This is a genomic window from Mesorhizobium sp. M1163 (assembly GCF_040318415.1).
In the GTDB taxonomy this organism is placed as follows: domain Bacteria; phylum Pseudomonadota; class Alphaproteobacteria; order Rhizobiales; family Rhizobiaceae; genus Mesorhizobium.
The window spans coordinates 1-109,680 of sequence record NZ_JAMYMF010000022.1 but is presented as its reverse complement, the minus strand read 5'-3'; the positions used below and the strand labels follow the sequence as shown (position 1 = coordinate 109,680).

General features: G+C 63.3%; 116 protein-coding genes, 1 tRNA gene and 1 pseudogene (1 of these 118 only partly in view). 68 read left to right on the top strand and 50 right to left on the bottom strand.

The window, feature by feature from the left end; translation table 11 throughout:
• On the bottom strand, positions 1-741 hold the 5' portion of the coding sequence (locus NKH43_RS21110; RefSeq protein ID WP_352859672.1) for an extracellular solute-binding protein. 531 nt of this gene lie to the left of the window's left edge; only the first 741 of its 1,272 coding nucleotides appear in the window; the start codon lies at positions 739-741; its stop codon lies off the left edge, out of view.
• A gap of 106 nt (positions 742-847) precedes the next feature.
• On the opposite strand from NKH43_RS21110, the gene NKH43_RS21105 reads away from it, so the two are divergent.
• Positions 848-1,720, top strand: a complete 873-nt coding sequence (locus tag NKH43_RS21105) for a helix-turn-helix domain-containing protein (protein ID WP_023720574.1) — start codon at positions 848-850, stop codon at positions 1,718-1,720.
• 15 nt (positions 1,721-1,735) lie between these two features.
• On the opposite strand, the gene NKH43_RS21100 is transcribed toward NKH43_RS21105, so the two are convergent.
• From NKH43_RS21100 to NKH43_RS21090, 3 genes are all read right to left on the bottom strand, one after another.
• On the bottom strand, positions 1,736-2,974 hold the full coding sequence (locus NKH43_RS21100; protein ID WP_352859671.1) for a M24 family metallopeptidase: 1,239 nt from the start codon (positions 2,972-2,974) through the stop codon (positions 1,736-1,738).
• A gap of 316 nt (positions 2,975-3,290) precedes the next feature.
• On the bottom strand, positions 3,291-3,629 hold the full coding sequence (locus tag NKH43_RS21095) for a hypothetical protein (RefSeq protein ID WP_023720576.1): 339 nt from the start codon (positions 3,627-3,629) through the stop codon (positions 3,291-3,293).
• A gap of 278 nt (positions 3,630-3,907) precedes the next feature.
• Positions 3,908-3,982: transfer RNA gene (locus tag NKH43_RS21090), tRNA-Gly, on the bottom strand.
• A gap of 231 nt (positions 3,983-4,213) precedes the next feature.
• Between NKH43_RS21090 and NKH43_RS21085 the strand changes: the two genes are divergently transcribed.
• The 4 genes from NKH43_RS21085 to NKH43_RS21070 all read left to right on the top strand — a co-directional run bounded on the left by NKH43_RS21085 (position 4,214) and on the right by NKH43_RS21070 (position 7,064).
• Positions 4,214-4,711, top strand: a complete 498-nt coding sequence (locus tag NKH43_RS21085; protein WP_352481098.1) for a prolyl-tRNA synthetase associated domain-containing protein — start codon at positions 4,214-4,216, stop codon at positions 4,709-4,711.
• A gap of 86 nt (positions 4,712-4,797) precedes the next feature.
• Entirely contained in the window at positions 4,798-5,790 is a 993-nt protein-coding gene (trxA, locus tag NKH43_RS21080) for a thioredoxin (protein WP_352481097.1), read from the top strand.
• 163 nt (positions 5,791-5,953) lie between these two features.
• Positions 5,954-6,625 carry an LON peptidase substrate-binding domain-containing protein gene (locus NKH43_RS21075; RefSeq protein WP_023720579.1) on the top strand — a complete coding sequence of 224 codons (672 nt, stop codon included), beginning with the start codon at positions 5,954-5,956 and terminating at the stop codon, positions 6,623-6,625.
• 202 nt (positions 6,626-6,827) lie between these two features.
• Positions 6,828-7,064 (top strand): Trm112 family protein, encoded by a 237-nt coding sequence (locus NKH43_RS21070; RefSeq protein ID WP_023720580.1) that lies wholly within the window; start codon positions 6,828-6,830, stop codon positions 7,062-7,064.
• 90 nt (positions 7,065-7,154) lie between these two features.
• On the opposite strand, the gene NKH43_RS21065 is transcribed toward NKH43_RS21070, so the two are convergent.
• The 3 genes from NKH43_RS21065 to NKH43_RS21055 are packed head-to-tail and all read right to left on the bottom strand — an operon-like array spanning position 7,155 to position 12,920.
• Positions 7,155-10,457 carry an error-prone DNA polymerase gene (locus NKH43_RS21065; protein ID WP_352859669.1) on the bottom strand — a complete coding sequence of 1,101 codons (3,303 nt, stop codon included), beginning with the start codon at positions 10,455-10,457 and terminating at the stop codon, positions 7,155-7,157.
• On the bottom strand, positions 10,454-11,932 hold the full coding sequence (locus NKH43_RS21060; RefSeq protein WP_352587983.1) for a DUF6504 family protein: 1,479 nt from the start codon (positions 11,930-11,932) through the stop codon (positions 10,454-10,456). Before NKH43_RS21060 ends, NKH43_RS21065 begins: the two co-directional genes overlap by 4 nt.
• Positions 11,865-12,920, bottom strand: coding sequence for an ImuA family protein (locus tag NKH43_RS21055; RefSeq protein ID WP_352641078.1), 1,056 nt, complete (start codon positions 12,918-12,920; stop codon positions 11,865-11,867). Before NKH43_RS21055 ends, NKH43_RS21060 begins: the two co-directional genes overlap by 68 nt.
• A 183-nt stretch (positions 12,921-13,103) precedes the next feature.
• On the opposite strand from NKH43_RS21055, the gene NKH43_RS21050 reads away from it, so the two are divergent.
• Positions 13,104-13,526 (top strand): metallopeptidase family protein, encoded by a 423-nt coding sequence (locus NKH43_RS21050; protein ID WP_023721935.1) that lies wholly within the window; start codon positions 13,104-13,106, stop codon positions 13,524-13,526.
• Between the two features lie 87 nt (positions 13,527-13,613).
• Here the strand turns inward: NKH43_RS21050 and NKH43_RS21045 are convergent, their stop codons facing one another.
• Both NKH43_RS21045 and NKH43_RS21040 read right to left on the bottom strand, forming a co-directional pair.
• On the bottom strand, positions 13,614-13,820 hold the full coding sequence (locus tag NKH43_RS21045) for a DUF1737 domain-containing protein (RefSeq protein ID WP_352859667.1): 207 nt from the start codon (positions 13,818-13,820) through the stop codon (positions 13,614-13,616).
• A gap of 24 nt (positions 13,821-13,844) precedes the next feature.
• Positions 13,845-14,726, bottom strand: a complete 882-nt coding sequence (locus NKH43_RS21040) for an HpcH/HpaI aldolase/citrate lyase family protein (RefSeq protein ID WP_352859665.1) — start codon at positions 14,724-14,726, stop codon at positions 13,845-13,847.
• Positions 14,727-15,004: 278 nt separating this feature from the next.
• Between NKH43_RS21040 and NKH43_RS21035 the strand changes: the two genes are divergently transcribed.
• The 7 genes and pseudogenes from NKH43_RS21035 to NKH43_RS21005 all read left to right on the top strand — a co-directional run.
• On the top strand, positions 15,005-16,558 hold the full coding sequence (locus tag NKH43_RS21035; RefSeq protein WP_352859663.1) for a DUF4153 domain-containing protein: 1,554 nt from the start codon (positions 15,005-15,007) through the stop codon (positions 16,556-16,558).
• Between the two features lie 4 nt (positions 16,559-16,562).
• The gene (locus NKH43_RS21030) at positions 16,563-17,255 is read left to right on the top strand and encodes a response regulator transcription factor (protein WP_352481091.1); all 693 of its coding nucleotides are present in this window, start codon (positions 16,563-16,565) and stop codon (positions 17,253-17,255) included.
• Positions 17,256-17,329: 74 nt separating this feature from the next.
• Positions 17,330-18,829, top strand: a complete 1,500-nt coding sequence (locus NKH43_RS21025) for an ATP-binding protein (protein ID WP_502895842.1) — start codon at positions 17,330-17,332, stop codon at positions 18,827-18,829.
• A gap of 31 nt (positions 18,830-18,860) precedes the next feature.
• Positions 18,861-20,027: an NAD(P)/FAD-dependent oxidoreductase gene (locus NKH43_RS21020; protein WP_023721929.1), complete on the top strand. Its 1,167-nt coding sequence runs from the start codon at positions 18,861-18,863 to the stop codon at positions 20,025-20,027.
• Between the two features lie 390 nt (positions 20,028-20,417).
• Positions 20,418-20,633, top strand: coding sequence for a hypothetical protein (locus NKH43_RS21015; protein ID WP_352859660.1), 216 nt, complete (start codon positions 20,418-20,420; stop codon positions 20,631-20,633).
• A gap of 235 nt (positions 20,634-20,868) precedes the next feature.
• Positions 20,869-21,744, top strand: a complete 876-nt coding sequence (locus NKH43_RS21010) for an MBL fold metallo-hydrolase (RefSeq protein ID WP_352481087.1) — start codon at positions 20,869-20,871, stop codon at positions 21,742-21,744.
• 58 nt (positions 21,745-21,802) lie between these two features.
• Positions 21,803-21,968 (top strand): annotated as a pseudogene (locus NKH43_RS21005) (IS630 family transposase); the annotation flags it as partial.
• 16 nt (positions 21,969-21,984) lie between these two features.
• On the opposite strand, the gene NKH43_RS21000 reads toward NKH43_RS21005, so the two are convergent.
• Positions 21,985-22,410, bottom strand: a complete 426-nt coding sequence (locus NKH43_RS21000; protein WP_352859676.1) for a GNAT family N-acetyltransferase — start codon at positions 22,408-22,410, stop codon at positions 21,985-21,987.
• A gap of 166 nt (positions 22,411-22,576) precedes the next feature.
• Between NKH43_RS21000 and leuD the strand changes: the two genes are divergently transcribed.
• The 5 genes from leuD (at position 22,577) to leuB (ending at position 26,346) form a co-directional block, all read left to right on the top strand.
• A complete protein-coding gene (gene leuD / locus NKH43_RS20995) occupies positions 22,577-23,182 on the top strand; it encodes a 3-isopropylmalate dehydratase small subunit (RefSeq protein ID WP_023721924.1) in 606 nt (201 codons plus the stop codon).
• A 60-nt stretch (positions 23,183-23,242) separates the two neighbouring features.
• Positions 23,243-24,172 carry an Ivy family c-type lysozyme inhibitor gene (locus NKH43_RS20990; protein WP_352859658.1) on the top strand — a complete coding sequence of 310 codons (930 nt, stop codon included), beginning with the start codon at positions 23,243-23,245 and terminating at the stop codon, positions 24,170-24,172.
• 148 nt (positions 24,173-24,320) lie between these two features.
• Positions 24,321-24,704 carry a RidA family protein gene (locus NKH43_RS20985; RefSeq protein ID WP_352495997.1) on the top strand — a complete coding sequence of 128 codons (384 nt, stop codon included), beginning with the start codon at positions 24,321-24,323 and terminating at the stop codon, positions 24,702-24,704.
• A gap of 51 nt (positions 24,705-24,755) precedes the next feature.
• A complete protein-coding gene (locus tag NKH43_RS20980) occupies positions 24,756-25,106 on the top strand; it encodes a VOC family protein (protein WP_352570210.1) in 351 nt (116 codons plus the stop codon).
• A 136-nt stretch (positions 25,107-25,242) separates the two neighbouring features.
• Positions 25,243-26,346, top strand: coding sequence for a 3-isopropylmalate dehydrogenase (leuB, locus tag NKH43_RS20975; protein WP_352845400.1), 1,104 nt, complete (start codon positions 25,243-25,245; stop codon positions 26,344-26,346).
• A 58-nt stretch (positions 26,347-26,404) separates the two neighbouring features.
• Here leuB and NKH43_RS20970 read toward each other — a convergent pair whose 3' ends face one another.
• Together NKH43_RS20970 and NKH43_RS20965 are read right to left on the bottom strand one after the other, a co-directional pair.
• Positions 26,405-27,118: a DUF805 domain-containing protein gene (locus tag NKH43_RS20970; RefSeq protein ID WP_352859656.1), complete on the bottom strand. Its 714-nt coding sequence runs from the start codon at positions 27,116-27,118 to the stop codon at positions 26,405-26,407.
• An 88-nt stretch (positions 27,119-27,206) separates the two neighbouring features.
• Positions 27,207-29,039 carry a DEAD/DEAH box helicase gene (locus tag NKH43_RS20965; RefSeq protein ID WP_352587998.1) on the bottom strand — a complete coding sequence of 611 codons (1,833 nt, stop codon included), beginning with the start codon at positions 29,037-29,039 and terminating at the stop codon, positions 27,207-27,209.
• Positions 29,040-29,239: 200 nt separating this feature from the next.
• On the opposite strand from NKH43_RS20965, the gene NKH43_RS20960 reads away from it, so the two are divergent.
• The 3 genes from NKH43_RS20960 to NKH43_RS20950 all read left to right on the top strand — a co-directional run bounded on the left by NKH43_RS20960 (position 29,240) and on the right by NKH43_RS20950 (position 31,071).
• A complete protein-coding gene (locus NKH43_RS20960) occupies positions 29,240-29,389 on the top strand; it encodes a hypothetical protein (protein ID WP_023721917.1) in 150 nt (49 codons plus the stop codon).
• Positions 29,390-29,493: 104 nt separating this feature from the next.
• The gene (locus tag NKH43_RS20955) at positions 29,494-30,528 is read left to right on the top strand and encodes an aspartate-semialdehyde dehydrogenase (protein WP_023721916.1); all 1,035 of its coding nucleotides are present in this window, start codon (positions 29,494-29,496) and stop codon (positions 30,526-30,528) included.
• 159 nt (positions 30,529-30,687) lie between these two features.
• Entirely contained in the window at positions 30,688-31,071 is a 384-nt protein-coding gene (locus NKH43_RS20950; RefSeq protein WP_352859654.1) for a GNAT family N-acetyltransferase, read from the top strand.
• Between the two features lie 3 nt (positions 31,072-31,074).
• Here the strand turns inward: NKH43_RS20950 and NKH43_RS20945 are convergent, their stop codons facing one another.
• Positions 31,075-31,482 (bottom strand): ACT domain-containing protein, encoded by a 408-nt coding sequence (locus tag NKH43_RS20945; protein ID WP_352481080.1) that lies wholly within the window; start codon positions 31,480-31,482, stop codon positions 31,075-31,077.
• 259 nt (positions 31,483-31,741) lie between these two features.
• On the opposite strand from NKH43_RS20945, the gene NKH43_RS20940 reads away from it, so the two are divergent.
• Entirely contained in the window at positions 31,742-32,152 is a 411-nt protein-coding gene (locus tag NKH43_RS20940) for a DoxX family protein (RefSeq protein ID WP_023721914.1), read from the top strand.
• A gap of 192 nt (positions 32,153-32,344) precedes the next feature.
• Positions 32,345-32,608 (top strand): YMGG-like glycine zipper-containing protein, encoded by a 264-nt coding sequence (locus NKH43_RS20935; protein WP_023680734.1) that lies wholly within the window; start codon positions 32,345-32,347, stop codon positions 32,606-32,608.
• A gap of 93 nt (positions 32,609-32,701) precedes the next feature.
• On the opposite strand, the gene rpsP is transcribed toward NKH43_RS20935, so the two are convergent.
• The 7 genes from rpsP to NKH43_RS20900 form a co-directional block, all read right to left on the bottom strand.
• Positions 32,702-33,103 carry a 30S ribosomal protein S16 gene (rpsP, locus tag NKH43_RS20930; protein WP_023721913.1) on the bottom strand — a complete coding sequence of 134 codons (402 nt, stop codon included), beginning with the start codon at positions 33,101-33,103 and terminating at the stop codon, positions 32,702-32,704.
• 51 nt (positions 33,104-33,154) lie between these two features.
• Positions 33,155-33,481 (bottom strand): chorismate mutase, encoded by a 327-nt coding sequence (locus tag NKH43_RS20925; RefSeq protein WP_023721912.1) that lies wholly within the window; start codon positions 33,479-33,481, stop codon positions 33,155-33,157.
• A 7-nt stretch (positions 33,482-33,488) separates the two neighbouring features.
• Positions 33,489-35,099: a signal recognition particle protein gene (gene ffh / locus NKH43_RS20920; RefSeq protein ID WP_352859652.1), complete on the bottom strand. Its 1,611-nt coding sequence runs from the start codon at positions 35,097-35,099 to the stop codon at positions 33,489-33,491.
• A gap of 312 nt (positions 35,100-35,411) precedes the next feature.
• Positions 35,412-36,380, bottom strand: a complete 969-nt coding sequence (locus NKH43_RS20915) for a CPBP family intramembrane glutamic endopeptidase (protein WP_352859651.1) — start codon at positions 36,378-36,380, stop codon at positions 35,412-35,414.
• 147 nt (positions 36,381-36,527) lie between these two features.
• A complete protein-coding gene (locus NKH43_RS20910; protein ID WP_023721909.1) occupies positions 36,528-37,130 on the bottom strand; it encodes a DUF1236 domain-containing protein in 603 nt (200 codons plus the stop codon).
• A gap of 63 nt (positions 37,131-37,193) precedes the next feature.
• A complete protein-coding gene (locus NKH43_RS20905) occupies positions 37,194-38,291 on the bottom strand; it encodes a zinc-binding metallopeptidase family protein (protein WP_352845395.1) in 1,098 nt (365 codons plus the stop codon).
• 90 nt (positions 38,292-38,381) lie between these two features.
• Positions 38,382-39,629, bottom strand: a complete 1,248-nt coding sequence (locus tag NKH43_RS20900; protein ID WP_352859649.1) for a flavin monoamine oxidase family protein — start codon at positions 39,627-39,629, stop codon at positions 38,382-38,384.
• A gap of 185 nt (positions 39,630-39,814) precedes the next feature.
• On the opposite strand from NKH43_RS20900, the gene NKH43_RS20895 reads away from it, so the two are divergent.
• Positions 39,815-40,615 (top strand): lytic murein transglycosylase, encoded by an 801-nt coding sequence (locus tag NKH43_RS20895; RefSeq protein WP_023721906.1) that lies wholly within the window; start codon positions 39,815-39,817, stop codon positions 40,613-40,615.
• Positions 40,616-40,673: 58 nt separating this feature from the next.
• Here NKH43_RS20895 and NKH43_RS20890 read toward each other — a convergent pair whose 3' ends face one another.
• The 3 genes from NKH43_RS20890 to NKH43_RS20880 all read right to left on the bottom strand — a co-directional run bounded on the left by NKH43_RS20890 (position 40,674) and on the right by NKH43_RS20880 (position 42,884).
• The gene (locus tag NKH43_RS20890; RefSeq protein ID WP_352859647.1) at positions 40,674-41,168 is read right to left on the bottom strand and encodes a hypothetical protein; all 495 of its coding nucleotides are present in this window, start codon (positions 41,166-41,168) and stop codon (positions 40,674-40,676) included.
• A gap of 102 nt (positions 41,169-41,270) precedes the next feature.
• Entirely contained in the window at positions 41,271-41,513 is a 243-nt protein-coding gene (locus NKH43_RS20885; protein ID WP_352859645.1) for a hypothetical protein, read from the bottom strand.
• 147 nt (positions 41,514-41,660) lie between these two features.
• The gene (locus NKH43_RS20880; protein WP_352859644.1) at positions 41,661-42,884 is read right to left on the bottom strand and encodes an argininosuccinate synthase; all 1,224 of its coding nucleotides are present in this window, start codon (positions 42,882-42,884) and stop codon (positions 41,661-41,663) included.
• A gap of 178 nt (positions 42,885-43,062) precedes the next feature.
• On the opposite strand from NKH43_RS20880, the gene NKH43_RS20875 reads away from it, so the two are divergent.
• Positions 43,063-43,704, top strand: a complete 642-nt coding sequence (locus tag NKH43_RS20875) for a LysE family translocator (RefSeq protein WP_023721902.1) — start codon at positions 43,063-43,065, stop codon at positions 43,702-43,704.
• Here NKH43_RS20875 and NKH43_RS20870 read toward each other — a convergent pair.
• The 3 genes from NKH43_RS20870 to NKH43_RS20860 all read right to left on the bottom strand — a co-directional run bounded on the left by NKH43_RS20870 (position 43,676) and on the right by NKH43_RS20860 (position 46,206).
• Positions 43,676-44,155, bottom strand: a complete 480-nt coding sequence (locus NKH43_RS20870) for a hypothetical protein (RefSeq protein ID WP_023721901.1) — start codon at positions 44,153-44,155, stop codon at positions 43,676-43,678. The genes NKH43_RS20875 and NKH43_RS20870 overlap by 29 nt on opposite strands.
• Complete coding sequence (rlmN, locus tag NKH43_RS20865) at positions 44,152-45,384, bottom strand: dual-specificity RNA methyltransferase RlmN (RefSeq protein ID WP_352481073.1); 1,233 nt, start codon at positions 45,382-45,384, stop codon at positions 44,152-44,154. The genes NKH43_RS20870 and rlmN overlap by 4 nt, the downstream gene beginning before the upstream one ends.
• A gap of 315 nt (positions 45,385-45,699) precedes the next feature.
• Positions 45,700-46,206 (bottom strand): invasion associated locus B family protein, encoded by a 507-nt coding sequence (locus tag NKH43_RS20860; protein WP_352859643.1) that lies wholly within the window; start codon positions 46,204-46,206, stop codon positions 45,700-45,702.
• 362 nt (positions 46,207-46,568) lie between these two features.
• Between NKH43_RS20860 and NKH43_RS20855 the strand changes: the two genes are divergently transcribed.
• Positions 46,569-47,177, top strand: coding sequence for a methyltransferase family protein (locus NKH43_RS20855; protein WP_352817241.1), 609 nt, complete (start codon positions 46,569-46,571; stop codon positions 47,175-47,177).
• Between the two features lie 44 nt (positions 47,178-47,221).
• Here the strand turns inward: NKH43_RS20855 and NKH43_RS20850 are convergent, their stop codons facing one another.
• The 4 genes from NKH43_RS20850 to NKH43_RS20835 all read right to left on the bottom strand — a co-directional run bounded on the left by NKH43_RS20850 (position 47,222) and on the right by NKH43_RS20835 (position 49,358).
• A complete protein-coding gene (locus tag NKH43_RS20850) occupies positions 47,222-47,584 on the bottom strand; it encodes a YkvA family protein (RefSeq protein ID WP_352859642.1) in 363 nt (120 codons plus the stop codon).
• A 92-nt stretch (positions 47,585-47,676) separates the two neighbouring features.
• Positions 47,677-47,973: a 4a-hydroxytetrahydrobiopterin dehydratase gene (locus NKH43_RS20845; RefSeq protein ID WP_352859641.1), complete on the bottom strand. Its 297-nt coding sequence runs from the start codon at positions 47,971-47,973 to the stop codon at positions 47,677-47,679.
• 6 nt (positions 47,974-47,979) lie between these two features.
• A complete protein-coding gene (gene thpR / locus NKH43_RS20840; protein WP_352859639.1) occupies positions 47,980-48,576 on the bottom strand; it encodes an RNA 2',3'-cyclic phosphodiesterase in 597 nt (198 codons plus the stop codon).
• Between the two features lie 137 nt (positions 48,577-48,713).
• Positions 48,714-49,358 carry an arylesterase gene (locus NKH43_RS20835; protein ID WP_352845379.1) on the bottom strand — a complete coding sequence of 215 codons (645 nt, stop codon included), beginning with the start codon at positions 49,356-49,358 and terminating at the stop codon, positions 48,714-48,716.
• Between the two features lie 108 nt (positions 49,359-49,466).
• On the opposite strand from NKH43_RS20835, the gene NKH43_RS20830 reads away from it, so the two are divergent.
• From NKH43_RS20830 to NKH43_RS20815, 4 genes are all read left to right on the top strand, one after another.
• Positions 49,467-50,177, top strand: coding sequence for an ABC transporter ATP-binding protein (locus tag NKH43_RS20830; protein ID WP_352859638.1), 711 nt, complete (start codon positions 49,467-49,469; stop codon positions 50,175-50,177).
• A complete protein-coding gene (locus NKH43_RS20825) occupies positions 50,177-52,726 on the top strand; it encodes an ABC transporter permease (RefSeq protein WP_352859637.1) in 2,550 nt (849 codons plus the stop codon). The genes NKH43_RS20830 and NKH43_RS20825 overlap by 1 nt, the downstream gene beginning before the upstream one ends.
• A 219-nt stretch (positions 52,727-52,945) precedes the next feature.
• Positions 52,946-53,725 (top strand): Bax inhibitor-1/YccA family protein, encoded by a 780-nt coding sequence (locus NKH43_RS20820; RefSeq protein ID WP_254817871.1) that lies wholly within the window; start codon positions 52,946-52,948, stop codon positions 53,723-53,725.
• Positions 53,726-53,892: 167 nt separating this feature from the next.
• Positions 53,893-54,462: a GNAT family N-acetyltransferase gene (locus tag NKH43_RS20815; protein ID WP_352859635.1), complete on the top strand. Its 570-nt coding sequence runs from the start codon at positions 53,893-53,895 to the stop codon at positions 54,460-54,462.
• A 4-nt stretch (positions 54,463-54,466) separates the two neighbouring features.
• Here the strand turns inward: NKH43_RS20815 and NKH43_RS20810 are convergent, their stop codons facing one another.
• Complete coding sequence (locus NKH43_RS20810) at positions 54,467-54,853, bottom strand: DUF2794 domain-containing protein (protein ID WP_352859633.1); 387 nt, start codon at positions 54,851-54,853, stop codon at positions 54,467-54,469.
• Between the two features lie 602 nt (positions 54,854-55,455).
• Positions 55,456-56,205, bottom strand: a complete 750-nt coding sequence (locus NKH43_RS20805; RefSeq protein WP_023721888.1) for a DUF1223 domain-containing protein — start codon at positions 56,203-56,205, stop codon at positions 55,456-55,458.
• 175 nt (positions 56,206-56,380) lie between these two features.
• Between NKH43_RS20805 and NKH43_RS20800 the strand changes: the two genes are divergently transcribed.
• Positions 56,381-57,043 carry a ceramidase domain-containing protein gene (locus NKH43_RS20800; protein ID WP_023721887.1) on the top strand — a complete coding sequence of 221 codons (663 nt, stop codon included), beginning with the start codon at positions 56,381-56,383 and terminating at the stop codon, positions 57,041-57,043.
• Between the two features lie 83 nt (positions 57,044-57,126).
• Here the strand turns inward: NKH43_RS20800 and acnA are convergent, their stop codons facing one another.
• Positions 57,127-59,817, bottom strand: a complete 2,691-nt coding sequence (acnA, locus tag NKH43_RS20795) for an aconitate hydratase AcnA (protein ID WP_023721886.1) — start codon at positions 59,815-59,817, stop codon at positions 57,127-57,129.
• Between the two features lie 283 nt (positions 59,818-60,100).
• Between acnA and ccmA the strand changes: the two genes are divergently transcribed.
• From ccmA to NKH43_RS20770, 5 genes are all read left to right on the top strand, one after another.
• On the top strand, positions 60,101-60,709 hold the full coding sequence (gene ccmA, locus NKH43_RS20790; protein WP_352859631.1) for a heme ABC exporter ATP-binding protein CcmA: 609 nt from the start codon (positions 60,101-60,103) through the stop codon (positions 60,707-60,709).
• A 196-nt stretch (positions 60,710-60,905) separates the two neighbouring features.
• Positions 60,906-61,571 (top strand): heme exporter protein CcmB, encoded by a 666-nt coding sequence (ccmB, locus tag NKH43_RS20785; RefSeq protein WP_023721884.1) that lies wholly within the window; start codon positions 60,906-60,908, stop codon positions 61,569-61,571.
• Positions 61,571-61,771, top strand: coding sequence for an Imm50 family immunity protein (locus NKH43_RS20780; protein WP_023721883.1), 201 nt, complete (start codon positions 61,571-61,573; stop codon positions 61,769-61,771). Before ccmB ends, NKH43_RS20780 begins: the two co-directional genes overlap by 1 nt.
• Before the next feature lie 280 nt (positions 61,772-62,051).
• Entirely contained in the window at positions 62,052-62,219 is a 168-nt protein-coding gene (gene ccmD / locus NKH43_RS20775; RefSeq protein WP_023721882.1) for a heme exporter protein CcmD, read from the top strand.
• Positions 62,216-62,791 carry a DsbE family thiol:disulfide interchange protein gene (locus NKH43_RS20770; RefSeq protein WP_352790086.1) on the top strand — a complete coding sequence of 192 codons (576 nt, stop codon included), beginning with the start codon at positions 62,216-62,218 and terminating at the stop codon, positions 62,789-62,791. Before ccmD ends, NKH43_RS20770 begins: the two co-directional genes overlap by 4 nt.
• A gap of 32 nt (positions 62,792-62,823) precedes the next feature.
• Here NKH43_RS20770 and NKH43_RS20765 read toward each other — a convergent pair whose 3' ends face one another.
• Positions 62,824-62,991 carry a hypothetical protein gene (locus NKH43_RS20765; protein ID WP_023721879.1) on the bottom strand — a complete coding sequence of 56 codons (168 nt, stop codon included), beginning with the start codon at positions 62,989-62,991 and terminating at the stop codon, positions 62,824-62,826.
• 263 nt (positions 62,992-63,254) lie between these two features.
• Here NKH43_RS20765 and NKH43_RS20760 point away from each other — a divergent pair, with 263 nt between their 5' ends.
• Together NKH43_RS20760 and NKH43_RS20755 are read left to right on the top strand one after the other, a co-directional pair.
• On the top strand, positions 63,255-64,172 hold the full coding sequence (locus tag NKH43_RS20760) for an SMP-30/gluconolactonase/LRE family protein (protein ID WP_352481062.1): 918 nt from the start codon (positions 63,255-63,257) through the stop codon (positions 64,170-64,172).
• Between the two features lie 32 nt (positions 64,173-64,204).
• Positions 64,205-64,414, top strand: a complete 210-nt coding sequence (locus NKH43_RS20755; protein WP_352481061.1) for a tautomerase family protein — start codon at positions 64,205-64,207, stop codon at positions 64,412-64,414.
• A 278-nt stretch (positions 64,415-64,692) separates the two neighbouring features.
• Here the strand turns inward: NKH43_RS20755 and NKH43_RS20750 are convergent, their stop codons facing one another.
• The 7 genes from NKH43_RS20750 to NKH43_RS20720 all read right to left on the bottom strand — a co-directional run bounded on the left by NKH43_RS20750 (position 64,693) and on the right by NKH43_RS20720 (position 70,901).
• Positions 64,693-65,226 (bottom strand): NADPH-dependent FMN reductase, encoded by a 534-nt coding sequence (locus NKH43_RS20750; protein WP_352481121.1) that lies wholly within the window; start codon positions 65,224-65,226, stop codon positions 64,693-64,695.
• Positions 65,227-65,266: 40 nt separating this feature from the next.
• Positions 65,267-65,887 (bottom strand): pyridoxamine 5'-phosphate oxidase family protein, encoded by a 621-nt coding sequence (locus NKH43_RS20745; protein ID WP_352859629.1) that lies wholly within the window; start codon positions 65,885-65,887, stop codon positions 65,267-65,269.
• 91 nt (positions 65,888-65,978) lie between these two features.
• The gene (locus NKH43_RS20740) at positions 65,979-66,644 is read right to left on the bottom strand and encodes a septation protein A (protein WP_023721875.1); all 666 of its coding nucleotides are present in this window, start codon (positions 66,642-66,644) and stop codon (positions 65,979-65,981) included.
• Positions 66,645-66,704: 60 nt separating this feature from the next.
• The gene (gene ftsY, locus NKH43_RS20735) at positions 66,705-68,468 is read right to left on the bottom strand and encodes a signal recognition particle-docking protein FtsY (protein WP_352494044.1); all 1,764 of its coding nucleotides are present in this window, start codon (positions 68,466-68,468) and stop codon (positions 66,705-66,707) included.
• Between the two features lie 11 nt (positions 68,469-68,479).
• Positions 68,480-69,781, bottom strand: a complete 1,302-nt coding sequence (gene mtaB, locus NKH43_RS20730; protein WP_352494045.1) for a tRNA (N(6)-L-threonylcarbamoyladenosine(37)-C(2))-methylthiotransferase MtaB — start codon at positions 69,779-69,781, stop codon at positions 68,480-68,482.
• Entirely contained in the window at positions 69,781-70,665 is an 885-nt protein-coding gene (dapF, locus tag NKH43_RS20725) for a diaminopimelate epimerase (RefSeq protein ID WP_352481057.1), read from the bottom strand. Before dapF ends, mtaB begins: the two co-directional genes overlap by 1 nt.
• 74 nt (positions 70,666-70,739) lie before the next feature.
• Positions 70,740-70,901 carry a DUF1328 family protein gene (locus NKH43_RS20720; RefSeq protein ID WP_031195454.1) on the bottom strand — a complete coding sequence of 54 codons (162 nt, stop codon included), beginning with the start codon at positions 70,899-70,901 and terminating at the stop codon, positions 70,740-70,742.
• Positions 70,902-71,190: 289 nt separating this feature from the next.
• Between NKH43_RS20720 and NKH43_RS20715 the strand changes: the two genes are divergently transcribed.
• Complete coding sequence (locus NKH43_RS20715; RefSeq protein ID WP_352588015.1) at positions 71,191-72,450, top strand: flavin-containing monooxygenase; 1,260 nt, start codon at positions 71,191-71,193, stop codon at positions 72,448-72,450.
• Here NKH43_RS20715 and NKH43_RS20710 read toward each other — a convergent pair.
• Complete coding sequence (locus NKH43_RS20710; protein WP_352859626.1) at positions 72,447-73,457, bottom strand: MBL fold metallo-hydrolase; 1,011 nt, start codon at positions 73,455-73,457, stop codon at positions 72,447-72,449. The genes NKH43_RS20715 and NKH43_RS20710 overlap by 4 nt on opposite strands.
• A 281-nt stretch (positions 73,458-73,738) precedes the next feature.
• Between NKH43_RS20710 and NKH43_RS20705 the strand changes: the two genes are divergently transcribed.
• Both NKH43_RS20705 and zapE read left to right on the top strand, forming a co-directional pair.
• Positions 73,739-74,278, top strand: a complete 540-nt coding sequence (locus NKH43_RS20705) for a protease inhibitor Inh/omp19 family protein (protein WP_023723103.1) — start codon at positions 73,739-73,741, stop codon at positions 74,276-74,278.
• Between the two features lie 82 nt (positions 74,279-74,360).
• A complete protein-coding gene (zapE, locus tag NKH43_RS20700; RefSeq protein ID WP_023723104.1) occupies positions 74,361-75,557 on the top strand; it encodes a cell division protein ZapE in 1,197 nt (398 codons plus the stop codon).
• A gap of 86 nt (positions 75,558-75,643) precedes the next feature.
• Here the strand turns inward: zapE and NKH43_RS20695 are convergent, their stop codons facing one another.
• The gene (locus NKH43_RS20695) at positions 75,644-76,072 is read right to left on the bottom strand and encodes a GNAT family N-acetyltransferase (protein ID WP_352859625.1); all 429 of its coding nucleotides are present in this window, start codon (positions 76,070-76,072) and stop codon (positions 75,644-75,646) included.
• 232 nt (positions 76,073-76,304) lie between these two features.
• On the opposite strand from NKH43_RS20695, the gene mdh reads away from it, so the two are divergent.
• The 9 genes from mdh to lpdA all read left to right on the top strand — a co-directional run bounded on the left by mdh (position 76,305) and on the right by lpdA (position 87,013).
• Complete coding sequence (gene mdh / locus NKH43_RS20690; RefSeq protein WP_023723107.1) at positions 76,305-77,273, top strand: malate dehydrogenase; 969 nt, start codon at positions 76,305-76,307, stop codon at positions 77,271-77,273.
• A gap of 41 nt (positions 77,274-77,314) precedes the next feature.
• Complete coding sequence (gene sucC, locus NKH43_RS20685) at positions 77,315-78,508, top strand: ADP-forming succinate--CoA ligase subunit beta (RefSeq protein WP_352859623.1); 1,194 nt, start codon at positions 77,315-77,317, stop codon at positions 78,506-78,508.
• A gap of 4 nt (positions 78,509-78,512) precedes the next feature.
• A complete protein-coding gene (locus tag NKH43_RS20680) occupies positions 78,513-78,884 on the top strand; it encodes a cupin domain-containing protein (protein WP_352859621.1) in 372 nt (123 codons plus the stop codon).
• 50 nt (positions 78,885-78,934) lie between these two features.
• Entirely contained in the window at positions 78,935-79,837 is a 903-nt protein-coding gene (gene sucD / locus NKH43_RS20675) for a succinate--CoA ligase subunit alpha (RefSeq protein ID WP_352859619.1), read from the top strand.
• 117 nt (positions 79,838-79,954) lie between these two features.
• Positions 79,955-82,942 carry a 2-oxoglutarate dehydrogenase E1 component gene (locus NKH43_RS20670; RefSeq protein WP_352859617.1) on the top strand — a complete coding sequence of 996 codons (2,988 nt, stop codon included), beginning with the start codon at positions 79,955-79,957 and terminating at the stop codon, positions 82,940-82,942.
• A gap of 48 nt (positions 82,943-82,990) precedes the next feature.
• Complete coding sequence (gene odhB, locus NKH43_RS20665; protein ID WP_352548534.1) at positions 82,991-84,292, top strand: 2-oxoglutarate dehydrogenase complex dihydrolipoyllysine-residue succinyltransferase; 1,302 nt, start codon at positions 82,991-82,993, stop codon at positions 84,290-84,292.
• A 23-nt stretch (positions 84,293-84,315) separates the two neighbouring features.
• On the top strand, positions 84,316-84,843 hold the full coding sequence (locus NKH43_RS20660) for a hypothetical protein (protein WP_352481048.1): 528 nt from the start codon (positions 84,316-84,318) through the stop codon (positions 84,841-84,843).
• Positions 84,840-85,589 carry an SDR family oxidoreductase gene (locus NKH43_RS20655; RefSeq protein ID WP_023722722.1) on the top strand — a complete coding sequence of 250 codons (750 nt, stop codon included), beginning with the start codon at positions 84,840-84,842 and terminating at the stop codon, positions 85,587-85,589. The genes NKH43_RS20660 and NKH43_RS20655 overlap by 4 nt, the downstream gene beginning before the upstream one ends.
• A 17-nt stretch (positions 85,590-85,606) precedes the next feature.
• The gene (gene lpdA, locus NKH43_RS20650) at positions 85,607-87,013 is read left to right on the top strand and encodes a dihydrolipoyl dehydrogenase (protein ID WP_023722721.1); all 1,407 of its coding nucleotides are present in this window, start codon (positions 85,607-85,609) and stop codon (positions 87,011-87,013) included.
• Between the two features lie 936 nt (positions 87,014-87,949).
• Here lpdA and NKH43_RS20645 read toward each other — a convergent pair.
• Both NKH43_RS20645 and NKH43_RS20640 read right to left on the bottom strand, forming a co-directional pair.
• On the bottom strand, positions 87,950-89,017 hold the full coding sequence (locus NKH43_RS20645; RefSeq protein WP_352859615.1) for a TraB/GumN family protein: 1,068 nt from the start codon (positions 89,015-89,017) through the stop codon (positions 87,950-87,952).
• Between the two features lie 84 nt (positions 89,018-89,101).
• Complete coding sequence (locus NKH43_RS20640; protein ID WP_352859613.1) at positions 89,102-90,040, bottom strand: tyrosine recombinase XerC; 939 nt, start codon at positions 90,038-90,040, stop codon at positions 89,102-89,104.
• A gap of 115 nt (positions 90,041-90,155) precedes the next feature.
• On the opposite strand from NKH43_RS20640, the gene rimM reads away from it, so the two are divergent.
• The gene (gene rimM / locus NKH43_RS20635; RefSeq protein WP_352859611.1) at positions 90,156-90,755 is read left to right on the top strand and encodes a ribosome maturation factor RimM; all 600 of its coding nucleotides are present in this window, start codon (positions 90,156-90,158) and stop codon (positions 90,753-90,755) included.
• Complete coding sequence (gene trmD / locus NKH43_RS20630; protein ID WP_352481046.1) at positions 90,752-91,450, top strand: tRNA (guanosine(37)-N1)-methyltransferase TrmD; 699 nt, start codon at positions 90,752-90,754, stop codon at positions 91,448-91,450. The genes rimM and trmD overlap by 4 nt, the downstream gene beginning before the upstream one ends.
• On the opposite strand, the gene NKH43_RS20625 is transcribed toward trmD, so the two are convergent.
• Positions 91,432-92,184: a sulfite exporter TauE/SafE family protein gene (locus NKH43_RS20625; protein ID WP_352481045.1), complete on the bottom strand. Its 753-nt coding sequence runs from the start codon at positions 92,182-92,184 to the stop codon at positions 91,432-91,434. The two genes, trmD and NKH43_RS20625, sit on opposite strands and share 19 nt — an antisense overlap.
• A gap of 366 nt (positions 92,185-92,550) precedes the next feature.
• Here NKH43_RS20625 and rplS point away from each other — a divergent pair, with 366 nt between their 5' ends.
• The 5 genes from rplS (at position 92,551) to leuC (ending at position 97,385) form a co-directional block, all read left to right on the top strand.
• Positions 92,551-93,090 (top strand): 50S ribosomal protein L19, encoded by a 540-nt coding sequence (gene rplS / locus NKH43_RS20620; RefSeq protein ID WP_023722714.1) that lies wholly within the window; start codon positions 92,551-92,553, stop codon positions 93,088-93,090.
• Between the two features lie 258 nt (positions 93,091-93,348).
• Positions 93,349-94,146, top strand: a complete 798-nt coding sequence (locus tag NKH43_RS20615; RefSeq protein WP_352845355.1) for a transporter substrate-binding domain-containing protein — start codon at positions 93,349-93,351, stop codon at positions 94,144-94,146.
• Between the two features lie 76 nt (positions 94,147-94,222).
• Positions 94,223-95,038 carry an amino acid ABC transporter permease gene (locus NKH43_RS20610; protein ID WP_023722712.1) on the top strand — a complete coding sequence of 272 codons (816 nt, stop codon included), beginning with the start codon at positions 94,223-94,225 and terminating at the stop codon, positions 95,036-95,038.
• 51 nt (positions 95,039-95,089) lie between these two features.
• Positions 95,090-95,725 (top strand): class I SAM-dependent DNA methyltransferase, encoded by a 636-nt coding sequence (locus NKH43_RS20605; RefSeq protein ID WP_352859608.1) that lies wholly within the window; start codon positions 95,090-95,092, stop codon positions 95,723-95,725.
• Positions 95,726-95,975: 250 nt separating this feature from the next.
• A complete protein-coding gene (gene leuC, locus NKH43_RS20600) occupies positions 95,976-97,385 on the top strand; it encodes a 3-isopropylmalate dehydratase large subunit (RefSeq protein WP_023722709.1) in 1,410 nt (469 codons plus the stop codon).
• A gap of 58 nt (positions 97,386-97,443) precedes the next feature.
• On the opposite strand, the gene NKH43_RS20595 is transcribed toward leuC, so the two are convergent.
• On the bottom strand, positions 97,444-97,755 hold the full coding sequence (locus NKH43_RS20595; RefSeq protein ID WP_023722708.1) for a hypothetical protein: 312 nt from the start codon (positions 97,753-97,755) through the stop codon (positions 97,444-97,446).
• A gap of 161 nt (positions 97,756-97,916) precedes the next feature.
• Between NKH43_RS20595 and NKH43_RS20590 the strand changes: the two genes are divergently transcribed.
• Both NKH43_RS20590 and NKH43_RS20585 read left to right on the top strand, forming a co-directional pair.
• Entirely contained in the window at positions 97,917-99,113 is a 1,197-nt protein-coding gene (locus tag NKH43_RS20590) for a GGDEF domain-containing protein (protein WP_352859606.1), read from the top strand.
• A 76-nt stretch (positions 99,114-99,189) separates the two neighbouring features.
• Entirely contained in the window at positions 99,190-100,410 is a 1,221-nt protein-coding gene (locus tag NKH43_RS20585; RefSeq protein WP_352790114.1) for a GGDEF domain-containing protein, read from the top strand.
• Here the strand turns inward: NKH43_RS20585 and NKH43_RS20580 are convergent.
• Positions 100,394-100,753, bottom strand: a complete 360-nt coding sequence (locus tag NKH43_RS20580; RefSeq protein WP_352790116.1) for a hypothetical protein — start codon at positions 100,751-100,753, stop codon at positions 100,394-100,396. The genes NKH43_RS20585 and NKH43_RS20580 overlap by 17 nt on opposite strands.
• A gap of 192 nt (positions 100,754-100,945) precedes the next feature.
• Between NKH43_RS20580 and NKH43_RS20575 the strand changes: the two genes are divergently transcribed.
• The 8 genes from NKH43_RS20575 (at position 100,946) to NKH43_RS20540 (ending at position 107,258) form a co-directional block, all read left to right on the top strand.
• Complete coding sequence (locus NKH43_RS20575; RefSeq protein WP_352859603.1) at positions 100,946-101,362, top strand: hypothetical protein; 417 nt, start codon at positions 100,946-100,948, stop codon at positions 101,360-101,362.
• 242 nt (positions 101,363-101,604) lie between these two features.
• Positions 101,605-102,030: a succinate dehydrogenase, cytochrome b556 subunit gene (gene sdhC, locus NKH43_RS20570; protein ID WP_352790119.1), complete on the top strand. Its 426-nt coding sequence runs from the start codon at positions 101,605-101,607 to the stop codon at positions 102,028-102,030.
• Positions 102,027-102,422, top strand: coding sequence for a succinate dehydrogenase, hydrophobic membrane anchor protein (sdhD, locus tag NKH43_RS20565; protein WP_352790122.1), 396 nt, complete (start codon positions 102,027-102,029; stop codon positions 102,420-102,422). Before sdhC ends, sdhD begins: the two co-directional genes overlap by 4 nt.
• Before the next feature lie 3 nt (positions 102,423-102,425).
• Positions 102,426-104,264: a succinate dehydrogenase flavoprotein subunit gene (gene sdhA, locus NKH43_RS20560; protein WP_352859601.1), complete on the top strand. Its 1,839-nt coding sequence runs from the start codon at positions 102,426-102,428 to the stop codon at positions 104,262-104,264.
• A 326-nt stretch (positions 104,265-104,590) separates the two neighbouring features.
• Complete coding sequence (locus NKH43_RS20555; RefSeq protein ID WP_352643749.1) at positions 104,591-105,028, top strand: DUF3052 domain-containing protein; 438 nt, start codon at positions 104,591-104,593, stop codon at positions 105,026-105,028.
• Positions 105,028-105,807, top strand: coding sequence for a succinate dehydrogenase iron-sulfur subunit (locus NKH43_RS20550; RefSeq protein WP_023722699.1), 780 nt, complete (start codon positions 105,028-105,030; stop codon positions 105,805-105,807). Before NKH43_RS20555 ends, NKH43_RS20550 begins: the two co-directional genes overlap by 1 nt.
• Positions 105,808-105,813: 6 nt before the next feature.
• Positions 105,814-106,626 (top strand): nucleotidyltransferase domain-containing protein, encoded by an 813-nt coding sequence (locus tag NKH43_RS20545; RefSeq protein ID WP_352859599.1) that lies wholly within the window; start codon positions 105,814-105,816, stop codon positions 106,624-106,626.
• Positions 106,623-107,258: a YceH family protein gene (locus NKH43_RS20540; protein WP_023722697.1), complete on the top strand. Its 636-nt coding sequence runs from the start codon at positions 106,623-106,625 to the stop codon at positions 107,256-107,258. Before NKH43_RS20545 ends, NKH43_RS20540 begins: the two co-directional genes overlap by 4 nt.
• Positions 107,259-107,805: 547 nt before the next feature.
• Here NKH43_RS20540 and NKH43_RS20535 read toward each other — a convergent pair.
• Positions 107,806-108,159, bottom strand: coding sequence for a hypothetical protein (locus NKH43_RS20535; RefSeq protein WP_352494069.1), 354 nt, complete (start codon positions 108,157-108,159; stop codon positions 107,806-107,808).
• Positions 108,156-108,308 (bottom strand): hypothetical protein, encoded by a 153-nt coding sequence (locus NKH43_RS20530; protein ID WP_352494070.1) that lies wholly within the window; start codon positions 108,306-108,308, stop codon positions 108,156-108,158. The genes NKH43_RS20535 and NKH43_RS20530 overlap by 4 nt, the downstream gene beginning before the upstream one ends.
• 180 nt (positions 108,309-108,488) lie before the next feature.
• On the opposite strand from NKH43_RS20530, the gene NKH43_RS20525 reads away from it, so the two are divergent.
• Positions 108,489-109,448: a helix-turn-helix transcriptional regulator gene (locus tag NKH43_RS20525; RefSeq protein WP_352588058.1), complete on the top strand. Its 960-nt coding sequence runs from the start codon at positions 108,489-108,491 to the stop codon at positions 109,446-109,448.
• Positions 109,449-109,680 lie beyond the last annotated feature (232 nt).

Genomic DNA, 109,680 nt, shown 5'->3' with positions numbered 1-109,680 from the left:
GTTGGTGATCTTGGTGCTCCAGTCGGCAGAGGAAATGATGCCGGCGTCCTTCATCTCCTTGATCTTGGTCATGGCATCGACGCATTTGGGCTGGTTGACCGTGATCGATTGACCATCGGCGGAGAAGTAGGCGCAGCCCTGCTCGTTGGAGATCATGCGGAAGAATTCGGAATCGCCGTTGAAATCGGCGTTGGTCATCGTGACGCCGGGATTGGCGGCCTGGATCTTCTTGGCGGCAGCGATGAAATCGTCCCAGGTCTGGATCGAGGACGGATCGACGCCGGCCTTCTCGTAGAAGTCGCGTCGGTAGAACATCGCCACCGGCCCCGAATCCCACGGCATCGCATAGGCCTTGTCGTCCACCTCGAGCTCGGTGCGCTTGAAGTCGGGGAATTTTGCCTGGTCTTCCGCGGTGTAGCCGAGCGTGTGCAGGTCGACGAAGCAATCCGGGAACTGGCTCCAGTAGTTTTCCGCTTCGCCGTTCTCGATCGTCACGATGTCCGGCAGGCCCTCGCCACCGGCGGCACAGCCGGCGATCGACTTGTCGTAGGTCGGCTGGTTGCCGAGGTCCTCGACCGTGACCTTGATGTCGGGAAACTGCTTGTTGAAGCCCGCTATGGTGGCCTTCAGCGACGAAGCGGCGATATTCCAGCTCCAGATCGTGATTTCACCGGACTGCGGAAAGGCCGGGCTGGAGCCCAAGGCAAGCGCGAGCGCGGCGCAGGTCAATTTTATGCGCATTGAAATCCTCCCATTTCAGTTGCTCTCTGTTTGCGAGCGTGGCTAGACTAGGCCTCGGGAAAGCCTTGTCCGCGACAAAGGGAATAAGAAATGAGCGGAAAGTAAGATGCCGGAAAGGCCGTTTTACCAGCCTGGCGCCAGCAGCGTGGAGGGCCTGCCGCTGCTGCTGCAGATGTTTCACACCCAGCCCCTGGTGATGCTCAAGCCGCATTGGCACGCCCAGGTCGAGGTGAATTTCATCGTGCGCGGGGCCGTGCATTACCGCATGGACGGGCACGAGCTTTCGCTCTCTGCTGGCGACATGTGTCTGTTCTGGGGCGGCCTGCCGCACCAGATGGACGAAGCCTCCGACGATGCCATCTATGCCGGCGCGCATCTGCCGCTGGTGCATTTCTTCCGGCTGCATTTGCCGGTCGACGTCCGCAACAGGCTGATGACGGGCGCGACGCTGGTAACCGACGCCACCGACCGGTCGGACGACCACAATTTCGAGCGCTGGAACCGCTATGCCCGCTCCGGCGACCCGGTCAAGGCCGAGCATGCCGTCAACGAGCTTTTGCTGCGGCTGGAGCGGGTGCGCTTCGAGCCTTACCGGCTCGCCCCCGAAACCCCGGTCGAACAGGAGATAGGCAGTCCCTTCGATCAGCAATCGCTGCGCAATGTCGGGCGCATGTGCGACTTCATCGCCGAGAATTTCCTCTACGAGATCGATTGCGTCGACATCGCCGCGGCGGCCGACATCCATCCCAAATACGCCATGAGCATCTTCAAGAAATCGACCGGCATGACGCTCAACGAATATGTGAATCTGCTGCGCCTCAGCTACGCGCAGGCGCTGCTGATGCATCAGGATGCCAATGTACTGCGCGTCGCCATGGAATCGGGCTTCGGCTCGCTCAGCGCCTTCAACAAATCGTTCCGCAAGCTTGCCGGCATGTCGCCGTCGGATTTCCGCAGGGGCGTGGCCGGCGCCAGGTAAGGGCACCGGCTGGATTCAGCCTATAGTCCCCAGGCGCCTCGGCAAGTGGTTCATCGGCAGCGGCCCGTTCGCGGTGATCAGGAACTGGTCTTCGAGATTGAAGCTGGCGAGACCGTCGATGTAGAGCGGGATCTCGAATGCCAGCACCATGCCAGCTTCGATCACGACATCGCTGTCGGCCGAGATGAACGGCCATTGCTCGGAAAACACGGAATGGCCGACGCTGTGGCCGAAATGGCCGCGGCGATAGGAACGCAGGCCCTGGCGCGCCAGGCTTTCGCTGGCGGCGCGATGCACGCCGGCGAACGGCTTTCCGGGCATAAGCGCGGCAAGCCCATCGGCGAAGGCGCGCTCGGCTATCGCATGCAATTCGGCCTGTTCGGGCGACGGCGGCCCGAAGGTGAAATTCCTCGACATGTCGGAGGCATAGCCGTTCACGCTGCAGACCATGTCGGCCTTCAGCGGATCGCCGGCGGTGGCTGCCACATCGGCGCTTTTGGGCCGAGCGCCCAGTGTGACGTATTCCGCCGTCGAGATTTGCAGCGAGGACCCGGCGGCTGCTTCGGCGACGCCTTGCCGGTAGAGCGCGACCAGCTCCGACTGACGCATGCCGGTCGCCGCATGCTGCTGCAGTCGCGACAGGCCGGTTTCCGACAGGACGATGCCCTGCCGCAGAAGGTCGATCTCGCTTTGCGATTTGATTGCCAGCAGCCTGTCGAGGATCGGCGAGCCGTTGACCAGGGCCGTGCCGGGCAACATCGCCTGCATCGCGGACAAATCGCTGGCCGAGACAAAATCCAGCTCGATGCCGAGCGTTGCACGCTCCAGCCCGAATTCGGCGAGCATCGTCTTCAGCTCGCGGACAGAGCGGGCAAGCTCGAAGGTCGCTGGACGTGCAAAACCGGGGGCGCGGCCAACCAGGCCGGCCTCGATGCGCTGCGCAACGGGCCGGCCGGCTGTCGCCGGCTCAAGCGACGCGGATTCGATCCAGATCGGATGCGTGCGCACCACGGCATCCGCCACCGCCGCCCGGAGCTGGGCAGCCTGGAAATCGGCAACCACTACGCCGATCGGCAGGTCGTCTCGTCTCGGGATGACCACGAAACCGGCGCCGGCCCGGCGGAACAGGCCGGCCGGGCCGATCCAGGCGCCGGTGGCATATTGGAATGCCTCAGGCTCGCAAAGCACCAATGCCTCGATATTGGCACGCTGCATCAGGTCTGTTGCGCGTTCTCGGTCGACAAAGCCGGTCACGGGATCTCCTCGCATGCAATCGAATCCGACGCCGATGCGGCGGCGTTTGGCCTCAGCGTAGCTTCAGGGCCGCTGTGGAGCAGCTTTTTTCTGGAAGCGCTGTTGACCTGCCGACCCTAAAAGCGCGGTGCGTTCGACCGGCCTCATGCGACGCGCTTCAGGTTCTTGTTTCATGCATGTCGGTGTCGCAAAACCGCTGCACAGTTTTGCGCGACATGCATCAAAGGCCTTGAGAGTTCGAACGCCAGGCGGGGAAACGAAAAAAAGCCGCGGCGAACCACGGCTTTCAACGCGACAAGTTGTCAGTTTCGAATGCTTACTCGGTTTCGTCAGAGGTGTCGTCGGCAGTGTTTGCCGCGTCTTTCGCGGCCTTCCTATCCAGCGCTGCCTGCAAGGCCAGGGTGGCCTGCGGTGAGGCCGGTGTCGTGGCAACGACCGCCATTGCATGAGCAACTCCGGTCGTCGACTTGTCCTTGGCCGCGGCCGAGGTGGCGGCTCCGTGTCCCTGCGAGCCGGCCCCAGCCGAGTTTCCGCCGTTGCCGTGGCTGCCGCCATTGCCGTTCCCGCCGCCATTGCCGCCGGGGGCAGCGAGGACCGGAGACGCGACAAGGGTGAGAGCGGCCGCCGCTGCGAATAGATAGGTGCGCGTTTTCATAATTCCTCCTTCGAGTGGCCCTCCCGCCAGGATGGGTTCCAGTGAGAAACGTGAGGACTTTCCAAAGTGGAGCCCGCTGTCCAACAAGTTCCGTTCAAATAGAGCATTCTGCAAGACGGACCTTGGTCCGAGGACGACACGCAAAAGTCCTGAATTCTATCTGCAGCGTACTTGGCGCGACCGCAGCGCCTGCTGGCAAGTGCGTCCTGTGCCGCCCAAATGCGAAAAAGCCGCGGCGGACCGCGGCTTTTCGATGCTTGATTTCCCTTGAGAGAAACTGGAGCGGGTGAAGCGATTCGAACGCTCGACCCCAACCTTGGCAAGGTTGTGCTCTACCCCTGAGCTACACCCGCTCGCGCGGCTTTCGGGCCGCAAGCCGCGCCTATATGGCTGAAGAGCGCGGCGATTGCAACAGGGAATTCGCAGGCTTTTTGCTTCGCCGGCAATGCGGACAAGCCGTCCCGCGACACGTCGCAAGGCAATCACCCCTGCATTGCGCGACGGGCTTGTCTTGGCCGCATCATTGGCCGTAAACGGCGTAGGCCGAACAAGCCGTTGAAAGCGGGCCATCAGAAGAAAGACCGATGCCGAAGACCGAAGCCGACCTTTTCGCCTTTCTTGCCGGACTCGGGATCGAGGTATCGACACAGCGGCATCCGCCGCTGTTCACTGTCGCCGATTCGCAGGTGCTGCGCGGCGAGATCGCCGGCGGCCACACCAAGAACCTGTTCCTCAAGGACAAGAAAGATAATTTCTTCCTGGTCAGCGTCGGCGAGGAGGCGGTGGTCGATCTAAAGCAGATCCATCATCTGATCGGCGCCGCGGGCCGCGTGTCTTTCGGCCGGCCGGAGATGCTGATGGTGCTTCTCGGCGTCGTCCCGGGCGCGGTCACCGTTTTCGGGCTGATCAACGACACGGAGCGAAGGGTCAAGGTCGTTCTCGACGAGGAGCTGATGAGCCATGCTGTGGTCAACGCCCACCCGCTGACCAATGAGGCGACGACTTCCATCGCCGCCACGGACCTGGTCAAATTCGTCGAGGCAACCGGACATGATGCTGTTATCTTGAAAGTCTCGGCATGATCGCCACATGGGTGACTGAAACCGGGTTCTGAAGAAGGATGTTGCGCCTGTCCCTTGGCCGGCGGCGCGACCGAAAGGGCGACGAGATGAGCGATAGCAACCCATTTGGCCGCCCATTTGGCAGCAATGGCGGTCAGTATGCCACCACCGTGCAGTATGGCGGCACCGATGCCGCGCGTGAGAAGGTCGCACTTGCGGAGGTGCCGGCCGACGTCATCAAGGACACCACGACCGCTGGATTTGCCGCCGACGTCATCCAGGAATCGCGCCGCCAGCCGGTGCTGGTCGATTTCTGGGCGCCATGGTGCGGCCCCTGCAAGCAATTGACCCCGCTGCTGGAAAAGGCGGTGAAAGCCGCCGGCGGCAAGGTCAAGCTGGTCAAGATGAACATCGACGACCATCCATCGATCGCCGGCCAGCTCGGCATCCAGTCGATACCGGCGGTCATTGCCTTCAAGGACGGCCAGCCGGTCGACGGCTTCATGGGCGCCATTCCCGAGAGCCAGATCACGCAATTCATCCAGAAGGTCGGCGGCAAGGATGGTGGCGCACCGCAAGTGGCCGAGGCGCTGGCCGCGGCCGCCGAGGCGCGCGAGGCCGGTGACGTGCAGACCGCGGCCGACATCTACGACGCTATCCTGGAACAGGCGCCGGAGACGATCGAGGCGATCGCCGGCTTGGGCGATCTGCTGTTCGAGGCCGGCGATACCGAAGGTGCCGATGCGATGCTGGCGCGGGCGCCGGAGGCAAAGAAGGATGCGCCGCAGCTCGCCGCGCTGCGCGCCAAGATGGCGCTCGCCGCGCAAGCAGCAGTGCTCGGCAATCCGGCGGAACTGGAACGGCGGCTGGCCGAAAATCCCGGGGATCACCAGGCGCGGTTCGAGCTTGCGATGATCCAGAACGCCAAGGGTGATCGCATGGCGGCGGCCGACAATCTGCTGGCGATCATCAAGGCCGACCGCTCGTGGAACGACGATGGCGCCAGAACCCAGTTGCTGCAGCTCTTCGAGGCATGGGGCATGACCGACGAGGCAACGCTGTCGGCACGGCGCAAACTGTCGTCGCTGCTGTTTTCCTGAGCCGGCGCAGACTGTTTTGTCCGGCGGGCTTGCGGTCGGCGGCGGCTGCGCCAAATTAGGTTTTCGGACGGCATTCGATTTCGGGTTTCCGGTGTCGCGCCTTGTGCCGGCCGGGAGGAGACGGGTTTGGTGCGCTTCCTAACGAAGCGATCGGAGGATTGAGGTGCAGGCGGGAAACGCGCATTACCGGCTCGCTGCGGACTTACCGTCGACCATGCCGATCTTTCCGCTTGAGGGCGCATTGCTGCTGCCGGGAGGCCGCATGCCGCTCAACATCTTCGAGCCGCGCTATCTGCAGATGGTCGATGAGGCGATCGCCGGGGCGCGGCTGATCGGCATGATCCAGCCCAGCCTCGACGGTGCGCTGCGTCCCGACGGCGAGCCGGAACTCTGCAATGTCGGCTGTGCCGGGCGCATCATCGCGCTGTCCGAGAGCGGCGACGGTCGTTATCTGATTTCGCTGCAGGGCGTGTGCCGGTTCCGCATTGTCCAGGAACTCACCGTCAGGACGCCGTTTCGCCAGTGCCGGTTGGCACCCTTTCTCACCGATCTCGACGACGACCAGGCGGAAGCCGAGATCGACCGGCCGGCGCTGCTCAAAGCGTTTCGCGCCTATCTGCAGGCCAACGATCTGGAGGCCGACTGGGAAAGCGTCAGCCGCGCCGAAAACGCCATGCTGGTCAACGCGCTGTCGATGATGGCGCCCTACGGGCCGGCCGAGAAACAGGCGCTGCTCGAAGCGGCCGATCTAAAGACACGTGCCGAAACGCTGATCGCCATCACCGAAATGGCGCTGGCGCGCGACAATGAGGATTTCGGTTCGAGTTTGCAGTAGGCTCTTGCCTTCTCCCCTTGTGGGAGAAGGTGGATTGGCGCGCAGCGCCGAGACGGTTGAGGGGTGCTGGACGGAGTGCCGTCGGTGCCAAGCTGGAACACCCCTCATCCGACCGAGGTTCGCTCGGCCACCTTCTCCTACAAGGGGAGAAGGGAAGTCCGCGCGCGAAACCCCGAAGTTGCCTTGTGGAAGGACGGATCGAATGGCGGATGGACGTGACGGGAACAGGACTGTCGATCCCAAGCTGCTGGAACTGCTGGCCTGCCCGCTGACCAAGGGGCCGCTTGCCTGGGATCCGGAGCGCGGCGAGCTTGTCTCGCGGGTGGCAAAGCTTGCCTATCCGGTGCGGGACGGCATTCCGATCATGCTGCCATCGGAGGCGCGGGTCATCGCCATAGACGATGCCATGCCACCGCCGCGCCTGGGTGGCTCGGAATAAGGGCCGCTCCGCAGCGATCCTTCGCGCCCCCCTCTGTCCTGCCGTCATCAAATTCTGCACCGCAGCAACGCTCTGACGAAGACAGGGGGCCTATTGAAAATTGCGTCCCTTGGGCATGACCTTCTCCGCCTTTCCCAATAATTCCGTTTGCGCGATGCTGCCCGGCCGAGCCTCGTCTGTACGGCTCGAAGGCTCAGGTCCTGCCTCTTCCAGCAGCACCGACAGCCACGGCGTCAGATCCTCGACCTTCTCGGCGACGATATGGATGACGTCCGATTCCGATTGCAGCTTGCCGGTGACGCGGATGAGACGTGCGCCCATGACGATGGGGCGGAAGCGGTCGAAAGTCCTTTCCCAGAAAATGATGTTGGCGACCGCATTCTCGTCTTCCAGCGTCAGGAAAATCGCCTTGCCATTGCCCGGCCGCTGCCGCACCAGCACGAGGCCGGCGACCGAAACGCGCCGGCCGTCCCGCACCTGGCCGAGCCGCGCATTGGGCGTGATGCCGGACCGATCCAGCCTTTGACGCAGGAAGGCGACCGGGTGCGCCTTCAGCGACAGGCCGAGCGAGCGGTAGTCGTGGACGACGTGCTCGCCGAGCGGCATTGTCGGGAGCCGGGTTTCAGGCTCGAGATCGCGCAAGCGGATCGCCGGCTGATCGAACAGCGGCAGCTTTTCGGCGGCACTCTTGCCGTCGAGCGCGCGGACCGCCCATAGAGCGTCGCGGCGGTTCAATCCAAGCGAGCGGAAGGCGTCGGCCTGCGCCAGCTTTTCGATCTCGTCGACGTTGAGGCCCGAGCGCAGCCAGACATCGCGCACGGATGTGTAGCCGTCGCCGCGCCTCACCACAAATGCTTCCATGCGCTCCTTCGACAGGCCTTTGACCTGGCGAAAGCCAAGCCGGACGGCATGGCTGGTCCGGATGACACCGCGCATTTGAACATGGCGGTCGAGAATGCGGGCCGGATCGAAAGGCGATTGCTCCAAGGCGCAATCCCAGCCGGAAAAGTTGACGTCGACCTCTCGGATCTCGACGCCATGATCATGCGCGTCGCGGACAAGCTGAGCCGGCTGGTAAAAACCCATCGGCTGGGAATTCAGAATCGCGGCGCAGAACACGTCGGGATAGAAGGTCTTGAACCAGCAGGAGGCATAGACCAGCAGGGCGAAGGAGGCGGCATGGCTTTCGGGAAAGCCGTATTCGCCAAAGCCCTCGATCTGCTTGAAGCAACGCTCGGCGAAGTCTTTTTCGTAGCCCTTGGCAACCATGCCGTCGACCATCCTCTTGCGGTAATTGCCGATCGTGCCGGTGCGCTTGAAGGTGGCCATGGCGCGGCGCAATTCATCGGCCTCGCCCGGCCTGAAGCCGCCGGCAACGATGGCAATCTTCATTGCCTGTTCCTGGAACAGCGGCACGCCCAGCGTCCTGCCGAGTATTTTTTCCAGTTCCGGCTTCGGGTATTCGGGCTTTTCCTTGCCTTGCCGGCGGCGCAGATAAGGGTGGACCATGTCACCCTGGATCGGGCCGGGCCGCACGATTGCCACCTCGATGACGAGATCGTAGAAGTTTTTCGGCCGCAGCCGCGGCAGCATCGACATCTGCGCGCGCGATTCGATCTGGAAGACGCCGATCGTGTCGGCGCGGCAGATCATGTCGTAGACATGTTTGTCCTCGGCCGGGAGAGTGGCCAACACATAGGGTTGGCCATATGCGTCCCGCGCCTCGGGATAATGATCCTGGAGCAGGGTGAAGGCGCGCTGCAGGCAGGTCAGCATGCCGAGCGCCAGCACGTCCACTTTAAGGATTTTCACCGCGTCGAGGTCGTCCTTGTCCCACTCGACCATCTTGCGCTCGTCCATCGCCGTCTTGACGATGGGTACGATCTCGTCGAGCCGGTCCCTTGTGATGACGAAACCGCCGACATGCTGCGACAAATGGCGGGGAAAGCCCATGATCTCGTTGGCGCATTCGATCACATGCCTTGTCGAGGGATCGGTCTGATCGAGGCCGCCGGCTTTTGTCTCCTTTTCGCCGAGCTCCGAGGTCGACCAGCCCCAGATCGAACTGGACAGCGCGCTCCGGACGTCGTCCGACAGGCCCATCGCCTTGGCCACTTCGCGCACCGCAGAGCGGCCGCGGTAGCTGACGACGGCGGCGGCCAGCGCGGTGCGCTTGGTGCTGTATTTGGAATAGATGTACTGGATGACCTCCTCGCGCTTTTCATGCTCGAAATCGACATCGATGTCGGGCGGCTCGTTTCTTTCTTCGGAAATGAAGCGCTCGAAAAGCGTGTCGATCTTGTCCGGGCCAACTTCGGTGATGCCGATGCAGAAGCAGACGATCGAGTTGGCGGCGGAGCCGCGCCCCTGGCAGAGAATGTTCTGGCTGCGGGCGAATTTGACGATGTCGTAGACAGTCAGGAAATAGCGCGCGTAGTTCAGGCGCTCGATCAGAGCGAGCTCCTCCTCGATGCGCTGCGTCACAAAAGCGGGCACGCCCGAGGGGTAGCGGATGGCGGCCCCCTCCTTGGCCAGCCTTTCCAGCTCGGCCTGTGGCCCGAGGCCCGATTCCGTCGGCTCGTCGGGGTAGTTGTATTGCAGGTCACTGAGCGAGAAGCTCAGCTCGCCGGCAAAACGCAGCGTTTCCGCCAGCGCTTGCGGATGCCTGCGGAAAAGCCGTGCCATCTCCAGCGGTAGCTTTAAATGACGCTCGGCATTGGCCGCCAGTTCCAGCCCCACCTCGGCGACGGGCACATTGAGGCGGATCGCCGTCAGCACGTCCTGCAGCGGGCGCCGTTCCGACGTATGGTAGAGCACATCGTTGGTCGCCATCAGCGGGATGCCGGCCAGTTCGGCCATCGCCGCCGCCTGCTCGATACGGAAGCGGTCGCTGCCGCGGTAATCCGGCGAAACCGCAAACCGCAGGCTTTCGCCGAAGCGATCCGTGAGCCGGCTAAGCACAGCAAGGCTATCGGCCGCGCCCGTCGACACATCCGGCAGGATGGCCAGCGACAAGAGATCGCCCCATTCGAGAAGATCGCTTTGTTTGAGAAGCGTTGCTCCCTTTTCGTTTTCGTCGCGCAAATTGGCCTGCGTCAGCATGCGGCAGAGATGGCCCCAGCCCTTGCGGTTCTGCGGGTAAGCGAGAATGTCCGGCGTGCCGTCGCAAAATACCAGGCGGCAGCCGGGATGATAGGAAACACCCTCCACCTTGGCCTGCTGCCAGGCGCGCACGACGCCCGCCACCGTATTGCGGTCGGCGAGCCCGATCGCTGAAAACCCCATGAATTTCGCCGCGACCACCAGCTCCTCCGGTTTCGAGGCGCCGCGCAGGAACGAGAAGTTCGACTGGATGCCGAATTCGGCATAGGGAACGGCTGTCAGCGCATTCATGCGAAGACTCCATGCATGAACCAGCGCGGAGCGGGCTGCGAGGCGCCGTAGAGGCCTTGGCGGTAAAGCCAGTAACGGCGGCCGTCGGCATCCTCGATGCGGAAATAGTCCCGGGTCGGCGCATCTTCCCGTCCCGCCGCCTCTCGCCACCATTCAGGCGCAATGCGCTCCGGCCCTTCGGCGCGCGCGACCCGGTAGAGCGCGCGCCGCCAGCGGAAGTTCAAAGGTGGGCCTTCCGGCATTTCGGTGGCCGGCACCTCGATCGGCTCGGGCGAACGGAAAAGCCGGATCGGCCGTTCCGGCTGGAAGACGGTCGTGGGAGCATCCTTCACCTTGTCCGGCTGCTTCGGCGGCGAGCTTCTCTGCGGCGCTTCGGCGAAGGGAATGGCGGCGACGGCGCGCTCCGGCAGATGGCTCTCGACGGCGACCGGCTTCAAGACCGCGCCTTCGCCGAGCCGGGCGCGGATGCGGTCGGCAAAAAGCGCGATGTCGGCGCCCCCGTCGTTCGTCTCGCCGGCAAGGTCTGCCTGCTGCATGTCGAAGGCGGCGGCGGTCAGCACCGAGAGGCGCACGAGATCGAAACCATAGCCGGCGTCGATATCCTGTTCGAGCGCGGCAAGCCTTTCGTGAAACAATTTCTGGATCAGCAGCGGCTCGCGCAAAGGTCGCGAGGTGCCGACGGCGATGCGGCTGACGCCGCCATCGACGCGAAAGAGCAGCAGCGCCAGCCGCCTTGCGCCCTCGCCGCGACGCTCGAGGTCCTTCTTCAATGTGGCCGCCAGCATGCCTGTCAGCCGCTCGATGTCCTCGGTCAGCATGATCGGCTCGGCGAGGTGGCGTTCGACCGAAAGCGGCGCGACCGGCAGGCGCGGCGACACGGCTTCGTCGAGGCGGCCGAGCGCCTGGTCGAGGCGCAATAGCAGCGATGCGCCGAAGCGGCGGGCCAGCGGCGCGCGCGGTGCCGCCATGACGGCGCCCGCCGTGCGCAGGCCGACGCTTTCGAGGCTGGCGCGGACCTCTGGATCGATGCGCAGTGCCGCCAACGGCAAGGGCGCGAGAAGCGCTTCCTCCTCACCATCGGGAACGATGCGGTCGCCGGCAAACCGCGCCGCCGCCCAGGCCGAGCCCGGCGTGGCGGCAAGCCCGGCGCGGACATCGAAGCCCTGATGGAAAAAACGCGACAGGATGTCGTCCAGCATCGAGCGTTCGCCGCCGAAAAGATGGGTGCAGCCGGTGACGTCGAGATAGAGGCCATCGGCCCCGTCGAGCGCCACCAGCGGGGTATAGCGGTCGCACCAGTCGGCGAGGCCTTCGAGCAGGCGCCGGTCGGCTTCCGGATCGGCCTCCACGATGTCGATCGAGGGATGCATGGCGCGTGCATCGGCTATGCCCATGCCGCGTTTCAGGTTAAGCGCCTCGGCCCGCTCGTCGAGGGCGGCGATGCGCTGGGCGTTCCGGTCGCGGTGACTGATCACCAGCGGCAGGTGATCCGACGGCCGGGAACGCCAGGACCGCCCCAGGCGCTGCCGCAGGATCCTCTCGGCGGCGAGATGTGGAAACCACAGGGACAGGATTCTTTGCCCATTCCTCGCCCCGTCTTTCTTCGAATATGCGTTCATCGGGGTTCCACTCCAGTGTGAATTTTCCGGGCAAGGCAGTGCGGCTCTTGCCGATGGTGATGGTGAAGGCGGGCCGGCCGATCGAGCCGGCGAGCGGCCCGGCGATCGTCTCGCGCGCTGCCGCCGGTGCCGCCGACAGGATGAGGCGGACGGGCGCTGCCGTCGGCTCGGGCTCGCCGGCCTGGCGCAGCAGGAACAGCGGCCGGCCGGCACTCTGCGCCCGGGCGTGCAGCCGCCGCGTCGCGGTGAGATCCAGCCGCTGCGGGTTGCCACGGATTTCGAGGATGACTGCGGCCAGCGCCGTCATCCTGGCGGCCTCCTCGGCGACCCACAGCGCATCGAGCAGCCTTGGCGCCTCGGAAAACAGCAATTGCTCCGGCTCGATGCCGAAGAAGGCGTGAAGCCCCCCGGCATAGGGAAAGCCGGCCTCGCGGAAAACCTCGGATGTGCCGATCCACAGCACCGGCAGTCGCGGCCCCTGGCTGAGGATCAGGCTGATGAGCGACAGGACAAAACCGGCGACTGCTCCGGCATCGCGGGTCGCGGCGCCATGAAACTCGCTCAGCGCCGCCTTCGGCAGGCCGCCGCTCAGCGCAGCATCGAGGCGCTCGGCACCGGTGCGCAAAAACGCATCGGGCGGCGCCACGGCGAGGCCGCGACGGACAATCGTCAGATTCCGAGCGGGTGTCGGATTCCGAGAGGATGCCAGACTCTGGCGAGGCACATCCGCGTCAAACGACGAACCGGCCGGCGCTTCCAGGCGCTCGGACAAGGTCCCTTCGATCTTCGCGATCTGGCGGCGCAGGGCAAAAACAGTCTCCCGCGCCACGGCGCTTGTCGCCATGACGGTCAGCTTCCACTCACAATTGTTCCTGTTATGTTCCTATAGATTCCAGAGGGCGGCCAAAGAGTCAAGCGGAGTCATGGGGAATTTATTCCTGCCTTGATGGCATGGTCCGGGCGCTCCAGCCCGACCATTTGCCGAGTCCGGCCCGAAAGCCTATATGCCGGGATCAAAGGACAAAGCATGGCTCGCATCTACCAAACACGCATCTGGCACGACCAGCTTTCGCCAACGATGGAGGAAATCGAGCTCCTGGCGCTGGAGGCCTATGCCCATCTGCCGGAGGAGTTTCGCAAGCTGACCGGCGAGATCGTCATTCAGATCGCCGAATTCCCGACCGACGAGATCATGGACGACCTTTCGCTGGAAACGCCCTTCGACCTGCTCGGCCTGTTCGAGGGGCGCGGCATCGCCGAGCGCTGGAATCCGCAGACCGGCGAAGGCCCGAACCGGATCACGCTCTACCGCCGCGCCATCCTCGACTACTGGGCCGAGAACGAGGAGACGCTGGGCGACATCGTCACCCATGTGCTGATCCATGAGATCGGTCACCATTTCGGCCTGTCGGACGATGATATGGAGAAGATCGAAGAGGCAGCGGAGTGACGTCGTTTTGACTGGAGAGCGCAGCGTTCCTTCGCGCCAGCGTCCAGAAGTGTCCCGCATTCGCGGGCACCCGAAGCGATGTCAGCGCTACCAGTCGCTGAGCTTGGTGTCGGGGCCGTATTCCTGGCCTTCGATGTCCTTCACCACCGCCTGGCCGCAGCGCATGGTCTTGGCATTCTTGTCATAGGCATAGGTCGGCGAGCCGAACAGGTGCCAGCCCTCGTTGAGCGCCGCCGTCACCTTGTGGCAGAAGCTGGCGTCGTCCGGGCCGGACAAAAAGCGGTAGAGTTTCATTTTCAATCCCGTCGGGAGTTACAATCATGCGCGAACAGCGGCGGCCTTCGCCAGCAGTTTTTCGGCCTGCGCCAAATGCAGCTGCTCGACCATCTTTCCGTTCAGCGCAATCACCGCCTTGCCGGTATTTTCGGCAAGCGCGAAGGCATCCTTGATCGCGCTCGCCTCGGCTATCGCTTCAGGCGACGGCGCAAAGGCCCGGTTTGCGGCCTCGATCTGGGCCGGATGGATCAGCGATTTGCCGTCGAAGCCCATGGCGGCCGCTTCCGTGCACTCGCGCGCAAACCCGTCCATATCGCTAAAATCATTGAAGACCCCGTCGAGCAGGTCGAGGCTGCCGGCGCGCGCGGCGAGCACCATCTGCATCAGCCACGGCACGAGATAGCGCCGGTCGGGCGTGGTGAGAATTCCGGTGTCCTTGACCAGATCATTCGTTCCGGCAACGAAACAAACCAGTCGAGAGGTTGGGTCGCGGCCAAGCTCGGCGATCGGGCCGATGTTGAGCAGCGCCTTGGGTGTCTCCATCATCGCCCATAGCTTGACCTCGTCCGGCGCAAAATTGTCGTCGAGAACGTCACCGGCCTCGAGAATGTCGCGCGGCGTGTCGACCTTGGGCAGCAGGATGGCGTCGGGAGCGCATTTTGCCGCAGCCAGCAGATCGTCGGCGCCCCATTCGCTCGACAGCGCATTGATGCGCACAACCATCTCGCAGCGTCGGTTGGAACGGCCGGCGAAAATCCCCGCCAGTTTTTCGCGCGCGGAAAGCTTGTCGGCCGGGGCGACGGCGTCCTCGAGATCGATGACGACGGCATCGCAGGCCAGCGACCGGATCTTGGCCAATGCCTTGTCGTTCGAAGCCGGGACGTAAAGCACCGAGCGGCGCGGGCGGGAGGGTTCGGCAGTCATGTCCGATCTATGCCGCCTGCAGACGGCCGAGGCAAGCCGTGCATAAAAACTGCACGCAATTTCGGAAAATCTCCTCGTCTCCGCCCCGCTTGCCACCCGACAGAATGCGACAAGGGCGGCATGCAAGAGCAAACAAATTGCCGTTGGTCCCTGCCGTACCGGCTTCGCCGCGACAGCTGGTGGCTTGTCGATCCGCCCCCGGCAAACCTCCTCCCTTTCGTCCGCAAATCCCCGCCCAGATATTCCGGCCGCATCAAAGCGGCCGAGAAAGCCCGATCATGACAGCGTTCCTCACGCCGGCGCCGAGCTATTGCCGCCGCTTCGGCGTTGCCGTCCTGCTCGTCGCGCTGGCCGATTTTTTCTTCTATAGCCAACCGGCCGGCATCACGCTTTTCCTGTTCGGCGTTGCGATTGCCACCACGAGCATGGCTGTCCATCCTCTCGGCTCCTTCAACGATGGCAGGCCCTGGTTCAAGCCGGTTGCGCTGCTTGTGGCGCTGCTGCCGCTCGCGGAAAATGTCAGTGCGCTGTCCGTCTCGATCGGGCTGGCGGCGCTGGCCGTCTTCGCGCTTTCGCTGGCCGGGCGGTTGAAGCACGGGGTTGCCCGCATTGCCGGCCAACTCTCGCTATTCCTGCTTGCAACGCCCTTTCGGTTCGTCCTGGATTTCTTTCGCTGGCGCAAGGCGGCCCGGCAGCTTGGCCGACGGCGCGTGCGCCTTGCGACGATTGCCGTCTGGGTCATGCCGCTAAGCCTCGGCGCGGTGTTTCTCGCGCTGTTCGGCGCCGCCAATCCGGTCGTCGAATACTGGCTGTCGCTGATCGACCTAATGGCACTGCTCGAGCTCATCCAGCTGCCGCGTCTCGCCTTCTGGCTGTTCGTGCTGGTCGGCGTCTGGGCCTTTCTGCGCCCGCGCCTACCGCGCTTTCTCCGCTCCATTTCGCGTGTGCTGTCGCCTGTGCCTGTCGGCCGGGTGACGACAAAACCCGCCAAGGCGATCGAGGACATCATCTTCGGCAAGGCCGCGATTCTTCGTGCGCTGGTCGTCTTCAACATCCTTTTCGCGATGCAGACCGCGCTCGACGCCACCTATCTGTGGGGCGGCATCGCGCTTCCCCACGGGCTGACCTACGCCGCCTATGCGCATCGCGGCGCCTATCCCTTGATCATCACAGCGCTGCTCGCCGCCGGCTTCGTCCTGGCGGCGCTGCGGCCGGGCAGCACGACCTCCAGCGATCCGCTCATCCGCCGGCTGGTCTACGTCTGGGTGGCGCAGAACATCGTGCTGGTCATCTCGTCGATCCTGCGGCTCGACCTCTATATCGGCATCTACGCGCTGACCTACTGGCGCATCGCCGCCTTCGTCTGGATGGGACTGGTGGCGGCGGGCCTTGCCCTGATCATCGCCCGCATCGCGTTCGAAAAATCCAATGAATGGCTGCTTTCCGCCAATCTTCTGACGCTTTCAATGACGCTCTATGCCTGCTGCTTCGTCAACTTCGCGGCGCTGATCGCCAACTACAATGTCGAGCACTCATTCGAAATGACCGGCCAAGGCACCGAACTCGATTTCTGGTATCTGCGTACGCTCGGTCCCAGCGCCTGGCCGGCGCTCGACCGTTTCCTCGAGCATCAGGGCAGGACGAATGCGGCCAGCGTTTCCTCGTACCGCGAACTCGCCCGTTTGCTTGGGCAGGACGAGGCCCGCTACCGCGCCGGCCTAGAAAACTGGCGCGCCTGGAGCTTTCGCGACTGGCGGCGCCTTCGTGCTCTCGACACACGTATCCCGTTCGTGGTTCCTCCGATGTCCGAACCCTTCATGCCGGGCCGCTGATTTGATGCCGCACCACATACTGGTCGCCGACGACGATCCGCACATTCGCGAAATCATCTGCTTCGCGCTCGAAAAGGCCGGCATGAAGACGCTGGCGGTGCCGGACGGCGCGGCTGCCTTGCAGGCGATCGAACGCCGCGCGCCCGATCTCGTCGTGCTCGACATCGGCATGCCGGAAATGGACGGGCTGGAAGTGTGCCGGCGGCTGCGCCACACATCCGACGTGCCGGTGCTGTTCCTGTCAGCGCGGGATGAAGAGATCGACCGCATCCTCGGGCTGGAAATGGGCGGCGACGACTATGTCACCAAGCCGTTCAGCCCGCGCGAGCTGGTCGCCCGCGTCAACGTCATCCTGCGCCGCGCCCGGCCTGCGCCCGAACATGCCGACGATCGGCAATTCTCGCATGGCAGACTGGCCTTAGTGCCGGCAAGCCATACAGCCAGCTTCGACGGCAAGCCGCTGGTGCTGACGGGCATCGAATTCGCGATCCTGAAAGGGTTTTTGGCGCGTCCCGCGCATGTGCTCGGCCGCGACATGGTGATGGCTAATGCCTATGCTGCCAATATCCACGTCGCCGACCGCACCGTCGACAGCCATGTCCGCAACATCCGCGCCAAGCTGGCGGCGGTCGGCTGCGTCGATGCAATCGAGACCGTGCATGGCGTCGGCTTCCGGCTCGGCAAATGCGGCGCGTGAGCGCCCAAGAACGGATTGGCAGCAAATGGCGGCCACGGCTTGCCACGGTCGTCATTGCCATCCTGATCATGGTGATGGCACTGCCGCTGGCCGGCCTGTTCTTCTTCCGGCTGTACGAGAACCAGCTGATCCGCCAGACCGAGGCCGAGCTGATCGCGCAAGGTGCCGCCCTTGCCGCGATCTATGCGCTAGAGGTCCGTGAGGCCGGCCTTGCCCCGGAAAAGCTCGGCACACCCATGCCTCCACCCAGTACAAGGGATCGGGCTTCTGCCTACCAGCCGATCGAACCGCGCCTCGATCTTGCGTCCGACAGGATACTGCCGACCCGGCCCGCGGCCACGGCGGCCAGCGTCGATCCTGCCTTCGCGGCAATCGGCGCGCGGCTGTCGGGCATTCTTGCCGAGACGCAGAAAACCACGCTGGCCGGCTTTCGGCTGCTCGATCCCAGCGGCGTGGTCATTGCCGGCCGCGAGGAGGCCGGCCTGTCGCTCGCCGCGGTCGAAGAGGTTCGCGCAGCGCTTGCCGGCCGCTACGCCAGCGCGCTCAGGCTGCGGGTTCCCGACCAGCCATCGCCGCCGCTCTATTCGGTCAGCCGCGGCACCAAAGTCCGCGTCTTCGTCGCCATACCAGTTGCGGTCTCCGGCAAGGTCGCCGGCGTGGTCTATCTGTCGCGGACGCCGAACAACATCGTCAAGCATCTCTTTGGCGAGCGCGGCAAGGTGGCGCTGGCGGCAATCGCCATCCTCGGCGGCACGCTGCTGATCGGGCTGGTCTTCCTGCGCACCGTCAGCCGGCCGATCTATGCACTGATCGAGCGCACCGAGCGCATCGCCGCCGGCGACCGTGAGGCGATCAGGCCGCTTGATCACCACGGCACGCGCGAAATGGCGGCGCTCTCCGCGGCCTTCCTCGACATGGCCGAAAAGCTGCATGCGCGCTCCGACAGCATCCAGACCTTCGCCACCCACGTCTCGCACGAACTCAAATCGCCGCTGACGGCGATCCAGGGGGCAGCCGAACTGCTGCGCGATTCGGGCGGCGCGATGGACGAGGCCGAGCGGCGGCGTTTTTCAGACAATATCGTCACCGATGCCGGCCGGCTCAATCTGCTGGTGCGCCGCCTGCTTGACCTTGCGCGTGCCGAAAATCTCGAGCCCAGCGGCCAAGGCACATCACTCGCTCCGGCACTGGCGCTGCTGCCGGCCGACCACAGGCTGGCGGTGCGCCTCGAGGCGGGCGCCGATATCGGCCTGCGCATATCGGCCGAAAACGCCGCGATCGTGTTGGCCAATCTCATCGACAATTCGGCGCGACACGGCGCGACGCTGGTCTCGGTCACGGCAGCAAGCGCGGACGGCAAGGCCACCATTGTGGTGGACGATGACGGCGCCGGCATTTCGCCCAGCAACCGAGGCCGCATCTTCGAGCCGTTCTTCACCACGCGCCGCGATTCCGGCGGCACCGGCATGGGCCTCGGCATCGTGCTGGCCCTCCTGAAAGCGCATGATGGCACGATCCGGCTGGTTGACTCGGCGAGCGGCACGCGCTTCGAGATCATCCTGCCGGCGGCGTGACTCGGCGGTTCAGACCGGAAGGGCGAAAAAGGTGCATTACGACATCATCATCATCGGCGGAGCCATCGTCGGCTCCTCGGTCGCCTATTATCTGCGCGAGGAAGGGTTTTCGGGCCCGATCGCGGTTGTCGAGCGCGACCCGCAATTTTCCCATGCGGCGACAACGCTGTCCTGCGCCTCCATCCGCCAGCAGTTCTCGATCCCTGAAAACATCCGGCTGTCGCAGTTCACGCTGAAACTGTTCCGGCGGTTGAAGGAAGAATTCGGGGCGGACGCCGATATCGGCTTTCGCGAAGGCGGCTATCTGATCCTTGCCGGCGAAAACGGGCTGCCTATCCTGCAGGCCAACCACGAGGCGCAGATGGCCGAGGGCGCCGACATCGTGCTCGAGGATGCCGAGGCGCTTGTTCGTCGGTTTCCGTGGCTATCGGCCGAGGGTATCACTGCCGGGGCCTACGGCCGCAGCGGCGAGGGCTGGTTCGACGCGCATGCGATGCTGATGCTGTTCCGCAAGGCGCTGCGGACGAAGGATATCGACTTCATCACGGCGTCGGTGACCGGCATCGAGCGGCAAGGCGGCCGCGTCACCGGTGTGACCCTCGAAAATGGCGAGCGGCTTGAGGCCGGCATCGTCGTCAATGCTGCCGGGCCGAATGCCGGCAAGGTGGCAGCAATGGCCGGGCTGGCGCTGCCGGTGGAGCCGCGCAAGCGCAATGTCTTCGTCTTCGAGGCGCGCGAAAAATATGACGACATGCCGCTGCTGGTCGACCCGAGCGGCATCTATGTCCGGCCGGAAGGTTCGGTCTACATCACCGGCGGCGCCGAGCCGGAAGAGGGCGAAGGCCCCGCCGACCCCACAGATTTCGAACCCGACTGGCCGCTGTTCGAAGAGGTGATCTGGCCGGTGCTGGCGACCCGCATTCCAGCCTTCGAGGCGATCAAGCCGACGCGCGCCTGGGTCGGCCATTACGACTACAACACGCTCGACCAGAACGCGGTGATCGGTTCGCATCCCGAGGTCGGCAATTTCTTCTTCGCCAACGGTTTTTCCGGCCACGGCTTGCAGCAGGCGCCGGCGGTCGGCAAAGCGCTGGCCGAACTGATCGTCCATGGCGGCTATCGCACGGTGGATTGCTCGGCGTTTGGGTATAGCCGTGTCGCTGAGGGGCGGGCGTTTCGTGAATTGAACGTGATTTGAGGGAAGGCCGCCCAGAATAAGCCGCTCTGTCGAGTTCCCGCCCACCCCCTCTGTCCTGCCGGACAGAGGGGGGCTGTCCCGCCGATATCAAAAGTCCGCACGCTAGTAGTCAAAACCTGACGCTTGGTACCCGAAACGGAATACCGCTGCCGACTCATTTCGGACATCTAGGGCAGATACTTAAAGATCCATGGAAAGCAGGAATTTGACTTGACCTCCACTAGTTGGAAGGCACTTTCAGTGTTGATGTTCGCAATTATCCCATTCTCTGGATGAAGCAACGACCCTGAGTCACCGGAGAACAAACGTATATACTCTGTTCTCCAGCATCAGGAGTTTGAATTACGTCAGCAGAATAATCGTGCCAATTATTTTTTTGGCAAGCGAGTAATGGATACTGAAATCAATACTATCGCCTTCCCTCTCGCCGGTGAGGCGAAAGGCTATGTAGTGTTTTATGCCACGCCCGAAGAGGGTGGGTTAATTCTGTCGGTTCCGCAGCAATATGACGATATCAGTCTGACGAAGCAGACGCTTGAAGCCATCGTTGATAAAGGCCTCATCTCAAAGCCGCTTGAAATTCACCTTGCGTCACGCGCGCACTGAGCGCTTTGCCAAAAAGTACATGGTAGCGTCCGCTTTCCACCCTGAGCGGGCTTACGGCCCCGGAACCAAGCGTCAGATTTCGACCACTAGTGGTTAAGTTCTAACGCTTGGTACCCGATCGTGAGCGCGGCCACATCGCGAGCGCTCCTTCTCCTACAGGCAGAAATGTCTGACGCCATCTGGCCGCAAATGTTATCTCTAGTGATCCGTCCTCGATCGAAGAAGGATGCAGTCAGTGGATGACTGGAGAATCGGGAATATCTGGATAACCAGAATTCTGGAGATGTGCGACCCCCTGCGGACGCCGTCGGAATGGTTTCCCGACTGCACCGATGAAGCGCTCGAACCGCATCTTCATTGGCTCACGCCGCGATTAATATCGCCTGCAACCGGCCGGCTTATTCTTCCCATCCAGAGTTTTCTTGTTCGTACCGGACACCACACCATTCTGGTCGACAGTTGCGTCGGCAACGATAAGACGTTCGCATACTTCCCCCATTGGCATCGCCGCAATGACGGCACCTTTTTGGAGCGCCTGGCAAATGCAGGTGTTGCTCCCGAGCAGATCGACTATGTGCTGTGCACCCATCTTCATGTCGACCATTGCGGTTGGAACACACGATTGGTGGACGGGCGTTGGATACCGACATTCCCGAACGCCCGCTACATCATGGCGCGGCGCGAGTTCGAGGCCGCACAGGCGGCCTCCGGTGATGACGAAGATCGGACCTATGAGGACAATGTGTTGCCAATCGTCGAGGCTGGTCGGGCTGTGCTTGTCGATATGGATTATGAACTCGATGGCGAAGTGTGGCTGGAACCGACGCCGGGCCACACCCCGGGGCACGTAGCCATCGGCCTGAAATCTCGAGGCGTAGGGGCAGTGTTTTCCGGCGATCTCATGCATTGGCCGATGCAATGCATATACCCTGACTGGAGCTTTCGGTACGACACGGACCCTGACCAGGCACGTCGGACGAGATGGGCATTCCTGGAGGCTTGCTCGGACAATGGCCGCATCGTAATGACGTCGCATTTTCCCTTGCCGTCGGTGGGAACCATCTCGCGACGCCAGTCATCATTCTGGTTCGAGGATCAGCAGCCGCCGTAATCGCCGAGGACGCCGACTGGGCGATCGCCCTCGGCCACCCGCACTTGTCGAAGCGCCGCTCAAGCGCGGCGTCTTTCACTCGGTGGTCGACCTCCAGGGCGGCAATCTACTCCTTCCTCGCCGAGCACAACCAGCAGCCCAGACCCTTCATCTGGACCGCCGACCCCGACAGGATCGCCGCCGCGGTCAAACGCGGGCACCAAACGTTAGATTCGATCCACTAGCTGGCAAGGCAACGCGTCAGCGCTTGCGGTCGAACCAGAACGCGTCGGACACGCGCTTCATGCCGATGCGCTCATAAAAGCCGACGGCGTCGGGCATGGAAATCAGGCTTATGGCAACGGAAGGCCCGAGTTGCCGGCGCGCTTCATCAAGCAGGCCCTTGCCGATGCCGAGCCCTTGCGCCGATTTGCAAACGGCGAGCTCGGAAACGTAACAGACCCACGAGAAATCGGTAACACCGCGGGCAACACCGACCAGCGGCTTGCCTTCTGTATCGAGACGCGCGGTGAACACCAAATTGGCCCCTGACAGCATCGCGTTCAATCGGGTGTCGTCATCGACGGGGCGATTGGCGCCGAGGCCGGATTCCACCAGAACGCGGCGGAACTCGGCGATGCCGAGACCCGGTTCGCTGGCGTAGAGGACCTTGGATCGCGTTGTCATGTCGACAAAAGTGCACCATGGGCCGGTGGTTTTGAAGCTGTTTTGTACCGATCTTGCGTTTCGATCGACGACGGAGGTCCAAAAACAGCCGCCTTTTATTTGCCCGCGGCTTTGTGTAAACCGGGCGCCAGCAATTTCCCGCAACAAGAAGAAGACGGGCAAGGACATGGAAAAATTCACCAAGCTCACCGGCGTCGCCGCGCCGATGCCGATCGTCAATGTCGACACCGACATGATCATCCCCAAGGATTATCTCAAGACGATCAAGCGCACCGGACTCGGCACCGGCCTGTTCGCCGAAATGCGCTACAAGGACGATGGTTCGGAAAACCCGGACTTCGTGCTCAACAAGCCGGCCTACCGCAAGGCGCAGATCCTGGTCGCCGGCGATAATTTCGGCTGCGGCTCGAGCCGGGAACATGCGCCGTGGGCGCTGCTCGATTTCGGCATCCGTTGCGTCATCTCGACCTCGTTCGCCGACATTTTCTACAACAATTGCTTCAAGAACGGCATCCTGCCGATCACCGTCAGCCCGGAAGATCTTGAGAAACTGATGGACGATGCTTCGCGCGGTTCGAACGCGACGCTGTCGGTCGATCTGGAGGCCAAGGAAATCCGTGGGCCTGACGGCGGCGTGGTCAAGTTCGACCTCGACGAGTTCAAGCGCCATTGCCTGCTCAACGGGCTCGACGATATCGGCCTGACCATGGAAAAAGCCGGCGCCATCGCTTCGTTCGAGAAGAGGAACGCCGCTGAGCGCCCCTGGGCCTGAGCGGTACGATGCCCCGGCCGCGACAGGCCGGGTTCGTGGCGGCTGAACGGAGGGACAGTCATGACACGTTCGCTTCTTGTCGGCGCCTGCGCGCTGGCGTGGATTCTGATGCCGGTGGCTGGCGCGCATGCACAGACCGACATGGTGCTCGTGCCGGCTGACGATGCGCCCGGCAGGGCCGCCGACCAGGGCGCGTTGAGCAATGCGGCCCTAGCCGACAATGACAAACAGGCGCCGATCCCGTTCGAGGGCGGCCAACTGACCATCACCCAGGAGGAAGAGTACGGGGAACGGGTGCTCGCCTTCGACGGCAAGGAACTGGCGCGCAATTATGACGTCTTCTTCGACAAGATCGTCGAGGTCGGCGGCGTCAAGGTGGCGCTGATCGATGTCGGCGACGGCGGCAATCAATGCGGCCCGGCCAAGGTGATCGTGTGGAAGCCGGAAGGCGGCACGATCCAGACGGTCACGGTCGAGCAGGACGAATGCGGCGCGCCGCCGACCGCGATCTCCGACAGCGCCATCTATTTCGTGCCCTATCTTTTGCCGGGCGATTCCAAGCCGGCGCTGCAATGGTCGCCGACGGCCGGGCTGACGACCTCGGGCAATCTCACCTATATGCCGGAGCCGGGCACCGACTGGAAGGACGTCGATCCGTCGAAATACGACAACATCATCGATGCCTTTCACAACGAGGCTGTCTACAGGCTAGCCGAGACGCTGCTCGGCGAGGACATGCCCGACATGGCGACTAGCCTGCTGGTCGGCGGCGGAACTGAGAAGACCGCTTCGGGCGCCTTTTTTGCCAGCGGCTGCGTGCCGCATGATTGCGGCGGCAATGACGGCTTCATGGCGGTCGACCCGGTCAAGCACAAGCTCTATTTCGCCCGCCGCGGCGACAAGCCCGAGCCGGACGCGTGGCCAGCGGTGAGTACATGGCCGGCCGACGTCAAGGAAGCGCTGGACAAGGCGCTGGGGTCGGCGAATTAGGTACTTTTGCAAAGCGCAGTGACCACCACGCCTTGGACGAGAGGGCTTTGTCGAGGCGGGAGACTCATAACAACCGTCAGTTCTATCTGGCCCATGGCGGGATCGGCTCGTTCCCTGCAAGATATCCGCGACGATTTGCGGAGGACCCATGCGAAAACTGATCTCCACCGGTTCGCCTTTCGAAAAGACCGCCGGCTATTCGCGCGCCGTGGTGCAGGGCGACTGGTGTTTCGTGTCCGGAACGACCGGCTACGATTATGCGACCATGTCGATGCCGGAGACCGTGGAGGCACAAACGCGCAATTGCCTGACGACGATCGCCAAGGCGTTGCGAGATGGCGGCTTCGAAATGGCTGACGTGGTGCGGGCACATTACTACATCACCGATGCGGCTTTCGTAGATGTGGTGTTCCCGATCCTCGGCGAGGCGTTTGGCGAGATCAGGCCGGCAGCGACGATGATCGTGTGCCAGCTCAACAAGCCGGAAATGAAGATCGAGATCGAGGTGACGGCGCTGCGGCGCACAGCCTGATACCTGTCACGGTTGTGACAACGATACGGTTAGCACGAGGATCGGCCCATGGTGAAGGTCAGACGCATCGTTGCAAACATAGACACGCAGGATATCGCGGCGGCAAAACCCTTCTATCAGGATGTGCTCGGCCTCGATCTCAAGATGGATATGGGCTGGATCGCTACCTATGGCTCGCAAGAGACGATGTCCGTACAGGTCAGTTTCATGGCCGAAGGGGGATCAGGAACGCCGGTGCCGGACATCTCTATCGAAGTCGACGACGTCGATGCCGCGCTTGAAAGCATGAGGACGGCCGGCTTTGCCATCGAATACGGTCCGGCGGACGAACCCTGGGGCGTGCGGCGCTTCTTCGTGCGCGACCCGTTCGGCAGGCTGGTCAATATCCTTTCGCATCTGTAGGCGTTTTGTCTTGAGCATCGGATTTTCCCAAAACCGGTTTCCACTTTGAGTCCGATGCTCTGAACCGCAGGCTTGCGCGCCGGCTGCTTGGCGTTTAGCAAGGCCGCGGCTCACGACACAATCAGGACGGTTCCACATGGCTTCCAAAAATCTTCTCCTGCTTGCCGGCGATGGCATAGGCCCCGAGGCGATGGCCGAGGTGAAGAAGCTGATTTCCGCCATGAACGACAAGCTCGGCAGCGATTTCGTCACTGATGAAGGCCTTGTCGGCGGCTGCGCCTATGATGCGCATGGCGCGGCGATATCCGATGCCGACATGGCCAAGGCAATGGCGGCCGACGCCGTGCTGTTCGGCGCCGTCGGCGGACCGAAATGGGATGCCGTGCCTTACGAGGTGCGCCCGGAGGCGGGTCTGCTGCGGCTGCGCAAGGACATGGAGCTGTTCGCTAATCTCCGACCCGCCATTTGCTATCCGGCGCTGGCGGCCTCCTCCTCGCTCAAACAGGAGGTGGTCGAGGGGCTAGACATCCTGATCGTGCGCGAGCTCACCGGCGGCGTCTATTTCGGTGAGCCGAAGCAGATCATCGATCTCGGCAACGGCCAGAAGCGCGGTATCGACACCCAGGTCTACGATACTTTCGAGATCGAGCGCATTTCGGGCGTTGCCTTCGAATTGGCACGCACGCGCAAGAACCATGTCACCTCGATGGAAAAGCGCAATGTGATGAAATCGGGCGTGCTGTGGAACGAGGTCGTCAGCCAGACGCAAAAGGCCAGGTATGCCGACGTCAAGCTCGACCATATGCTCGCCGATGCCGGCGGCATGCAGCTGGTGCGCTGGCCCAAGCAGTTCGATGTCATCGTCACCGACAATCTGTTCGGCGACATGCTGTCCGACATCGCCGCCATGCTGACCGGCTCGATCGGCATGCTGCCGTCGGCCTCGCTCGGCGCGCCGGATGCGAAGACAAAAAAGCGCAAGGCGCTCTACGAGCCGGTGCATGGCTCGGCGCCCGACATCGCCGGCAAGGGCATCGCCAATCCGATCGCCATGATCGCCTCCTTCGCCATGTGCATGCGCTATTCCTTCGGCATGGTGACTGAAGCCGACAAGCTCGAAGGTGCGATCGCCGCCGTGCTCGACGACGGCCTGCGCACCAGGGATATTCATTCGCCGGGGATGACCGAGGTCGGCACCGCTGAGATGGGCGACGCGATCATCGCCAAGTTCCTGGGCTGATCCTGTGTAGGTCGACGTCCGCTGGGCGACTGCCGCCGATGCGGCGGCACTCCCGCGGTTAGATTTGGACACCCGCCGGCACCGGACCCCACTGGTTTTCACGCGGCTGGGTCGGGATCAGCGCAAAGATCAGGATGATCACGGTGCCGAAGGTCGGGATCAGGAAAAGCAGGAAGAGCCAGCCGGTCAGGCCGATATCGTGCAGGCGGCGCACGTTGAGCCCGAACCACGGCAGGGCTGTCGCCAGCAGGAAGAGGCCGCAAAGGCCGACCGTCACTGCCGGCAATTCACTGTTGTCGAGATTGCCCATGGCGTCGTCGATGAAGACGCCGAATCCTATCGCCACGATCAGCGCGATCGTCCAGAACAGGCAATAGCCCCAATATTCCTTGCGGCGGGCACGGCCGGCGAAGTTGAAATAATTTTCGGTCAGGCCACGCGAGAAGTAGCTCCACAGGCCGGTGGATTCGGCGGTTTGATTTTCAGCGGAACGGCCGAAATGTTGCGGCTGACGTGCCGCGGGCGCATTGCCGGCCTGAGATGGGGCGGCGGTTGCAGCGGAGGCGTCGGCGGGTGCACTGGCAGGTTGGGCGTGGATCGAAAAAACATCGCGTGCCCGTCCGCCAGCCGGCTGGAATTCGACGGTCGTGCCTCCGGCAACCGACGCTTGGCGGCGCAAGTCCTCGCGCGCGAAGCTGTAGCGGTTGCCATCGGCCCCGGTAATGAAACCGAAGGCCTGGTCCTCGTCATAGTGAAGAACTTCGCCGCGCATGTCCTGCCCACCCCATTGCCCTGCCCCAGACTGTGCAAAGTTCCGGTAGACCGCAAGGGGCGTGCGCGAAATGGAAGGGGCAGGCTATTCACCCCGGCCGTTTCTTCGATTTCTTGTGTTTCGCCGGTCCGCCTTCGAATTTCGCCTTGGCCGGTTTGCCGGCCCAGGGCTTTGCCTCGAATGCCGGGCGCTGGTCAGCCGGTGCGCGCTTCTCGAATTTGGGCGCGTTCTGATCGAATGTCCGCTTGCCGCGGTGCGGCTTCTTGTCGGGGCGCGGCTCCTGATAGCCGGCCCGCGACAGATCGGGCGTGCCGTCCAGCCGCTTGACCGCAATGTTGCCCTGCAGCTTGCGGTCGGGGCCGATCGCGGCGAGGAAGCGCTCGGCCCAGTCCGCCGCGATCTGCACGAAGGTTTCTTCCGGCTGCATCTTGATGGCGCCGATCTCGCGCTTGGAGATGCCGCCTGTCCGGCACAGCATCGGGATCAGCCAGCGCGGCTCGGCATTCTGCCGGCGTCCGACCGACAGCGAGAACCAGACGCTGTCGCCGAAATCGTCGCGGCGGCTCGGTGCCTCGTCCCGGCGCGCAAATTTTTCGCCCGACGGCGTGAACGGTGCGACGTCGAGAAGGTCCTCCGGCGCCGAGCGGCTGGAGCGGCACATCCGTACGAAGGCTGCGGCGACCTGTTCCGGCCCGTGCTGATCGAGAAGCGCCTGGACGAAGCCGCGCTCCTCATCCTTCATAGGCTCGCTGAGGACCGGGTCGGCGAGAATGCGCTCGTCATCGCGCCGTATCACGTCGTCGGCCGAGGGCGGGCTCGCCCAGGTCGCCGCAAGGCCGGCACTTTGCAGCAGCCGCTCGGTGCGCTTGCGGGCATTGTTCGGCACGATCAGCGCGCTGACGCCCTTGCGCCCCGCCCGTCCCGTTCGCCCGCTTCGGTGCAGAAGCGTCTCCGGGTTGGTCGGCAAGTCGGCATGGATGACCAGCTCGAGATTGGGCAGGTCGATGCCACGCGCCGCGACGTCAGTGGCGATGCAGACTTTGGCGCGGCCGTCGCGCATCGCCTGCAGCGCGTGGCTGCGCTCGTTTTGGCTCAGCTCGCCGGACAGTGCCACGACGGAAAAGTTGCGGTTGTTGAAGCGTGCTGTCAGGTGATTGACGGCGGCACGCGTGTTGCAGAACACCAGCGCGTTCTTCGCCTCATAGTACCGCAGCACGTTGATGATGGCGTTTTCGCGGTCGGCCTGCGCGACGCCCAGCGCCCGGTATTCGATGTCGAGATGCTGCTTCTCCTCGCCCGAGGCCGAGATGCGCACGGCATCGCGCTGGTAGCCCTTGGCCAGCGTGGCGATGGAGCGCGGCACGGTCGCGGAAAACATCAACGTGCGGCGCTCGGCAGGGGCGGCGTCGAGGATGAATTCCAGGTCCTCGCGAAAGCCGAGATCGAGCATCTCGTCGGCCTCGTCGAGCACGACTGCCTTGAGCGCCGACATGTCGAGAGAATTGCGGGTGATGTGGTCGCGCAGGCGGCCGGGCGTGCCGACGACGATATGGGCCCCACGCTCCAGCGCGCGTCGCTCGGTGCGCATGTCCATGCCGCCGACGCAGGACGACACCGTGGCGCCTGTCAGCTCGTAGAGCCATTCCAGCTCGCGCGTCACCTGCAGGGCCAGCTCCCGCGTCGGCGCCACGGCCAGCGCCAGGGGTGCCGCCGCGTGGGAAAAGCGCTCGGCGCCGTCGAGCAGCGTCGGCGCCAAGGCCAGTCCGAAAGCGACGGTCTTGCCGGAGCCGGTCTGGGCTGAAACCAGCGCATCGGCCTGACCGAGCTCAAGAACCGCTTTCTGCACCGGTGTCAGCTCGACATAGCCGCGTTTTTCCAGCGCCTTTGCCAGCGCGGGGACAATAGCTTCGAAGTTGGACATATGCTTCTTTCGAAATTCGGATTCTTAAATGCCCGGCGACGGGTCTGATGTCGGCAAGCGCCACGACGGGCGCCACGAGCCAAACGATGCCCGTTCGTACTTCGTGCCGCCCTCATTGTACAGGGCGGGCGATCCGCCTGGTTGCGATTGACTCCTTACGCAAACCGCGTAAAAGCCGGCACCGAACGGGATAGTTTTCGATGCGCGGCCTTTTGATGGCGCTTCTTGCCTTCGACATCCCCGGCCCCAATGCGAACCATTGGGCCGGACGTCTCGGTGCGCCTTTCCGTTCCAGCAAAACCACGTTCTTGGTCAAAAAAACCGGTAAAACGACCACCAAAACGGTCTGATTCCCTTGGCCTAACCACCCTCTCCCGGGTCCGGCCCGGGGTGAAACCCGCATTGGCCGGCGGGTTTTCTCCAGAAACCGAGCGGAGAGGGACAGGAGATTTCGATGAGTTTCAAGGTTGCGATCGTCGGCGCCACGGGCAATGTGGGCCGGGAAATGCTCAACATACTGGAAGAGCGCGGCTTTCCGGTGAGCGAGGTGGTGGCGCTGGCCTCGCGGCGCAGCCAGGGCACGGAAGTGTCGTTCGGCGACCGCACGCTGAAGGTCCGGACGCTCGACCAATATGATTTTTCCGACACCGACATCTGCATCATGTCGGCCGGCGGCAACGTCTCCAAGGAATGGTCGCCGAAGATCGGCAAGCAGGGCTGCGTCGTCATCGATAATTCATCGGCCTTCCGCTACGACCAGGACGTGCCGCTGATCGTTCCCGAAGTGAACCCGGATGCGATTTCGCTGTTCACACGCAAGAACATCATTGCCAACCCGAACTGCTCGACGGCGCAGCTGGTCGTGGCGCTGAAGCCGCTGCATGACTTCGCCACCATAAAGCGCGTCGTCGTCGCCACCTACCAGTCGGTCTCCGGCGCCGGTAAGGAAGGCATGGACGAACTGTTCACGCAGACGCGGGCGGTGTTCGTCGCCGATTCCGTCGACGTCAAGAAGTTCACCAAGCGCATCGCCTTCAACGTCATCCCGCATATCGACGTCTTCCTCGACGACGGCTTCACCAAGGAAGAATGGAAGATGGTGGCCGAGACCAAGAAGATGCTCGATCCCAAGATCAAGCTGACGGCGACCTGCGTGCGGGTGCCGGTGTTCATCGGCCATTCGGAAGCGGTCAACATCGAGTTCGAGAAGCCGATCACCGCCGATGAGGCGCGCGAGATCCTGCGCGAGGCGCCGGGCTGCCAGGTCATCGACAAGCGCGAGGACGGCGGCTACATCACGCCGCTGGAATCGGCTGGCGAGGACGCCACCTTCATCTCGCGCATCCGCGAGGATTCGACCATCGACAACGGCCTGTCGATGTGGATCGTCTCCGACAATCTGCGCAAAGGCGCGGCACTCAACGCGGTTCAGATCGCGGAGCTGCTGGTCGAGCGCGGGCTGATCCAGCCAAAGAAGAAGGCGGCATAACTTCTCGCTCACGGGCCGCATCGCCGCTTCGCGGCTGGCCCTCCGCGGGGGCGCCGGACGGCCGGCGGCCCGCGGTCGCAGGCTTGTGAGATGAGCATTGCGACTAAAATCGCGCTGCGTCCGGCTAACGGGTCGGACGCAGGCGCAATTGCCAGGATCATGCGCGCAGCGCTTTCGTCGTTCGACTGGATGCCGGTCCTGCATACACCGGATGAGGATATGGCCTTCATCAGCGGCACCGTGCTGGCGCAGCAGCACGTGACGGTCGCCGAAATCGACGCGGCCATTGTTGGCTTTGTCGCCGTTGCAGGAGAATGGGTCGAGCAGCTCTATCTGGATCCTGCCTGGACTTGCCAAGGCATCGGCGCCCGGCTGCTGACACAAGCAACCGCGAATTTGCCGGTTGTGAAATTGCATTGCTTTCAGTCGAACTCAGGCGCTCGGCGCTTCTACGAGCGCCATGGCTTTCGCGCGGAAGCTTTGGGCAACGGCACGAACAATGAAGAGCGATTGCCCGACATTTTGTACGTCCGAAGGCATTGATCCTTATCGTGCGGCGTCCGCAGCGAGTTTCTGCAAAACATCCAGCGCCTCCTCCGCCCGGTCGGCGGGCACGAACAGGTGATCGTGGTAGAAGGCCGAGACCGGATTGACGCCGATGCCGGCGGTGGCCAGCCGCGCGGTGATGGCGGCGAGGAAGCCGACCGCTTCCAGCGACGAATGGACGTTCAGCGTCAGCATCCGGCAGCGGAACACGGTTTTCAGGCCAGCGGTCTTGGCCTGGTCTTCAAGCACGATCAGCGTCATGCCCTCGTGCTCGCGAAACAGCATTACCGGATCGAGCTGGTCGGGAACGGCCGCATCAGGTGGCAACGTGGTGAAGACATGAACGCCGGCAAGCAACTCCGGCGTCATTGCCGCCAGCAACTTTTTCAGGTCGGTCTCTCCGGCCATCGCTTACTTTCGTTGTGCGATTAGGCGGCTGCTGCCGTCGAGCGCTCGGGAGATACCCTTACGGATTTCCAATAACGCCCTCCACCTCACCTCGCAAGGTGGACTTGGCCAGGTTGGTTGCTGGCTGAACTTGCACATCCAAGGTCGCCGTCCCCGGAGTGAAAAAGCACTGGAGGCATGTCGGATGGCCGTCATGGGACGCGTCCTTGGTTCGAGCTGGCAGAAAAGCCAGTGCTCGCAACGACCGGAGGGAACACCAATGACCAAGTCTCAGGCAGCATCCGTCTCACCGCGCGCCCTCTGGGCCGGTCGCGTGCTCAGCGCCGTCATCGTGCTGTTCATGATCTTCGATGGCGTCATCAAGCTACCGCCGCTCGAAATCGTCACCCAGACCATGGTGCAGCTCGGCTGGCCAGCCGATGCCAATGTCTCGCGCATGCTCGGCATCATTGGATTGGTCTCGACAGCACTTTATGTACTGCCGCGCACCTCGGTGCTCGGCGCCATCCTGCTCACCGCCTATCTCGGCGGCGCCATCGCCACGCATGTGCGTATCGGCAGCCCTTTGTTCTCGCATATGCTGTTCGGCGTCTACCTCGGCGCCATCCTCTGGGGCGGCCTGTATCTGCGCGATCCAAGGGTGCGCGCGCTGATCCCGTTCAGCCAATAGCAGCGACTTCCAAAGCCGTTCGATGGCGGCCACGCCGCCAGAGAGGGCGCTGTCTGCCGCCGCCTTTCTTCTCTTTGGATCAAATCGAGCGCCGCCCGGTCTGCTGCCGATCTTCTTCTTTGGATCAAATTGGCTGGTTGCGAGTTAGGGGGCGCAGCGGCGAGGACGGCACCCTGTTGGAGAGGAACGACAATGAAAAAGGTGATGATCTTGATGGCCCTGCTGGTGCCGCTCGGTGCCTGCTCCCGTACTGAGCAAGGCGCGGCCGTTGGTGGCCTGGGCGGTGCGGCGGTCGGCGCCGCAGTGGCCGGCAACCCGACCAAGGGCGCGGTGATCGGCGGTGCGGCCGGCGCCTTGGCCGGTGCGCTGATCGGCCGTGCCAGCGAAAGCGGCCAGTGCCGTTATCGCGATCGCAATGGCCGTGTCTATGTTGCGAGTTGCCCGGAAGGCTATTGATCGGGCCGCATCATACGGATGGACAGCAAAACGGCGGGCAAAGGCCCGCCGTTTTGTGACTGGTCAGCCGTTTTGTGAAGGGCAATCGATGACTTATTCGGCGCTGGCGGCTTCCGCCTCGGCCGGCGCGGCGGAAGCGGCGGCAACAGCGGCTGCAGCTTCCTCCTGCGCCTTCTTCAGCAGGGCTGCGCGCTCTTGCGCCTTCTTGCCGGGCTCGGCCTTCTTCGGGTTGGCGCGGGCTTCGCGCTTGGCGAGGCCGGCCTCGTCGAGGAAGCGCAGCACGCGGTCGGTCGGCTGGGCGCCGTGCGACAGCCAATGCTTGACGCGCTCGGCGTCAACCTTGACGCGTTCGCCGTCCTTGGGCAGCAGCGGGTTCCACGAGCCAAGCGACTCGATGAAACGGCCGTCGCGCGGCGAACGGGCATCGGCGACGACGACGTGGTAATAGGGACGCTTCTTCGAGCCCGCACGGGCCAGTCGGATTTTCAGTGGCATTTCTTTTCTCCTAAAAAGCTCTGATTTGGTTGATCGGCTGGTGGCTGGTCCTCAGCCGGTTTTCGTTATGCCGTTGGATGCGGCGATCTGCTCGTGATGGCGGATCACTTCGCGGACGACGAAGTTCAGGAATTTTTCCGCGAAATCCGGGTCGAGATGGGCGTCCTTCGCCAGTTGGCGAAGACGGGCGATCTGCTGCTGCTCGCGTGCCGGATCGGCAGGCGGCAGGCCATGCTCCGCCTTCAGCACGCCGACCGCCTTGGTGCAGCGGAAGCGCTCGGCCAGCATGTGGATCAGCGCCGCGTCGATGTTGTCGATCGAGGCGCGATAATTGACCAGCGCCGCGCGCGCGTCAGCCATGTCCTTTTCTTCGTTCATGGCGCCCTCATTTCTTCTTGCCGAGGCCAGGCAGCCCGCCGCCGGATCCCGGCAAACCAGGGAGCTTCATGCCGCCGGGCAAGCCAGGCAGGCCACCGCCAGCGGGAAAGCCGCCGGGCAGGCCCTTCATGCCGCCGAGCCCGGCCGCCTGTGCCTGCTTCTGCAAGGCCTCGAGCTGCTTGGGGTCCATCTTGGACAGATCGGGCATGCCGCCGCCCATCATGCCGCCTTGGCCGCCCATGCCGGGCATCATGCCGTCGAGCCCCATCTTGGAAGCGAGGCCGCCCATCATGCCGCGCATCAGGCCGCCACCTTTGCCCTTGCCGCCCATCGCCTTCATCATGTCGGCCATGCCGCGATGCATCTTCAACAGCTTGTTGATTTCGGCCGCGTCGGTGCCCGAGCCGGCGGCGATGCGCTTCTTGCGCGAGTGCTTCAGAATATCGGGATTGGCGCGCTCGGCCTTGGTCATCGACGAGATGATGGCGAGCTGGCGGCCGAACATCTTGTCGTCGAGACCGGCGGCGGCCATCTGGTCCTTCATCTTGCCCATGCCCGGCATCATGCCCATGATGCCGCCCATGCCACCCATTTTCGACATTTGCTGAAGCTGGCCGGCGAGGTCGTTCAGGTCGAACTTGCCCGACTGCATCTTCTTGGCCATCGCCGCCGCCTGCTCGGCGTCGATGTTCTCGGCTGCCTTTTCGACGAGGCTGACGATGTCGCCCATGCCGAGGATGCGGTCGGCGATGCGCTTGGGGTGGAATTCCTCCAGCGCGTCCATTTTTTCGCCGATGCCGATCAGCTTGATCGGCTTGCCGGTGACGGCGCGCATCGAGAGTGCTGCGCCACCGCGACCGTCGCCGTCCATGCGGGTCAGCACGAGGCCGGTGATGCCAACACGCTCATCGAAGCTTTTCGCCAGATTGACGGCGTCCTGGCCGGTCAGCGAATCGGCAACCAGCAGGATCTCGTGCGGCGACGACACCTTCTTGATGTCGGCCATCTCGACCATCAACGGCTCGTCGATGTGCGTACGGCCGGCGGTGTCGAGGATGACGATGTCGTGGCCGCCGAGCTTTGCCGCCTGCACGGCGCGGCGGGCGATGTCGACTGGCGTCTGGCCGGCGACGATCGGCAGCGTCGCGACCTTGACCTGCTCGCCGAGCTGACGGAGCTGCTCTTGCGCGGCGGGACGCCGCGTGTCGAGCGAGGCCATCAAGACCTTCTTGTTCTGGCGCTCGGCCAACCGCTTGGCGATCTTGGCCGAGGTCGTCGTCTTGCCGGAACCTTGCAGGCCGACCATCATGATGACGACCGGAGCCGGCGCATTGAGGTCGATGGCGACGCCCTCGGCGCCGAGCATCTCGACCAGCTCGTCATGGACGATCTTGACGACCATCTGGCCGGGCTTGATCGACTTGACCACGGCGGCGCCGACGGCCTTCTCGCGCACCTTGTCGGTGAAGGAACGCACCACTTCCAGCGCCACGTCGGCCTCGAGCAGCGCGCGGCGCACCTCGCGCAGCGCCGCCGAGACATCCGCCTCCGACAAGGCGCCGCGGCCGGTGAGGCCGTTCAGGATCGAACCAAGACGTTCCTGTAGCGATTCAAACATTCTTTTTCCTTTTCCCTGGCACCCGGATGATGCCCGAGAGGTAATGCGTTCGCGCCAGCTGTCCAAGCAAAAGCCGGTCCGGGCAAAAGCCCAAAGCCAAAAAGCACCCGGGGGCGCACAGCGCTGCCGGGTGTTGGCCTCCGGGATCGATTTACAGCACTTCACCTCAAAGAGGTTTCGGCGTCCCGGTCGGTTTGCTCGGAGGAATACTCGTCGCGGAATTTCGCGGCGTGTAGACAGGAAATCGGCCGCGGAGTCAAGCTTTGGTCAGGCTTTGCGCCAAATATGCTCAGGACAACCAGGCAAGGCGCATCAGCGCACGCTGCTGGCGCGCGCCATATCCGGCTCGACCTTCAGCGGGGAGCGCGGATGCAAAAGCAGCAGAACGGTCAACAGGCTGCTGACGATGCCGATCGCGGCGATGAGGACGGCGTCTGAAGTCGTCCAGCCGGCGGCTTCGAGCGGCTTGGCGTTGAACAGGGCGAAGGAATTATAGCTTTGCTGGTGCGAAATCAGCAGGAAGCCGGTCAGATTGTTGCCGAGATGGGCGCCGAAGCCGGCACCGAGATTGCCGGTTGCATAGACCAGAAGCGTCAGCAGCAGCGCAAAGGCGGCGATCGAGGCCAGCACGCAGGCATTGATCGCGGCGCTCGAGCCTGGGCTCCAATGTAGCGAGGTGAACAGCAATCCCGGCAGCAGCGCCCAGATGAAAGGGTTCTGGAACCGGCTCGCCAGGCGCCTGAGCAGATAACCGCGAAACAGCATCTCCTCCGACGAGGTCTGCAGAAAGGTCAGCGCAGCGATCGGGATCAGGAACAAAAGCCACGAGGACAGGCCGATCGCACCGCGCGCAATATCGGGCTGCAGGCCGTAAAGCAGGATCTCGGAAAGCAGCGAGGTGATCAGCACGGCGGCCAGCCCTTTCAGGAACCCCGACCATGAAATGCGCCGGCTGACGCCGATCAGGGCCGTCAGCTTCTCGCGATGGATCCAGCGCATGGCAGCCCAAAGGCCGAGCCAGATTCCGGCAAACGAAGCCAGCGCCGCGAGGATGCCCGCTGGAGAGGCCATGAAATCCTGCACCGCTCCTCCACCTGGCGGGGCGGTGCCAGACGACGCTTGCCAAACGGCAAAGGCATAGGTGCCGCCGAACAGCACGGCGGCAGTGATTCCGAGCCAGAACAGGATGACGACGACCGTTCCAAGCAGAAGGCGCGGCAAAGTGGTCTTCTCGTTGGCGGTGTGCCGGTACTGTTGGAAGGCGGTCGGGTCGATCGTCACGCGGGCTCGCTGGCTGGTGCTTCGGCTCGCATGATCTAGAGCATCGGACGCAAAAGTGGAAACCGGTATTGCAGCGGCAATGCCGGCTTGTGGCAATGTCGGGGTGTGAGCGGCCGCCATTACAGGGCGACCGCCCTGTTTTGCGCGTCAGCGCACGACGTACACGATACGCCGGCTGCTCGGATCGACCAGCGCCGGCTGGCCGTTCACATAGACGTAGCGATAATCATAATCGGGTATCTCGCGCAGCTCGACGGTGTCGGGCAACATCGCGCCGGTAACCACCTCGCCTTCGAGATAGACCGGATCGAGCCGGTTCGTTTCGACATAGGTGCGGATTTCCGCCGGCGGCCGCCGGATGGGCTCGATCGCCTCGCCGGCAACGATCGCCCCGGTATAGCTGTCGGAATATTCGGCGCTATCGGCAGGCGGTGTCACGACGGCAATGTCGGCGCCGGCCGGACGCTGTGTCAGGACCACACGGCTGCCGCCGAAATCGGCCGTCACATAGTCGGAATAGACCCAGCCTTGGCCGTTGGCTTCGGCGATGGTGCACCATTTGCTGTTGGCGATGCAGCCGTCGAGCGTCGCCGACTGGCCGGCCGCGAGTACCCCGATGACCGGATATTGCGGGCCGGGGCCGGCGCGTACATTGAGATCGGTGATGGCCGAGACGGCGGTTTCGGCCAAAGCAGAGCCCGACATTGCTATGAGCGCTCCGGCCACCGCCGGAAACAATATGCGTTTCATGGTTTTCTCTCCGTTTCACAGTCCCTCGGGACCGAAAACGAAGCAAAGCGGCATGCGTTCCGGCTAAAAAGCCTCCGCCGGCTCACGATTTGTTCCAATAGTTTTCGGCAGGTCAGTCAAAAGCTCGTGAACAAAAGCAAGCTTTTGCGCCGCCACGTCGGAGATTACGAAGGGATACAGATCGGGCAGGCCCATGCAGCGGTTGATCGAGTTGGAAGCTTCCGACAGCACCAGCCAGCGGTCGAGGATCTTTTCGAAAGGCTCCGGCCTGGTGGCGGGTTCCGATGGTGCCGGCTGCAGCTCGCCGCCGGTATCGGCGCGCGGCAGCTCGTTGGCTTCGACGGTCTCCAGCCGGCCGAGCGGGAAATTCAGCGCATGCACCATCTCCAGCGTGTCGGTGATGTGCATGTGATGCGCCCATGTCTCGGCCCAGTCCTCCCACGGGTGCGACGTCGCATAGGCCGAGATATGGCGCTGCTGCCAGTCGGGCGGCGCGCCATCGGCGTAATAGGTCTTCAGCGCTTGTTCGTAGCCGGCGCGTTCGTCGCCGAACAAAGCGCGAAAACCGGCAAGCTTTTGCGGATCGTCACGGATCAGGCGGTCCCAATAGTAATGGCCGAGCTCATGGCGGAAATGGCCGAGCAGCGTGCGGTAGTTCTCGCCCATCTCGACGCGCCGCCGCTCGCGCTCAGCCGAGTCCGCCTCGGCGACGTTGAGCGTGATCAGGCCGTTGTCATGGCCGGTCAGGATACGCTCGCCACCGGGACCGCCACCGATAGGATCGGCAAGAAAATCGAAAGCGAGGCCGATCTCGTCGCCGGGATTCTGCTTGGGTGCGACCGGCAGGCCGAAGGCGAGCAGCGAATAGACGGCACGCTTCTTTGCCGCCTCGACACGGATCCAGCGGCGGCGATTGCCGTCGACCGACAGATCCGGGATCAGCTGGTTCAGCGTGCAGGCGCGGCAGAAGGCGTGGCCAGGCTCCGCCATCCAGTTGCAGGCGCATTCGTCGGCGTTGGTGCATTGGAAGATGTCGTCGATGCCGGACAGCACAAAACGCGCATGCTCGGGATCATAGAGCACGAGGCTGGCGCAGTTCAGGCATTGCGCGTTCTCGAAATAGAGACGGTGGCCGCAATGCGGGCAGTCGAAAAGCTTCATTGGCGTCTCAAATCATTCGAAAAGCGGAGGACGAGGCGAACAGGACAAGGCCAAACGCCTGTCACCGGCCCACGTTCCTGCCGGCCGATGCTATTTTGCCGCAAGCTGGGCCACGACCTCCCTGGCCACTGCCTCGCCCGACAATCTGGCGCCGCCGCAGGTCTGCATCAGCGGACCGGCCAAATGCTCGCCGGCGAAGAAGATCTTTTCCGCCACCGGCTGCATCAGAGTGGCGCGCGCTTGCGAGCGGCCGGGCCGCGCCGCGGCATAGGCGCCGCGCACAAACCGCTCAGCGCCCCAATTGGTCATCATTGCGCGTCCGACATGCTTTCGTACGCCGCCGCCAAAGATGCCGCAGAGCCGGTCGACGACGAAGTCGATGCCGGCCGCCTCGCCCGCCGCCGACATCTCCCAAGCGAAATCGCCGCCGACGAAACCGACCATCAAATCGAAGTCGAAGGGAAAGCAGAGGAAGTAGATGTCGTGCCGGGCCAGCCGCTCGATCAGCAAATCGTCGAACGGCTCCAAGCCAAGCCTCGTGCCGGATATTTCGACCGGCAGCTTGGTCAGCATGCCCATCGGCAGATCGAAGAAGGCAGCGAAATGCCCATCGGGGAGTGCGGGCGAGAACGCAATCTCCTCGAAGGCGAGCACTGCCGGCGAGGCGGTGACGATGACAGCCTTGGCGCGGATGGTACCGCGATCGGTGACGCAGGCTACGCCCGGCCCATCCCAGAGGATCTTGCGCACCGGCGTCGACAGCTCCACCGGCACGTCGGCGCCGAAGCGCGCAACCAGCGTGCCGAAGCCTTCCCTGGTGAAATAGTTCGGATCGAGATCGGCGGCGGCCTGAAAGTCGCGGATCGATATCTCGTCCTCGTCGGCGCCGAAATCCATCGGCCCCGCGAAGGTTGCGGCGGCGCGCGGCGCGTGGCCTTTGGCGAGCAATGCCGAAAGGCGGTCATCGTCGCCTTCCCTCACCTGATGTGCCGCCACCAGTTCGAGCAGTCTTGCGTCGGCCACCTTCATCGCGGCCTCTTCGGCTTCGCTTGCCTTTCGCTCGCGGTAGTAGAGATGATCGACATTCATGTCGTGGTGATGAAGCGTCCAGGCGGCGGCTTTCGCCTCGGGAAAGTAGGGATTGCGGTCTGCCGCATGCAGCCAGGCGCAGCCGATGTCGAACGGCACGCCGAAATGCTGGTCGCTGGTCCAGGCGCGGCCGCCGACGCGGTTCATCGCTTCTAACAATTTGAAGGAAAAACCGGCGGCGCGCAGGGTCTTGGCAGCCGAAAGTCCGGCCGAACCGGCGCCGACGATCACGACATAAACGTCTTTCATGCTTATTCTGTCCCCGCCACAATAATTACTTGATCGTAGGCAAATTCCCGGGCATCCGCCAGTGTGGTGGATTTGAAGTTCCTGCTGTATTGAGTGCATCGGCGCAGCGCCGGGACAGTGACAAGCAGGTGTTTCGCTGGCAAATTCGCAATTGGGAACGTGATTCAGGCAACCAGGAGAGCAGCATGGCATTTCTTGCCAAGGGGAAGATGTTTGTAGTGGCCACGGTGGTGGCGGTGCTTGCGCTGGCGACGGGCGCGCAGGCGGCGGCCAGTTGTGGCAAAAACGGCGCCGGCTTCGAGGCGTGGAAACCGGAGTTTGCCGCGGAGGCCAAGGCCGACGGTGTCGGCTCGAAGGGTCTGGCCGCTCTGGCTCGCGCAACCTACGCGACAAAGACGATCTCCGTCGACCGCGCCATCCATAAGGCTTTCAGCGGCTCGGTCGAAGCTTTCATGAAGCGCCGTGGCGCGTCCGCGATCATTGCCAGGGGCCGTGCGCTGAAGAAGGCCAATGCGGCGCTGTTCGACAAGATCGAACGGAATTACGGCGTGTCGCCGGGTGTGTTGATCGCCATCTGGGGTATGGAGACGGGCTTCGGTTCCGCCATGGGCAACCAGAATACGGTCTCTGCCATTTTAACGCTCGCCTATGATTGCCGCCGTCCGGAGTTCTTCTATCCCCATGCCATTGCAGCCCTGAAGCTGGTCGATCGCGGAGCGTTGAGCGCCTCGTCGGTCGGTGCCGCGCATGGCGAGATCGGCCACACGCAGTTCCTGCCCGGAAATGTGTTGACGTATGGCGTCGGCAACAAAAATCTGCGCGACAAGAGCACTGCGTTGGCTTCCACGGCCAACTTCCTCAAGGGGCATGGTTGGCGGGCCGGAGCGAGCGCGCAGGCGAATATGGGCGCAATCGCTGGCTGGAATTCCGCTAGCGTCTATCAACAGGCCATCGCCCGCATGGCCACAGCCATCGATGCCGACTGACAGAAATCTCTATTCGATAGAATGATTCGACAGAAAGCCCGGCCATGCGCCGGGCTTTCTATTTCACGTCGAGCGCGTAGGAGCAGCCGGCCAGCACCTTGCCGGGATGGGAATCGACGGTCGAGACATTGAGCGCAATGCGCGTGGAAAATGTCATGCCGTCGGTTTCCTGGCTGCTTTCGAGGATGATCTTCTCGCCGAGGAATTTTGCCGGCGTCGAGATTTGCGCTGTGACGCCGAGCTCTCGGGCGAGATCGGGGCGGGAAACATCGTCAACCACCGCCATCGGCCCGGTTGCGGTAAGGACGACGGATGCCATCTCGCGCCCGAAGACGTGGACCGGGACAGGCAACTGATATTGCCGGAGGAAGGGATTGCCGGCGGGAACTTCCTTCCAGCCAAGTTTTTCCGCCGCGCCGGGCTCACCGCTCAGCCACAAGGCGAATCCGTTATAGGCCGGCACGTCGGCCCTGCATTCAATCAGCGCGGCGAGGTCGAGCGAGGTGGGATCGAATTCCTCCGCTCCGGCTGCTGCCAGGCCCGCCAGCAACATCAGCGGAAGTCGCGTGGCGCGTCGCAAACTAACCATCGCCGACCTGTCACTTGCCTTTGATGACCTTCCAGATGTCGGTGGATTGGTCGAGCTGAAGGCTGTTTATGTCGGAGAAGCCAATTCGCCGCTGCGCACCGCATCGCCCAAGCGCCGGCAGAAGAGGCTCGGCATGCGTTCCTGAGAAACGCCCATGAAGGCTGCGATCTCATGTTTGAACGTAATGGTCCATGTAGCGACAGCGGCGATGCATCCCGCCTGGGGATCCTTCTTCGTGGTGTCCTGTCCGGTCTGGCAGCCCGCCAGAATGCCAAACATCGCCGTCAAAATCAAAAGACCAAGTCGCATTATTACAGCCCCATTGCCCAAAAAAACAATTGGACAATCCGGCCATGAGGTCAAGCAAGAAAAGCTCTGCAGCTGTCATTAGAAATAATTACATTAGCTCACTAAGAGTATGGATCCAGGCTAAGCAGGATTTTCATGAATATATACTTAGCCTTTACGACCACGCGCCGCCAGCGTGCGCAGCCTCAGCGCATTGAGGCGGATGAAACCTTCGGCATCTTTCTGGTCGTAAGCGCCGCGGTCGTCCTCGAAGGTGACCAGCGCATTGGAATAGAGCGTCTTCCTCGACTTGCGGCCGGTGACCATGACGTTGCCCTTGTAGAGTTTTAGCCGCACCGTGCCTTCGACGTCTTCCTGGCTTTTGTCGATCATCGCCTGCAGCATCAACCGCTCGGGCGCGAACCAGAAGCCGTTGTAGATGAGCTCGGCATAACGCGGCATGAACTCGTCCTTGAGATGGGCGGCTCCGCGGTCGAGCGTGATCGATTCGATCGCCCTGTGGGCTGATATCAGGATGGTGCCGCCGGGGGTTTCATAGACGCCGCGCGATTTCATGCCGACGAAGCGGTTTTCGACCAGATCGAGCCGGCCGATGCCGTTGTCGTGGCCAAGATCGTTCAGTGTCGCCAGCATCGTCGCTGGCGACAGCTTCTTGCCGTTGAGTGCGACGGGATCGCCCTTGAGGAATTCGATTTCGATCTCTGTGACCTCATCCGGCGCATCCATCGGCGAGATGGTGCGCTGGTGGACGAATTCCGGCGGCTCGCTCCACGGGTCTTCCAGCACCTTGCCCTCGGAGGAGGAATGCAGCAGGTTGGCGTCGACCGAGAACGGCGCATCGCCCTTCTTGTCCTTCGGCACCGGAATCTGGTGCTGCTCGGCGAAATTGATCAGATCGGTGCGCGACTTGAACGACCAGTCGCGCCAGGGCGCGATGACCTTGATGTCGGGGTTGAGCGCATAGGCCGAGAGTTCGAAACGCACCTGATCGTTGCCCTTGCCGGTGGCGCCATGGGCGATCGCATCGGCGCCGGTCTCCCTGGCGATCTCGACAAGATGTTTCGAGATCAGTGGCCGGGCGATCGAGGTGCCGAGCAGATAGGTGCCTTCATAGACAGCGTTGGCGCGGAACATCGGAAAGACGAAATCGGATACGAACTCCTCGCGGACATCGACGATGCGAATATCCTTGATGCCCATCATCTCGGCCTTGCGCCTAGCCGGCTCCAGTTCGCCACCCTGGCCTAGATCGGCGGTGAAGGTCACGACCTCGGCGCCGAGCTCGGTCTGCAGCCATTTCAGGATGATCGAGGTGTCAAGGCCGCCAGAATAGGCGAGCACGACTTTCTTGACGGCTTTTGCTTTCGACATGGTGGGCGGTTCCGCGACAGGATTCTTGCGGGCGAGGTATCACGGCGTTTCGGGGCTGCGCAAGGGAGGAACAGGCGCCTGGGAGCCGCAAGCGCTGGACCAGACGCCGTGGCGGCGAGATGCTGGCGTCGGCGAGGCGCCTGCGCTATAGGCTGCGCCTTCTTGTCCGAGGCCGCCAATGTCCTTCATTCCCGACAACGCTACGCTTATCCAATTCGCCATCGCGACGGTGATCCTGGCGATTACGCCTGGGCCGGACATGACGCTGTTCGTGTCGCGCACGCTGAGCCAGGGCCGCGCCACCGGCTTCGCCTCGATGGCCGGCGCGCTGTGCGGCACGCTGATCCACACCACGTTGGTGGTGGTCGGCGTCTCGGCGCTGATCGTCGCCTCGCCGATGGCGTTCTTCGTGCTGAAGATTTTCGGCGCCGGCTATCTGGTCTTCCTGGCCTGGCAGGCGATCACAAAAGGGTCGGCGTTTTCACCGGAGAAGAAGAGCGGGCCGCAGATATCGCTGGTTCGCAGCTGGGCGGCGGGGCTCGGCGTCAATCTGCTCAATCCGAAGATCATCCTGTTCTTCATGACCTTCCTGCCGCAATTCGTCTCCGCGCATGATCCCAATGCGCCGGGAAAGCTGTTCTTCCTCGGCGCGATGTTCGTCGTGCTGTCGGTCCCGGTGACAGCGCCGATGGTGCTGGCGGCGGAAAAATTCTCGGCGGCGATGAAAGCCAGCCCGCGCGTGACGCGCGTCGTCGACTATCTGTTTGCCGGAGTTTTTTCGGCCTTCGCGCTCAAGATCCTGACGGCCCAGGCGAAATAGGGCGTCCGATTTGACGCCAGCTCCCGGCCGAGCGGCCGGCGCTCAGCCAGTAGAAAATACCGCCGACCATGCCGCAGCCGATCACCGCCAGCATGACGCTTGTGTTGGTAACCTCGAAATTGGCGTCGTTCGTCTGGTGGACGAAGCCGAGGAAGACCGCCGCCACCGCCGCGCCCGCCAGTGCATAGAACAGCCAGTCGCGCCGGCCGAGGATTTCGGAAACCAGGATGGCGATCGCCGCCGGCATGAAAGCGAAATAGGCGACGAACAGCGCGACGAAGGGGACGGAAAAATAGAGGGAAGCTGTCGCCGCCGGCGGTGCCTGCTCCGGCGTGTAGCCCAGGGACGCCAGAAACATGATATTGAGAAATGCGCTGGCCGCCAGCGAGGCGACGCCATAACCGATCAGGATGACGGCGAAGCGGATCAGATAGGCGACGACGCGATTCACGCCTCGCCGTGCCCTGCGATCATCATCGCTTCCAGCGCCAGCCGGTCGACTTTGCGCATGCGCTCGGAGTCCGATTTGAGCTGGCCGCAGGCGGCGAGGATGTCGCGGCCGCGCGGCGTGCGGATCGGCGAGGCATAGCCGGCATTGTTGATGTAGTCGGCGAATTTCTCGATCGTCTCCCAGTCCGAGCACTGGTAGTTGGTGCCCGGCCACGGATTGAACGGGATCAGATTGATCTTGGCCGGGATGCCCTTGAGCAGCTTGATCAGCGCCTTGGCGTCCTCGATGGAATCATTGACGTCCTTCAGCATCACATATTCGAAGGTGATGCGCTTGGCGTTGGACAGGCCGGGATAGGCACGGCAGGCAGCGATCAGCTCGTTGAGCGGATACTTCTTGTTGATCGGCACCAAAAGGTCACGCAGATCGTCATTGGTAGCGTGCAGCGAGATTGCCAGCATGACGCCGATCTCTTCGCCGGTGCGGAAGATTTCGGGCACGACGCCCGAGGTCGACAGCGTGATGCGCCTCTTCGACAGGGAAAGCCCGTCGCCGTCGGATGCAATCAGCAGCGCCTTCTTCACCGCCTCGAAATTGTAGAGCGGCTCACCCATGCCCATCATGACGACGTTGGACACTTTCCGGCCCTCGGCCGGCACGATGGCGCCGTCGGGCGTGTCGCGGTCGGGGAAATCGCCGAGCCGGTCGCGAGCTGTCAAAAGCTGGGCGAGGATTTCTTCCGCCGTCAGGTTGCGCACCAGCTTTTGCGTGCCGGTGTGGCAGAAGGAGCAGGTCAGGGTGCAGCCGACCTGCGAGGAGATGCAGAGCGTGCCGCGGCCTTCTTCGGGAATGTAGACGGTCTCGATCTCAACCGGCCGGCCGGCGCCGCGCGGCGGAAAGCGGAACAGCCATTTGCGGGTGCCGTCGGAGGAAATCTGCTCCTCGACGATCTCGGGCCTGGCAACGGTGAAATGCCTGTCCAGTGCGGCGCGCAAATCCTTGGAGATGTTGAACATGCCGGCAAAATCGGAAACGCCGCGCACATAGATCCAGTGCCAGAGCTGCTGGGCGCGCATCTTCGCCTGGCGCTCCGGCACGATGCCGGCGGCGACGAGGGCGGCCCCGAGTTCGGCGCGCGTCAAGCCGATCAGCGACGGCTTTTCAGGCGTCGTGCGGGTGCGCAACGCGTCACGCGCGCCTTCGGCGGTAAGATCGAATGAAAGGGTCATTGTTGCGCCAATATAAGCGATTTGCGGCCGATTACAGCATCGTGCCCGAAATGAAGCGCGGCGCATAGCACAGGTTGATGGCGGAGTCATGCAGGGGGTTCTTCCTTCTCCCCTTGTGGGAGAAGGTGGCCGAGCGAAGCTCGGTCGGATGAGGGGTGTTCCAGCTTGGCATCCCCTGCACTCCGTCCAGCACCCCCCAACCGTCTTGGCGCTGCGCGCCAATCCACCTTCTCCCACAAGGAGAGAAGGCAAGACCGCACGAACACTGGTTCTTTACGTCGCTGTGTTAGGTCGTGAACGTCCCGGACGAGGACTTTACTTGCACTTGGCGATCGAGGCCAGCGCCGCCGAGATGCCCTTCAGCGAGAAGACGTAGGTGGTGGTATTGCCGCGGCCGGACTTGGCTGACACCTTCATGTCGGTGCCGGTCTTCATCGCGGCGATCAGCACCGGCTCCTCGGCGGCGTTCTCGACCCAGGCCGACTTGCCGCGCGTGAACATCGAAAAAGACTTCTTGTCGATGGTGACGGTGGCCTTGGAACCTTCCTGGAAGGTATAGCCGGCGATGAATTGCGGCTCGTAGGACACTCGCTGCCCCGGCCGCTGGCTGACGAAGAAGAACATGTCGCCATGATCGAGCGTCGGCGGCTGCTTGTCGGTTGGCACGGTCAGGACATAGCAGACCTTGCCGCCGCCCGACGCCTGGTAGCTGTAGGTGCCCCAGGCATTGTGCTGGCCGATCTTGGTTGCCGACTGCGCCAGCGCGGGCGCCGTCAAGGCCACCAGGGCCAGGCTGGAAACTATAGCAATCAATCCGCGCATCGCTTTTCCCGTATTCCACTGGTGCGGCGGCAGGCCGGCTCGGCGTCCTGCCCGTCGCTTCATTTTGATTTAATCTGGGTTACCAAACGGTGAATTTCCCCTGAGAAAAGGATGTTCACGCCAGGAAACCGCCGCCGTCTTCGCGCTGCCGCTTGAAAAAGCGGCTGGCGCAATGTCCCTGCCGCGACTTGGAGGCCACGAAAACGGCAAGAGTTTGACTTTTCAAGCAGCTAGGTCTTGCAGCGATTCTCGCTTTTCTGAGAGCTACGTGACGAATTTCCCGCCAGGCGGTATATGTCTGCGTTCGGCTCCACGGCACTCGGCCAGGGTGCCCTCCTTGGCGGCTTACGGGAGATTTGGCCATGGCCATTTCCGAGACAGTTCTGATCCTGGCGGGCGGCACAGTCGTCCTGGCGATCGTGTTCGGCATTCGTGTCGCCGTCCGCGCGGTGGCCAGCGGCGCGGTGCCCCGGTCGGATGGCGGAGAGGTGGCGGGCGGACCGGGCGCGCCCGACGTGGCGGGGGTCATTGCGCTGCCGCCTTTGATCTTCCTCGGCTTCCTGGCGGCGGCAACCGTGCTCGAGGTGCTCGCGCCGCTCCCGGTCATGGCCGGGCAGGCCCTCGCCCGCTATCTGGCCGGCGCCGTGCTCGCGGTGTGCGGCTTCGTGCTCATCTTTATGGCGGCGGGCCGCTTTCAGGCCGCTGGAACCAACATACCACCGACCTTGCCAACGACGGCGCTGGTCGTCGACGGTATCTATCGGTGGACCCGAAATCCGTTCTATCTGGGAGCGACCCTTATCTATCTGGGCCTCGGTGTCGCGGCCGGAAGTCTTTGGGGTATCGCGCTCGTCATTCCCTTGCTGTGGGTGATCAATACGGGCGTCATCGCGCCGGAAGAGCGTTATCTCGAGCGTAAGTTCGGAGACGCCTATCGCGCCTACAAGACGCGGGTGCGGCGGTGGCTTTGACGGCCGGAAAGTCGGTTCCCGCGCGATTTTTGAGCCGTACCGGCTCAGCTCTTGTCGGCGATGGCCTGCCTGGCGGCGAGCCGGTGCGCCGGCGTGATGTGGGCGCTGACGGTTGTGATCGCCGCGGTCAGCACAGCGATGTCGTCGGTGAAGCCAAGCCCAAAGATGAAATCGGGGATGACGTCCGTCGGCAGCACGAAATAGCCGAGCGCAGCCAGCAATGTGCCCTTGGCGCGCAGCGGCGTCCTCTTGTCCATGGCGCAGTAATAGGCGGCGACCACCTCCTCCATGAACGGGATCTGCCGGGCAGCCTTCTTCGCCGTACGCCAGAACTTTTCGCGCACTTCGCTCTCATTGCCCGGCTTGCTGCCGAGGCCGAAGAAATCAAAACCGGATTTTTGCGCCATCAACCTCTCCTTGCCGCCGTCGCGTGACTTCACGCATGGCCGCGAGGCAAAATGTGGTGAAAGGCGAACCTCGCTGCAAGATGCAGATAACGTCAGGTGCCGAAATAGCGGTTCATCCTCCTGGCCAGATCGAAATCCAGCGCGGTCAGGCCGCCGGCGTCGTGTGTGTTGAGGGTCACGTTTACCGTCTTGTAGACGTTCGACCAGTCGGGGTGGTGGTCCATCTTCTCCGCCGCCAACGCCACGCGGGTCATGAAGGCAAAGGCTTCCGAGAAATTCTTGAAAGTGAAGCTGCGGCTGATCGAACCACCATCCTTGGCCAGCGACCAGCCGTCGAGGCCGGCAAGTTCGGCGCTGATCGCCTCTTTTGCTAGTTTCTCCCTGGCCATGTCCGTCTACCGCATGATCCGCGAAGCGTCGGCGGCGCCGGCCAAACGGCTGGCGACGCGGTTGTCGGCACCTGAAAGCGGCCAAGCCTCCTCGACGATGTAAGGCCCGCCGCCGACCGAGTCGCGCGACGACATCAGCACGAAGCGGCCGACCCGGAACGGCAGCGTCGAAAAATTGCCGCGCGCCGACAGATACTGGGCGACGTCGAGCGGGCTCGCATTGCGCAGGCGGGCCAGCGTCACATGCGGCATGAACTTGCGCGGGTCGGCCGGGATGCCGAGCCGCTGGCAGATGCGCTCGATTTCGCTTTGCAGAGCGGAAAGATCGGGCGAAGCGGCGACCCCGGCCCACACCGCATGCGGCTTCTTCTGGCCGAAGGCGCCGACGCCGGACAGCGTCAGCGGGAAGGACGGGCGGTGAACGCGGTCGAGCGCGTTGGCGATTTCGTCGGCGACATGGCCCTCGACATCGCCAATGAAGCGCAGCGTCAGATGATAGTTTTCGACGTCGATCCAGCGGGCTCCGGGCAGGCCGCCCCTGAGCAGGGACAGCGAAAGAGCGGCATCACGCGGTATTTCGAGGGCGGTAAAAAGACGCGGCATGGCAAGCCTCCTGTCCTCGAATCGAACTCTTGCCCCTAGCGAATCATCGATATTCAAACGGGGCAAGGGGTTTGTTGGTCGCAGGCCTGCCTAAAAGCTTCCCCTGCGGAAGGTGTTGCGGCGGCGAACCCTCGCCTTCAGGAATTGCCCCGGATCGCTTCAATGGTCTTCTCCACGCTGGGCAGGATACCCTCGACGATACGGTCGACGCCTCGGGCGTTCGGATGAAGGCCGTCCTCGAGCTGCAGGACGGATTGACCGGCGATGCCCTCGAGAAAGAAAGGATAGAGCGGCACGCCGTATTTTTCAGCCAGTCTCGGAAAGGTCGCGTCGAAGGCGTTCTGGTAATCGGCGCCGAGATTCGGCGCCGCGCGCATCCCGGCCAGCAACACGGCGATCTTGCGCTGCTTCAGCTTTGCCAGCATGGCGTCCAGGTTCTTTTCCGCTATGGCGGGCGAAACGCCGCGCAGCATGTCGTTGGCGCCGAGCTCCAGGATGACCAGCTGCGTGCCGTCCGGCACCGACCAGTCGAGCCGCGACAGGCCGCCGCTCGTCGTATCGCCGGAAACGCCGGCATTGGCGACCGTGACATCGTAGCCCTTGGCGCGAAGCGCGGCCTGCAGCTTTTCGGTGAACCCCTGACCCGGCCCAAGGCCATAACCCGCCATCAAGCTGTCGCCGAAGCCAACGATGGTGAAGGGCTCGGCGCGCGCCGACGAAATGGCGCTGCAGATCGCGAGGAAAAGGGCGAAGGCTGCGGCAAAAGTGTGTTTGAAAGCCATGCGGCAGGCCCCATATGACCAGGAACATCTGTTGGCGAAGGCAGGTTTTCGTCTTTGTCGAGCATCGGATGCTCTAGCCCTCTTTCCCCCATATAGGACGATTTGATTTTGGAAGAAGCCGTCATTTCGCTGAAAGACGTATCGCTGACGCTCGGCGAAGGCGCATCCTCGGTGCATGTGCTGAAGGGCGTCAGCCTCGATGTGGCGAGCGGCGAAGCGACAGGCATCGTTGGACCTTCGGGTTCGGGAAAGTCGACATTGCTGATGGTTTTGGCCGGGCTTGAAAGGGTCGATTCGGGTGCGGTACGAATTGCCGGCGAGCTGCTCAACGGCAAAAGCGAAGACCAGATCGCATCGTTTCGAGGGCGAAACATCGGCATCGTGTTCCAGTCGTTCCACCTCATTCCCAATATGACGGCGCTGGAAAACGTCGCCGTCCCGCTTGAGCTTGCCGGCCATGCCGATCCGTTCGGCGTGGCGGCGCGCGAACTGGCGGCGGTCGGCCTTAGCCATCGCATCACCCATTATCCCGGCGAATTGTCTGGCGGCGAGCAGCAGCGCGTGGCGATCGCCCGGGCGCTGGCGCCGTCGCCACGCATCCTGATCGCCGACGAGCCGACCGGCAATCTCGACCAGGCGACGGGACGGCACGTCGCCGACCTGCTGTTCGCCAAGGCGGCCGAACGCGGCATGACGCTGGTGCTGGTCACGCATGACCCGGTGCTCGCGGCGCGCTGCTCGCGCCAGGTGTCGATGCGGTCGGGGCTGATCGAGGACGCATCCAAGCCGGCCTCCAGGGCCGGCAAGGTGACCGCCTGATGCCGCTGTCGCAAACGCTGAGGCTCGCCTTCAAGTTCTCGCTGCGCGAAATGCGCGGCGGGCTGTCCGGTTTCCTGATCTTCCTTGCCTGCATTGCGCTCGGCGTCGCGGCAATCGGCGGCGTCAATTCGGTGGCGCAGGCGATTTCCGCCGGTGTTGCCGACCAGGGTCAGACGCTGCTCGGCGGCGATCTCCGCTTCCAGATCAACCAGCGCGATCCGACCAGAGCCGAACGCAGCTTCCTCGGCCGGCTTGGCACGGTTTCGCACAGCGCCAACATGCGCTCGATGGCGAGGCTCGAGGACGGCTCCGACCAGGCGCTGGTCGAGGCCAAGGCGGTCGACGGCGCCTATCCGCTCTATGGCGCGCTGGAGACCCAGCCGGTGCTGTCGCGAGAGGATTTGTTCGGCGAAAAATCCGGCGTCTTCGGCGCCGCCGCCGCGGACCTTTTGTTCGAGCGGCTGAACCTTGGCATCGGTGACCGGTTGAAGCTCGGCAGCGCGACATTCGAGCTGCGCGCCAAGCTGGTCAACGAGCCAGATGCGGTGTCGGATGGCTTCGGTTTTGCGCCGCGGCTGATGGTGTCGACCGACGGGCTTGCCGCTTCAGGCCTGATCCAGCCGGGCAGCCTGGTCGAGAACGCCTATAAGGTCCGCCTGCCCGGCGGCACCACTGAAGTACAGATCAAGGCGATCCAGGAGCAGGCCGCGAAAGAGTTCCCGCAGGCCGGCTGGTCGATCCGCACGCGCAGCAACGCAGCGCCGGCGCTGTCCTCGAACATCGAGCGGTTCTCGCAATTCCTGACGTTGGTCGGGCTGACGGCGCTGGTGGTCGGCGGCGTCGGCGTGGCCAATGCGGTGCGTGCCTATCTCGACGGCAAGCGCGGCGTCATCGCCACCTTCAAGAGCCTGGGGGCTTCGGGCGGGTTCGTCTTTGCCGTCTACCTGGTGCAGATCCTGATGATTGCCGCCCTCGGTATCACGCTAGGCCTGGTGCTTGGCGCGCTGATGCCGTTCGCGGCCAGCGCGGCACTCCAGTCGGTTATTCCGGTGCCGGCGGAAGGTGGGTTCTATCCCGGCGCCCTCGGCATGGCAGCGCTGTTCGGGCTGCTGGTGACGCTGGCCTTCGCCCTGCTGCCGCTCGGCCGTGCTCGCGACGTGCCAGCTACGGCGCTGTTTCGCGAAATGGGTTTTGAGGGCCGCGGTTTTCCCCGCCCGCTCTATGTCGCCGCGGCAATGGCCATCGCGCTGCTGCTCGCGGTGCTGGCGATCCTGTTTTCCGGCGACCGCCGTATTGCCTCGATCTTCGTCGGCGCCACGGTCTTTTCGTTCCTGGTGCTGCGTGTCGTCGGTACGCTGGTGCAGTGGGCGGCGAAGAGAAGTCCGCGTGTGCGCTCGACGGCGCTCAGGCTCGCCATCGGCAACATCCATCGGCCTGGCGCCTTGACGCCGTCCGTGGTGCTGTCGCTGGGTCTCGGGCTGACGCTCCTGGTGACGCTGGCGCTGATCGATGGCAATCTCAGGCGGCAGATTTCCGGCAGCCTGCCGGAACGGGCGCCGAACTTCTTCTTCGTCGATATCCAGAGCGGCGACGTCGATGCCTTCTCCGCGCTGGTCGGCAAAGAGGCGCCGCAGGGCACGCTGATTAAGGTGCCGATGCTGCGCGGCCGGGTGATGGCGCTCAACGGCGTCGATGTCGACAAGGTCAAGGTTCCGGCCGAAGGCGCCTGGGTGCTGCGCGGCGACCGTGGGCTGACCTATGACGCACAATTGCCGGAGAATGCAACGCTGACCGAGGGCAGCTGGTGGCCGGGGAATTATTCCGGCGAACCGCTGGTCTCGTTTTCCGCCGAGGAGGGCAAGGAGATCGGGCTGAAGCTCGGCGACACCATCACCGTCAATGTGCTCGGCCGCAACATCACGGCCAAGATTGCCAATTTCCGCCAGGTCGAATGGGAAACCATGGGCATCAATTTCGTCATGGTGTTCTCGCCCAATACATTCGCCGGGGCGCCGCATGGCTGGTTGGCGACGCTGACCGAGACGAATGCGTCGGCGGCCGACGACGCGCATCTTCTCAACGCCGTCACCCGGGCTTTTCCCGCGGTGACGACGGTCAGGGTCAAGGACGCGCTCGACATCGTCAACCGGCTGGTGGCGCAGCTCGGCACCGCGATCAGGGCCGCGGCGGGCGTGGCGTTGATCGCCTCGGTGCTGGTGCTGGCCGGGGCGCTCGCCGCCGGCAACCGGGCCCGCATCCACGACGCGGTGGTGCTGAAGACCCTGGGTGCGACCAGGAAAACGCTGATCGCGGCCTTTTCGCTGGAATACATGCTGATCGGCCTTGCGACCGCGATCTTCGCGCTGGCGGCGGGCGGTGTGGCGGCGTGGTACGTCGTCGCGCGCATCATGACGCTGCCATCGCACTTCATGCCCGAGGTGGCGGTGGCGACCATCGGCTTTTCACTGGTGGTCACGGTGGGTATCGGCCTGGCCGGCACGTGGCGGGTGCTGGGCCACAAGGCGGCGCCGGTGCTGCGGAATCTTTGAGCCAGAGCCGGTTTTGATTAAATCTCGTTAATGTTTCGACCGGCAAGGCCAATAAAACCGGATCTCCGGCACTTCACGGAGCATTACGTCCGGTTACGGTCTTGTCCTTTACGCCAAGAACCATCATATTTCGGCGCAGGCATGCTGGAGCCCCGCCAGCGGCGCCTGGGTTCAAAAGGACCTGACACCGGACGGGGCAGAAGCAATATGAGGATTTCCATGGCTGATCCCGTTCGCAATTATCAGACGCGCGCCGTGCCCGGCGCCGGCGTCGATGCTGCCATCGACCAGGGCCTGCGCGCCTACATGATCAAAGTCTACAACCTGATGGGGCTTGGCCTCCTCATCACCGGCCTTGCCGCGGTCGGCACAATCATGCTGGCCACCACCAGCGATCCCGCCTCGGCGGTTGCCACGTTGCCAAGCGGCGAGATGCTGACCTCGTTCGGCTACGCGATCTTCGGCTCGCCGCTGAAATGGCTGGTGATCTTTGCCCCGCTGGCAGCGGTGATGTTCCTGTCGTTCCGGGTCCAATCGATGAGCGTTTCGGCGGCGCAGACGACGTTCTGGGTTTACGCCGGCCTTGTCGGCCTGTCGCTGTCGTCGATCTTCCTGGTCTACACCACCGCCAGTATCTCGCAGACCTTCTTCGCCACCGCCGCCGCGTTTGGCGGGCTGTCGCTCTACGGCTACACGACCAAGCGCGACCTTTCCGCGTTCGGCTCGTTCCTGGTCATGGGCCTGGTCGGCCTGATCATCGCGATGGTGATCAACATCTTCCTGCAGTCGTCGGCGCTTTCCTTCGCCGTTTCGGCGATCGGCGTGCTGATCTTCGCAGGCCTCACCGCCTATGACACGCAGAACATCAAGGAGATGTATTTCGAGGGTGACGAGACTGATGTCGCCGGCCGCAAGGCGATCATGGGCGCACTGAGGCTCTATCTCGACTTCATCAACCTGTTCATGTTCCTGCTGCAGTTCATGGGCGACCGTCGCTAGTACGGCGTTCTTTGTTGACCATGATCTGTTCCGAAAACCGGTTTCCACTTTTCGGGATCATGGTCTGACTGGACCAGCGAGTTTGGAAAGGGCGGCCCAATGGCCGCCCTTTTCTTTTGTGCCGGCTTTTGCTGTGATATAGGGCAGATGAACGACGTGCATAAATTATGAGCAGCATCACCTTGCGGGCCGCGACGTCGGCCGATCTCGACCGGATCACGGAAATCTATGCCGACGCGGTGGCAAACGGCACGGCGAGCTATGAACTCGACCCGCCAAGTCGTATCGAGATGGGAGCGCGCTTCGACAGTTTGGTAGCGGGTGGCTTTCCCTATCTCGTGGCGGAAAAAGGCGGCATTGTGCTCGGCTATGCCTATGCCGGCGCTTTCCGGCCGCGCCCGGCATACCGCTTCGTGGTTGAGGATTCCGTCTATGTCGCGCCCGACGCCAAGGGGCAGGGCGTCGGGCTGCTCCTGATGCAAAGGCTGATCGAGGCAGCCAAGGCGGCGGGCTTTCGCCAGATCATCGCGGTGATTGGCGATGGCCGGCCCGACAGCGCCTCGGTGCGGTTGCACGAGAAGCTCGGCTTTCACCATTCCGGCCGCCTGGAAGGCTCCGGCTACAAGCACGGACGCTGGCTGGACACGGTGTTCATGCAACTGCCGATCAACGGTGGAGCGTCGGTCCCGCCCGATCCGCAATCGCTGCCCGAGCGGAAGTTCCGCAAACAAAAATAAGGTGTTACGCCTCGACCAGCTTCAGCGTTCGGTCGAACACGCCAAGCACCCGGCCGAGTTCCTGGCCACGGTTGAGGATGCGTCCGCCGGCGGCGATGACGGCGAATGCGCCTTGCCGGCGCGCCAGCTTCGGATCCTTGACGATCTGGAAAAGCGGCACTTCGCTGGTGCGACGGAAGACGGAAAAAACGGCGCGGTCGGTGAGATGGTCAATAGCATAGTCGCGCCATTCATTGGCGGCGACCATACGGCCGTAGAGCCTGAGGATCTGGTCCAGTTCGCGGCGGTCGAACCGCACCGGCTGGTCGAGGCGTTCGTGTCTTGCCTCGTGCAGCGGGATCAATATTGCGGATGCGTCCCCATCCTCCGTCCCGCTGCTGCGATCAGTCATGCCTGGATCCTCGCAATGAATCGTACGCCGACCAAAGTTGGCGCTTTCGTTGCCGAATTGCAAGGCCCGGCCGGGCAACGGCAGCACCGCGCGGTTTCTCCAACGTCCAGTCACGTTTGCGAAACGCCTGTTGGAATTGGTGATGCTTCGCCACAATCCTGCCTTTTTTTATCCGTGCTCATGCCCCAATGTCCGACGAATTTACCGGCGTTGCCTGAGACGGTTCGGTCCGGCACCGGCTCGTAAACCCCAAGCCCCCCGCCCACGGGTCTGCGTCGGATCGAACCAACCTCGGTCTTTCCTTGGAAAGATCGGGTGCGACGATCCCAAAACCTAAATGACCGGCGTCAGAAGCAAGCTGACGCCGGTTTTTTATTGGCTGGAGCCGTGGCGGTGCGATCCATCCGGATAGGCTGTCGTCGGAGGCTTGAGCGCGGCTATCCCTTCTCCCCTTGTTGTTGTGGGAGAAGGTGGATCGGCGCGCAGCGCCGAGACAGATGAGGGGTGTTGGACGGAGTGAGGCATTGGCGTTCCCTGGAACACCCTCATCCGTCGCCTTCGGCGACACCTTCTCCCACAAGGGAGAAGGGAGAGCGCTCCATCTAAGGCTTGCGGATAAAGGCTGCACCCAGGATCGGACCGGGCACGCCGTCCTTGCCGACCGACTGCAGCAGCACGGCGCAGCCGCCCTTCTTGGCGATCTCGCTCATCGGCAGTTCGTAGCGCTGCGCCTTGCCGTGCCACATGCCGGCGGTCTGGATGCTGGAGACGGCGTTCCAGTAGGTCATGCTGCGGCCGGTGTTTTCACCCTTGCCGATCTTGATCGTCTGCGGCGGGTTGAAATAGACGATGACGACATGCGCGTCGGCGGGGCCGGTCACGGCGTCGCCGGCATCGATCATGACGCGATCGCTGGTCCGGCTGACCTTGATGCCGACGCGCATGCCTTCGCCGACCCTCTCCATGCGGGCCAGCGCGCCGTCGACTTCCTTGCGGCTGGCGCCATTGACATGGCTGCGGCCGTTGATGACGGCTTGCGGGGTGTAGACGGAACGGCTGCCGAAGGCGCGCATATACTCATATTGCCGCTCGGTATTTTCCTTGCGGCTCAGCGTATCCTGCCAGCCGAGGTAATCCCAATAGTCGACATGATAGGCGAGCGCGACGATGTTCTCCTTGGCGGCGAGCTCGGCGAAGAATTCGTCGGCCGGCGGACAGGAATTACATCCCTGGCTGGTGAAGAGCTCGACGACGCCTAATGGCTTGTCGGCCTGCTCGGCGAAGGCGCTTCCGGCAAACGCCGAGAGAGCCAGCGCAACGGCCGCAAGCCGCAATGGTCTTCGAGATGACATGGCCGTTCCGATCCCGCCGGTGATGCCGGCTTTGTTCTGATTGTCGAAATATGTGGCAGAAGCGGCAGTCAACGGGAAGTCACGTTGCGGTGAAATTTTGCCGTTGCAACCGCTGGCAAGGGCGCAATAGGTGGACGCGCACTTCACGATGGAAGCGATTCGGGCGGCAATCAGCATGTGGCAATCTCTCCTGGCGCCGGTCGACCTCTATTGCGAACGGACGGGGCCGGAATTCTGGGCTGAACCGCTCAATGCGCTGAGCAATCTGGCTTTTTTTGCCGCCGGGCTATGGGGTGTCTGGCAGGTGCGCAAGCGCGGCACCGGCGCCTTCGCCGAAGTGTTGGCCTGGTGGGTGGTGGCGATCGGCGTCGGCTCGTCGCTGTTCCACACCTTTGCCACAAGGGGAATGATCCTGGCCGACGTGCTGCCGATTGCAGGGTTCACGCTGGCCTACACGCTGTTCAACCTGCGACGTTTTCTCGGCATGAAATGGGGCAAGGCGATCGTCATCTTCGTCGCCTTTTACGCCGTTGCCGGGCTGGTGACCTTTGCCGTGCCGGACTGGCTGCGCCAAGCGTCGAACGGCACGACCGGCTACCTGCCGCCCTTCCTGGCGCTTGCCTTCTTCGGCGCCTGGGTGGCGGCCAGCGGCAATCGTGCCGGCTGGTACAATCTGGCGGGTTCGGCGATCTTCGTCGTGTCGGTCGTCTGCCGGATGATCGATCCGCTGGTCTGCGGCGGCTTTCCGCTCGGCACGCATTTCCTGTGGCACATCCTCAACGGGCTGATGCTCGGCGTGCTGCTGGCGGCGACAGCGCGGTTTGGAAAGCCAAAGTAGGGCAGTAGGGCAGTAGGTGCTTGTCCTTGCTTCCCCTACTGCCCTACTCCCTTATTGCCCTACTCCCTTATTGCCCTACTCCCTTAAGCCGCAAGGTCGCGCAGCACGTATTGCAGGATGCCGCCATTCTTGAAGTAGTCGAGCTCGTCCAGCGTATCGATGCGGCAGATGATCGGAACCTCTTTGACGCTGTCGTCGCCATAGGTGATCCTGGCGATCATCTTCTGCCGCGGCTTGATGTTGCTCAGTCCGTCGATCTCGACCAGTTCGTCGCCCTTGAGGTTGAGCGAGGCCCACGAGGTGCCTTCCTCGAAGACGAAGGGGATTACGCCCATGCCGACCAGGTTGGAGCGGTGGATGCGCTCGAAGGACTGGGCGATGACCGCGCGGACACCGAGCAGATTCGTACCCTTGGCCGCCCAGTCGCGCGACGAGCCGTTGCCATATTCGACGCCGGCGAAGATGACCAGCGGCACGCCCTCCTTCTTGTAGTGCATGGCGGCGTCGTAGATCGATTCCTCTTCCTTCGACGGGTAATGGATGGTGTAGCCGCCCTCGCGGCCGTTCTCGCCCAGCATGTGGTTGCGGATGCGGATGTTGGCGAAGGTGCCGCGCATCATCACCTCGTGGTTGCCGCGGCGCGTGCCATACTGGTTGAAATCGGCGACGCCGACGCCGTGGTCGGTGAGGTACTTGCCGGCCGGGGAGGCCGCCTTGATCGAACCGGCCGGCGAAATGTGGTCGGTGGTGATCTTATCGCCGAACAGACCGAGCACACGCGCGCCCTTGATATCGCCGATCTTGCCGAAGCCTGATGTCATGCCGGCGAAATAGGGTGGGTTCTGCACATAGGTCGAATTGTCGTCCCAGGCATAGGTCTGGCCTTCCGGCGCCTTGACGTTCTGCCAGTACTCGTCGCCCTTGAAGACGTCGGCATATTTGCGGGCGAACAATTCGCGCGTGACATTCTTCTCGATGAATTCCTGGATCTCGACTGAACTCGGCCAGATGTCCTTGAGATAGACCGGATTGCCGTTGCGATCCTCGCCGAGCGGCTCGGTGGTCAGATCCTTGGTCACGGTCCCGGCCAGCGCGTGGGCGACGACCAGCGGCGGCGAGGCGAGATAGTTCGCCTGTACGTCGGGCGAAACGCGGCCTTCGAAATTGCGGTTGCCGGACAAGACTGCGGCAGCAATCAAGCCCTTATCGTTGATGGTCTTGGAGATCGGCGCCGGCAGTGGGCCGGAATTGCCGATGCAGGTGGTGCAGCCGAAGCCGACCAGGTTGAAGCCGATCTGGTCGAGCTCCTTCTGCAGGCCGGATTTCTCCAGATATTCGGCGACGACCTGGCTGCCCGGCGCCAGTGAGGTCTTGACCCACGGCTTCTGCTTAAGGCCGAGCCGGTTGGCGTTGCGCGCCAACAGCCCGGCGCCGATCAGCACGCTCGGGTTCGAGGTGTTGGTGCAGGAGGTGATGGCGGCGATGACGACATCGCCATGGCCAAGATCGTAGTCCGTGCCCTCGACGGCATAGCGCTTGTCGATTTCGGCGGCCTTCTTGTATTCGGTCTCCATGGCCTTGTCGAAGCCGGCCGGAATGTCTTCAAGTGCGACCCGGCCTTCAGGCCGCTTCGGGCCGGCCATCGACGGGACGACACTGCCGAGATCGAGCTCGAGCAGATCGGTGAAGACCGGATCGGCCGAGCCGACGTCGCGCCATAGGCCTTGCGCCTTCGAATAAGCCTCGACCAGGGCGATGCGGCTTTCGTCACGGCCGGACATGGTGAGGTAGCGGATGGTTTCGCTGTCGACCGGGAAGAAGCCGCAGGTGGCGCCATATTCCGGCGCCATGTTGCCGATGGTGGCACGATCGGCCAGCGTCATGTTGGACAGGCCCGGACCGAAGAATTCGACGAACTTGCCGACGACGCCCTTCTTGCGCAGCATCTGCGTGACGGTGAGCACCAGGTCGGTGGCGGTGACGCCCTCCCTCAGCCTGCCGGTGAGGCGAAAGCCGATCACTTCGGGCAACAGCATGGAGACGGGCTGGCCGAGCATCGCGGCCTCGGCCTCGATGCCACCGACGCCCCAGCCGAGAACACCAAGGCCGTTGATCATGGTGGTGTGCGAATCGGTGCCGACGCAGGTGTCGGGATAGGCGGTGGTCTCGCCATCTTCGCTGTTGGTCCACACGACCTGGCCGAGGTACTCAAGGTTGACCTGATGGCAGATGCCAGTGCCGGGCGGCACGACCCGGAAATTGCGGAACGCCTGCTGGCCCCATTTCAGGAATTTGTAGCGTTCCTCATTGCGCTCATACTCAAGCTCGACATTGCGGGCGAAAGCCAGCGGCGTGCCGAATTCGTCGACGATGACCGAATGGTCGATGACCAGATCGACCGGCACCAGCGGGTTGATCTTTTGCGGGTCGCCGCCGAGCGAGGCCATGGCGTCGCGCATGGCGGCAAGGTCGACCACAGCCGGAACGCCGGTGAAATCCTGCATCAGCACGCGGGCCGGGCGATAGGCGATCTCGACGCCGGCAGTGCCCCGGTCGGTCAGCCAGCCGGCGACCGCCTGGATGCTCTCCTTGGTGACGGAACGGCCGTCCTCGTTGCGCAGCAGGTTCTCCAGCAGCACCTTCATCGAATAGGGCAATTGAGCGATGCCGGTGAGGCCGTTCTTTTCGGCCTCGACAAGGTCATAGTAGATGTACTCGGTGCCGCCGGCGGTCAGCGTGCGGCGGCAATTGAAGCTGTCGAGTGATTTGGACACGTGCGATCCCTAACTGTCGGTTGCCGGGGAGGGAACGGACGCCAGTGGGCATGCAAATCACGCGCAAAGGTGCGGGTACGGCCATTTCCGCTATCCGTTCCCAAGCGTCCGGGCCGTTCAAGGCGGCACGCGCGCTGGTTCGGCGCAAATTCGGTTCCCGTGCCGACCGCTGGCACGGATGATGCGGATATAGAGAATTTTCTGGAATAGTTCTAGACACGGAATTGCCATTTTTGCTGCGGCGCACCGAAGCCGCGCTTGAACTTTCGGCGAAGGGGAACGGATGCGGCTGATCGCCGAAAATCTGGGCGGCGAACGCGGCGGCGAGACGGTATTTTCCGGCATCGAATTCGCGCTGGGGGATGGCCAGGCGCTGGTCGTCACCGGGGCGAACGGCGCCGGCAAATCGACGCTGCTCAGGATCATCGCCGGACTGTTGCCGGTGGCGGCAGGCCGTGTGCGGTTCGAAGGTGGTGGCGAAGACTTTCCGTCGGCCGCCTCGGCCTGTCACTATCTCGGCCACCTCGACGCAATGAAGAGCGCACTCACCGTTAAGGAGAATCTGTGCTTCTGGCGCGATTTTTCGGGCGCCGGTTCCAGGGGTGTTGAAGAGGCGCTGGAGACCGTCGGGTTGGGCGGCATCGGCCATCTGCCGTTCGGCTATCTCTCGACCGGCCAGCGCCGCCGCGCCGCGATCGCAAAACTGCTGGTCAGTCATCGGCCATTGTGGCTGCTCGATGAGCCGACGGCGGGACTGGACAAGGCTTCGGAGGAGAGATTCGGCGGGCTAATGCGGAAGCATCTCGATGGTGGGGGGATCGTGGTTGCGGCCACGCATTTGCCGCTGCGGCTGGAGGGGGCGAGGGAGCTTGTGATGGGGATGGTTGGGTGATGCCGGCGCTCTGTCGCACCCCCCTCTGTCCTGCCGGACATCTCCCCCGCAAGGGGGGAGATTGGCGGTTTCAACGACTCGCCCTCTCTTTCACGTTGAAGACTGACGAAAGCCGAGGCGACATCCAATCTCCCCCCTTGCGGGGGAGATGTCCGGCAGGACAGAGGGGGGTGCCTGGGCGAAAGCATCTCACATCATGCTAGCCCTCTTCCTGCGCGACATCCGCTTAAGTATCCGCGCCGGCGGCGGGGCGCTTACCGGCGTGATTTTCTTTCTGGCCGTTATCGCGACCATCCCCTTCGGCGTCGGTCCCGACCTGAAGCTGCTGGCCCGCATCGGCCCGGCGATCCTGTGGATCGCCGCCTTGCTGGCCTGCCTGCTCGGCCTCGACCGGCTGTTCCAGGCTGACCGCGAGGACGGCTCGCTCGATCTTCTGGTGCTTGGCAACGACCGGCACATGCTGGCCCTGACCGTGCTGACGAAATGCCTGGCGCATTGGGCGGGAAGCGTGCTGCCGCTGGTCGTCGCGGCTCCCCTGCTCGGCCTGTTCATGAACATGGAGCCGGCCGGCATCGGCGCCACGGCGCTGACGCTTCTGGTCGGCACGCCGGCGATCACCTTCATCGGTGCTGCCGGTGCCGCGGTGGCGGTAGCGTTGCCGCGCGGCGGACTGCTGATCTCGGTGCTGGTGCTGCCGCTGACCATTCCCGTACTGATCTTCGGCGTATCGGCAAGCTATGGCGCGGTGGCGGACCCCGATCCCTTCCTGCATCCCTTCCTCATTCTTACCGCGCTGACCCTGTTTCTTGCCGTGCTCGGGCCGGTGGCAGCGGCGCTGGCGCTGCGGCACGGAACGGATTGATGTGGCCGCTGCGCATAGAGAACCCGATCTTTCTCCAGACCATCTACGGCAACTACCCCGATCTGTCCTCCGTCGAGGTTACCGGGGCCAAGATGGACCGCAACGGGCCTAGCATGCACCTTTCCTTCATCTCGACCGTCCTTCCCTACCGGCCCCCCGCCAAATGGGCGGCGTTCAATGCCGTGTCTTTCGGGGCTTGAGTTCATCGCGGTCGAATCCATTAGCCTTCGCAAGTTCCAGAGCCATGGCTCCAGTGCAATCAGGATGTGGGATGACGCCGGTAGAATCCTGCTTACCTGCGAAGGGGCTGTCAGGCTGTCCCTGACGTGCCAATACATGCGTATCAAAAACATATCAGGTGTTTTGCTTTCGCAGTGACCTTCGGCTTGCGATAACCGCAAATCTGCCGCAGACCCGTTCATTGCGACAAACAGCCGGTGAGGCTATGAATTTCGCCGTGAGAAGCCTTGGATCGGGAAAATGAGCATGCATGCCCTGTATGTCACCGCCGCCTATGCCATTACGGCCGTGGTGCTGGCCGGGCTGGTTGGCTGGATCCTGCTCGACCAGCGCGGCCGCAAGCGAGAGCTCGCCGAGCTGGAGGCGTCCGGCGTGCGCCGGCGCTCCGACAAGGCAGCAAAATCATGAGCACGGAAACGGAAACACCGGCGCGTCGCCGCCTGATCGTGCTGGTGCCGCTGCTGGTCTTTCTCGGGCTGGCGGGATTGTTCCTGGCGCAGCTGTTGTCCGGGCGCGACGTGTCGGAAGTGCCGTCGGCGCTGATCGGCTTGCCGGCGCCGCAGACCAACCTGCCGGCGCTCGAGGGCACCAATTTGCCGGGCCTCGATTCAAAACAGTTCGCCGGCAAAGTGACGCTGGTCAACGTCTTCGCGTCCTGGTGCGCGCCATGCCGCGACGAGCATCCGGTGCTGCTGGCGCTGTCGCAGGACAGACGCTTCGTCATGGCAGCGCTGAACTACAAGGACCAGCCGGAAAACGCCCGTCGGTTCCTTGGCGATCTCGGCAATCCGTTCCAGGCGATCGGCGTCGACCAGGCCGGGCGCACAGCGATCGACTGGGGTGTCTACGGCGTGCCGGAGACCTTCGTCATCGGCAAGGATGGCAAGATCGCCTACAAGCATGTCGGGCCGCTGACGCCGGACTCGGCGCAGACGCTGCTGCTGCCGGAGATCGAGAAGGCGCTGGCCGTGCCGGGCTGATGCCCGCCGATCGTGATAGGTCGACCGAAGACTCAGCCGTAGATCTGCTTGTGGACCTGATAGAGCATTTCTGAGCGGTCGGCGCGCATGTCGGCGAGGTCGCGGCTGCTGAAGCTGTCGATTTCGGCGACGAGGCGGTTGTAATGCCGGCGCTTGGCGATGCTGGCGCGAGCGCGGCTCATGAGGCTGTCGATGATCATAGCGAGTTTCCTTTTGCGCCGCATTTCGCGGCCAGTTGTTCCTCCCTTGATCGATACGAAGCATGACATAGTTATGGTGCGTTGCAAAAATAAGATGTTGCAATGCACCATTGCGCTGGGCGCATAGCCGGTTAACGGGATGTGACCTGCCGTCCGGCCCAGCATTCGCTCCCCTAATGCTTCTGACGCATCATCGATCTTGCCATATCGATCGCAGGCTGGCTTGATCGCGGCTCGCCAAGCGACTGATACCGGGAGGAACCATGACCAGCGAATTCTACGAAGTTCTCGATCCGCGCTTTTCGCGGCTGTTCAACGGCAACGCACAGGTCGACAGGCTGTTTACCGGCTGCCGATGGGCGGAGGGGCCGGCCTGGTTTGCGGCCGGGCGCTATGTGGTGTGGTCCGACATTCCGAACAATCGCATGCTGCGCTACGATGACACCGACGGCAGCGTCAGCGTGTTCCGTCAGCCGTCCGGCAATTCCAATGGCAACACCGTCGACCGGCAAGGCCGGATGGTCACTTGCGAGCACTCCGGCCGCCGCGTCAGCCGCACCGAGCATGACGGCTCGGTCATCACCATCGCCGACAAATGGCGCGGCAAGCGGCTGAACTCGCCCAATGACGCGGTGGTCACGTCCGACGGCTCGATCTGGTTCACCGACCCGAGCTACGGCATCGATACCGATTACGAGGGCGACAAGGCCGAAAGTGAGATCGGCGCCTGCCATGTCTACCGCGTCGATCCCGGCACCGGCGAGACCGAGGCGGTGATCACCGACATGGTCAGGCCCAACGGGCTCGCCTTCTCGCTCGACGAGAGCAAGCTCTACGTCGCCGACACCGGCCGCACGCATGGCGCCCAAAACCCGGCGCACATCCGGGTTTTCACTGTTGGCCAGGGCGGCAAGACGGTCTCCGGCGAAAAGGTCTTTGCCGACTGCACCGCCGGCCTGTTCGACGGTTTCAGGCTGGATGCGGACGGCCGCATCTGGACCAGTGCCGCCGACGGCATCCATTGCTACGATCCAGACGGGACGCTGATCGGCAAGGTCAAGGTACCGGAAGTCGTCGCCAATTGCGTGTTCGGCGGCAACAAGCTGAACTGCCTCTACATCGCCGGCACGACCTCGCTCTACATGGTCCGGCTCATGGTCAACGGCGCCAAAACCTATTGAACGGCCGCCAAGCATATCCAAGGGAGGGCACCATGCCATTCGTGAATATCCGCCTGGTCAAGGAGGTGATTGCCGATGACCCGGCCGGCAAAAAGGCCGCGATCGCCGCCCAGGTGACGGCGGCCATCACCGGCGCCACCGGCCTGACCAGCAACGATGTCTGGGTGGTGTTCGAGGAAGTCGCTGCACGCGACTGGTTCGTCGGCGAGACCGACGTCGAGACGCGGAGGGGCAAGGGCTGATTTCTCGACGAGCACAGCGGCAGTGCGGAAGTTTGCGAGAGGCCTGCGGGACAGCGCCCCCCTCTGCCCTACCGGGCATCTCCCCCACTTGGGGGGAGATCGGCAGCTTCGCCGCATGGCCCTTCTTTCAACGTTGGAGATTGGCGAAAGCAGGGATGACGGCCAATCTCCCTCCTTGTGGGGGAGATGTCCGGCAGGACAGAGGGGGGCGCGAAGGATCGCCGACGCTCGCTTCGCGTTCGCTCTGCCCTGGGATACGACAGCACGATGGCCGCCACTTAACGCGAGCGGATGAAGCCCGCGAAGGCCGAAACGGCGCTGCGCATCGCCAGCCGGTTTTCCGGTTCCGCCAGGATTTTCTCCACCTCCGGCGGCTTCTTGCCGAGCAACGCGATTTCGAGCGCTGCTTCCTCATAGAGCGCGAAAGACATTGTCCGCATGATCTCGGCAAGTGCGGCGCGGGCAAACAGCGAGCGCGGCGAGGCATGTACCAGCATGGCCGGTTTGCCGACGGCTGCATCGCGCGACACCAGCCAGTCGAGCGCGTTCTTCAGGCCGCCTGGCACACCATGGGCATATTCCGGGCAGGAGACGATGACGCCGTCAGCGGCGGTGACCGCGTCGATCAGCGCCGCTGCTTGCGGTGGCGTTCGCTCGCCTTCGTCGTCGGGGTTGAAGATCGGCAGCCGCCCAAGCCCATCGTAGACGGCGACGTGACAGTCCGGCAGCGCGTTTTGCGCGAGTGCCGCGACCAGGGCCGAATTGGTCGAGGCGGCGCGCAGGCTGCCAGAGATGGCGAGGATGTTGAGCAAGGAAATGGAGACCGGCTCGAGCGATTCGTCGCCGGGCACACTACCACATGGTCTCTCTGTATTCCTCGTCCAGCCAGCGGTCGGTCGCCTCGGCCGAATCGGCGAGCGCCAACTGGTCGCGCAGGATCTGGCCGAGCGTCGGCAGCGTCGCGCGGTCGTACCAGCTCTCCGGCTTCCACAATTCGGAGCGCATGAAGGCCTTGGCGCAATGCATGTAGGCGGCCTTGACCGTCACCACGACGACGCTTTGCGGTGCCTTGCCGTCGACCGCCAGCCGCTCACGCAATGACGCATCGACGGTGATGCGGGCATCGCCATTGACACGCAGCGTTTCGTTCATGCCGGGAATGAGGAAGAGCAGCCCGATCGAGGGATTGAGAAGGATGTTCTCCAGCGTGTCGAGCCGGTTGTTGCCGGGCCGGTCGGGGATGGCGATGGTCTTCTCGTCAAGCACTGTTACGAAGCCCGGCCTGTCGCCCTTCGGCGTCACATCGGCATTGCCGGCGCCGTCGGACGAGCCGATCAGCACGAAGGGGCCCTTGCCGATGAAGGAACGGCAGTGGCCGTCCAATGCCTTCAGTTCCTTGCGGATCGAACCGTCGGTCGGCCGAGGCGTCTTGTAGATCGTCCTCAACTCGTCGCGCGTGGTGATGAATTCCATGCCCCTCTCCTCCTATTCTGACGCAATTCCCTAGGGAAAGCGCTACGCGCTTTTCCCCGGAAAACCGCTACACACTTTTCTTGGAATTGCTCTATTTGCCGGCTTTCTCTTCCTTGGCGGCCTTGTCCTCGAGCGAGTGGCGCAGGATCAACGGCATTTGGCTTAACGTGAAGACAAGGGTAATGGGAATCGTGCCCCAGACCTTGAAATAAAGCCAGGTTTCCTCAGAAAAATTGCGCCACACGACCTCGTTCAGCACAGCCAGAAAAAGGAAGAAAAGCCCCCATCGGAAAGTGAGCTTGCGCCAGCCTTCGGCGTCGAGATTGAAGGCGGAATCAAAGACATAGCCCAACAGCGATCTGCCAAACGCCAACCCGCCAAGCAGCGTGATGCCGAACAGGCTGTTGATGATTGTCGGCTTCATGAAAGCGAAGGTCTTGTCCTGCAGCCACAGCGCCAGCGCACCAAACACAAACACGACGATGGCCGAGACCAGCGGCATGATCGGCCAGCTGCGCGTCAAAATCCACGAAACGCTGAGCGACAGCGCCGTCGCCACCATAAAGAACGCTGTGGCAATCAGGATAGGCTCGCCGATATGGCTGAGGATCGGGAATTTCCCGACAAGCCACGCGCCGCGGATGGTGGTGAAAAAGAACACCAGACCAGGCCCGAGTTCGAGCAGGAATTTCAGGCCGGAGTTCAACGCCTTGCGTCGCGGATCGGACAGGTCGCGTTCGAGGATGGGTGGGTTCATGGGATCCTTCTTACGCACGATCCAATCCAAAAAGTCTGCAACTTTTCGGGATCATGCTCGTCAAGCCACGCCAGCGATCGCCCTGGCGAACTCGCTTGCGGAAAAGGGTTCGAGGTCGTCGACCTGTTCGCCGACGCCGATGAAGTAGACCGGCAATTTGTGCTTTGCCGCGATCGCCACCAGAATACCGCCGCGCGCCGTGCCGTCCAGCTTGGTCATCACCAGGCCGTTGACGCCGGCGACATTGCGGAAGATCTCGACCTGGTTGAGCGCATTCTGGCCGGTGGTGGCATCGACCGTCTGCAGCACGGTGTGCGGCGCTTCCGGATCGAGCTTGCCCAGCACGCGGACGATCTTTTCCAGTTCCGCCATCAGTTCGGTCTTGTTCTGCAGCCGCCCGGCGGTGTCGATGATCAGCACGTCGGAGCCGGCCTCCTTCGCCCGCTCGAAGGCGTCGTAAGCGAGGCCGGCGGCGTCGGCGCCGAGCTTCGAGGCAATGACCGGCGAGTTGGTGCGCTCGCCCCAGATCTTCAACTGCTCGATCGCGGCGGCGCGGAAAGTGTCGCCGGCGGCGAGCATCACCGAGAGGCCGCCATCGGTCAGCTTTGCGGCGAGCTTGCCGATGGTCGTGGTTTTCCCCGTGCCGTTGACGCCGACGACCAGGATGACATGCGGCTTGTGGCTGAGGTCGAGTTCCAGCGGCATGGCGACATGGGTCAGCACCTTCTCCACCTCCGCCGCCATGATGGCGCGGACTTCCGTCTCGGAGACATCCTTGCCGTAGCGGCTGGCGGAGAGCGCGTCGGTAACGCGCAAAGCCGTCTCCATGCCGAGATCGGCGCGGATCAGCACATCCTCCAGGTCCTGCAGCGTGTCCTCGTCGAGCTTGCGCTTGGTGAAGACGCCGGCGATGTTGCCGGACAACTCCCTGGAAGAGCGGGCAAGCCCGTCTCGCATGCGCTGGAACCAGGAGCGCCTCGGCGCCGGTTCGGGCGCTCTTTGCGGCTCGGCCTTCTGCTCGACCTTCTTGGTTACGGTCACCTTGCCGGGGGCAGGTTTTGGCTCCGGCGATGGTTGCGGAATGGCCTCTGGTTCGGGCGCAATCTCGGTCAAGACCGGTTTCGTTTCGACCGGGGCGGGCTGGCGGAGCGGAGGCGGGATTTCGGCCGGCGGCGCTTCGGGCGCTGCGGAGGGGCTCTCGGCGGGCGGTGCGGTATCTTGCAGAGGTTCGCGCTGCCCCTCACCCTTTCCCGTTCCGGGGCGAGCCGCTTGTCTCGCCGGTCCTCCGGACCCCCGTGAAGGACGGAGAGAGGGGGACGTCAGCGTTGCAGCTTCTTCTTCATCGCTTTCAAAAGGAGGCTCGGCCTGCCGATCAGCCCCCTTCTCCCCGTCACCATACGGGGAGAAGGTGCCGGCAGGCGGATGAGGGGCAGCGCCAGCTTCCGATGACCGAGGCTCAGTCTGGACAATCTCCGGCTGCTCCGGCTCGGGAATAACAAGCTCGGCCGGGATTTCTTCCGGCTCCTCAGCAGGCGTTTCCGACTCCGGCTGGATCTCTGGCTCGGGCGGAATGGTTGGTGCGGGTTCGAGCGGTGGCTGCGGCGCGGGCGGCGCTTCCGTCTCGACAGACGGCGGAGGCGCAGTGTCTGCCTCGGGCCGCGACTCTTCGCGTTTCAAAAACTCCGGGACGGCCTGCTCGGCCGCCGGCTTCAGCGCCTCCAGTTCGTCCCATTTGATCGGCGGCAGCGGTGCGGTCTCGTCGGGCCGCTCCTCGACAACTTCCTTCTTGCCGAACGAAAATATCTTCTTGAAAAACCCGGCCATGTCTTGCGCTCTCAGGCGGCGCGGGCGGCAAGCGGCGCGGCGATCAGTCTGATACCGTCATTGCCGGCGATATCAGCCTCGACGATGTCGCCCGGCGCCCCGGCTGACAACACGGCCAGCGTAAACCCTTCGGTGCGGCCGAGCCCATCGCGCTCGACCAGGATCGACTGGCGTGTGCCAGCGAGCGAGGAAAGGTGACGGCGGTAGGCGACCTCGCCGGCGGCGCGCAACCGTGCGGCGCGCTGCTTGACCATTTCGCGGCGAAGCTGCGGCATGCGCGCGGCGGGCGTGCCCTGGCGCGGCGAAAACGGGAAGACATGGAGATGCGTCAGGCCGCATTCCTCGACGATCTCCAGCGAGTTTTCGAACATGGCATCCGTCTCCGTCGGGAAGCCGGCGATGATGTCGGCGCCGAAAACGATGCCGTGGCGCAGTTTGCGCACATCCTCGCAAAAGCGGATCGACTGGTCGCGGCTGTGCCGGCGCTTCATCCGCTTCAGGATCATGTCGTCACCCGATTGCAGCGACAGGTGCAGATGCGGCATCAGCCTCGGCTCGGTGGCGATGGCGTCCAGCAGATCGTCGTCGGCCTCGATCGAATCGATGGAAGAAAGCCGCAGGCGTTTCACGTCTGGCACCTGCTTCAGGATGGTCTTGACCAATTTGCCGAGCTTCGGTGCGCCCGGCAGATCGGCGCCAAAACTGGTCATGTCGACGCCCGTCAGCACGATCTCGGCATAACCATTGCCGGCGAGTCGCTTGACCTGCTCAACCACGGCGCCCATCGGGACCGAGCGCGAATTTCCGCGACCGTAGGGAATGATGCAGAAGGTGCAGCGGTGGTCGCAGCCGTTCTGCACCTGGACAAAAGCGCGCGCCCGGCCCTCGATGGCGTCGACCATGTGGGTGGCCGTTTCGCGCACCGAAAAGATATCGTTGACGCGCGCCTTTTCGGTGTCGTTGACGCCGAAATCCGGCAGCGCGCGATATGAATGCGCCTTCAGCTTCTCCTCATTGCCGAGGACGAGATCGACCTCGTCCATGGCGACGAAATCCTTCGGGCCGGTCTGCGCGGCGCAGCCGGTGACGATGATGCGGGCGGCCGGGTTCTCACGGCGGGCTTTTCTGATCGACTGCTTGGCCTGGCGCACCGCCTCGCCGGTGACGGCGCAGGTGTTGAAGATGATAGCGCCGCCTTCGAGCCCGCCGAGGCCCGCACTTTCGGCTTCACGCCGCATCACCTCGGATTCATAGGTGTTCAGCCGGCAGCCGAAGGTGACGACGTCGATACCCCTGTTGCCACGAGGAGCCATCAGGCGGCGCTTTCGGTGTCGCGCGCCCACGCCCCGGTCGACGGATCGAAGCTGCCGGAAAATTCCCATTCGGCGGCACCGGTCAGGATGACGTGGTCGTCGTCGCGCCACAGGACGTGCAGCGAGCCGCCGCCGGGCGTCATCAGCGTGACGCTGCGGCCGGTGCGCCGGGTGCGGGCCGCGGCGACCACGGCGGCGCAAGCAGCCGAGCCGCAGGCCTTGGTCAGTCCGGCGCCGCGCTCCCAGGTGCGGATGGCCATGGTCTCCGGCGAAGTCACTTGCGCGATGGTGACGTTGGCGCGCTCAGGGAAGATCGGGTGGTTTTCGAGCAGCGGGCCGAAGCGCTCGAGTTCATAGGACCGGACGTCGCGGTCGACCCAGAAGATGGCGTGCGGATTGCCCATCGAGACGACCGACGGCGAATGCAGTACCGGCGCATCGATCGGGCCGATCTGCAGTTCGATCATGCGGGTGTCGCGAAACTCCTCGGCCAGCGGGATGTCCCGCCAGCCAAAGCGCGGCTTGCCCATGTCGACCGAGATCATTCCGTCGGCATGTTCCTCGGCATTGAGGATGCCGGCGACTGTTTCAAAGGCAAATGTCTTCTGGCCCGTCTCGGCGGCGAGCGCCTGGACGACACAGCGCATGCCGTTGCCGCAGGCTTGCGCACTGGTTCCGTCGGAATTCAAGATGTCGATGAAAAAGGCGGTGCCCGGCGTCCTGGGATCGTGGATCGCCATGATCTGGTCGAACCTGGTCGCGGCGTCGGCATTAAGCGCGACGGCTGCCGCAGGCGTTACGCGATCGGCACGGCCACGCATATCGGCAACGATGATTTCGTTGCCGATACCGTTCATCTTGGCGAAAGGGGCCGCGCTTGCCATGGATCGAAAGGTCTCTTGCCGATTTGGCGCCTATATGGCGGATACCGGCCGAAATTACCAGTGCGGCATGCTTTTCAGGTCACCGCGAATACGCCAAGCACGATCAGCAGGAAGATGATCAGCACGATGCCGATGAGGATGCGGGCGCCGGTTGCGGCGGCTCCAGCCAGTGCCGGCATGCCGAGCAGGCTTGCCGCGGCCGCGATAATCAAAAGAATGATGATCCACCTGATCATGAGAGACACCTCGCAGCCGGCAGGTTTGAACACCTACAAACGCTTCTGCGAGGGCTTGGGTTCCCTGCGGTGGCTGGGCGGGTCGAGGACCTGGCTGTGATATGCAGCTACGGATGCAATGTTGTCATGGTGTTGAATGAACGCTACCGTTGTGTCGATTTGACGTCCGGGAATGGATATTTCGCTGCTAAGCAATCTTGGATCCGTTTTTTCGTCTTACCCATGATCTTCACCGCACCGAGACCGTAAGCTGACGACGTGTTTGGCGGGCCGGCGATAGAGTTTTCCAATGACTGAGCGTTGGGACACGATCATTATTGGTGGCGGCCAGGCGGGGCTCGCCATGAGTTACTATCTTCACCAACATGAACGTGAGCATGTCGTGTTGGAACGCGCGCGTATTGCCGGACGCTGGCGGACTGAGCGTTGGGATTCGCTTCGGTTTCAATTCATCAACCAGGCAATAGAGCTTCCTGGGGTTTCTTATCAGGACCCTGAACCGGAAGGATTCGCCCACCACACCGCCATCACGCGGTTCATCGAGCACTATGCGGCAAAAATTGCAGCTCCGGTTCGCGAGGGTGTGGAGGTCACGAAGCTCCGACACAGGGATACCGGCGATTATGCGTTGGAGACAAACGCCGGCAGCATGACGGCCCGCAATGTCGTTGTGGCGACGGGCCCTTTCCAGCGTTCGATGGTACCGGCGGCGGCCAAGGATTTGCCTCGATCCGTTTACCAGGTTCACGCTTCGAGGTACCGCAACCCCGACGAGCTTCCCCCCGGAGTGGTGCTGGTGGTGGGCAGTGGTGCATCCGGCAGCCAGATTGCGGATGAACTCCAGCAATCCGGGCGCGATGTCTATCTTTCGGTCAGTCCGCATCGTCGGGTGCCGCGGCGCTATCGCGGCCAGGATGTTTTGTGGTGGTTCGACAAAATGGGACGTTTCGAGATCACTATCGATAGTTTCCCGGAGCGGCGGTATCCCCCCTCGACCGTCGTAACCGGTGTCAACGGCGGTTACGATATGAACGTCCGCCGTTTTGCACGCGATGGTGGAGTGGTGCTGGGACGTGTGCTCGGATGCGCCGATGGAAAACTGTTGGTGGCCGGGGATGCCTCGCAGATATTGGCTGAAGCCGATAGGTCCTATGACGATTTTGTCTCCGCGGCAGAGGCGCTGGCAGAGAAACCTGAAGTCGCGGACCACATCAGCGATGGCAATGAACGCTCAGCAACGCCAATCCTGGCGGAAGTCGGCGGCGCCCGGTCAGTGGATATCTCCGGCGAGAACGTCGGCTCGGTCATCTGGGGAACGGGATATCGCTTCGACTATAACTGGATCGATTTACCAATTTTCGATTCGCGCAACGCACCTATTCAACAGCGTGGCGTGACAGCCTTTCCCGGCCTGTACTTTCTTGGCCTTCATTGGATGCATACCTTCGGCTCCGGCCTTCTTTCATATGTGGGCCGCGACGCCGCCCATATAGCCAGGCATATGGAAGCTTTGCAGCCGCCTTCGCCGTCAGGCCAGCCGCCGCGCTAAACCTCTGGCACGTCCCAGACTTCGCCCGGCTGCAAGGCACGGAAACGATCCCGCGGCAGACCGGCGGCTCCAAGCGCTTCGCCGAGCTTTCTGGCCGGCTCGTCGATCGGCTCGTTGGTGAGCCGGAATGTGCCCCAGTGGCAGCCGGCGGCATAGCCAGCGTTGCACAAAAGCATGCCTTGCACCGCCTCCTCCGGATCCTGGTGATGCGGCGCCATGAACCAGCGCGGCTCGTAGGCGCCGATCGGCAGGATGGCGAGGCGGAAGCCGCCATGCTTTTCAGCCATCAGCCGGTAGTTGATACCGCCGTGGAAGCCGGTATCGCCGGCAAAATAGATCTTTGCACTTGGCGTTTCGACGACGAAACCCGCCCACAGCGCCATGCGCCGGTCGCGAGTACCGCGGGCCGACCAGTGGTGCACCGGCTCGACATGCACGGCGACGTCATCGCCGATATCGACCCGATCGCCCCAGTCATGCGCGGAAAGCCGCATACCGGGAACGGCAGCGCCGATGATGGCGTCGTTGCCGAGCGGCGTCAGCAGTAGCGGGTCGTGCGTTGCCTTCAGGCGCTTCAGCGTGGCGAGGTCGAGATGGTCGTAATGGTTGTGGCTGACCAGCACGAGGTCGATCGGCGGCAGATGGGAAAAGGCGATGCCCGGCGGATTGACGCGTTTCGGCCCGGCGAACGAGAGCGGCGAGACACGCCGCGACCAGACCGGATCGGTAAGGATGTTCAGGCCGGCTGTCTGGACGAGCAGCGAGGAATGGCCGACCATGGTGAGGCGGAGCGCTGCACCATCGATCCGCTCGACCGGTCTTGCCGGTGGAAACGGACTCGGATTCGCCGCCGGCCATTTCGAGCGCTCGCCGCTCAATTGCCATTTCAACAGATCGGCAAAGCGACCCGGCGGCCGGCCGTCGGGATTGAAGAACAAGGTGCCGTCGAAATGATCGCTGGGCGGGCCGCTGTAATAGCGGTTGGCGGCTCTCTTTCTCGCGGCCAAGAAATCGGCTCCCTGCAGTTTGCTGATCGCCAAGAGATAATGCCGGAGCCAGCTGGCGCAAGCATTTGAGGTGAACGTCAAGGATTTGGAGCCGGCGCGCCGTATCGCACCGACCCGGAGGTATCAGCCAGGCAATGTGCATTTTGCGATAAATTTGCAACATTAGCGGCGCAAACCGTATTTTAACCATATCGGGTTGAAATTTCGCCACCTTCTCCATCTTGGTGAGAGGGACATTGCGCGGACGGCACCCCCCAGCCGGATCCGACGGAGGTTGAAGAATGAGATTTTCGAAAACCGGCCTGCTGGCCGTATCGCTGGCCGCGCTCGTTGCGAGCGGCTGTTCAACCTCGCGGTTCTCATCAATGGACGAGCAGCAGCCGGCGCCGCTGGAAGCTGCGCCCGCCGGCAAGGTGACTGCAAACCAGCTGCCGCCCCCGGCGACACCCGGCCCGGCCGATCCGTCGAAATTTCCAACCGCGCCGCAGAACACCCAGGTCGCCTCGTTGCCGCCCGACGGGACGGCGCCGGCCGGCGCTGCCGACCTGACCGCCTCCAGCGTCGCCGGCGTGTGGAAGGCAAGCGTGTCCGGCCAGAGCTGTCAGGTGGCGACGCCGCAGACCAAATTCGGCTCGGGCTATCGCGCCGGACCGCTGCATTGCCCGGCGCCGCTCGACGGCATCAAATCCTGGAACGTCGCCGGCAAACAGCTGACGCTCTTTGACGAGAACGGCGGCACGCTGGCACGGCTGTATTCCTCGGGCGGCGAGAAATTCGACGGCCAGACTTCCAACGGCCTGCCGATCTCGCTTACAAGGTAATCGAACCGCCCCTATTGTTACGCAATTCCGGACGGAAAACCGTTATACACTTTCCTGGAATTGCTGCAGAACGACGTGACCGATGCATCTGCGTGACGGCCTCCAGACCCATGCGACCGTCAAGCAGCGCTACGACCATCTGGTCGAGACGGGCGCCATCGGGCGCGACCCGGCGCAGGAGCGGATCGCCGCTGCGCTCGACCGGCTGATCGACGAAATATCGGCAAAGCGGCTGGCGCATAAATCAAGCGCACTTGGGTGGCTGTTCGCCCGCAAGCGCGAAGTGCACGAGGCAGTCAAGGGCCTCTACATCCATGGCGGCGTCGGCCGCGGCAAAACCATGCTGATGGATATGTTCTTCGAGCTGCTGCCGGTGCGGCGCAAGCGCCGCGTGCATTTCAACGATTTCATGGCCGACGTGCAGGATCGCATCCAGAAGCACCGACAGGCTCGCAAGAACGGCACGGCCAAGGAGGACGATCCGATCCCACCGGTGGCGCGCGCGCTGGCCGAGGAAGCCTGGGTGCTGTGCTTCGACGAGTTTTCGGTCACCGACATCGCCGATGCGATGATCCTGTCCAGGTTGTTTTCGGCGTTGTTTGCCAATGGCGTGGTGCTGGTCGCCACTTCCAATGTCGCGCCGCAGGAGCTCTACCCTGACGGCCTGAACCGTCAGTTGTTCTTGCCGTTTGTTGCTATCTTGGAGCGCCACGCGCAGGTGCTGGCGCTGGACGCCGACAAGGATTACCGCCTCGACAAGCTCAGCCGCATGCCGGTCTACGTCACCCCGGCCGATGCCGCCGCCGACCATGCGCTCGACGACGCCTGGGCGGTGATGACGCATGGCAGGCCGACGGCCGAGACGATGCTGATGGTGAAGGGCCGGCATGTCGTAGTGCCGCGTGCTGCCGGCGAGGCGGCGCGGTTTTCCTTCGCTGATCTCTGCGAGAGGCCGCTCGGCGCCCGTGACTATCTTGCCATCGCCGGCCGTTTCTCGACCATCTTCATCGACCATGTGCCGGTGCTCGGCGAAGGCAAGCGCAACGAAGCCAAGCGCTTCATCCTGCTGGTCGATACGCTCTACGATCATCATGTGCGGCTGGTGATGAGCGCCGCAGCACCGCCGCCGCAGCTCTATACGGCCAAGCGCGGCAACGAGGTCTTCGAGTTCGAGCGCACCGCATCGCGGCTGATCGAGATGCAGAGCCACGACTGGTTGGAGGATTGGGTGGAAAGGCAGAAGGCGCGGGGATCATCGACAGAGGCGCGGCAGGCTTAGGGCTAGGAGCCCGATGCCCAGCAGGCTGATCTGCAGCGCTCCTTCACACCTGTCCAGCCATCGTTAAAGGGTCCGTCCCGCGGCGTCTATAATCGATAAACATACATCACAAAATCCTCCGCCGGCCCATGCGGCACCTTTCGCGACTCGTAAAGTGCGCGAGCAGCAACATTGTCCGGCTCGGTGCCGACCCAGGCCTCCTCACAACCATGCTCGCGACCGAGTGCGAACATGGCGTCGAGCATCCTCGTCGCAATGCCCTGGCGTTGAAAGGCCGGCGCCACGCCGACCTCGTCTACGTAGAGTTCGCTCACCTTGTCCGGGTGCCGGTGGACGATCGCGGCGCATTGGCCGATAACGACGCCGTCGGCGAGGGCCACGATCATGAAATGGCCGGGCGCCGCGAGATAGGCAGAGAGTCGATCCGGCCTGACCGGCTCATCGAAAACCTCGTCGGCAACCCGCATCACAAGGGCGTCATCGCCCGGAAATAGCCTTCTGATTTCAGATGCCATTGTGTAGAATTCCTCTAGCCGGCTTCAGAACTTTTACGTTTACGTAAGTCCCATTGTTTCTAACCGATTGAAATTACTCACTCCAAAATAATCGTTTGAATTTTTGCACGGCCGGGGCTATTGCGTGCGGCGAATTTCGCGGTTCCGCAGCATTCCGGCCTCTTCCTCCGACGCCGTCATCAAATCGTCAAGGATTTGGGCGCCGTCATAGTCAAAGGGAAAACATCCTGACATGGCACGCAACAAGATAGCGCTCATCGGCTCGGGCATGATCGGCGGCACCCTCGCTCACATGGTCGGCCTCAAGGACCTCGGCGACGTCGTGCTGTTCGATATCGCCGAAGGCATTCCGCAAGGCAAGGGGCTGGACATCGCGCAGTCGTCGCCGGTCGATGGGTTCGACTCCAGGCTGACCGGCGTCAACGACTATGCCGGCATCGAGGGCGCCGACGTCTGCATCGTCACCGCCGGCGTGCCGCGCAAGCCCGGCATGAGCCGCGACGATCTTCTGGGCATCAATCTGAAGGTGATGGAGCAGGTCGGCGCCGGCCTCAAGAAATACGCGCCGAAGGCCTTCGTCATCTGCATCACCAATCCGCTCGACGCCATGGTCTGGGCGCTGCAGAAGTTTTCCGGCCTGCCGAAGAGCCACGTCGTCGGCATGGCCGGCGTGCTCGACAGTTCGCGCTTCCGTTATTTCCTGGCCGAGGAATTCAAGGTCTCGGTCGAGGATGTCACCGCCTTCGTGCTCGGTGGCCACGGCGATTCCATGGTGCCGATGATCCGCTATTCCACCGTTGCCGGCATCCCGCTGCCCGACCTCATCAAGATGGGCTGGACCTCGAAGGAGCGGCTCGACCAGATCGTGCAGCGCACCCGCGACGGCGGCGCCGAGATCGTCGGCCTGCTCAAGACCGGTTCGGCCTTCTACGCGCCCGCCGCCTCGGCCATCGCCATGGCCGAAGCCTATCTCAAGGACAAGAAGCGGGTGCTGCCCTGTGCTGCCTTTCTTTCCGGCCAATATGGCGTCAAGAACACCTATGTCGGCGTTCCCGTGGTGATCGGCGCCGGCGGCGTCGAGCGTATCATCGAGATCGAACTGGCGAAAAGCGAACAGAAGATGTTCGACAGTTCGGTCGCCGCGGTGCAGGGTCTGTGCGACGCCTGCGTCAAGATCGCTCCGCATCTCGCGGCCAAATAAGCCGGCAACCAAGCCCGCCAAACAAGCTGGAGACATAGCGCATGAACATCCATGAGTATCAGGGCAAGGCGCTGCTGAAAGGTTTTGGCGCACCGGTGGCCGAGGGCGTGCCGGTGTTCAAGGCGAGCGAGGCGGAAGCCGCCGCCAAGGCGCTGCCCGGCCCGCTCTATGTGGTCAAGAGCCAGATCCATGCCGGCGGCCGCGGCAAGGGCAAGTTCAAGGAGCTCGGCGCCGATGCGAAGGGCGGCGTCAGGCTGGCGAAGTCGGTGGCCGAGGTCGTCGCCAACGCCAAGGAGATGCTCGGCCATACGCTGGTCACCAAGCAGACCGGCCCGGCCGGCAAGCAGGTCAACCGGCTCTACATCGAGGACGGCGCTGACATCGAGCGCGAGCTCTATCTGTCGATCCTGGTCGACCGCTCGGTCGGGCGCGTCGCCTTCGTCGTCTCGACCGAGGGCGGCATGGACATCGAGGCGGTCGCCCACGACACGCCGGAAAAGATCATCACCGTCGCCATCGACCCGGAAAAGGGCGTGACGGCCGACGATGTGAACACGCTCAACGCCGCACTGAGGCTCGACGGCGACGCCGCCAAAGATGGTGGCACGCTGTTTCCGATCCTCTACAAGGCATTTGTCGAGAAGGACATGAGCCTGCTCGAGATCAACCCGCTGATCGTCATGAAGAGCGGCCGGCTGCGCGTGCTCGACGCAAAAGTGTCGTTCGACAACAATGCGCTGTTCCGCCACCCGGACGTGCTCGAATTGCGCGACACCACCGAAGAGGACGAGAAGGAGATCGAGGCGTCGAAATACGACCTCGCCTATGTCGCGCTCGACGGTAATATCGGCTGCATGGTCAACGGCGCCGGCCTTGCCATGGCGACGATGGATATCATCAAGCTCTACGGCGCCGAGCCGGCCAACTTCCTCGATGTCGGCGGCGGCGCGTCTAAGGAAAAAGTGACGGCGGCGTTCAAGATCATCACCAAGGATCCGGCGGTCAAAGGCATTCTGATCAACATCTTCGGCGGCATCATGAAGTGCGACATCATCGCCGAGGGCGTCATCGCCGCAGTCAAGGAGGTCGGCCTGCAAGTGCCGCTGGTTGTGCGGCTGGAAGGGACCAATGCCGAGCTCGGCAAAAAGATCATCAACGACAGCGGGCTGAACGTGGTGTCGGCCGATGACCTCGATGACGCAGCCAAGAAGATTGTCGCGGCGGTGAAGGGCTGAGTCTGTGCCTCCACACAAGATAAACCTCGTCGAGGCGGCGGATGCGAAGATCAAGAAGGTCTTCGATCCGCATATTGCCGGCGACGTGAATGACAGCCAGGTCAAGATCGCCAAGTTCGGCGAGGCCTTCGACTGGCACGCACATGACAATGAGGACGAGGCGTTCCTGGTGCTGCGCGGCCGCATCGCCATCGATTTCTGCGACGGCACGGTGGAACTTGGCAGCGGCGAGTTCATCGTCGTGCCGCGCGCCGTCGAGCACCGGCCGCGCTCGCTGAGCGAGGAACCTGTCGTGCTGATGTTCGAGCCGGCGACGACGCTCAACACCGGCAACGCCAAAAGCGACCTCACCGTCGCCGACCTGAAGCGGTTGTGACCATGAGCGCGCGGCCTTCCCCGATCAACGGTTTTTAAAAAAGGACCACCATGTCCATTCTCGTCGACAAGAACACCAAGGTGCTGGTGCAGGGCCTGACCGGCAAGACCGGCACGTTCCACACTGAACAGGCGCTCGCCTATCACGGCACGAAAATGGTCGGCGGCATCCACCCCAAGAAGGGCGGCGAGACCTGGACCGGCGCGAAGGGCGAGACGCTGCCGATCTTCTCCACGGTTGCCGAAGGCAAGGCGAAGACCGGTGCCAATGCCTCCGTCGTCTACGTACCGCCGGCAGGAGCGGCCGAAGCGATCCTGGAAGCGATCGAGGCCGAGATCCCGCTGATCGTCTGCATCACCGAGGGCATACCGGTGATGGACATGATCAAGGTCAAGGCGAGGCTCGACCGCTCGAAATCGCGGCTGATCGGGCCGAACTGCCCCGGCGTGCTGACCCCCGACCAATGCAAGATCGGTATCATGCCCGGCAACATCTTCCGCAAGGGCTCGGTCGGCGTTGTTTCGCGCTCGGGAACGCTTACCTATGAGGCGGTGTTCCAGACCACCAATGTCGGTCTCGGCCAGACCACCGCCGTCGGCATTGGCGGCGATCCGGTCAAAGGCACGGAGTTCATCGACGTGCTGGAGATGTTCCTTGCCGACGATGAGACCAAGTCGATCATCATGATCGGTGAGATCGGCGGCTCGGCCGAGGAAGACGCCGCGCAGTTCCTCAAGGATGAGGCAAAGCGTGGCCGCAGCAAGCCGATGGCGGGCTTCATCGCCGGGCGCACGGCGCCGGCGGGCCGCACCATGGGCCATGCGGGCGCGGTCATCTCGGGCGGCAAGGGCGGCGCGGAAGACAAGATCGCGGCGATGGAATCGGCCGGCATCAAGGTATCGCCGTCGCCAGCACGGCTCGGTACGACGCTGGTCGAGGCGATCAAAGGATAAGTGAGTAGTGAATAGCGAATAGGAAAAACAGAGTAACGGCGCGAACCAGGGGAATCCCTACTCGCTACTCTCTATTCGCTCTGAAAAGGAGACGGAGCAGGCGCTCCGCGGAAAAAAATGGCAAGACAAGATCAGGCCAACGACCAGTTTTCGCTTACCTCTTTCCTCTATGGCGGCAATGCCGACTATATCGACGCGCTTTATGCCGCTTATGAGGACGATCCCGCGTCGGTCGATCCCGAATGGCAGGACTTTTTCGCGGCGCTGAAGGACGACGCTGGCGACGTGCGCAAGAATGCCAAGGGCGCCTCATGGGCCAAGCCCTCCTGGCCGATGCAGGCCAACGGCGAGCTTGTCTCGGCGCTGGACGGCAATTGGGGCTTGGTCGAAAAGCACATCGAAAAGAAGGTCAAGGACCGAGCAGCCGGCAACGGCGCAGCGCTTTCCGACGCCGACGTGCATCAGGCGACGCGCGATTCCGTCCGCGCCATCATGATGATCCGCGCCTTTCGCATGCGCGGCCACCTGCATGCCAATCTCGATCCGCTCGGCATTGCCAAGCCGCTCGAGGATTATAACGAGCTGTCGCCGGAGAATTACGGCTTCACCGAAGCCGATTACGACCGGCCGATCTTCCTCGACAATGTGCTCGGGCTGGAATTCGGCACCATCCGGCAGATGCTCGACATCCTGACCCGGACCTATTGCTCGACGCTCGGCGTCGAATTCATGCATATCTCCGATCCCGAGGAGAAGGCCTGGATCCAGGCGCGCATCGAGGGCGCCGACAAGGAGATCTCCTTCACCGCCACCGGCAAGAAGGCGATCCTGCAAAAGCTGGTCGAGGCCGAAGGCTTCGAGCAGTTCATCGACGTCAAGTACAAGGGAACCAAGCGCTTCGGCCTTGACGGCGGCGAGTCGCTGATCCCGGCGCTGGAGCAGATCGTCAAGCGCGGCGGCCAGCTCGGCATGAAGGAGATCGTGCTCGGCATGGCGCATCGCGGCCGGCTGAACGTGCTGTCGCAGGTGATGGCCAAGCCGCACCGCGCCATTTTCCACGAGTTCAAGGGCGGCTCGGCCGCGCCCGACGAGGTCGAAGGCTCGGGCGACGTGAAGTACCATCTCGGTGCCTCATCCGACCGCGAGTTCGACGGCAACAAGGTGCATCTGTCGCTGACCGCCAACCCATCGCATCTGGAAATCGTCGATCCGGTGGTGATGGGCAAGGCGCGCGCCAAGCAGGATTATCTGTTTGGCCGCAGCCGCGAGGAGATCGTGCCGCTGGAAGAGCGCGCCAAGGTGCTGCCGCTGCTGCTGCATGGCGATGCCGCTTTTGCCGGCCAGGGCGTGATTGCCGAAATCCTTGGCTTGTCCGGCCTGCGCGGCCACCGCGTCGCCGGCACGCTGCATTTCATCATCAACAACCAGATCGGCTTCACCACCAACCCGCGCTTTTCGCGTTCGTCGCCCTATCCGTCCGACGTGGCCAAGATGATCGAGGCGCCGATCTTCCACGTCAATGGCGACGATCCGGAAGCCGTGGTCCATGCCACCAAGGTGGCGATCGAATTCCGCATGAAGTTCCACAAGCCTGTCGTGGTGGACATGTTCTGCTACCGCCGCTTCGGCCATAACGAGGGCGATGAGCCGGCCTTCACCCAGCCGATCATGTATCGCAAGATCCGCAACCAGAAGACGACCATGCAGATCTATGCCGACCGGCTGATCGCCGAAGGCCATATCAGCCAGGCCGAGCTCGAAAAGATGAAGGCCGACTGGCGGGCGCATCTCGAGCAGGAATTCGAGGTCGGCCAGCACTATAAGCCGAACAAGGCGGACTGGCTGGACGGCGCCTGGTCCGGCCTGCGCTCGGCCGACAACCAGGACGAACAGCGGCGCGGCAAGACCGCGGTACCGGTCAAGACGCTGAAGGAGATCGGCAAGAAGCTGACCGAGGTGCCGAAGGATTTCGAGGCACACAAGACGATCATCCGCTTCCTCGACAACCGCCGCCAGGCGATCGAATCGGGCGAAGGCATCGACTGGTCGACGGCCGAGGCGCTGGCCTTCGGCGCCATCCTGCTCGACGGCAATCCGATCCGGCTGTCCGGACAGGATTCGGAGCGCGGCACCTTCTCGCAGCGCCATTCCGTGCTCTACGACCAGCGCGACGAGACCCGCTACATCCCGCTCAACAATCTGTCGGCGGCGCAGGCCGGGTTCGAGGTCATCAACTCGATGCTGTCGGAAGAGGCCGTGCTCGGCTTTGAATATGGCTACTCGCTGGCTGAGCCGAAGGCGCTGACGCTGTGGGAAGCGCAGTTCGGCGACTTCGCCAATGGCGCCCAGGTGGTATTCGACCAGTTCATCTCGTCGGGCGAGCGCAAGTGGCTCAGAATGTCGGGCCTCGTCTGCCTGCTGCCGCACGGCTATGAAGGCCAGGGGCCGGAGCATTCGTCGGCCCGGCTCGAGCGCTTCCTGCAGCTTTGCGCGGAAGACAACATGCAGGTCGCCAACGTCACGACGCCGGCCAACTACTTCCACATCTTGCGCCGGCAATTGAAGCGGGACTTCCGCAAGCCGCTGATCCTGATGACGCCGAAGTCGCTGCTGCGCCACAAGCGGGCGGTGTCGACGCTGCCGGAAATGTCGGGCGAAAGCGCCTTTCACCGGCTGTTGTGGGACGACGCCCAGCTGCTGTCGGGCCAGGCCATCAAGCTCACCAAGGATTCGAAGATCCGCCGTGTCGTGCTCTGTTCGGGCAAGGTCTACTACGACCTCTACGAAGAGCGCGAGAAGCGCGGCATCAACGACATCTACCTGCTGCGCGTCGAGCAGCTCTATCCGTTCCCGGCCAAGGCGCTGATCACCGAACTGTCGCGCTTACGCAATGCCGAGATGGTGTGGTGCCAGGAGGAGCCCAAGAACATGGGCGCCTGGTCGTTCATCGATCCGTATCTCGAATGGGTGCTGGCGCATATCGACGCCAAGCACCAGCGGGTGCGCTATACCGGCGGGCCGGCCGCCGCCTCGCCGGCGACCGGATTGATGTCGAAGCATCTCGCCCAGCTTGCCGCCTTGCTCGACGACGCGCTTGGTGAATAGAACAGAACTGGGCGGATAAAACAGAACCGAAAGAAACGGACAGGCACAATGGCAACCGAAATCCGCGTCCCGACACTTGGTGAATCCGTCACCGAGGCGACCATCGGCAAATGGTTCAAGAAGGTCGGCGACGCGATCGCCGCCGATGAGCCGCTGGTCGAACTCGAAACCGACAAGGTGACGGTGGAAGTGCCGGCCGCCGCCGCGGGCACGCTCAGCGAGATCGCCGTCAAGGAAGGCGAGACGGTTGGCGTCGGGGCGCTGCTCGGCACGATTTCGGCAGGCGCCGGCGCGGCAGCCAATGCTGCCGCCGCTCCGGCAGCGAAGCCGGACGCGGTGTCGCAGGCCTCGGCTCCGACCGCGGCCTCGAGCGTCCAGCAGGCTGCGGCCGAGACGGCCAAGATCGCCGGCGACGCCGGCGCGATTGAGACACGCACAATGCCGCCGGCGCCGTCGGCGGCAAAGCTGCTGGCCGAGCACAATCTTGCGGTCGACCAGGTCTCGGGCTCGGGCAAGCGCGGCCAGGTGCTGAAAGGCGACGTGCTCGACCTGATCGCCAGGGGCGCGCCGTCGCAGCCGGCCGAAATGCCAAAGGCAGCACCTGTGCCGGCACCTGTCGCCGCGCGCGCGCCGTCCTCGGCCGACGATGCGTCGCGCGAGGAGCGCGTGCGCATGACCAAGCTGCGCCAGACCATCGCGCGCCGCCTCAAGGAAGCGCAATCGACCGCCGCGATGCTGACCACCTTCAACGAGGTCGACATGAGCGCGGTGATGGCGCTGAGGAGCAAATACAAGGACGTGTTCGAGAAGAAGCACGGCGTGAAGCTCGGCTTCATGGGTTTCTTCACCAAGGCCGTCACCCATGCGCTGAAGGAGATCCCGTCCGTCAACGCCGAGATCGACGGCACCGACATCATCTTCAAGAACTACGCCCATATCGGCGTCGCCGTTGGTACCGAAAAAGGCCTTGTCGTGCCGGTCGTGCGCAATGCCGACCAGATGTCCATCGCCGAAATCGAGAAGGACATCGGCAGGCTCGGGCTTGCGGCGCGCGACGGCAAGCTATCGGTTGCGGATATGCAAGGCGGCACGTTTACGATTTCCAACGGTGGCGTTTACGGGTCGCTGATGTCGACGCCGATCCTCAATGCGCCGCAGTCGGGCATTTTGGGCATGCACAAGATCCAGGAGCGGCCGGTGGTGGTCGGCGGCCAGATCGTCATCCGGCCGATGATGTATCTGGCGCTGTCCTACGATCACCGCATCGTCGACGGCAAGGAAGCGGTGACGTTCCTGGTGCGGGTCAAGGAAAGCCTGGAGGATCCCGAGCGGCTGGTGCTCGACCTCTAGGGGCGGCCCGAGTGAGCCGGAGAATGGATCTGCGCCACCGGATTGGTTCCTCTCGTTTCCGGTCCGGTTTGTTTGTCACGATCTCCGCACTCGGCGTGCAGACGGTCTCCGCTGCGCTTGCCGCCTGCCCGCTCGAACTGGCCGTCTACGGCGACACTGAAAACGCAGCCGAGATCGATTTCAGGCCAACCGGCGAATCGGCCGCCGTCACCAACAGTTTCAAGATGGTGCTCGACAAGGGCGTCGTTCTCGACGGAATCGTCATGTGGACGGAGGGCGTGGCGCGGCCGCATGGCTCACTGATGTACAAATGCCCGGCCGGCGACGTCACCGGCGACGAGCTCGCCGCCTGCACTGTGTGGGAGGGGGTCATCTATACGGCCGACGACCAGGGCAATATCGCGTTGCTGCCGGGCGAAGGAAAGGATGCGCCGAAGAAGCTGATCCTGCCCGATCTGGGGGCGTCGTTGCAGATGTCGGCGGCCTATGGCGCCAACGGCTTTTCCAAGGTGCCCTGGGACGTCTTTGCCCTGAAAGGATGTCAGGAATGAGCGGAAAAATCCTGCTGGTGACCGGCGGCAGCCGCGGCATTGGCGCCGCTACATGCAGGCTTGCCGCCGAGGCCGGCTACCGCGTTGCGGTCAATTACGCGTCGAATGCAAAAGCGGCCGAAACGGTGGTCGCCGACATCGAGGCCGGCGGCGGAGAAGCCTTTGCCCTCAAGGCCGATGTCGGCAGCGAGACGGATGTGCTGGCCATGTTCGAGGCGGTCGAAGACCGCTTCGGCGGGCTTGATGCGCTGGTCAACAATGCCGGTGTCGTCGACAGCCTGTCACGGGTCGACGAGATGTCGTTCGCGCGGCTCGAGCGCATGATGCGGATCAATGTGATTGGGCCGATGCTTTGCGCACGCGAAGCGGTGAAGCGCATGTCGACCAGAAATGGCGGCAAGGGCGGCGCCATCGTCAATTTGTCTTCGATCGCGGCAAGGCTTGGCGGGGCAGGTCAATATATCGACTACGCAGCCTCCAAGAACGCGATCAACGCCTTCACTGTCGGCCTGGCGCGGGAAGTGGCCGAGGAAGGCGTCCGTGTCAACGCGGTCAGCCCGGGCATCATCGACACGGAAATTCATGCCTCCGGCGGGCAGCCGGATCGCGCCGAGAAAATGGGCCGGGTGGTGCCGATGCAGCGCGCAGGCACTGCCGAGGAAGTCGCGGCCGCAATTCTCTGGCTGCTGTCGGACGAGGCCTCCTATACGACAGGCGCCAATCTGGAAGTCGGCGGCGGCCGCTAAAGCAAAGGGACAGTATCATGGCCTATGACGTCGTTATCATCGGATCGGGACCGGGCGGCTATGTCTGCGCCATCAAGGCGGCACAGCTCGGCCTGAAGACGGCGGTGGTCGAAAAGAACCCGACCTTCGGCGGTACCTGCCTCAACATCGGCTGCATCCCGTCAAAGGCGCTGCTGCATGCGTCCGAGATGTTTGCCGAGGCCGGCCATTCCTTCGACGCGCTCGGCGTCGAGATCGGCGCGCCCAAGCTCAATCTCGGCAAGATGATGGCACACAAGGATGCGACGGTGACGGCCAACGTCAATGGCGTCGCCTTCCTGTTCAAGAAGAACAAGATCGACAGTTTTCGTGGCACCGGCAAAGTAGTTGCGGCTGGCAAGGTGTCGGTGACCTCCGATGACGGCAAGGTCGAGGAGATCGAGACCAAGAACATCGTCATCGCCACCGGCTCCGACGTCGCCGGCATTCCCGGTGTCAAGGTCGATTTCGACGAGAAGGTGATCGTGTCGTCGACCGGCGCGCTGTCGCTGGACAAGGTGCCGGGCCATCTGGTGGTGGTCGGCGGCGGCGTCATCGGGCTGGAACTCGGCTCGGTATGGGCGCGGCTCGGCGCCAAGGTCACCGTGGTCGAGTTCCTCGACACCATCCTGGGCGGCATGGATGGCGAGGTCTCCAAGCAGTTCCAGCGCCTGCTGTCGAAGCAGGGCTTTGAGTTCAGGCTGGGCGCCAAGGTGACCGGCGTCGCCAAGGCCAAGAAGGGAGCGACGGTCACCTTCGAGCCAGTCAAAGGCGGGGCGGCCGAGACGATCGAGGCCGACGCCGTGCTGATCGCGACGGGACGACGGGCCTATTCGGACGCTCTCGGGCTTAAGGAGGCAGGCGTCGACGTCGACGAGCGCGGCTGGGTCAAGACCGACGGCCATCTCAGGACCAAAGTCCCCGGTATCTACGCCATCGGCGATGTCATCGCCGGCCCGATGCTCGCCCACAAGGCCGAGGACGAGGGCGTGGCGGTGGCCGAAACCATTGCCGGCCAGGCCGGGCATGTGAACTATGACGTGATTCCGAGCGTCGTCTACACCACGCCGGAAATCGCTTCGGTCGGCAAGACCGAAGAAGAATTGAAGAAGGCCGGCGTCGACTACAAGGCGGGAAAATTCCCGTTCAGCGCCAATGGCCGGGCGCGCGCCATGCTGCACACCGACGGCTTTGTGAAAATCCTGGCCGACAAGGCCAGCGACCGCGTGCTCGGCGTCCACATCGTCGGCTTCGGCGCCGGCGAGATGATCCACGAGGCGGCGGTGCTGATGGAATTTGGCGGCTCGTCGGAAGACCTAGCCCGCACCTGTCACGCCCATCCGACAATGTCGGAGGCGGTCAAGGAGGCGGCACTGGCGACGTTCTTCAAGCCCATCCATATCTGAGCAAACGCGGTGAATCGCAAAGCTTAGAGATTGGCTGAAACAGCCGCGATTCGTCATCCCAGGGCGGAGCGATGTCGCGGAGACCCTGGGATCCATGCCGTTACCTAAGCGGCAGTGTTCCGGCGAACCAGAATCGAGTGCCTCTTCCATCGGCTCGTAACCGGTGATTCTGCACTACTGCATTCTTCGGCGGATGTCACGGCATGGATCCCAGGGTCTGCGCTCCGCTTTGCGTTCGCTCCGCCCTGGGATGACGAAGCCATCGACGGCTGTTCCCAAAAACAAAACGGCCCGCCTTTCAGCGGGCCGTTCATATATTAAGTCGGCAGTCTGATTACTGAGGGGCCGGTGCTGGTGCCGGGGCCGGGGCCGGGGCTGGCGCAGGGGCCGGAGCGGGTGCAGGTTCTGCCGGAGCGGGAGCCGGAGCGGGTGTTGCCGGAGCTGGCGCAGGAGCCGGTTCGGCTGGCTTCATCGGCTCGGCAGGTGCTGGAGCCGGAGCCGGTGTGCTGGCTGCGGGCGGTTCGGCAGGCGCAGGTGCCTCGCTACGTCTTCCAAAAACATAATAGGCGACAATTGCCAGGATAACGACGACCAGGGCAATCAGCCAGCCGCTGCCGCCGCCGCGTGGCCGTGCGGTACCCGGTGAGGTGAATGGGTCGTTCGGATTGGGTGTGTTCGCCATAAAAGTGTCCTCCGTGGATGAAAAACATCAAGTAATAGCCATCAACGTACAATCGTTGAATCGGTTTCACATTAGGCGTTGAAAACGCCGAAAACAGGGCAATTCTGATCCGGAATCGCTTGCAGGCATGCATTTCCACCGCAAAATGGGTTCGATCGAGCCAAACCGAACCTTTTTCAGTTTCTTGGCACGAAGCGCGGGTGGTCCGCCGTCGCGCCACGGCAATGATTCGGTGTGCAACTCCGCCGTGTTGTTCAGTTGACGGCGGTCACCGTGTAGCCGGTCTTGCGGAAACCCTCGACCAAGCCTTGCGCTCCGGGAAGGTGCATGGCGCCTACCGCCATGAAGACATTGCCGTGGGCGAGGATCGGCGCTGCCCGATCGACCATCACCTTGTTGCGGCTGGTGATCATGGTCTGCTCGAATTCGGCGTAACCCGATTGGTCGTCGACCTGTTCGGGAATGACGGTCCGAAACAGCGGTACGTACATGCCAGTGTCGCCACGCCGGTAAAGCACGATCATGGTTTCGTTGACGTCGTTCACCTTGTCGCCAAGCTTCAGCGTATCGACCAGCCCCTTCAGGTGAAAGGCGATCGGCAGCGAAGCCATGGCGCGCAACTGGTCGGCGATTGTCTCCAGCCCCTCGACTGATTTGCCCGAAGCCTCGGCGTCCTTGGCAAGCTTGACGTCGAGCACCGGTGCGCCGCCAGCTTGGCGGGCGACTTCGCATGCAGGCAGCGCCACCATCGCCGACAGCAACCAGGGCTTCATCTTGGCGACGGTCGCTGGCGGGATGCCACGCGCATCGAGCGCCTTGTTGACCACCGCCGCACCCTGCGGCGACAGCAGCGACGAAAGCGTCGTCTTGTCGGTGAACATCATCAGATCCGGCTCTTTCAGCAGTGCGGCCATCATCTTCTGCTTGTCGAGCACTTCGGTGGTCTCGATGATGACGGTGCCAGCCGCATCGAATGCCTTCTGCGCGGCGGGCGGCAGCGTGGTGACGCGCGGGTCGGTAACGTGCATGGTGCCGAACAGGAAAGACGGTTTTTCGCCTGATTTTTCGAGCTTCCACAGCAGGCCCTTGCCGTTCGGCGTCACTGCCGCGTCCGCCTCGATCTTGCGGTAGGTGGCCGGGTCGTCCTTTTGCAGCGCGCCCAGCATATCGGCACCGGCGCAGACCGGGATCTCGGCGCGTGCCTTGCCTGCGGCGAGCAGCGCGATGATGAGGAAGGAGAGGAAAAACAGGGCGTTGAGCGCGACAAGCAGCTTCAGCGACACATGGGTCGCGCGGTCGGCGATGGCGATGAGGCGTTTCATGCTGCGGTTCTAGGCGCAAAAAGCGGCAAAACGGTTAATCGGCGCATCAAAATTGTTGCGAGATGGCCACCAATCAAGCATCCATCACGCACGCGGATGAGCTGCTTCGTAAATCTCGAGCAGCCTGGCGGTGTCGACACCGGTGTATATCTGGGTTGTCGACAGGCTGGCGTGGCCGAGCAACTCCTGGATGGTGCGCAGGTCGCCGCCGCGCCCAAGCAGATGCGTTGCAAAGGAATGGCGCAGCGCATGCGGCGTCGCCGTGTCGGGCAGGTTGAGCGCCGAGCGCAGCTTGGCCATGTCGCGCTGAACGATTGCCGGGTTCAGCGGGCCGCCGCGGGCACCGCGAAACAGCAGGCCCTTGGGATCGAGATGATAGGGACACAAGCGGCGGTATTCGGCAATCGCCCGCAGCGCCACCGGCAGCACCGGCACCAACCGCGTCTTGCCGCCCTTGCCGGTGACGCGCAGCACGGTCTCACCAGGCGAGGACAGATCGGCGCCCGACAGGCCGAGCGCCTCGGAAATGCGCAAGCCGGACCCATAGAGCAGGGTCAGCACGGCGGCGTTGCGCGCGGCGATCCACGGCTCCTCCGCCAGTTGGCCTTCCACCGAGACGACGTGTTTTGCATCGCTTGCGGTCAGCGGCTTGGGCAGCGATTTCGGCTGCCGCGGCGCGCGCAAGGCTGCCGCACCTGCCGCATTGGCGAGGCCGCGCCGTTCCAGGAAACGCAGCAGCGAGCGGATGCCGGCTAGGCCGCGCCCGAGCGTGCGGGCGCCGGCGCCCTCGGTACGGCGGGCAGCGAGAAAGCCGCGCAGATCGGCGGGGCGCAGATCGGCGATGTCGGAAATGCCGGGCGAGCCGCCGCAATGGCCGGTCAGGAAATGCAGGAACTGGCGCGTGTCGCGCTCATAGGCCTCGACGGTTTCGGGCGACAGCCGTCGTTCGCGCGCCAGCATCTTCAGCCAGGCCTCGCGCGCCGCCTGTAGATCGGGTTTTGCCGGTATGAGGAATTCCTGCATTGCGCTCTTCCAGTTCTCCGCCATCTTCCGGCACGCGGGTTAGGAAGCGGTGAAGAGCGGCATCATTGAAATGACGACGGGCTGGGGTTAGAGCAAGGCAAAGGATTTTCCGCAGATGAGCAAGCCGCAAAACCCCGTCCAGATGGCCGTGATCGGTGCCGCGCATGGCATCAAGGGCGAATTGCGCGTCAAGAGCTTTACCGGCGACCCGCTGGCGCTGGCCGATTACGGTCCGCTCTACGCCAGGGATGGCCGCGCCTTCCAGATCGTCGATATCAGGCCTGCCAACACGGTGGTGGTGGTGCGTTTCAAAGGCGTCAGCGATCGCAATGCCGCGGAGGCGCTTGCCGGCACCGAATTGTTCGTCGACCGTTCGGTGTTGCCGGATGAGGGCGAAGAGGATGAATTCTACCATGCCGACCTCGTCGGGCTGGAGGTCAAGGATGACACTGGTGCGGTCATCGGAAAGGTCGTCGCCGTGCACAATTTCGGCGGCGGCGACATTCTCGACGTGACGCTTGCCGAGCGCAAAGGCGTGCTCATCCCGTTCACGCAGGCCGCCGTTCCGGAAGTGTCGATCGCCGGCGGCTTTGTCCGCATCGATCCGGCCGCCGCAGGGTTGGTCGAGAACGAGGACGGCGAGCCTGCCGGTGACGACGGTTTCGACCCCAAGGGCAGGCCGCGCGGGCCGAGGGACGCCGGAGGCAACCGGTGAGTTTTTCGGCTTCGGTGCTGACGCTCTATCCCGAGATGTTTCCCGGCGCGCTCGGCCTGTCGCTGGCCGGGCGCGCGCTCGAGACCCGCATTTGGTCGCTCGAAACGATCCAGATCCGCGACTTTGCCCGCGATCGTCACCGGACTGTCGATGACACACCGGCCGGCGGCGGCGCCGGCATGGTGATGCGGGCAGACGTGCTGGCCAGCGCCATCGACCATGCCTCGCCGCCGGGCGATCCACGTCCGCGCCTGCTGATGAGCCCGCGCGGCAAGCCGCTGAACCAAGCACGCGTGCGCGAGCTCGCCGCCGGGCCGGGTGCGGTGATCGTCTGCGGCCGCTTCGAAGGCGTCGACCAGCGGGTCATCGAATCGCGAGGCCTCGAGGAAGTCTCGATCGGCGACTTCATCCTGTCCGGCGGCGAGCCGGCGGCACTTGTGCTGTTAGACGCCGTGGTGCGGCTGCTGCCCGGCGTCATGGGCAATGCGGTGTCGGGCGACGAAGAGAGCTTTGAGAACGGCCTGCTCGAACATCCGCACTACACGCGGCCGCAGGAGTTCGACGGCCGGCCGATCCCGGAGGTGCTTACTTCGGGCAATCACAAGAAGATCGCCGCCTGGCGGCGGGCCGAGGCGGAAAAGCTGACGAAAGAGCGAAGGCCGGATCTTTTGGCCGCTCAGCCCTTGTCGAAATAGTAAAACGCCAGGAACAGGCCGACCGCGATGACGAAGCCGCGCACCGCGTTCTGTGGCACGCGCCTGGCGATCCAGACGCCGGCATAGCCGCCCAGCGCGCCGCCTGGGATCATGATGATCGCCTGCAGCCAGGCGATGACGCCGCCGGAGACAAAGACCAGGATGGCGACCGCAGCTATGACAACGGCCAGCATGTTCTTCAGTGCGTTCAGCCGGTGATAGTCGCCGGACTGGGTGAGGCCGAGCGTCGCCAGCATCATGACGCCCATGCCGGCGCCGAAGAAGCCGCCATAGACGGCGGTGGCGAACTGCGCCAGCGATCCGACCAGCGAACCCACCGCGGCCTCATGCTCCGGCTTGGGCGCCGGCTTCAGCCATGGCCCGGCAGCGAACAATGCCGTCGCCGCCAGCAGCAGCCACGGCACCAAGGCGCGGAACGCCGGGTTGTCGAGCCCTAGAAGGATGAGCGCGCCAGACAGCGCACCGAAAGCCGAAATGAGGCTGAGCAGCAGTGCGCCGCGCCAGAAATGCTTGATGTCGTGCCAATAGGCGAGCGTCGAGGTGATGTAGCCAGGAAATTGCGTCACCGACGATGTCGCATTGGCGACGATCGGCGGCAGGCCGGCCAGGGTCATGGCGCCAAAGGTTATGAACGTGCCGCCGCCGGCAACTGCGTTGACCGCGCCTGATAGAAAGCCGGCGAGAAAGAGCAGGACCGCGTCCAAGATTGGCATGAGGGGTGTCGTCGCTGGAGGAAAATGCTTATCTTCCGGCTTAGAAAGCTTGACGCGCGGGCGCAACCCCTGGACCACAAGCGATCATGGGATTGCCACAGCGGGCGCCAGTCAAAAGAAGCAGCGCCAAAAAAGAAACAGCGAAGGCGTGACAAAGCGCCGAAATAGCTGTATGTGCGCGCCGAACCGGAAGAAAATCTGCCAAGAGCGATCTTCTGGCCCGTCAACAATGACGGTGTAGTCGCCCCTGCCCGATGTTCTCGAACAGACGTTCTCGAACGAAGGGCATAGCCGAGCGGTCGATGCGACTGCAAGGCGAGTGTCGGACGCTCTGACTGTCGGAAGAACAAGAAGTGGATTTATGAGATGGATATCCTCCGTCAGCTCGAGGCCGAGCAGGCCGCCAAGATCGAAGCCAAGCGCAAGCTTCCCGAATTCCAGCCCGGCGACACCGTGCGCGTCCAGGTCCGCGTGACCGAAGGCACCCGCACCCGTGTCCAAGCCTATGAGGGCGTCGTCATCGCCCGCGCCGGCGCCGGTTTCCAGGAGAGCTTCACCGTTCGCAAGATCTCCTACGGCGAAGGCGTGGAGCGTGTGTTCCCGGTCTATTCGCCGATGGTCGAGGGCGTCGAGATCGTGCGCCGCGGCAAGGTGCGTCGCGCCAAGCTGTATTACCTGCGCGATCGTCGCGGCAAATCGGCCCGTATTTCGGAAAACACCGGCGTGCGCGCCCGCAAGCTGAACGACGAAGAGCGCGATGCGCTGAACGCCGAGAAGGCGCGCATCGAGGCCGAGAAGGTGGCCGCCGCCCAGGCGCTGGCCGCCGAGAAGGCAGCGCAGGACGCCGCCGAGAAGAAGGCCGCCGACGAGGCAGCCAAGGCCGCGGAAACAGCTGCCGCCGAATAAGGCGTCTTCAAAACCCACGTTTTCGGAAAGGCGGCTTCGGCCGCCTTTTTGTTTCGCGAGGTGGATTCGATTTTGCCAGTCCCGCAATCGATACGGATCGTTCCGTAATGCCGTCGTTGAAAGCATCGGAAATCCATTTTCGTGCCGAGCGGCGCATCGGAGCGGCTTGCAAGGCGCCTGCGGAAAGCTAAAGTCGGCGCCGGATTTTCCTGCATGCCTCGGCCGATCGAGGCGGTTCAGTTCCTGGGGAGCATAGTCATGATCAATTCGAAACTGCTGCTGGCCGGCCTGCTGGCTTGCCTTCTTGTGCCTGTCGCGGCTATGGCGCAGGCGTTGCCCGACCTCGGCGGCAAGAAAGTGGTGGTGGTGACGGAAAACGCCTATCCGCCGCTGCAGTTCATCGATGCCAAGACCGGCAAGCAGATCGGCTGGGAATATGACGCGATGAACGAGATCGCCAAGCGGCTGAATTTCAAGGTCGAGTACCAGAATACTTCCTGGGACGCGATGATCCAGGCGGTTTCCGACAACCAGTACAACATTGGCATGACCGGCATCACCATCAAGGACGACCGCAAGCAGAAGGTCGATTTCTCCGACCCGTATATGCGCTCGGAACAGTTCATGCTGGTGCGCGGCGACGAGAAGCGCTTCAGCGATGCCAAGACGTTCGCTGCCTTCAAGGACGGGCTGATCGGCGCGCAGGCCGGTACCACGCCGTTCTACACCGCGGTCTACAGCGTCCTCGACGGCAATGAACAGAATCCGCGCATCAAGCTGTTCGAGACATTCGGCGCGACGGTGCAGGCGCTGAAGTCCGGCGACGTCGACGTCGTGCTCACCGACGGCACTGCCGGCAAGGGCTATGTCGATGCGTCCAATGGCGGCCTTAAGCTGATCGGCGGCCCACTCGGCACCGAGGATTTCGGCTTCATTTTCCCCAAGGGCTCCGACCTGGTGAAGCCGGTCAACGCGGCAATCGCCGCGCTCAAGGCCGACGGCACGCTCGACGCGCTCAACAAGAAGTGGTTCCTCGACTACAAGATGGGGCAGTAGGACTTTTGTCGCGGGTGCCCGGTGATGCGCGGGAACTCGTGCTGACTCTGGGCGACTCTGTCACCGGTATTGCTTGATGCCGCCGGCGCCCCCAGCCTCCGCCAAATCCGACTTCCCGTGGTGGCTTGCCGTGGCCGTGACGATCGCCTTGGCCGCCGCCATCTTCATCGCCGCCAGCGACCTCTATGCCCAGGTGTTCGCGACCGTCGCCAAGGGCATCGGCGTCACCATCTTCGTCACCGTGGTCGCCTTCACGCTGGCTTGCGCCATCGGGCTTGGCGTGGCGCTGATGGGGCTGTCGGGCTCACGCTGGCTCAGCCAGATCGCCCGCTTCTACGTCGAGATCATCCGCGGCGTGCCGATCCTGGTGCTGTTGTTCTGGATCGCCTTTGCTGGCGCGCCGGCCTTCGTCGCGGCATGGAACGCGCTGACGGCGCCGCTGCAAAGCGCCGGCCTGTTCGGTGAGCTGCTGGTACGCGACGTGTCGCTGCTATGGCGCGCCATCATGGCGCTGACCATCGGCTATTCCGCTTTCATCTCGGAGGTCTTCCGCGCCGGCATCCAGGCGGTCGAGAAGGGTCAGATCGAGGCGGCGAAGGCGCTCGGGCTGACGCGCACGCAGCGCTTCCGGCTGATCGTCTTTCCGCAGGCGATCCGCACCATCCTGCCGCCGCTCGGCAATGATTTCGTCGCCATGGTCAAGGATTCCTCGCTGGTCTCGGTGCTCGGCGTCGCCGACATCACCCAGATGGGCAAGATTTACGCCGCCGGTTCGTTCCGCTTCTTCGAAACCTATTCGATCGTCGCCTATATCTATCTCATCCTGACCGTCGGTCTGTCGCTGGCGTTGCGGGCGCTGGAGAAGCGGCTGCGGCACCAGCATGGGGAATAGAAGGCAGGCGAAAACGGCGCTACCATCGAACGAATGCGACCGGGGAGAACCATGATCATCGACAAAGCCAATGCGGCGCTGGAAGCGGTCTACACGGCCGACACGCCTGAGGCGCTCGCCAAGGCCTATGCGCAATGGGCTGCGACCTATGACGGCGAAACCGCGGCGCTCGGCTATCTCCTGCCGTTCCTGATCGCCGCCTGGGTGACGCGCCACGTGCCGTCAGGCGAAGGGCCGCTGCTGGACGCCGGCTGCGGCACCGGCCTGTCGGGGCCGTCGCTCAAGGCGCTCGGCTACCACGACATTGCCGGGCTCGACCTGTCGGAGGACATGCTGAAAATCGCCGGCAGCCGGCAGGCCTACAGCGAGCTGAAACAGGCGATGCTCGGCGGGCCATTGCCCTGGGCGGACGGGTATTTTCGCGCCTTCTTCTCGACCGGCGTGTTCACCATCAGCCACGCGCCGGCGTCCGGCCTGCGTGAACTGGTACGCATCACCAGGAAGGGCGGCCACGCCATCTTCACCGTCCGTGACCAGGTATTTGAAAGCGGCGGGTTTCAAGCCGTGTTTGACGAACTGGAGCAGGCGAAAAAATGGCGGCCGGTCGAGGAGAGCCCATGGTTCCGCTGCTATGCGATCGCCGAGCCCGACGCGCTGGTGAAGACGTTTGTGTTCGAGGTGCTGTGAAGCGCCTGCGAAGGCCGCCACGATTGCTGAAAAGCCAAAACATTGATAAGAGCAGCGCCATGGAAGAGCTTTTTGGCGATCCGGCCTATAAGGGTTTCGTGCTGCAGGACAGAAAACGCCTGCCGTCGCGATTTTCGGCGCGCGTCTGCGGGGCGCTGACCAGCCGACTTAGCTAAGGCAGACTCGCCGGGCTGTTTCGCCGGGCCGACCGGCGTCCTTTTCCTTTTTTTAAATCGACGGATTTACGCAAATGAGCGCACCGCGCACCCTCTACGACAAGATTTTCGACGACCATGTGGTCGACCGCCAGGACGACGGCACCTGCCTGCTCTACATCGACCGCCACCTCGTCCACGAAGTCACCAGCCCGCAGGCTTTCGAAGGCCTGCGCATGACCGGCCGCAAGGTTCGGCATCCGGAAAAGACGCTGGCCGTGGTCGATCACAATGTGTCGACCTCGCCGGAACGCAAGTTTGGAATCAAGAACGAGGAAAGCCGCATCCAGGTCGAGGCGCTGGCCAAAAACGCCAAGGATTTCGGTATCGAATACTATTCCGAGAAGGACATCCGCCAGGGCATCGTCCACATCATCGGGCCGGAGCAAGGCTTTACGCTGCCCGGCATGACCATCGTCTGCGGCGACAGCCACACCTCGACGCATGGCGCGTTCGGCGCGCTGGCGCATGGCATCGGCACCTCGGAAGTCGAGCATGTGCTGGCGACGCAGACGCTGATCCAGCGCAAGGCAAAGAACATGCTGGTGCGTGTCGACGGCGCGCTGCCGGAAGGCGTCACCGCCAAGGACATCATCCTTGCCATCATCGGCGAAATCGGCACGGCCGGCGGCACCGGCTATGTCATCGAATATGCCGGCGAAGCGATCCGTGCGCTGTCGATGGAAGGCCGCATGACGATCTGCAACATGTCGATCGAAGCCGGCGCCCGCGCCGGCCTGATCGCGCCCGACGAGACCACCTTCGCCTATGTCAAGGACAAGCCGCGCGCCCCCAAGGGCGAAGCCTGGGATGCCGCGCTCGCCTATTGGAAGACGCTGCAGTCCGACGAAGGCGCGCATTTCGACAAGGTGGTCGTGCTCGACGCGGCAAAGCTGCCGCCGATCGTCTCCTGGGGCTCCTCGCCCGAGGACGTCGTTTCGGTCCAGGGCATCGTGCCGAACCCGGACGACATCACTGATGAGAACAAGCGCACCTCCAAGCAACGCGCGCTCGACTATATGGGCCTGACGCCGGGCACCAAGATCACCGATATCGAACTCGATCGCGTCTTCATCGGCTCCTGCACCAATGGCCGCATCGAGGATCTGCGCGCCGCCGCCAAGGTGATCGAGGGCAAAAAGGTCAATCCGCGGGTCAGTGCGATGATCGTGCCGGGCTCCGGCCTGGTCAAGGAACAGGCCGAGGCCGAAGGTCTCGACAAGATCTTTGTCGCCGCCGGTTTCGACTGGCGCGAGCCGGGCTGCTCGATGTGCCTTGCCATGAACGACGACCGGCTGAAGCCGCATGAGCGCTGCGCCTCGACCTCGAACCGCAATTTCGAGGGCCGCCAAGGCTTCAAGGGCCGCACCCATCTGGTGTCGCCGGCAATGGCGGCAGCAGCAGCGATCGCCGGCCATTTCGTCGATATCCGCGAGTGGAAATAGCGCAGGGCACGCAGTCGGATATGAGTTGCCCGAGCCGCAGTGCGGTTCGGGCATTTCTTCAGCTGGGGCGCCTGACGAATTCGTGGAATCCCTCACGGCGGCCGGGTTGGTCCTTTGCGACGACCAGCGCCAGTTGGCGCTCGTCGAAGAGCTTGAACCATTCGTCCCATTCGACCAGTTCATAGCCGCCGGCATTGATCGGGCGTTCGGCCTCGTCCTGATCCTGGTAGGCGTGCTGGCCGAAGACCAGCCTCAGCATGGCCTGGGTTCCGGCTTCAGGCGACACGTCGACGATCGCCGGAAAGCCGGCGCGCGCCGCGGCCCATGAGCGAATTGCATCGTGATCGGTCAGCATGATCGTGTCGGCCATCAGAGCGTCTCCTGGTTGCCGTCGTGAAACGCCGCCCGCCGTTCCCGGTTCCGTCCAGCAGCTTCACCGATGAATCCGTCGTATATTCGCCTTCGCTTAACCGCTTGTTTGGGCTTCCGCTCTAATGTCTCCTCAGGGGAAGCGAGGGGAACTTACAGCGCTTGGACACCGGCCTGCTCATAGCGCTGCTCAATCCAGGCATCGCCCTCACACTCGGCGCGGCATTTCTCGTGCTGTGGTTCTATCAGCGCCACCGTCCCTATCTGATCGTGCTGGCGGCGGGCTACTCGGCCTCGGCCGCAGGCTTCCTGCTCCAGTATTTCACGCTGCCGGTCGGTATGGCGCCGACCAAGCTCATGTCCATCCTATGCTTCACCTTCGCGACCTGCTGTCTCGCCGGCGCGGTCATCGCGCGCTACGGGCGGCGCGTGCCGTATCCAGCGATCGGCATTCTGGCGGCCGGCGGCCTTGCCGCGGTCTCATGGTTTCTCTTTGCCCGGCCGGATATCACCTGGCGGATCCTTGCCATCAATTTCAGCTTCGGCGGCATCAGCCTGGTTGTCGCCGCCGAGCTGCGCGTGGTGCGCAACAACGGCCCGACGGAAATGATCCTGTTCGTGCTGTCGCTGCTTTCCGGCCTGAACTTCCTGGTGCGGACCCTTGCCGTCGTCATCGCGCATGGTCCATTTGCCAGCTATGAAGGGCTTTACTCCTCGTCCTATTGGACGACGGCACTGCTGTCGCATGCGCTGCTGTCGCTGCTTATCGCGCTTTGCCTGTTCGGCGCCGCCGCGCTCGATGTGATGAAGGCCCTGAAGACCGAAACCCTGACGGACCCGCTGTCGGGCCTGCTCAACCGCCGTGGCTTCGAGGAGCGCGCCATGCTTGTCCTGCAGCACTGTGCCACGGCGCGATTGCCGGTTGCGCTGGTGTTGGCCGATCTCGATCATTTCAAGGCGCTCAATGATCAGCATGGCCACGCGGCCGGGGATCGCGTCATCGCCGACTTCGCCGCCAAGCTTCTATCGGCTGCAGGCACGCGCGGCGTTGCCGGCCGCATCGGCGGCGAGGAGTTCGCCGTGCTCTTGCCGCTCAGTGACCTTGGCGCGGCAAGACTGTTTGCCGAAGCCATTCGCACGCTCTATTCGGCGGGCAGAATCGACGGGCTTCCGCCCGACACAAGAGTGACCGCGAGCTTCGGCGTGGCCGCCCGTACGGGCGACGAAGGGCTGGACCCGCTGATGCGCCGTGCCGACGAAGCGCTCTACAAAGCCAAGAGAAATGGCCGCGACAGCGTATGCCTGTCCTATCAGCGGCCTGAAACGGTCGTCCTTCCCAATCGGACCAGTGCTGGCTGAGCGTCAGCGGCGGCTTCGAATTAACGTCTTTTTCGCGCTTGGTGATTTGCTGTTCGGGGGGAGTGCCAAAAACGCAATGGGCAGCGCCAATTTCATCCTGGTGATCAACCTGTTCGTTGCCGGGCTGCTGGCGGCGGCCTTCATGACGATCGCCGTCTATGACGCAGGACGGGTGTCGGCACGCTGGCTTGCGTTCGGCTATGTACTGGGCATGGCCTATTTCGCCATCGAATTCAGCATCCCTGCCTTCGACAATGCACGACCCGTGGTTGTCGCAGCCTTTGCCGCTTTCCTTGGCGCTACCGTCGCCTTCAATGGCGGGCTTGCCCATAAATACGGCGTTTCGCGCCCTTGGCCGCCGATGCTCTTCTTCCTGGTCTTCGCCACCGTGGCGGTCTACTTCGTACAGGACCTGCCACGTCAATCCTTTGTGCGAATGGCGGCCTACCAGCTTCCCTATGCGGCTATGCAATTCACCGGGCTGACGATCGTCTTGTCGTCCAGGCAAAGACGCGAGCGGCTCGACTATATGCTGATGGCCGTCCTGGCGGCCAGCACCTTGCAGTTCGCCAGCAAACCCTTCATCGCCGATGCGCTTGGCGGCTGGGGCGCCAACCCGCAATCTTATGCGCAGACCAGCTACGCGTTGGTGTCGCAGTCTATCGGCACCGTGTTCGGCCTGGCGCTTGCGCTGGTGACGTTGGCTATCCTGGTCCGCGACGTGCTCGCCGAGGCGACGTCGAAATCGGAAACCGATACGCTTTCACGGCTGCTCAACCGTGGCGGCTTCGAGCGCCATGCCGAGATCGCACTGCGCGACGCCATGCGGCGGGCTGTCCCGGCGGCACTGGTCATTGCCGATCTCGACCATTTCAAGCGCATCAACGATACTTACGGCCACGCGTCCGGCGATCGGGTCATCGAGACCTTTGCCGGTTTTCTCCGCGATGCCGCGGCCGACCATCATGTCGCCGGCCGGATCGGCGGCGAGGAATTCGCTATTTTCCTGCCGGGGACCAACCTCGCCGCCGCCCGGCTCTTCGCCGAGGGCACGCGTACCGCCTTCGGTGCCACGCCCATCGACTGCCTGCCGGCGGATCATCGCTGCAGCGCCAGTTTCGGCGTTGCCGAGCTTGGTTCGGGCGAAAGCTTTTCCGACCTGCTGCGGCGCGCCGACAAAGCGCTCTATCAGGCGAAGGGCAGCGGCCGCGATTGCGTGCGTGTCTCGGCCGGGCCGGCTGCTGCCCAGCCGGCGCCGGCGACAAACGGCAGCGCGGCCGTCAGCGGCACGGGCTGAGCTCCGGCATCTCGCCGTCGGAGAGGCCGTACATATAGCTGCGGCCCTTCACGAAAACCGGCGGCCTGTAGCAGTCGCCGTTTCGGACATCGTCCGCTTCGTTTTCATAGATCACGTCGGGCTGGCCGGCGCCGGTGTAGTCGGACAATTCCTTGGCCAACTTGCCCTCGCCGACGAGGATACGCTTGTAGCCAGCGGCGCTTTCGATGACCAGATTGCCGAAGGAATCGGCATAGACGCGGTCGTGGTGGCGCGTCCCGGCGAATGCCGGTGCGGCGATGCCGAGGGCGAGCGCCGCCACTAGGAACCAGGGAAGGCGCGATCCTGCTGAATTCGAATGCATGGCGTGCTGCTCCATTGCTGAGAGGCTAGCCTCCTCGAATCAGAAATTAACCTTTTATTAACCTTTGTTAAGAGGGCAACGGCAGCCGGGGCGAGGTCTCGGAAAACATGGTTAATACTCGAGCGCCCACCGGCCATCATTCGGCCATGCCTTGTTCCGACCATCGCCGGCATCGAGCGCGACTCAAAAAGCATGAAATCCGGTGGCCTGCCGAAGCATCGCGGCGGGCTCGATGCGCGCGGGGGAAAGCAGCATATGAGGTTACGCCGCACGTTTCGGATAGCGCTGGCCGTCTCCTCGCTGCTGGCTGCCGCCGCCTGCGCGCCGCAGACCAGTGGGCCTAAGCTCGAAAATACCGCTGTCGGCGAGTCGTCGGCGCCACAGCCGCGCAAGGCCACCTACAAATGCGCCGACGGGAGCATGATGGCCATCGAGAACCTCGGCACGTCGGTGCGCGTGCTCGGCCCGGACGGCAGCAGCTCCGAGCTGCCGGCCTCACCTGCCAATCAGACCAGCCGTTACGGCGAGGCGCATGACGCGATCGTGATCGACGGCCGCGACGCGCTGGTGATGAAGGGCGGTGCCTCACCGCTGGCCTGTAAACGCTGATCCGTCCGGTGCGGCAGCCATATTTTGCAGTGCAGCGACATTGTGCCGGCTCAAGGCGACAGTCCTAATCGATTGAAGCTGGAAGCCTCGCTTTCATAAGACTAAATTACGTTTTCAAAACGATTTTCCGGCTTTGACGCGGTGCAAAAAGAGCATTAGAAACCGGCTGTCCGAAGTCGCAACCGGAAGCGGCAATGCCGCATTTCCACCTGAGGCTCCAGAGACGCCGAACTGGGGGAGCCATGAGCAAATCACCAGCCACCCGCGAATTTACCAGACGTGAACGGCCGCTTTCACCGCATCTGACCGTCTATCGGCCGCCGATCACGATGACAATGTCGATCATCCACCGCATCACTGGCGGGGCGCTCTATTTCGGGACGCTGCTGGTCGCACTGTGGCTGATGGCGGCGGCGAGCTCGGAGGCGACCTTTAATGCCGTCAACTGGGCCTTCGGCTCGTGGCTGGGACGGCTGGTGCTGTTCGGCTACAGCTGGGCGCTGATGCACCACATGCTGGGCGGCGTGCGCCATCTGATCTGGGATACCGGCGCGGGCCTTGAAAAGCATACGGCGTCGAGGATCGCCTGGGCGACGCTGGCCGGCTCGGTTGTACTGACGCTGCTGATCTGGATCGCCGGCTACATGGCGCGGGGGAGCCTGACATGACAGGCAAAAACACCGACATGCGCACGCCGCTGGCCAAGGTCCGCGGCCTGGGTTCGGCCCGCGAGGGCACCGGCCATTTCTGGCGCCAGCGGCTGACGGCGATCTCCAACATCCCGCTGGTCCTGTTCTTCGTCGGCTTCCTGATCGCACTCAACGGCGCCAGCTATCTCGAGGTGCGCGGCGCACTTGCCAATCCGTTCGTGGCACTGGTGCTGGCGCTGGTGCTGTTGTCGGTGCTCTACCACATGCGGCTCGGCATGCAGGCGATCATCGAAGACTATGTGCATGGCGAGGGCACCAGGCTGGCGCTGCTCGCGCTCAACACATTCTTTCCCGTAGTCGTCGGCGTCGCTTCGGTCTTCGCCCTGCTTAAACTGGCATTTGGAGGCTGATTTTTGGCCAAGGACGCGAAGAACGCCAATACGGCTTCCGCCTATAGCTATGTCGACCACAAATTCGACGTCGTGGTCGTCGGCGCCGGCGGTGCCGGCCTGCGCGCCACGCTCGGCATGGCCGAGCAGGGCCTGCGCACCGCCTGCATCACCAAGGTGTTCCCGACGCGCTCGCACACGGTCGCCGCTCAGGGCGGCATCGCCGCCTCGCTCGCCAATATGGGCCCCGACAACTGGCAGTGGCATCTCTTCGACACGGTCAAGGGCTCGGATTGGCTGGGCGATACCGACGCGCAGGAATACATGGTGCGCGAGGCGTCGGCGGCGGTCTACGAACTCGAACATTACGGTGTGCCCTTCAGCCGCACCGAGGACGGGAAAATCTACCAGCGGCCGTTCGGCGGCATGATGATGAATTTCGGCGAAGGGCCGCCGGTGCAGCGCACCTGCGCTGCCGCCGACCGCACCGGCCACGCCATGCTGCATACGCTGTACGGTCAGTCGCTGAAGCACAATGCGCAGTTTTTCATCGAGTACTTCGCGCTCGACCTGATCATGGAGCCGGACGGCACCTGCACCGGCGTCGTCGCCTGGAACCTCGACGACGGCACCATCCACCGTTTTTCGGCCAAGATGGTGGTGCTGGCGACCGGCGGCTATGGCCGCGCCTATTTCTCGGCCACCTCGGCGCATACCTGCACCGGCGATGGCGGCGGCATGGCCGCACGCGCCGGCCTGGCGCTGCAGGACATGGAGTTCGTGCAGTTCCACCCGACCGGCATCTACGGCGCCGGCTGCCTGATCACCGAGGGCGCGCGCGGCGAGGGCGGCTATCTCGTCAATTCCGAAGGCGAGCGCTTCATGGAGCGCTACGCACCGTCGGCCAAGGACCTTGCTTCGCGCGACGTGGTCTCGCGCTGCATGACGCTGGAGATCCGCGAAGGCCGTGGTGTCGGCCCGAAGAAGGACCACATCTTCCTGCATCTCGACCATCTCGACCCGGCCGTGCTGCACGAGAGGCTTCCGGGTATTTCGGAATCGGCAAAGATCTTTGCCGGCGTCGACCTGACCAAGGAGCCGATCCCGGTGCTGCCGACCGTCCATTACAATATGGGCGGCGTGCCGACCAATTACTGGGGCGAGGTGCTCAACCCGACCGCCTTGAACCCGGACCAGGTGTTGCCCGGGCTGATGGCCGTCGGCGAGGCCGGCTGCGCCTCGGTGCACGGCGCCAACCGCCTGGGTTCGAATTCGCTGATCGACCTGGTGGTGTTCGGCCGTGCGGCGGCGATCCGGGCCGGCAAGGTGATCGACCGCACATCGGCGATCCCCTCGCCAAACGAGGCCGCCGTCGAAAAGATCATGGACCGCTTCGACCGGCTGCGGCACGCCAACGGCTCGACGCCGACAGCGGTTTTACGCGAAAAGATGCAGAAGGCGATGCAGGAGGACGCTGCGGTGTTCCGCACCCAGGAATCGCTGGAAAGCGGCTGCAGGCGCATTTCGCAGATCTGGGGTGAACTCGGCGACGTCAAGGTGTTCGACCGCTCGATGATCTGGAACTCCGACCTGGTCGAGACGCTGGAGCTGGAAAACCTGATGGCCAACGCTATCACCACCGTCTATGGCGCCGAAGCGCGCAAGGAAAGCCGCGGGGCGCACGCGCGGGAGGACTTTTCGGCCCGCGACGACGCGAACTGGCGCAAGCACACGCTGGCCCGGCTCAACGAGGCCGGCGAGGTGGCGCTCAGCTACCGGCCGGTGCACACCGAGACGCTGCTCAAGGAGGCAGACGGCGGCATCAATCCGGCCAAGATCGCGCCAAAGGCCAGGGTGTATTGAGATGAGGCTGCTGGCGGTCGCGATGCTTTCCATTGCCGTCAGCGGCTGCGCAACGTCGGCTGATACCGTCTATGTTTATGATAACGCTGATAAAATATCAAAGTCAGTGAACGACATCCCGGTTTGGAGGGACGCCTCCAGCGCGCAATCGTCAAACAGGTTTTGGTTCGAGAAAGGCAACGGGCCGGTTAGTTGCGTGGTAGGGGACGGGCATTTGCCAGCCCGGGCCGCGAGAAGGCAAATCGTGGGGAAAGCCGTGGAAGTGCGCGTATACGGCAGTTGTACGGGATTCGTAAATTCCCTTTACGTTCACGCGGAGAAATAGGGTGGCGTTGACGACAACGGGATATTCCGGCACGCCCCTTCCGGCCAAGCTCGGCCTGAAGGACGGGATGATTGCCGCCTTCGTCGCCTTGCCGCCCGAGCTGGACGACCTTGCCGAAGCAGTGGACTTTGCCGAGCTCGACCGGCTGGCCAACTGGTCAGCGATTTCAGGCGTTCATGAGAAATACGATGCCGTGCATGCTTTCGCCCGGCGGCGTGTCGAAATCGAGGACCGTCTTGGCGACGTAGAAGCGGCGATTAAGCGGCACGGCATGGTTTGGGTGTCGTGGCCAAAGAAGGCATCGAAAGTGCCGACCGACGTCACCGAGGACGTTATCCGCCCCGAGGCGCTGAAGCTCGACCTCGTCGACGTCAAGGTCGCCGCCATAAACGGGATCTGGTCCGGGCTGAAGCTCGTCATCCGAAAGGACCTGAGATAATGGTCGAACTCACGCTTCCGAAAAACTCGAAGATCATGGCCGGAAAAACCTGGCCGAAGCCGGAGGGCGCGACCAACCTGCGCGAATACCGCATCTATCGCTGGTCGCCGGACGATGACGAGAACCCGCGCATGGACACGTATTTCGTCGACATGGACGATTGCGGGCCGATGGTGCTCGACGCGCTGCTCTGGATCAAGAACAAGATCGACCCGACGCTGACGCTGCGCCGTTCCTGCCGCGAAGGCATTTGCGGCTCCTGCGCCATGAACATCGACGGGTCGAACACGCTGGCCTGCACCAAGGGCTGCGACGACATTTCCGGCGCGATCAAGGTCTACCCGCTGCCGCACATGCAAGTGGTCAAGGACCTTGTGCCCGACCTCACCAATTTCTACGCCCAGCACGCCTCGATCGAGCCGTGGTTGAAGACGGTGTCGCCCGAGCCGGCCAAGGAATGGCTGCAGAGCCATGAGGACCGCGAAAAGCTCGACGGGCTCTACGAGTGCATATTGTGCGCCTGCTGCTCGACCTCCTGCCCGAGCTACTGGTGGAACGGCGAGCGCTATCTCGGCCCGGCGACGCTGCTGCAGGCCTATCGCTGGCTGATCGATTCCAGGGACGAGGCAACGGGCGAGCGGCTCGACAATCTCGAAGACCCGTTCCGGCTCTATCGCTGTCACACGATCATGAACTGCGCCCAGACCTGCCCCAAGGGGCTCAACCCGGCCAAGGCGATCGCCGAGATCAAGAAGATGATGGTGGAGCGACGGGTTTAGCAGCAGATGAAGCAGCTACCTGCCGATTTTTCATCTGACGCCGTCGCGGCGATCCGGACGCGACTCGATGTCGTGCGAACGCAAGGCGTGACGATCCTGTTCGCCATCGAAAGCGGCAGCCGCGCCTGGGGGTTCCCGTCTCCCGACAGCGACTATGACTGCCGTTTCGTCTATGTCAGGCCGGCATCGGATCACCTTGTGTTGGAACAGGCACGCGACGTGATCGAATTTCCCATCGAAGGCGAGATCGATGCCGGTGGCTGGGATCTGCGCAAGGCCTTGCTGCTCGGGCTCGGCGGCAATGCCGTCATCGTCGAATGGGCAAAATCATCGATCGTCTACGAAGAGGTCACGGGATTTCGGCGGCGCCTTCTCGACCTGCTTGCCGAGATCGTCGATCCGGCAAAAGTAGCGCGTCACTATCTCGGCCTGGCGCGTTCACATGTTGCCAAGATCGGCAGCTTTTCCGGCGAGGTGAAGCTGAAGAAGCTGTTCTATCTCATTCGACCACTGGTCGCGTTGGACTGGATGGAGCAGCGCGGCCTCGCCGGTCTACCGCCGATGAACCTTGGCGAGTGCATCGACCAGATCGAGATGCCAGCGCAGGCAAGCGATGAAATCCGCAGCCTGATCGACCGCAAAAGCCAGACGCGGGAAATGGGGACCGGTCTCATCCCGACGGCGATCGCGCGCTATCTTGAGGCGCGCTATGGTCACCACGAAATGAACCTTGCCGGCGTGATCCGGGATGAAGCCCGCCAGGCGCGAAACCGTGTCCTTGCAACCGACTTTTACCGCCGGGAGGCTGAACTTCAATGAGCGATGAGCTTCCCATCCTCTCCCCCATCGAGGCGCGTGTGCTCGGCTGCCTGATCGAGAAGAAGGAGCTGACGCCCGACGTCTATCCGCTGACGCTCAATGCGGCACTTGCCGCGGCCAACCAGAAGACGGCGCGCGAGCCGGTAATGTCGGTCGAGCTTGCCGAGGTTAGAAGGGCGCTTGGCCAGCTCGAGCAGAAGGGCCTGGTCAGGCAGGTGTTCGCGTCGCGCGTCGAGCGCTATGAGCATGTCGTGGCGCAGCGCTTTTCCCTGACCTCGGCGCAGATCGCGCTGCTCGGCCTGTTGCTGCTGCGCGGCCCGCAGACGGCCTATGAATTGCTGGCGCGAAGCGAGCGCATGGCACGGTTGCCGTCGATCGACGAGCTTCGCGGCAATCTCGATCTGCTGATCGGCCGCAGGCCGCCGCTGGTGCAGCAGATCGACCGCGGCCCGGGCCAGCGCGAGGACCGTTATGTCCAACTGCTCAGCGGGCCGGTGCAGCTGTCGGCTGCCGCGGCGCCCCAGCAATCGCCCTTGCCGGCCTCGGATCTGGAAATGCGCGTGCAGGCCCTCGAGCAGGAGGTCGCGGCATTGCGCGCCCGCCTCGACGCGCTGACCGGCGAGGGGCACTGAATCGCGACCTCACCTCCTGCTGTAGACGCCGCTCGCCTCGCCCCCGGATCGACCAGCCGCAACTGCCGGCCATTCAGCTGCCAACTCAGCGAGACCGGCTTCAGGTCGCCGGCGCCGAACTTCCAGGTGCCGGTCAGATCGGGCCGGCAGCCATTGACGGATTTGTAGGTTCCGGCCTTAGGCGTGAAGACCAGCGTCGAGCCGTGCACGGTCGTCGTGCCCGTTTTCAGCGTCAGCGACTGGATTTGGCCGCAGCCGTCGACCAGCGAGGATTCGAACAGCGCATATTGCGTGCGCCCGTTGGCGCTGAAGGTGAAGGAGATGCTGCCGCCGCTGCCCGGCGCACAATGGCCGAGCGTCGTGCAATAATCGCCGCTGGCGACTGCAAAGCCCCATTTGCCGACAAGTGCTGGTGGTATCGAGCCCTGGCGCGAACGGGCTGTCCGCCCCTTGCCTTGGCCGGCGGCATCGGCCGGGCCGACGGCCAGGCAACCGGTCAGGCCCGCCAGTGTGACAAAAACCGCCAGGCGCGCGGGTGAGGAGCCGGTCAGCATCCCTTGTTCGCGATAAGCTTGTGCAGATGGGCAAGCCGCGTGGCTATGACATTGTTGACGATCGCCATCTTGCCGGGGGGTGCCATGCCGCCATATTTCTTCGGCGAAGGCCCATGGTTCCTGGCCTCCTCGTAGCCGGCGGCCTGTTGCCGCAACTCGGCACAGGACATGCCGGCATATTTCGCCTGCTCCTGCGGGCTGATGACACCCGATTGCGCCATGCCGATGGAGTTTGCCGCCGCCATGCCGCCGAGGCCGACAGCCGCGGAAATCGGATTGAGGCCGACGCAGCCGGAAAGGCCAAGGCACAGCATCGGCGCCGCCAAAAAAGCATATCGCAGGCTCATGGCTGACGCTCCCTGATGCGCGGCGGCAGCTTCAGGTCGCGATGATCGGTGGCGGTTTTTCCGAGCGCAAGCGACAGGAGATAGACGCGCGGATTGAAGCCCGCCGAGGCGAGCGCCGACAGCGTCCTGAGCAGTTGCAGGTGATACATCGAACCCCCTTGTGGTGGTCATTGCCGATGGATTTCCGGTTTTGGAAACGGGCTGCAAACTACGTCCGATGAGACAAGCCGGCTTGGACGAGACGGCCCTAAAAACGGCCTAAACGGCCCTGTATTGACGTTTCAGGGGACTCGGCGCATATCAGCGCGCTCTCGGGCTGGGGGATGCCGATGAATGCGACGACCTCGTTCAGGCTGATGACGGACGCGTTTCCGGAGCAAGATCGCGTCGAGGTGATGCGCGAGGTCTACGGCCGCACGGTCCTCAAGGTCGAGCTCGATCCGCTCGCACCGACGCGTGTCGACATGAAAGTGCGTGCGCTGCCCGGCCTCGGCATTGCCACCGGCACTTCCTCGGAATTCCGGGCGCATCACTCGATGCCGCTGATCGACAGCGACGACCTCATCCTGTTGGCGGCGCTCGATGGCGCGAGCGTCATGAAGCATCGCGGCCGCGAGGAACCGATCGGCAACGGCCGGGCGCTGATGATGAGCGGCGAAGAGGTCGGCCTCAACCTCATCCAGCCCGGCGGCATGCGCTTCGTCAATATGAGCTTCTCGCTGAGGCAGCTTTCGCCGCTGATCGGCGATCCGGCTTCGGTGCTTATGCAGCCGTTGCCGACCACGAGCGGGGCGATGCGGCTGCTGCTCGACTATGTCCAGTCGATCCAGGATGCAGACGATGCGCTGACGCCGGAAACCTGGCAGCTGGCCGCGACTCACATTTTCGACCTTGCCGCGCTTGCCATGGGGGCGACCAGGGATGCCGCCGAAATTGCGCGTGGCCGCGGCGTGCGGGTGGCGCGACTGCGCGCCATCAAGGCCGATATCCTCGCCCATGGCGGGCACGGCGAGCTGTCGGCCGACGACATCGCCGCCCGCCACCATCTCTGCGCCCGCTATGTGCGAAAACTGTTCGAGAGCGAAGGCACGTCGCTGTCGGACTTCATGCTGCGCCAGCGGCTAGTGCGCGCGCATCGCATGCTGGGCGATCCTTCTCATGCCGACCGCAGCATCACGGCAATCGCCTTCGATGCCGGCTTCAACGACCTTTCCTATTTCAACCGGGCGTTCCGCCGGCGCTATGACGCGACGCCGTCGGACGTGCGCGCTGCGGCCTTAAAGAACTGACATTGGGTTACGCCCGGGCATGATGGGAGCCCGTGGGGCCCCCGACTCTCAAGACTGGGTTCCTCCCCCACCGCGAAGCGGGGGAGAGGTGGCCGCGAAGCGGGGGAGAGGTGGCCGCGAAGCGGCCGGAGAGGGGGCTTCATAGAGCGCGGTTCCCCTCTCCCTGGAGGGGTGGGCGGGACCCCACAACCCACACAGATGGGGGGGGGCCACCCCCCGGGGAATAAACACC

Excerpts from the sequence above, each read along its gene's own strand:
- NKH43_RS21105 (WP_023720574.1), top strand. The coding sequence starts at position 848 with ATGCCGGAAAGGCCGTTTTACCAGCCTGGCGCCAGCAGCGTGGAGGGC.
- NKH43_RS21095 (WP_023720576.1), bottom strand. The coding sequence starts at position 3,629 with ATGAAAACGCGCACCTATCTATTCGCAGCGGCGGCCGCTCTCACCCTT.
- NKH43_RS21085 (WP_352481098.1), top strand. The coding sequence starts at position 4,214 with ATGCCGAAGACCGAAGCCGACCTTTTCGCCTTTCTTGCCGGACTCGGG.
- trxA (WP_352481097.1), top strand. The coding sequence starts at position 4,798 with ATGAGCGATAGCAACCCATTTGGCCGCCCATTTGGCAGCAATGGCGGT.
- NKH43_RS21070 (WP_023720580.1), top strand. The coding sequence starts at position 6,828 with ATGGCGGATGGACGTGACGGGAACAGGACTGTCGATCCCAAGCTGCTG.
- NKH43_RS21065 (WP_352859669.1), bottom strand. The coding sequence starts at position 10,457 with ATGAATGCGCTGACAGCCGTTCCCTATGCCGAATTCGGCATCCAGTCG.
- NKH43_RS21055 (WP_352641078.1), bottom strand. The coding sequence starts at position 12,920 with ATGGCGACAAGCGCCGTGGCGCGGGAGACTGTTTTTGCCCTGCGCCGC.
- NKH43_RS21050 (WP_023721935.1), top strand. The coding sequence starts at position 13,104 with ATGGCTCGCATCTACCAAACACGCATCTGGCACGACCAGCTTTCGCCA.
- NKH43_RS21045 (WP_352859667.1), bottom strand. The coding sequence starts at position 13,820 with ATGAAACTCTACCGCTTTTTGTCCGGCCCGGACGACGCCAGCTTCTGC.
- NKH43_RS21040 (WP_352859665.1), bottom strand. The coding sequence starts at position 14,726 with ATGACTGCCGAACCCTCCCGCCCGCGCCGCTCGGTGCTTTACGTCCCG.
- NKH43_RS21035 (WP_352859663.1), top strand. The coding sequence starts at position 15,005 with ATGACAGCGTTCCTCACGCCGGCGCCGAGCTATTGCCGCCGCTTCGGC.
- NKH43_RS21030 (WP_352481091.1), top strand. The coding sequence starts at position 16,563 with ATGCCGCACCACATACTGGTCGCCGACGACGATCCGCACATTCGCGAA.
- NKH43_RS21025 (WP_502895842.1), top strand. The coding sequence starts at position 17,330 with ATGGCACTGCCGCTGGCCGGCCTGTTCTTCTTCCGGCTGTACGAGAAC.
- NKH43_RS21015 (WP_352859660.1), top strand. The coding sequence starts at position 20,418 with ATGGATACTGAAATCAATACTATCGCCTTCCCTCTCGCCGGTGAGGCG.
- NKH43_RS21000 (WP_352859676.1), bottom strand. The coding sequence starts at position 22,410 with ATGACAACGCGATCCAAGGTCCTCTACGCCAGCGAACCGGGTCTCGGC.
- leuD (WP_023721924.1), top strand. The coding sequence starts at position 22,577 with ATGGAAAAATTCACCAAGCTCACCGGCGTCGCCGCGCCGATGCCGATC.
- NKH43_RS20990 (WP_352859658.1), top strand. The coding sequence starts at position 23,243 with ATGACACGTTCGCTTCTTGTCGGCGCCTGCGCGCTGGCGTGGATTCTG.
- NKH43_RS20985 (WP_352495997.1), top strand. The coding sequence starts at position 24,321 with ATGCGAAAACTGATCTCCACCGGTTCGCCTTTCGAAAAGACCGCCGGC.
- leuB (WP_352845400.1), top strand. The coding sequence starts at position 25,243 with ATGGCTTCCAAAAATCTTCTCCTGCTTGCCGGCGATGGCATAGGCCCC.
- NKH43_RS20970 (WP_352859656.1), bottom strand. The coding sequence starts at position 27,118 with ATGCGCGGCGAAGTTCTTCACTATGACGAGGACCAGGCCTTCGGTTTC.
- NKH43_RS20965 (WP_352587998.1), bottom strand. The coding sequence starts at position 29,039 with ATGTCCAACTTCGAAGCTATTGTCCCCGCGCTGGCAAAGGCGCTGGAA.
- NKH43_RS20960 (WP_023721917.1), top strand. The coding sequence starts at position 29,240 with ATGCGCGGCCTTTTGATGGCGCTTCTTGCCTTCGACATCCCCGGCCCC.
- NKH43_RS20955 (WP_023721916.1), top strand. The coding sequence starts at position 29,494 with ATGAGTTTCAAGGTTGCGATCGTCGGCGCCACGGGCAATGTGGGCCGG.
- NKH43_RS20950 (WP_352859654.1), top strand. The coding sequence starts at position 30,688 with ATGCGCGCAGCGCTTTCGTCGTTCGACTGGATGCCGGTCCTGCATACA.
- NKH43_RS20945 (WP_352481080.1), bottom strand. The coding sequence starts at position 31,482 with ATGGCCGGAGAGACCGACCTGAAAAAGTTGCTGGCGGCAATGACGCCG.
- NKH43_RS20940 (WP_023721914.1), top strand. The coding sequence starts at position 31,742 with ATGACCAAGTCTCAGGCAGCATCCGTCTCACCGCGCGCCCTCTGGGCC.
- NKH43_RS20935 (WP_023680734.1), top strand. The coding sequence starts at position 32,345 with ATGAAAAAGGTGATGATCTTGATGGCCCTGCTGGTGCCGCTCGGTGCC.
- rpsP (WP_023721913.1), bottom strand. The coding sequence starts at position 33,103 with ATGCCACTGAAAATCCGACTGGCCCGTGCGGGCTCGAAGAAGCGTCCC.
- NKH43_RS20925 (WP_023721912.1), bottom strand. The coding sequence starts at position 33,481 with ATGAACGAAGAAAAGGACATGGCTGACGCGCGCGCGGCGCTGGTCAAT.
- ffh (WP_352859652.1), bottom strand. The coding sequence starts at position 35,099 with ATGTTTGAATCGCTACAGGAACGTCTTGGTTCGATCCTGAACGGCCTC.
- NKH43_RS20910 (WP_023721909.1), bottom strand. The coding sequence starts at position 37,130 with ATGAAACGCATATTGTTTCCGGCGGTGGCCGGAGCGCTCATAGCAATG.
- NKH43_RS20905 (WP_352845395.1), bottom strand. The coding sequence starts at position 38,291 with ATGAAGCTTTTCGACTGCCCGCATTGCGGCCACCGTCTCTATTTCGAG.
- NKH43_RS20900 (WP_352859649.1), bottom strand. The coding sequence starts at position 39,629 with ATGAAAGACGTTTATGTCGTGATCGTCGGCGCCGGTTCGGCCGGACTT.
- NKH43_RS20895 (WP_023721906.1), top strand. The coding sequence starts at position 39,815 with ATGGCATTTCTTGCCAAGGGGAAGATGTTTGTAGTGGCCACGGTGGTG.
- NKH43_RS20890 (WP_352859647.1), bottom strand. The coding sequence starts at position 41,168 with ATGTTGCTGGCGGGCCTGGCAGCAGCCGGAGCGGAGGAATTCGATCCC.
- NKH43_RS20885 (WP_352859645.1), bottom strand. The coding sequence starts at position 41,513 with ATGCGACTTGGTCTTTTGATTTTGACGGCGATGTTTGGCATTCTGGCG.
- NKH43_RS20880 (WP_352859644.1), bottom strand. The coding sequence starts at position 42,884 with ATGTCGAAAGCAAAAGCCGTCAAGAAAGTCGTGCTCGCCTATTCTGGC.
- NKH43_RS20875 (WP_023721902.1), top strand. The coding sequence starts at position 43,063 with ATGTCCTTCATTCCCGACAACGCTACGCTTATCCAATTCGCCATCGCG.
- rlmN (WP_352481073.1), bottom strand. The coding sequence starts at position 45,384 with ATGACCCTTTCATTCGATCTTACCGCCGAAGGCGCGCGTGACGCGTTG.
- NKH43_RS20860 (WP_352859643.1), bottom strand. The coding sequence starts at position 46,206 with ATGCGCGGATTGATTGCTATAGTTTCCAGCCTGGCCCTGGTGGCCTTG.
- NKH43_RS20855 (WP_352817241.1), top strand. The coding sequence starts at position 46,569 with ATGGCCATTTCCGAGACAGTTCTGATCCTGGCGGGCGGCACAGTCGTC.
- NKH43_RS20850 (WP_352859642.1), bottom strand. The coding sequence starts at position 47,584 with ATGGCGCAAAAATCCGGTTTTGATTTCTTCGGCCTCGGCAGCAAGCCG.
- NKH43_RS20845 (WP_352859641.1), bottom strand. The coding sequence starts at position 47,973 with ATGGCCAGGGAGAAACTAGCAAAAGAGGCGATCAGCGCCGAACTTGCC.
- thpR (WP_352859639.1), bottom strand. The coding sequence starts at position 48,576 with ATGCCGCGTCTTTTTACCGCCCTCGAAATACCGCGTGATGCCGCTCTT.
- NKH43_RS20835 (WP_352845379.1), bottom strand. The coding sequence starts at position 49,358 with ATGGCTTTCAAACACACTTTTGCCGCAGCCTTCGCCCTTTTCCTCGCG.
- NKH43_RS20825 (WP_352859637.1), top strand. The coding sequence starts at position 50,177 with ATGCCGCTGTCGCAAACGCTGAGGCTCGCCTTCAAGTTCTCGCTGCGC.
- NKH43_RS20820 (WP_254817871.1), top strand. The coding sequence starts at position 52,946 with ATGGCTGATCCCGTTCGCAATTATCAGACGCGCGCCGTGCCCGGCGCC.
- NKH43_RS20815 (WP_352859635.1), top strand. The coding sequence starts at position 53,893 with ATGAGCAGCATCACCTTGCGGGCCGCGACGTCGGCCGATCTCGACCGG.
- NKH43_RS20810 (WP_352859633.1), bottom strand. The coding sequence starts at position 54,853 with ATGACTGATCGCAGCAGCGGGACGGAGGATGGGGACGCATCCGCAATA.
- NKH43_RS20805 (WP_023721888.1), bottom strand. The coding sequence starts at position 56,205 with ATGTCATCTCGAAGACCATTGCGGCTTGCGGCCGTTGCGCTGGCTCTC.
- NKH43_RS20800 (WP_023721887.1), top strand. The coding sequence starts at position 56,381 with ATGTGGCAATCTCTCCTGGCGCCGGTCGACCTCTATTGCGAACGGACG.
- ccmA (WP_352859631.1), top strand. The coding sequence starts at position 60,101 with ATGCGGCTGATCGCCGAAAATCTGGGCGGCGAACGCGGCGGCGAGACG.
- ccmB (WP_023721884.1), top strand. The coding sequence starts at position 60,906 with ATGCTAGCCCTCTTCCTGCGCGACATCCGCTTAAGTATCCGCGCCGGC.
- NKH43_RS20780 (WP_023721883.1), top strand. The coding sequence starts at position 61,571 with ATGTGGCCGCTGCGCATAGAGAACCCGATCTTTCTCCAGACCATCTAC.
- ccmD (WP_023721882.1), top strand. The coding sequence starts at position 62,052 with ATGAGCATGCATGCCCTGTATGTCACCGCCGCCTATGCCATTACGGCC.
- NKH43_RS20770 (WP_352790086.1), top strand. The coding sequence starts at position 62,216 with ATGAGCACGGAAACGGAAACACCGGCGCGTCGCCGCCTGATCGTGCTG.
- NKH43_RS20765 (WP_023721879.1), bottom strand. The coding sequence starts at position 62,991 with ATGATCATCGACAGCCTCATGAGCCGCGCTCGCGCCAGCATCGCCAAG.
- NKH43_RS20760 (WP_352481062.1), top strand. The coding sequence starts at position 63,255 with ATGACCAGCGAATTCTACGAAGTTCTCGATCCGCGCTTTTCGCGGCTG.
- NKH43_RS20755 (WP_352481061.1), top strand. The coding sequence starts at position 64,205 with ATGCCATTCGTGAATATCCGCCTGGTCAAGGAGGTGATTGCCGATGAC.
- NKH43_RS20745 (WP_352859629.1), bottom strand. The coding sequence starts at position 65,887 with ATGGAATTCATCACCACGCGCGACGAGTTGAGGACGATCTACAAGACG.
- NKH43_RS20740 (WP_023721875.1), bottom strand. The coding sequence starts at position 66,644 with ATGAACCCACCCATCCTCGAACGCGACCTGTCCGATCCGCGACGCAAG.
- ftsY (WP_352494044.1), bottom strand. The coding sequence starts at position 68,468 with ATGGCCGGGTTTTTCAAGAAGATATTTTCGTTCGGCAAGAAGGAAGTT.
- mtaB (WP_352494045.1), bottom strand. The coding sequence starts at position 69,781 with ATGGCTCCTCGTGGCAACAGGGGTATCGACGTCGTCACCTTCGGCTGC.
- dapF (WP_352481057.1), bottom strand. The coding sequence starts at position 70,665 with ATGGCAAGCGCGGCCCCTTTCGCCAAGATGAACGGTATCGGCAACGAA.
- NKH43_RS20720 (WP_031195454.1), bottom strand. The coding sequence starts at position 70,901 with ATGATCAGGTGGATCATCATTCTTTTGATTATCGCGGCCGCGGCAAGC.
- NKH43_RS20715 (WP_352588015.1), top strand. The coding sequence starts at position 71,191 with ATGACTGAGCGTTGGGACACGATCATTATTGGTGGCGGCCAGGCGGGG.
- NKH43_RS20705 (WP_023723103.1), top strand. The coding sequence starts at position 73,739 with ATGAGATTTTCGAAAACCGGCCTGCTGGCCGTATCGCTGGCCGCGCTC.
- zapE (WP_023723104.1), top strand. The coding sequence starts at position 74,361 with ATGCATCTGCGTGACGGCCTCCAGACCCATGCGACCGTCAAGCAGCGC.
- NKH43_RS20695 (WP_352859625.1), bottom strand. The coding sequence starts at position 76,072 with ATGGCATCTGAAATCAGAAGGCTATTTCCGGGCGATGACGCCCTTGTG.
- mdh (WP_023723107.1), top strand. The coding sequence starts at position 76,305 with ATGGCACGCAACAAGATAGCGCTCATCGGCTCGGGCATGATCGGCGGC.
- sucC (WP_352859623.1), top strand. The coding sequence starts at position 77,315 with ATGAACATCCATGAGTATCAGGGCAAGGCGCTGCTGAAAGGTTTTGGC.
- sucD (WP_352859619.1), top strand. The coding sequence starts at position 78,935 with ATGTCCATTCTCGTCGACAAGAACACCAAGGTGCTGGTGCAGGGCCTG.
- NKH43_RS20670 (WP_352859617.1), top strand. The coding sequence starts at position 79,955 with ATGGCAAGACAAGATCAGGCCAACGACCAGTTTTCGCTTACCTCTTTC.
- odhB (WP_352548534.1), top strand. The coding sequence starts at position 82,991 with ATGGCAACCGAAATCCGCGTCCCGACACTTGGTGAATCCGTCACCGAG.
- NKH43_RS20660 (WP_352481048.1), top strand. The coding sequence starts at position 84,316 with ATGGATCTGCGCCACCGGATTGGTTCCTCTCGTTTCCGGTCCGGTTTG.
- NKH43_RS20655 (WP_023722722.1), top strand. The coding sequence starts at position 84,840 with ATGAGCGGAAAAATCCTGCTGGTGACCGGCGGCAGCCGCGGCATTGGC.
- lpdA (WP_023722721.1), top strand. The coding sequence starts at position 85,607 with ATGGCCTATGACGTCGTTATCATCGGATCGGGACCGGGCGGCTATGTC.
- NKH43_RS20645 (WP_352859615.1), bottom strand. The coding sequence starts at position 89,017 with ATGAAACGCCTCATCGCCATCGCCGACCGCGCGACCCATGTGTCGCTG.
- NKH43_RS20640 (WP_352859613.1), bottom strand. The coding sequence starts at position 90,040 with ATGCAGGAATTCCTCATACCGGCAAAACCCGATCTACAGGCGGCGCGC.
- rimM (WP_352859611.1), top strand. The coding sequence starts at position 90,156 with ATGAGCAAGCCGCAAAACCCCGTCCAGATGGCCGTGATCGGTGCCGCG.
- NKH43_RS20625 (WP_352481045.1), bottom strand. The coding sequence starts at position 92,184 with ATGCCAATCTTGGACGCGGTCCTGCTCTTTCTCGCCGGCTTTCTATCA.
- rplS (WP_023722714.1), top strand. The coding sequence starts at position 92,551 with ATGGATATCCTCCGTCAGCTCGAGGCCGAGCAGGCCGCCAAGATCGAA.
- NKH43_RS20615 (WP_352845355.1), top strand. The coding sequence starts at position 93,349 with ATGATCAATTCGAAACTGCTGCTGGCCGGCCTGCTGGCTTGCCTTCTT.
- NKH43_RS20610 (WP_023722712.1), top strand. The coding sequence starts at position 94,223 with ATGCCGCCGGCGCCCCCAGCCTCCGCCAAATCCGACTTCCCGTGGTGG.
- NKH43_RS20605 (WP_352859608.1), top strand. The coding sequence starts at position 95,090 with ATGATCATCGACAAAGCCAATGCGGCGCTGGAAGCGGTCTACACGGCC.
- leuC (WP_023722709.1), top strand. The coding sequence starts at position 95,976 with ATGAGCGCACCGCGCACCCTCTACGACAAGATTTTCGACGACCATGTG.
- NKH43_RS20595 (WP_023722708.1), bottom strand. The coding sequence starts at position 97,755 with ATGGCCGACACGATCATGCTGACCGATCACGATGCAATTCGCTCATGG.
- NKH43_RS20585 (WP_352790114.1), top strand. The coding sequence starts at position 99,190 with ATGGGCAGCGCCAATTTCATCCTGGTGATCAACCTGTTCGTTGCCGGG.
- NKH43_RS20580 (WP_352790116.1), bottom strand. The coding sequence starts at position 100,753 with ATGCATTCGAATTCAGCAGGATCGCGCCTTCCCTGGTTCCTAGTGGCG.
- NKH43_RS20575 (WP_352859603.1), top strand. The coding sequence starts at position 100,946 with ATGAAATCCGGTGGCCTGCCGAAGCATCGCGGCGGGCTCGATGCGCGC.
- sdhC (WP_352790119.1), top strand. The coding sequence starts at position 101,605 with ATGAGCAAATCACCAGCCACCCGCGAATTTACCAGACGTGAACGGCCG.
- sdhD (WP_352790122.1), top strand. The coding sequence starts at position 102,027 with ATGACAGGCAAAAACACCGACATGCGCACGCCGCTGGCCAAGGTCCGC.
- NKH43_RS20550 (WP_023722699.1), top strand. The coding sequence starts at position 105,028 with ATGGTCGAACTCACGCTTCCGAAAAACTCGAAGATCATGGCCGGAAAA.
- NKH43_RS20545 (WP_352859599.1), top strand. The coding sequence starts at position 105,814 with ATGAAGCAGCTACCTGCCGATTTTTCATCTGACGCCGTCGCGGCGATC.
- NKH43_RS20540 (WP_023722697.1), top strand. The coding sequence starts at position 106,623 with ATGAGCGATGAGCTTCCCATCCTCTCCCCCATCGAGGCGCGTGTGCTC.
- NKH43_RS20535 (WP_352494069.1), bottom strand. The coding sequence starts at position 108,159 with ATGAGCCTGCGATATGCTTTTTTGGCGGCGCCGATGCTGTGCCTTGGC.
- NKH43_RS20530 (WP_352494070.1), bottom strand. The coding sequence starts at position 108,308 with ATGTATCACCTGCAACTGCTCAGGACGCTGTCGGCGCTCGCCTCGGCG.
- NKH43_RS20525 (WP_352588058.1), top strand. The coding sequence starts at position 108,489 with ATGAATGCGACGACCTCGTTCAGGCTGATGACGGACGCGTTTCCGGAG.